Raw genomic sequence first — 115,343 nt, 5'->3', positions numbered from 1 at the left:
ACCATTATCTAAAAATCGGAATATGTCACCTACAATTGGCAACCCTCCAGCATATGTAGGAAAACCGATACCCAGAGTTGCAACCGATAATCCTACTAAAATAGATGCAGCAGCGACACCTTTTTTCCAACTTTTTATCTTTTTCTTCGTACGTATCGATTGTTTTACATTTCGTTTTACTTTTTCCTTTTCAATTTCAGAAGCCTCAATTTCTTCTAGTTCTTTTTCGTCTATATCAATATCATTTAATAGTTCATAAATGTCTTTCATATTGCACTACCTCCAAAACTAATATTCGTAGCATTTTGTTGTAGTTTCTTTTTTCCCCGGTACACTCGATTATCGATTGCTGCCCGGGTTAATCCTAACTTGTCACCTATTTCCTCTGTCTTCATACCAAGTAAATATTTCATAATGAACACCTTTTGATCTAGCGGTTCTAATTGATTAATGAGCTTCAATAATTCTTCCCTATCTTCCATAACGATTAATTCGTCTTCTGCTGATTTTTCTGTACTAATATAAAACTCATCTGAAATGATTTCTACTGTTTTAGTCGATTTCCGGTAATAATCAATTGCTTTAAACTTCGCAATCGCTGCAATCCACTTTTTAAAATCACTCGGCTCTCCATGAAATTTATTTGCGTTATTCCAAATGGAAAGAAATATATCGTTTATACATTCCTCTATGAGTCCATCATTTTGAATTGGGAGTAGAACTTTATGCGTGATCCCCTTTATGAGTGGTAAGTATGTATCGACAACAAATTCTAACGCGTCTTCTTTTTGCCGCTGTAATCTTTTTATAAAATTTTTCTCATTTGATTTCATGTAGCGATTCCCCTTATTGTTTTGTAAAAGCTTTTACATCCTATATAACGTCTGAGAAAATTTTTTCTCTCATCTTTTTTATTTTTTGGAATACTTTCCCTTAGCCATTGTCTCATATAACTATGCGTTCAAAGAAAATTTTCTCAAGTCTGTAATTTAATTAATGTAGTACACTATTTATATAGTCATTTTTTAACTTGGTGTACATTTTATTTCGTTAATCTACTATTTTAATTTAGGAGATGAGATGTGTATGTGTGGAATTACAGGTTGGGTAGATTGGAAGGAAGACCTTTCAAATCAACATGTTATTTTAAAAAAGATGGCAAATCGTATTCAGCATCGTGGTCCAGATGCTGAAGGATTTTGGTTTTCACCTCATGCGGCCTTTGCACACCGGCGTTTAATTGTAATTGATCCAGAAGGCGGTACACAGCCGAAGACATTCCGTGCTGGTGATTATACGTATGCTCTTACTTATAATGGAGAAATTTATAATTTCCGTGAACTGAGAGAACAACTTCGAAAATGTGGTCATGCATTTGAAACGCATTCAGATACAGAAGTGTTACTACATGCTTATTTAGAATGGAAAGAAGATTGCGTACAACATTTGAATGGAATTTTCGCTTTTGCCTTATGGGATGATCAGAAGCAACAATTATTTTTAGCGCGTGATCATTTAGGCGTAAAGCCACTCTTTTACACAGAAAGAAATGACAGCATTATTTTCGGATCTGAAATAAAAGCATTATTAGCGCATCCATCTGTTCCTGCTGAAATTGATGCGGATGGCATAAATGAAATATTTGGATTAGGCTTATTTCGAACTCCTGGATGTGGCGTCTTTAAACATATTCAAGAAGTGCGTGCTGGACATTGTATAACGTTTACACGTCATAAAAAAGTAGTTACGAAGTATTGGAATTTAGAAAGTAAGTTCCATACAGACTCTATAGAAGATACATCTTCGCATATTTTATCTATTTTACAAGATACAGTAAAAAGACAATTAATTGCCGATGTCCCTCTCGTCTGTATGTTATCAGGCGGATTAGACTCTAGCGGTATTACTGCACTTGCGGGTAAAGAATTTGCTGCTGAAAATAAAACACTTCATACGTATTCCGTTGATTTTGTAAATAGCGCAAAAGATTTCGAGCTAACATTTGCTCGCACTGGTTTAGACGCTCCTTGGGTAAAACGCGTTTCTGAACATGTCGGGACAGCGCATCATGATATTATTGTGAATGCTGAAGAATTAGCAAATCACTTATTCGTTCCCCTTCATGCGAAAGATTTACCGAGTGCTGGTGAAATGGAAACTTCACTATATTTACTATTTTGCGAAATGAAAAAAGATGCGACCGTAGCTTTATCCGGTGAATCGGCTGATGAAGTATTCGGTGGATACCCTTGGTTTCATCAAGAAGAATTACTATATGTAGATAAGTTTCCTTGGCTAACAAATTGGAAAAATACATCTCCTCTTCTACTAAATGAAGTAAGTAACCAATGTAATCTAGAAAACTATATTGATACACGATTCCAAGAAGCGATACTTGAAGTACCTACTCTTGAAGGGGAAAGTAAAAAATCCGCGAAACAACGCCAAATGTTTTATTTATTTTTAACAAGATTCCTTCCTTTCTTACTTGACCGTAAAGATCGTATGAGTATGGCTGTTGGATTTGAAGTTCGTGTACCGTTTTGCGATTATAGATTAGTTGAATATTTATGGAATGTTCCTTTCAACATAAAAAGTATTGATAATATTGAAAAAGGCATTTTACGTAGAGCACTACAACCAGCTTTACCTGACGATGTACGTAATAGAAGAAAAAGCGCTTATCCAACTTCACAAGATCCACACTACTTACAAACAATCCGTAATTTAACACTTGATATGTGTAGCAATAAAAACAATCCTATTTTCTCACTTATTAACCATTCCATCTTACTTTCAATTGCTGATCAAAGTAATAAAGAGATTAACAATTTTGAGGCAAGAAGTGCCATGGAGTATATGCTACAAGTAAATGAATGGTTAAAAACATATCATATTCATATTGCTTAACAAAAAGGAGTTCAAGGATAAAAGCCTTGAACTCCTTTTATATTAATTAGCACATTGTTTATTATCAGTATCAATAGACCACCCAATAATCGTGGCACAATCTCTACCTTTCCACTGCAGTACATTTGTTAATACTGGCTCAATCTGCAAGCTATTCCCGTCATGTAATATTTCTACTAAAGATTGATCATCATCAAACCTTCGTTTATCACACTCTAAAATACCGTCCGTTGCCATTACAATGTGATTCATTCCTTTTTCTAATCCTCTTACACCTGACGTAAAGCAAGGTGTATTTGCTGCAAAAATATTTTTCCTGCCAATATATTCGTAATTTTTCCGTTTATTTAATCGTCCTTTTCCATTTTTCGTTTTCTCAGAATGGAATAAATACGCGAAACAATCACCAACTGATAACCAATATAAAAATTCGCCTTTTCGTAAACAAATTAAGCAAGCGAGTTCCTCATCATCTTGATCACACTGTTTAATAAATAACTCATCTGTAAATAACGCTAATAAGTACATATGTGTATGATGGAAAGCTAAATGTATTGGATATGAGAATAACTCTTTTAGTTTTTCTTTTCTTTCCGAAATCGCTTCTATTATATAATCAATATTTTTTGTTTTGTGGTGTGTATCAAAAATCATAACAAATTCAAATTGTAATTCAGGATCCCACCAAGCAAGCACTGCATCTCCTCGTTCATATGCATCACTCTCTTGATTTCCCCCATATACGCCGACTGAAAGAGGACCACATTTTTCAACATGTATTTCATCTACATACATCTGTTCATGACTCATCCATTTGAATGTATTCACAGCTATCATCCTCTCTCTTGCTAAATGTATACCTTTACACATAGATTACCTTATATTTCAATAAAAATAAACTTTTTCAACATTTTTTATCCAAATAAAAGGGTTTTATTTCTAAAACAACGAATATATCTTATTATACGATATAAAAAGGAGATTTATTATTATGAACAACATTAATCAACATTGGGAGAGCATTTATTATCACTTACGATACGAATACGAGGACAACCTTTCCCACCAAGCAATTCGTATTTTACAAATCGTTTCTCGTGAGAAAGATATAACAATTGGAAAAGTCGCTACTGAGCTTAGTCTTTCCCATAACACAGCATCTGAACATATAAAACGCCTTATTCAAAAGGGTTTCATCGTTAAAGAGAGAAATAAAAAAGATGAAAGAGTGGTAAACCTTACATTAACAATTGAAGGAATTGAAGTATTAGAAAAACATACTTTACTAGATAAAGAAAAGATAAAAATATTAGAATCACAGTTATCAACAGAAGAACAACAATTAATTGAAAAAGCATTTTCCTTATTAGCGAAGGAGGCAAAATATGCATTTCCTCGTTAAAATAATCGTTTCGGCACTTATTATCGGCGTTATCACTGAAGTCGCTAAACATTACAGTACGATAGGTGGCTTTATTGCTGCCCTTCCTCTCGTGAGTTTACTTAGTTTATTTTGGATTTCATTCGAAGGCGGAAATAAACAAGAATTGAGTCAATTTGCTTTAGGGGTATTATATGGATTCCCCGCATCAGCACTACTATTATTTATTGTCTATATTGGTTTAAAAAATTCATTTACACTTAGTACATCTGTCCTACTTGGTATAGGTGTTTGGTGTATCGTTTTTGCTTGTCAAAAATTATTTCAAGCTTAGGAGGAATTAACATTCATAAATTTGTAGAAATAATGGGGCAAAATATAGAAGTACATATAAAAGGAGATGGTAAACAAACTGTAGTCATTCAAACCGGAATGACTTGCTCATTTTATGATTGGTTTCCTATTATAGAAAAGCTTTCAGAGCACTTTACAGTTGTTTCATACCATCGCCCAGGTTACGGAAAAAGTGATTTAGGCAATCAGCCGCGTACAATAAGGCAAGTTACAAAAGAGCTACATATGTTACTAAACAAACTAGCTATTCAAGAACCATTTATTCTAATCGGTCATTCCTATGGAGGATTATGTGCACAACATTTTGCGATGTTACATGAAGATAAGCTGCAAGCACTTATTTTAGTTGATTCTACTTCGATGAACTTACACCGTTTAGATGAACTTCATTTACCAATTTCTGATCAAACTGATTCTGATGATGTTTGGTTTCAAAAATATAATATGTATTCAAAAATGGATGTAGACACACTTTATAACGAACTAAAACCTATTCTCACCGATCAATCAAAACAGCAAATTGAATTCTCTACCTCGCCTTCATTATATAAAGCGACAGCTTCTGAACTATCGGCGTGGAAAAACTGTGCTCTCTCACTAAAAGAGCTATGTAAAACATTAGAAATACCATTAATCGTTATCGGTAGAGATCCTCAATATTCTATTACTCAATTGACTAATGGTGGCATGCCAAAAGAGGAAGCAACACAACTTGAAGCAATGTGGCAAGAACTAATTCACGAACAATTACACCTCTCAACTAATAACCAATATATTCTTGCCGAACATGCTAGTCACGGTATAGAAAATGATCGACCAGATATTATTATTGAAGCGATTCATTTCTTACATATCAAAAAAGGAAGCAACTAAAGCTGCTTCCTTACTTATCTATTCATAATCTTCTTCATCATCGATTTCTTCGTAATATGAACTCCCATTACTTACATATATAGGGCCATTCGCAACATCAATACGTAGTACCCACGCCCATGGCACAGCTAAACGTTTATGTATTGCTCGCCAAAAGCTCATTGATTTTCTTTCGTACTCCTGGAACTCCTGAAGTAACTCTTTGTAGGAGGAACCGTCTAACTGAATATTTGCTTCTAACAAACGAGAATGGGCATAGTACTGTAACTCTAGTTCAGCAGCAATTTCCATTTCTTCTTCCGTTGCCATACCAATGATTGTTCCATCTTCTGGTGCAATTTCATATACGTTTTGAACTTCAATAAGCCCTTCTTTCTCTTTCTCAAACATGTAAACAGCCTCCTTTAACATATATTTTTTATGTTACAAAGTCATACTTCTACAATAACTTCTCTCTTTCCTCTTTTTTTGATAAACTTTTACAAAATATTTAACCGATGACCTGTTTTCTCTATTCTTTCAGCAGAAATGAAACGATTTTTATCAAAATTTAATTTATACACATCAGGCATATGAAGTGTTTTCCAAAACTCAAAATCATATTTCGAATTAAAATAATTCATGAGTAATACCATAATATTTCCATGCGTACCTATTACAATATTCTTACCTTCATATTGTTTTAATATATTTTGCATACATATTACAGCGCGCCTTTGTGCGATATCATTCGATTCTCCGCCTTCGTATGCAAAACTCCAATCTTCCCACACATTCTGCATAGCATCATTAAAATTTGATACCGGCTCTGTGCTCAATAATCTTTCACGCAAATCTTCTTCTGTTTGTATTGATAATTTATATGTATTCGCAATTCCTTGTACAGTTTGGATTGCTCTTTTGTACGGACTAGAAATAACAACATCAATATGTTTATCTTTTAATAAATGTGTTACATTCTCTGCATCACAGTGCCCTTTTTCAGATAAAGGTCGCTCCCGTTCTTCTTTTGTATATGTAGAATAGGCATGGCGAACGAAATATATTGTTGTCATTTTTCAACCTCCTTTCTTATTTTCAATTTATATTCAATAATAAGATTGGAAAATCCTGTATTACAAAAGAGCACTTTTCATAAGTGCCCCTTTGTTTACATAATAAAATTATTTCATTATAATTTATTTCTGAATTCCTCACTTATGACAATATCTCGAATAAAGTAATCCATATTACTTAGAAGTTTTTCAAATGCTTTTTCACTCAAATTGTTCATCATAAAGACAATCTCAATCTTATTCCCTTTTTTATCAGTACCATAGAAACTATTTGTTAATACAAATGCAGTAGAACCACCTTTCTGTCCAGCAAATTCGAACATACCCTCTCCTACGGTTCCTTTAAATATATTCTCAATCTCACCTTGCATTTGTGGTGTAAAATAATTTCTGCTATTTATCTTTTCCAGTAAACTCATGTAATCCTTCGCATTTGCACCTATAAACCGATCTGACCAAATACGCTGAAAGTCCATATCGGCTTTTAAAGATATCTCGCGTTTTGTCCATTCTTTCTCGTCTTTCATCCATTCATGTATTTGCCATACATGCTTAACATATTCATCATTAGACATATTACGCAGCTTGTCCAATGCTTTATTTTGAGGAATATGCAGTTCTTTTTCAACATAGCCCCTCATATATAATGCCCCTGTATACGTTGGATAAAATTCATCGTGACTATTTAAGCCTAACTCTTTCAAACTTTCATTTATCTGCGCTGCTCCAAGCTTGTCCAATAAATATGATGCATTCGCATTCGAACTATAATGGATCATTCCTTTCACTACTTCTTCTAAAGAAGTTTGACCACCCTTCACTAACTCTTTAACTTTTACATCATCTAGCCATGCAGGGTGTGCACCACCATCAGTATTTTTCACATAGTATTTTTCTAATTCTTTCAATGAAATTTGCTCGTCTTTTCTTATTTTCCCTTCAGCTACTTGCTTAGCATATTCAATTGCTATAACGATTTTCGACATACTTGCTAGCGGTAGTTTTTCTTTTTCATTTATTGATGTCAATGTTTCACCATTTCTTTTAACAATTAAAGAAGTTGTTTTATCATCCTTATGTTCTTTTATGTAATTTAGCACATAATTAGAGTCTTCTTTGGAATTGACATATTCCTTCACTGAAAAGAAAGCTATACAGCCTACTATAGTAATTCCAGCTATAATTCCAACAACTTTTAATCCCCTCATGATACTCCCCCTAAAATAAACATATTATATATTATACTAAATAAATTTCCCTTTTTAAGTAATAATTAGATTATTTATACAAAAATACTTCTTTTCTTAAACAACAAAAAAACATGCCTTCATTAGGAAAGCATGTTTTGTGATATCCTTCACATTGTTTAGTTAAAAAATAAATGTTTACTTACCATGATGTAACATTAAATCACTAAGTTCTTCTTCAATGTGATTTAATTTCGCAACGCCTTCTTTCCATTTATGAATATAACGTGAAACCCCAACGAAAAACAAAACAATAATTGTGGAAAGAATAATACCATATACGATTGCTACAGTACTCATAGTTACACTTCCTTATAATTAGTAATGTGGTTATTAGTTATATTTTTATTATAAACCTTTTTCTTTTAAAATACTTCGATTTCAACTTTTTGTAACAAAATTGATTTTTCTAACATTTTGTTCGTAAAAATGGCATATTTTTCACAAATTATACAAAACTTCACCATATGTACTATTACCATATGAGTTATATTATTAAATAGAATAAAGGGGATGATATACTATGACGACTTGGTTTATTGTGATGTTAGTTGTATTTGGAGCATTTAAAATTATCGTTTCTAGCCTTCCTAACACTGTTATTGAATCCATTATTAGCAAGTACGAAACACATCCACAACTTGACGAAGAGAATGTGACTATTACAATTCACGGAAATAACGTAGAAGGCGAAAAGAAATCAAAAATTATTCATGATTTTAACGAAGGTTTATTTTTAGATCGCTATTATGCACCACCCCATAATGAAGGCACTCCTTTAATTATCAATGCAAAACGTGGTAAAAAAGATTTCACATTTTATATTTACAGTCATGAAGAGCATGTTGATGTTGTAAAACAATATAAAAAGAAGGTAGTTGCTTATAGTTTACGCTCTAAAAATCTTCAAAACAGTGATATGTTCGTGTCAGCTGATTTAGCTTAATACTCATATATAAAAAGGAATCCATGGCATATGGATTCCTTTTTACTATTTACTGAAAAATAAGCTCTGTCTTCAAACTATCTTTCGGTAACAACCAGCCTTTTTTCTCTAAACTCGCCATTAATAATTCCCTTTGTTTTGTCGCAATACTTTCTTCATTTGTTTTAAATGACACTTCTATTACGAAGTCATCTTCTAATTTCCCAGTATTACTTAATGGCCAAATTTCAATATTTGCTTTTATGTTTTCAAACTCTCCTGTATATCGCTTCATTAATACAGGACCGTAAATACGGGAATTCTTTAACATCTCTTCTCCCCAATTTGTATACAACCATTTGTTCATTTTCCCTGGTAATTTTTCTATTAACATGTTTTGAGCAGCTTGTTCATTTGGTAAATCAAGTATCCCATATCCTTTAGCACTGTAACTTTTCTTATTTGAAATGCTTAATGTTTTCTTCTCAAATCCCCAATCTATTTCCGCCTCATAACTATCCGTATTACTATCGAATCCTTCTTTTTTAGCTACTTCTAGTGCATCTTGAATTACACCATTTTGAATAGGATATCTTTTTTTATATGTTAGTTCAAAATCTTTACTAAATTCTTTCTTTCGAATTCTAGCAAACCAACCTTCATCACTTAAACTTTTATTTGCAGTATCTAAAAATTGCACTTGTATTCTTTCATATTTTGTACCAGCCTGGAAATGTTCTAGCACCTCTTGCTTCATCTCTTTGTTATAACCTAATACTTGTTCTGGCTTTAATAATAACTTCACTTCAAAACTAGGTTTCATTGGACTAGCAGTAAACCCTTCCTTAACGCTATAAAGGAAACAACAAAAGAAAATGCTTACGAATACAAATACTTTTTTCATATATCTATCCCCTTTGTATTTTAAATGACTTCTATACGTTCCATTGCAAGTGAATATACATTTTCATATCCTGCTGAACTTAGCTTTTGTTGTAATCGATCCGTATCCTCTTTCAAAGCGTGCACTAGCACCGTATGTTCTGGTAATAATGTATTTAACATCTCTTTAACGTCTCTTATACTTTGGTGAACTTTATATGGAACTCGCTTCACCCTACATTCTTTACCTACATGCTCTTTCATAACTTTTTCTGCAAAACTCCCTTTCGCAATATGCCCAGTAAAAATAACGGCATTTCGCTTTTCATTCCGAAGTTGTTCATAATATAACTGCGCTCGTTTCGTTTGCATATTCGCATCACTCATTACAACTATTCCGTAACTATTTTGCATACTAATGTCATTATCCATCACTATTATGTTTCTTTTTAAACTCTCCATAATCCATTTAAATTCTTCATTATTTTTTATCCAATCTTTATATACGAACATCTCTTGGAATCCAGCCAAAATTTCTTTATCTACTATAAGCGGAAATTCTTTATATCGTTCATATAAATACAATACTATATCTTGCGCCCTACCAAGTTGTGGAAGCGGTAATAATGCTATTCCTTTATTTTGCATAACTCGTTCAATTTCTGCACATAGTTCGTTTACACGTTCATTTTGCGAAACATCATCTGTGTGATAAGCAGCATCCACAATTGCGATTTTTATATTGTAGCCCAATTTCTCAGGTAAATTAGCTCGTAGTATATTGGAATCTGCTGAATAGTCGCCTGAATAAAATACATATGTATTACACATATCAACTAAAAACCAAACAGCTCCTAATACATGCCCACTATATCCCCATTGAAACCGCAATGTAGGAGTAATTTGTATCCATTCATTTGGATTACTAATCTCATCAATACATACATAATTTAAATCTTTTATATGTTGGTCGCTATAAGGTAAATTCCACCCTTGCATCACATTATAGTTTCTCCATTTTTCATAATATAACGGCAGTTGCTCCTTCGTATAACGAGTCGTCCAAATTTTTTTCTTATAGCCATACTTCGCTAATAAAGGTAAACCCATCGTATGATCTTCATGAATATGTGATAAAAATACCGCATCTAAAAATGGAACAGCTTCTCTCTCTATTTTTGGATAACTATCCTCATAAGATCGATTAATACCACAATCAAATAATATTTTCGTCTCTTTATTTTTTACAAAATAGCAGGAGCGACCGTATTCTCCTGCTCCTCCCCATACTTCCACTCTCATCATGCTACCCCTTTTCGTTTTTGCTCCATATGTTGCAGCAATAATAAGCACATTGTTGTAAGTCCAACAGAAACAACAGCCATCGCCATGCCTATAGATACTTCACCCTGTTCAAATTGGGCAAAAATAAACGTTGCTGACGTTTCTACTGATGGAGGTAATACGAGAAGCGATGCTACTAACTCTCTTATCGAAATTGTAAATGTCATCGCCCATCCAGCAATAATGCCTGGGATAATAAGAGGCATTATTATTTTTCTAAAAATATAAATATAATTTCCAGAAAAAACACTTCCTGCCTGCATGAGAGAATCATCAATTTGTCCGAGTGATGATTTTACATATTGCACCGTGTAAGGTAAAAACAGAACAACATACGTTACGATAACCATGATTGGTGTATTGTAAATTGACATAGGCATATATGGTGAATTCCAAAATAGAATAAGACCTACAACCATAACGATTCCTGGTACCATATTCGGTAACATACCGCACATATCAAGCCATTTTTCAGAGGTTTTTTTCCCCTTTCGAATCATAAGTGCCAAAAAGACTCCAATCATTACCGCGATAATCGCTGTTACGAGTGAAAAAAGAAAACTATTCCATAAAGCCTCTAATCCCGGAGATCCTATTGTAAACAATGCCTCATAATGGCTTGTTGTAAAGTTATTTACATGTAAACCGCCGCCTCTTAATTTTGACAAAGAAGCAATAAGTATAGAAAAGTATGGAATTCCAATTGATACTATTAATAAACCAATTACATACATCCATGCTACAACGCGCGTAAATATAGACAAAGTATATCTTTTAGATTTCACACCTTTTCCACTAACCATTGCATATGAATACTTTCGATTCAATACATTTTGCATATACCAAATAAGCATACAAGCACTAAGTAATAAAGAAGATAATGCTGTTGCACTACTAAAATCAATTGGCCAACTCGAAATAAATTTATGGATTTCTGATGTTAACACGTGGAATCCTATTCTACGTCCGAATGTAGCCGGTGTTCCAAATTCAGCAATCGTCTTTACGAAAATGAGTAAAGCACCCATTACATAACTTGATACTAATAACGGCAATATTATTTTTCTTAAACGATAGAAAAAACTTCCGCCATGAACTGCTGCAGCTTCTTCTTTACTACTCCCAATCTGAAGTAACGTGTTTTTCAGCATGAAATAAAGAAATGGGAATAAATGCAGACTCATAATTAAGACCATACCTCCTAAACTAAAAAACGATGATGAAACTGTCTTTAGCATAGGAAAAAATTGTTCAAAATAGCCGTTAGGTTGCATGAACAAAATCCAGCCCATCGATCCAATATACGGCGGTGTCATAAATGGAATCATAAAAACAATATCTAACTTACTATACTTTCCTACATCTGTTTTGCTCATAATAAATGCCAATGGAAATGCAAATATTGTAGCTCCTATTACAACGAGTACACCTAGAAGCATCGAATTTAGAAAAATCCCAGCTAATCCACCACTCTGTATCACTTCAAAAGGCTTTAAAAAATTCCAACTGCTATTTTCATATACACTAGAAAATAAAATAAGAAAAAGTGGAATGACGATTAACATCGCCACAAGTAATAATGCTACCGTCATTCCAACTTGTCTTACTGATACGAATCGATTTACCATGGAATCACCATCTTATTGAAATACTTTCTTAAATTGTTTTCCTATTTCATCTTGCTCTTTCTCAACTGTTTTCCAATCAATATTTAATACTGGAATCTCTTCTACATTTGGTCTATTTTCAGCTTTTATATCTGTTCTACCAGGCAATAAATACGCTTTAGAAACTTGTTTTTGTACATCATCGGATAATAAATAATCAATAAACTCTTTTGCACCTTCAACATTTTTACTATCCTTCATAATCCCAGCTGCACGTGGGCTAATAACTGTTCCGCTTTTTGGATATACAATATCAACAGGTTCACCCTTTGCTTTTGCGCTATACGTCATATAATCAACACCCGCAATGACCATATCTTTCGCACCTGTTACAACTGGGTCTAACGCTTCCTGATTTGCTCCTGCTACTGTAACTTCATTTTTCTTAAGCTGCTCAAATAAATTCCATCCATCTTGTCCATTCTTTTTCACGTATCCTGTTACAAAGTCTAAAGCTGAACCTGAAAGTGCTGGATCTGGAAGATTCACTTTCCCTTTCCATTCTCCTTTCGTTATATCGCTCCAATCTTCAGGCGCTGTCTTCACATTTTTTGTATTGTACACAATCCCTAATGCTGAAGCACTATACCCGAAATAATGTCCTTTATCATCTGACCATTCAGAACGCAGCTTATCAGCTTGTTTCGCTTCTTTATAAGCTAACGTTTGACCCTCTTTCTTTAATCCTTCCATCGCTGGTAATGATGCAAGTACGACTACATCAACGACTGGATTTTTCTTTTCAGCTTCCATTCTCGCTAAAATTTTACCAGTTGTCCCTTGAAACATTTCCACCTTTATACCAGTTTTCTTTTCAAAGTCTTTTTGAATTTTTTCTGCTAACCCTTTTGGCCCTGCACTATATACAACAATTTTCTTTTCAGTCGTATTTTTACTTTTCGCATCTGCATTGCCTGTCTTTGAACTACACCCTGTTACTACAGCCGAAAATAATAAAGTACATACAAATAAAGACTTAAGCGAACTGAATTTCTTCATACGATTCTCCCCCTATATGATGAATACATTTTTTTGGCACATATAACGATACTGGTTTACCGATGCTTAGCTTACTATTGTGATAGGCTGTCCAGATGCCTAAAGTCCCCATATTTACTTTCACTTCATAACGTTCTCCTACATATGTAACGTGCTTAATTTCACCTGTATACATTTCGCACACTTCATTTTTCGTCCAGCTCACATGCTCTGGACGAACCATTTTTTTACCCTCTACAAGCCAATTCGCCTTACCAACAAATTTGGCAACAAATTCATGAGACGGTTTCACATAAATATCTTCCGGTGTTCCTTTTTGTAATACTTCTCCTTGTTTCATGACAATAATTTGGTCTGACATTGACATTGCTTCTGTTTGGTCATGAGTGACATACAGTGCAGTTAAACCAATGGAATGAACGATATCCATAAGCTCTATTCTCATTTCTTCTCGCAAAATTGCATCGAGTGCACTTAGCGGTTCATCAAACAAAATAAAATGAGGTTTTGTTACAATTGCTCTAGCGAATGCGACACGTTGTTGCTGTCCACCAGAAAGTTCGTGTGGATACCTTTTCTCCATACCTTGCAGGCGAACTCGCTTTATCGCATCTTCTACTTTTTCTCTCAATTGATTCGTTTGCTTTGTAGCTCTTAAACCAAATGCAACATTTTCAAAAACAGTCATGTGCGGCCATAAAGCAAAATCTTGAAATACCATACCGATATTCCGTTCATGAGGAGATGTCTTTATCTTTTTTGCAGCAGAATACATGCACTGGTCTCCAAAATATATTTCTCCCTTATCTGGTTCTTCAAGCCCTGCTATCATTCTAAGTAAAGTCGTTTTCCCACACCCCGAAGGTCCTAAAAGTGTAGTGAATTCCCCTTGTTTCATTACAATCTGCAACGTCTTTAACGCCTGTATTTTTCCAAATGCCTTTTCTAATCCACTAATTGTAATATCCATTGCTTCACCTCTCTCCCCTCATTCTTAACCTGCTTTCATTCTATATGGAAGATTTATACTGAATGTTAATGTACTGTAAAGATTAAATTAAAAAACTTCTAATAAACTATTTATTTCTATAGATTTTTTCTATAGTTAAAATAAAAAAGGCGGCAATTCATAATGAATCTCTTAAAATTAGAAATTGTAGTACTTATTAAGAAATACAAAAAGCTTACAATCGTTGCAGAAAAACTTGGCGTTAAACAACCAACTATTACATTTCATATAAAAAGCTTAGAAGAAGAACTCGGTGTATCTCTATTCGAATTACGTTCTGGAAGGTATTTCTTAACAGAGGCTGGTGAGGCTTTGCACCATTATGCTTGTAAAATAGATGCACTTATGAAAGAAGCTAGACGTGTCACGCAAGAGTTTAAAGATTTTCATAAAGGTGCTATAACAATCGGCGCTAGTTATGTACCAGCGACTTATCTTTTGCCAGAAGTCGTTCATCAATTTCAATGTGAATTTCCCAATATAAAAATAACGCTACTAGTGAAAACAGCCCCTGAAATTCGAATGATGCTACAAAATCACGAAATCGATCTTGGGATAATTTCCGCTGCTCCATTTGATGAACCACTTTTAAAACAAACGAATATAATGCCCGATACACTTGTTCTTGCCTTTTCCAAAGAACATCATTTTTCAAAGAAAGACAATGTATCGTTACAAAATATCGAAAAGGAACGCATACTATTGCATCGTAATCCATCTACAACGAGAGATTTACTTACACAATGGACGTTGGCGCACAACATTACATTCCAATCTGAAATTGAATTAGACTCATTAGAAACGATGAAACAAATTTTAAAATATGGTAATGGAATTGCCTTTATTTCTAAACTTGCTATCGAGCAAGAAATACAACGAAATGAGCTATGCTATATACCAATCCCTGAATTTGAATTTCAGCGTAATATTTATACGATTCATCATGAGGACAGATGGAATTCTAAAATCATTTCTTTTTTACTACAGAGCATCACTTCATTTGCAACAAAAAATTAAAAGGCTGTCGTTATGCACGACAGCCTTTTAAACTATAAATCTATTTATTTTTCTTTGCCTCAATTTTTGCTTGCGCCTCTTCAGCCTTATCTAATGCTTCTGATACTTTCTTCTCTTTTTCTTTCACTTCATCTATACTATCGACAGCTTTAATAAGTTTATCGATTCCTTCTTCTTCTACCTTTCTACGCTTTGCCACTCTTTCATTTACTTTCTCTTCCACATCTTTTGCTTTTTGAAGCATATTCTCTGCATTTGATGTTACAGCTTTTTCAAGTTCATCATCTTTTTTCTTTTGTAACACTTCATTTGCAATGTCTTTCGCTTCTAAATACTTACCGTCTTTTAATGCTGTTGCTCCGTGATCCATTCTCTCAGCAACTTCTTTATATGATTTCGCTTCATTTCCTGATTTCTCTTTTTCTGCTTTTTCGAACCACATTGTTGCATCACTATACTTTTCATCTTTCAATGATTGCATACCTGTTTCAATATATGTGTCATAATTGCTACATCCAGCCATTACGACTAATAGAAAAAGCATAACAAAACTTAATTTTTTCATGCTGTTGTCTCCTTTTCTTTGCAAGCTCACTTTACTTTAACATACATGAAAAAGAGTTTCAAAAACTAAAATACTAATTTAGTCATTTTTATAATGATAAGTCAAATTTTTATTATTTTCTTATTTTTAAGCGGACACATCTACTTGTTTTTTCGCCATATGTTGCTTTACTCCAACTAATACAACTAACAATAACCCTCCACCTATTGTCATCATAACAATGCTAGTTGGCAACATATCTAATAGTAGTCCATATACAATCATACCAAGCGGTGCGATTGCAGTCGCAATTGTTTCAAGTAGGCCAAACACACGCCCTAGGTAGCTCGGATCTGTCGTTTTTTGCATATGTACTTGCATTGGAATGTTTACAATCATAATTGCTATACCAGTTAACATCATAAAAGCAATATAGTAAATAAAACTTGCTACTTTTGGAATGATAACTAACAACGGAAAGGCTGTACATAAACTTAAACCTGCAAACAAAAACAGTCCAGTATAAATAGAACGAAACGGATTATTCACTTCTTTACGCACTGATAAAGCAATCGCTCCCATTAGCATCCCGACTGCTAACATTCCCTCTACAGTACCGAGTTGCTTTGAAGATAAATGCAATGTATGGACGATAATGTACGGAAGTGCAACTGTTAGACCACACGCAAAAAAGTTTACCCACAATGCTATTTTCATTAGACCATATATTTCACGTTGTCTTTTTACATATAAAAAACCTTCTTTTATACTCGTCAAGAAATGCTCTGTACTTTCAGCCACTTCTTTTTTATATAAATCAAATACGATAAATAATTGCAAAATAACCGCTAAAAAGAACGTAATGCTATTTAATAGGAAAAACAATTTAATTGAAAAGAAACCATATACAACTCCGCCAATAATCGGGCCTAAAATATTTGATAAAGAAGCCGCCGTTTGATTTAAAGCACTCGCTTTTTGAATACGTCCTTCATCTACTAAACTCGGAATAGACGAAGTTAATGCAACAGAATAAAAACTTGCACAAATTGATAATAATGCTGCTGAAATATAAATAAAAAGAAGTGATGGCCCAAATATAGTAGCAAGAATAAACATACTAAGCATCGTTAAACTACTTAATAAATCAGTACCAATGACAAGCCATTTTCGATTCACACGGTCTGCTACAGCACCAGCAATTGGGCCACAGATCATCCTTGGAAGTGATCCGCAAACGAGCGTAATTGCAAAACCCATCCCTGAACCAGTAGTCTTTAATACATATAATCCCATTGCGAACGTATAAATACCTGCGCCTAATAAAGACGTCATTTTTCCAATCATCATTAAAATGATATTTCTAGTTGCAATCTTCATTCTTGAATCATGTTTTCCTATACTTATATCTCCCATTTTTGACTCTCTCCCCTTAAAAGTTAAATCGTGTTAAACTTATTATATAATCAACTTTCCAATTTTCACAACAAAAAGTTAAATACAATTAAACTTTTTAAATATAAAGGAGCAATAATATGGCAACTCTCGGTGAAAAAATTAAAGCATTACGAAAAGAAAAAAAGCTTACGCAAACAGCACTGGCAGGTTCGGAACTGACAAAAAGTATGCTTAGTCAAATTGAAAATGGAAAAGCTACACCTTCTATGAAAACATTACAATATATTGCGGAAAAACTTGAATGTGAAACGAGCTTTTTATTAGAAGAAGATGAAGAAGAAATTGTGGAACTCATTCAAAAAATGGAGCCATTAATAAAATCAAATAAATGCGATGAAGTATACAAGACTTTACTACCTATCGTTCAAAAAGAACTACCCCTTACTTTAAACACAGCACGTTTATATAAACAGTTCATAACTGGAGCGGCCATTATGAACGATTACAATATTGAATATTACGTTGAAACAGCTGTTTCTATATTTGAAAAATATACTTTGTATCGTGAAAGTACTGAAACGAAACTACTGTTTTACTATATGCTCTTCAAACGTAAAAAATATAAAGAATGTTTACAGATAATTGCTACAATTCGTGATGAATATAAAGCGAAGAATTTAGAAATGGATCTCATTACACATATACAACTATACTTAAAAGAAGCCATTATTTTACTCGCATACGGCAATTATAAAAAATGTGAAAAAGTCATTTTAGATGCACTTGCATTTTCAAAAAAACATCAAGTGTATTATAAAACAGATGAATTTTATCGCATTTTATCTTACCAAAAAGTCATTACAGCTGATAAAGAACAGTATTTATATTACATAAAAAAATCAGAGCAATTTGCCATTTTTACAGAAGATATTCTATCCATTGCGATTATTGATATTTTAAAAGCTTACTACTACAACACAATTACTAATGAATATACAATCGCATTAGAACATCTAGAACAATTCCGAGAAAAACTAAAAGATGAACCAATCTTTCAAGACGATGGATTATATTATCTTGAAAAAGGAAAATCTTTGTATGGCTTAAAACGTTATAAGGAAGCTTTGGCAATATTAAAACAGGCTACCATACCAGATTATATGAGTCATCCACTTGATCAATCGTGGGTATTAACAGCTGGGTCTTATCGTGCCCTTTGCTATATAGAACTGCAAGATAAAAAATCTGCCTTAAAAGAGGCAAAAGAAGCCGTTCAAGCAATAGATAGCTATCCTGATTCCATCTTCACTTCATTTATTAAAGAAACATTACAAATAATACAAAAACTTTAAGAATGTCTCTAAATGGTATATTATTCCTCTTTTTTAGCAAAGATAATAATGATGGGAGGAATATAAATGAATATACAACGTGCAATAGAGCTTTCTATGTCAGCAGAACAAGCCAATGTCAATTTTCAAGGCATGCCTGTTATGATTCAACACGTCGATGAAAGCAATGAAACCGCCCGCATATATGAAGTAAAAAACCCAGGACGCGAATTAACTGTTCCAGTTAATAGCTTAGAGGAAATATAAGAAATGCCACTTCTCTTTTGAAGTGGCATTTTTCTTCTTTCAGATTACTTATTATAAATTTCTTCAATCCTTTATTTTACATGAGCTGAAAAAATAAGAATTTTCTACTTCTTTTCTTTTTGTGACCTGCTAAAATACAAACTATGGATTAATTATTCGTACTATACATTAAGGGGGAAAAATAATGGCATCTAATTTAGAAAAAAACAAGCCTTATTATGCAGTTATATTCACTTCTAATTTATCAAATGATACAACTGACTATAATACCGTTGCCGAAGAAATGGAGAAACTTGCAAAGCAACAATCTGGATTTTTAGGTGTAGAAAGTGCACGAGGTAATTCTGGACTCGGAATAACAATTTCTTATTGGGAATCACTTGATGCGATTGAAAATTGGAAGAAGAACACCTTACATAAAGAAGCGAAAAAAAGAGGTCGTGAGCAATGGTATGAAAACTTCCATCTGCGTATTTGTCTTGTTGAGAAAGAATTTAAGTTTCATAGAAGTACTTTATAACTATGAAGGAAAAATTAGCTCTCGTTATTGTTCATGAAATATATGGTGTGAACGACCATATGCATCACGTTACCCAGCACTTTACTTCATCTCATATAGATGTATTCTGTCCTAATCTGCTACAATCGCAACCTGCATTTCATTATATTGATGAAGAAAAAGCATATCATTTTTTTATGAATCATATTGGATTTGAAGATGGAAAAAAGCAAATTGAAACATTCATTACTCATCTTTCTAGTCGTTACACACATATTGGACTTATCGGCTTTAGTGTTGGAGCTACCATCTCATGGCTATGTAGTAACAATCCGAAAATAGATTTTATTATCGGATGCTACGGTTCCCGTATACGTGACTATGTTCACATAAAGCCTACATGCGCTACACTACTTATATTCCCTGAAAAAGAAGCTAGTTTTTCAGTATCCGCTTTCATTCAAACATTGCAGCAACAGAATAACCCTTTATTAGAAATAAAACAACTACACGGTGAACATGGATTTCTAAATCCGTACACTGAAAAATATAACGGGCACTCTACAAAACAAGCATATAATGTAATAGATTCATTTCTTGTAAAAAACACTCTTATATAGGAGATGTAAATGACACTTACATTACTCTTACTTATTTTCATATTCATTGCCTTTTTCTCAGTGCTAACTATTATTTTCGTAACCGTAAAAAAGGGGGAGTTTTCCAAACGGCCCTACTTACAATCTATTATCGTTTGCATTTTTTTTACAAATTGGATTTTATATTTATCAACTTTTTATGCGTTACTTCCCGAGAAAATTAGTGAGTTCCTATTCCTACCCATTTGGTTTTTCCTTTGTATTTTAGGTTTTATAACTTTCTTGCGCGAATGGAGAAATAATCGTGTATTTTCCATATGTATCGTTCTTCTTTCCTTTATTAGTTTTTTATTTGGGTTATTGTTGTTAGTTCTTTTGGGGATGTAATAGAAGAAGGAAGAAAAGCCAACTTTCAACTTTTCTTCCTTCTATGTTTACCTTTAGTTTTCACTGTCACTGATTCACAAGGTGTATAATATATTTGAGGTGTCGCCTTATCAACAAACATCATAAACGTAACGAAACCGATAATAAAGAAAATAAACAACGTTAACAAAATTGCTCCTATCGTTAAAAGTATCATAACACCACCCCTATATTTTCATGTTATTACACCTTTCGCTATTATATGAGCGTAATCCTTTTTAGAAAAAGAAACGTAACAAAATAATCACAACCACTCCTGTTAATACTGTACCTAATAAACTACGAGTATATATGGCTACAAGAAATGTTGGAATTGCTGCGATCAGGTAATCCCATTGCACCGTCTCATGCATAAATAATACTTGTGCTAAAAGTGCTGCTAATATTGCAATTGGTATGTAATTTAACCATTTTAAACCCCAGTCTGGAATTTGTAGTTTGCTAAATACGAGTAGAGGTAAAATACGTGGCACGAGTGTAACAGCTCCTGCTGCTAGTAAAAGTAATAATACATCTAATCTCATTTCCATTTTTCAATCACCACTCCAATCGTCGCAGCTAGTAAGGTTGCGATAATAACCGCTATACTATCTGGCATAAATAGGTGTGAAACGTATGCAAGTATAATCGCTACAATTGCAACACTTAAATGAATTGCTAGCTTTGGTTTACTACTTATGAGCTGAAGTACAAATAATCCGATAAACATCGCTGGTAATGCATAATCCATCCCGTATGTATGTGGATCTGGTATCCACTCACCAAACAGACCACCAATAATGGTAGCAAGAATCCAGTTTAAATAAGCCGTTACATTTAGCCCAATCATCCATCTTTCGCCTAAATATCCTTTTTGCGCTGCATGCTGCACTGCGACGCCGAACGTTTCATCTGTAATTTGCGAACCAATAATGACGTTTTTTAATAGAGGTAGTTTCGTAAAGTACGGTGCGAGGGCAGCACTCATTAATAAATGGCGTAAATTAACAAAAAACACAGTAAAAATAATTGCGGAAGCAGGAGCACCGGCTGCATACATACCAGCTAATATAAATTGGGCAGAACCTGCATAAATTAAAGTCGACATAAATGCAATTTCAATGATAGAAAAACCTGCTGTTTTTGCAATTACACCAGCTGCTATACCGATGCTCAAATAACCAAATACAGTTGGTAAACAATCTTTTACTCCTTGCTGAAATGTATCGTCGCTCTGCAAAGCTACATGTGCCTCAGCTTTACTCATCTCTATCATCCTCCATTCCTTCTAAAGTTCGTTTTCCTGTTACGACATGAACTAAATCTATATTTTCACGCCATAACGTATCTAACTTATCAGCTCCAAATTCCTTTGTGATTTCTTCAACCATAATATCGTGTCGCACATACTCTGTAGCAACGAGAACTAGCGCTGGGTCATACGTTGTAACGGCCCATGAAGTGCTATCATTTGAGAAGTTCGCAATTAATACTTCCTCTCCATCACGAGCAATAACAGTTAAATGACCACCCATTCTCTTTTCAACAACGTGGGGCGTCATATAATTATGGTGAAATGTCGCTCCTATTTTTGTTTCTGGAGCTCCAAATAAGATTGAAAATATATGTACGCCTTCCTCTTCCTTTTGATGAATGTATGGCTCTATTTCATGCACTTGATCTTCCCATACAGAAATCCATAACTCTTCCTTAGCTCTACTAATTATATTGCATATTTCTTTCAAAACACGATCATTTGAACGAATATGCGAAATTACATCAATCTGTCTTTCTTGTTCTAAACAATTTAATTTCTCATCTAAAAATTCAAAGGACTTTTCAAAGTCTTTTCGCATTCGATTCATTAATTCGGTAGCTGGTACTGGTACATATTTAACTGGTTCAGAAGGTACAATATGCACTGCTCCTTTATCCATTAACTTACCGAGTACCTCGTAAATCATAGAACGAGGTACTCCTGTTTGTTTACTCACTTCATAGCCCGTTACTGGGGAATGTTTTAGTAGTCCAATATACGCTTTACATTCATACTGAGAAAATCCTAACTTTTGTAATTCCTTTATAATTTCATCCATCGGTAACCCCTCACAATCTAAATCGCCCTTACTTCAAAACGACGATTTTGCTTCCCTTTACTTTTTACTTTATCAATAACAAGTGTTCCTATTTCACTCGTATTTTTCACATGTGTGCCTCCACAAGCTTGTTCGTCTAAATTTTCAATTGTAACAATGCGGATTTCTTGGATAGTAGTTGGCAGGAGATTTATTGCTGTTTTAATCATTCCTACAGCATTTTCTGCTTCTTCGCGGCTCATATAACGAGTGGAAATTTCTTTATTTTGCTTAATAAGTTTATTCACTTCCCCAACAATTTCTTCTACTTCCACGCTCGATAACTCTTGTAACTCATTAAAATCGATACGTGCTTTATCAGGATAAATTTGATTTCCAGTGCATAGAGCTCCATACTTTTCATAAACAACAGCTCCGATAAGATGCAGTAAAGAGTGATGACGCATTAAATTATGACGCCTTTCCCAATTTATCTCTAATTTAACTGGACCTAACTTTACTTGTGCTTCATCTTTTATATAGTGAACTATTTCTCCTTGCTCCTTCTTTACTTTTTCAACTTCAAATACAGACCCATCTTGTACAATGACACCCGTATCACATTCCTGTCCTCCACCAGTTGGATAAAAAATTGTTTCTTTTACAAATACTTTATTCCCTTCTACTCTTATCACTTCTGTTTCGCAACTCGTTTTGTATGCATCTTCTAAATATAATGCCGTTGCCATACTCTCACCTCTTTAGTAGTTATAGTTATACCTACTAATATAAAAAAGAAGCTCCATAAAGTCAATTGATAATTCTGAAATTTAAAATTAATAAAAGACTCCTTTATTAGGAGTCCACTATCTCAATATTTCATTCGCTTCTTTTTCATAAATTTTATCAAATGACGTCATAACACGCTGTGATGCTTGAATCATCTTTTGATCTGTCATAAGATCTGCCATCTCTTTCGTCATATCTACATTTGAATTTTCTAGCATATGATTTTTTACTATTCCTGTTCCGTTCGGTAAATTAGCAATGTTTCCTTCTGCTAGTGTAAAGCTTTTGTTTTCACGTTGCACGAGACGTGCATTCGTTTCTGCATCTACTGTTTTTGTTTGTAACTGTGCAATTACTATTCTCTTAATATCTGGTTTTTGCAAAGTTCCATCGTTAACTTCTCTATAAATTTCTCCATTATTAGATACGAAGAATTCAACATTTTCTGGAATACGAATACGCTCATTATTAACATCCATCACATAAGCACCTGAAGATGTTTGTAAATATCGATCACTATTTAATGTGAAACTACCATCTCTCGTTAAAAACGTTTCATCATTTTTAGAAGTAACAAAAAATGATGTTGTGCCGGCCGCGCCGTCATCTAAAAAGAAATCTGTAGCGCTATTTGTCATTTGTATATTTCCTTGTACTAAATTCACATGCGTTGCAGCTGGTACTACAGCGTAATCGACCGAACCGATATTTGTTACCGCCCCATCTCCGCGGCGATATGTGTCTTGTACATCAAATACTTTAGACGTCATATTTTCTGCTTTAAATCCTGTCGTTTGAGCATTTGCAACGTTATTCGAATGAACATTAATGCGCTGCATGTAATTCATCATGCCCATAGAACCTATATAAAGACCGTTCATATTCGTTTGAATAAGGCAAGCGCCTTATTCTTCACCTCTTTTCTACGATGTTTGTAACATTTGTTTTGCTAAATGTTCAGCTGTAGCGATATGTATATTTTTCTTTATGTCTTGGCCATCTGTCATTAATACAATAGGAGCTGATGATACTGCTGGAATTTTCAACAATTCGCCACTACTTGCTGTTTCATCAAATTTCGTAAACACAATACCATCTATATGAATATCTTTAAAGTTTGTAATAATTTCAATCATATCTTTACTTTTCATTGAAGCTGATAACGTTAAACAAATATAATCTGGTTCTACTTGTCCCATCGTTTCAATCATTTCTTCCACTGTTTCTGACGTACGATAATTTTTCCCTGCTGTATCAATTAAAATATAATCGACGCGTGCTTCTTCTTTAAAATACGTAAGCGCTCTTGTCATTGCAGCTTCATCACGTACAGCAATTACTTCCGATCCAATTGTCTTTACGTTATCTTGCAATTGCTGCACTGTCCCTATGCGCGAATGATCTGTCGTTATAAAACCAACTGTTTTGTTCTTACCGTGAAATTGCCATGCCATTTTCGCCAGTGTCGTCGTTTTACCAACGCCAGTTGGACCGATTAATGCAATTGTTTGTACTTCTTTTTCAAAGACGTTTTCCGTATTGAAATGAGATTTCATATCTTCCAATATGTACCTGATAACTTCTTCTTCCGTAATCATCGTTGCATTTTCAAACTTTATTTTTAACTTTTCAGCATATGCATGAATGAAATATTGTTCCACATCGTTTTGTTCTAGCATCCGAATTACTTTTTGAATAATAAACGGTACAGATTCTTGGTTTTCTTTCTTTGTAACCACTTTTTCTTTCTTTGTAACCACTTCTTCTTTCTTTAGTGGAACGACTTGTTTCACAACTTTTTTCTTTTTCGTTACTTCCGTTTCTTTCGTCTGTTTCACCACGACAATTCCTTTTTCAAACAGCTTTAATAGTTTCTCTTTTTTTCTTGCCCATTCTTCACTATTTCCTGTTTGCATCGCCGCGTATGACATAGGAGTCGTTACATTTTCTAAATTGTGCAGTACTGATTGAATTCCATTCGCCTTCACAATTTGTTCTGAAGGATCATTCACAACATCCATTAACTGTTCATGAAATTGAGCTGTACCTTCATTCACTTCTTCCTGTTTTTCTTCTGGAAAAGCAACTAACATTTCATAATCCTTTTTCCAAAAAAACGGTATATTTCGTTTTACACTTTCATCGACAACGTAATAATAATCTGTACCATATTGGTCAAATAACTTTCGATACAATTCATTTTTCGAAGCTGCTTTTATTCGCATTAACGCTTCTTTCTTTTCTGTACTTTCCATTACTTCACCCCCTACTATTCAATATAGGCAATTTGATCCACAACAATTTCTGGTGCTAATTCGCTAATACAAAGTACTTGTGCTTCCACTTGATAACGTTCTAGCAGTCTTACAATCGCAAATCTAAAATCTTTTCTACGTGTTAATAACACTGGTTCTCTTCCCATTAAACGTGCTTGTTTAAAGACGCGCTGCACTTGCTCAACGACACGTGTTTCTAAATCTAAATCCCAGTTTAATAAGTAACCTTGATATGAATTATTCACAACATCCGCATCTAACTCGATTGAATCAGAGAAGAGCGCTGCATATATTTTTCCGTCTGGATTTTTCGCATTTTCACAAATAACTTTTGAAATACATTCACGAACAAATGATGTCACACCGTCAACGTGGTTTTGATAAATTTCTTTGCCGTCAATAATACCTTCAATAATTGTTGGTAAATCACGAATAGAAATACCTTCTTTTAGAAGTTGTTTAATAACATTTTGAACGAGTGATAAATCAATTTCTTTCTTCTTAATCTCTTCTAATAGAACGCCATTATCATTTTCAAGCGAATTAATTAAGTCTTTTACATGTTGGCGCTGAATTAATTCGTGAAGATTACGTCTAACGACAACATCTAAATGTGTAATTAATATGCTAAGTGGCTCTAACACTTGATAGCCTTTCATTTGTGCATCTTGCACCATATGCTCTAAAATCCAATATCCATCTTCACCGAAAATTGGATCTTTCGCTGGCTCTGCATCTAAATCAGCCATTACGTTTGGCGTTTTCAATGCTAATAAATAACCTGATTTTAAAACACCCTCAGCCGCCTTCGCACCTTTAATTCGAATAATGTAACGTCCGCGTGGTCTAAAACTCGTATTATCTTTAAAGTTAATTCCAGGAACGTTAATACCAAGGTCAGTAATAATTGACTTCCTCATAAGAACAACTTTATCACGCGCTGTTTCCCCGTTAATTTTCTGCTTTACAAGTGCTGCTAAATCTAAACCGAGTTCTACTATAATTGGATATTTATCCGTAAATACTCCAAATGAATCTTCCACTTGTTGCAGTTGCTCATCTTCGCCTTGAATCATTTCTATTTCTTTTTGAAGCTCGTCTTCTTTTTCTTTCTTTATTCGATTTTTATTACGAATGCCCAAGAAGATAATCGTTCCGCCAACGAGTGCGAATGGTAGAAACGGTAGCGGAGTAAAAATACCCATTGCGATAAACAAACCACCGAGCGCATATACAACAACTTCATGTGCTAATAACTCTTTAAAGATTCCTTCCGTTACCGTATCCGGTGAACCATCAAATACACGCGTTACGATAATACCTGTTGAAATCGCAAGCATTAACGAACCGATTTGGTTTACGATTCCGTCACCGACAGTTAACTGTGTATAATGAAGAGCCGCATCTGCAAAGCTCATTCCTTGCTGCATCATTCCGACAATTAAACCGAAAATAATGTTTACGAATAAAATGACAATCCCGAAAATAACGTCCCCTTTAATGAACTTCCCGGCACCATCCATCGCTCCGTAAAACTCTGTTTCCATATTTAATTTTTTTCGTTTTGCTTGTGCATCTTTTTCTGAAATAATACGCTGGTTTAAATCAGCATCGATAGACATTTGTTTCCCTGGTAAAGAATCAAGTGTAAAACGAGCTGCTACTTCAGCTGTACGCGATGCACCGTTTGCAACGATAAACTGGAATATGATTAATACTGTAAAAATAACGATACCAATTAATAAGTTTCCGCCAATTACGAACTGGCCGAACTCTTCAATAACATGACCGGCATTTCCGTCTGTCAAAATCGCTCGCGTCGTCGAAACGTTAATCGATACGCGGAAAATCCCGATTAATAACAACATCGTCGGAAATGACTTTAATTCATCCCACTCGTTAATACTTGTCGCTCGCATATAAATAAGTACTGACATACTTAGTAGAAAAACGATAATGATATCAAGTATAAATGGTGGAAGTGGAATTAAGAGCGCCACTACGAATGACGCTGCTAAAAAGATAGAAAAATAGGTTCTTGCAGAATCTATCTTAAACAAAGAGATCTCCTCCAAACGCGCTATTATACTTCAAGTTCGTTCGTCTGAATTAAATAGCGCATAACTTCAATTACAGCTACGTATAAATCTTCTGGAATCGTCTCATCTTCCTCGACTTGATAATATAAAGAACGAGCAAGTGGACGGTTTTCCACCATTGGTATTTCTTGTTCACGGGCAAGCGTTCGTATATATAATGCGAGCTCATCTTCCCCTTTTGCAACGACAATTGGTGCTGCATCAACGTGTTTATTGTAACGAAGTACGACCGAAATATGAGTCGGGTTGTTTACAATAAACGTTGCGCCATCCATCTTCTTCGCAATTGTTCCTTGCAAGATTGCATGCATAAAGTTTTTTCGTTTCCCTTTTACTTGCGGGTCCCCTTCATTATCTTTATGCTCTTGTTTCACTTCTTCTTTTTTCATCTTAATATCTTGTTCGTACTCCCATTTTTGATAAATAAAATCAATAATAGAAAGAACGATTAAAATAATTAAAATTGCTAAGAAAATAAATTTAATTTCCCTAATAATTTCAGTAAGTGATGCAGTCCAGTTAAATCCAATCATACTAACAATCTTCTCTAAATTCTTTTTAAAGAGAACGTACGAAACGTAACCGATTAATCCCATATAAAACAGTGATTTCAAAATATCTACTAAACTTTTACGACTAAACAATCTCGTAAAATAGTTTTTCGGATTAATACGTGACGCTTTCGGTTTAATGACTTTAGAAGAAAATAGGAAGCCGACTTGAATCATATAATTGAATAAATGAAAAGCATATACGAGTATTAATATTGGAGCCGATACTTTCAGTAGTAAAATCCCCATTAAATAAAAATACTCGGTTGAATCTGTATTTTTTCCAATTTGATTAAACAGTACCGCTACGGAATTCGCAATCTCAAACCCTAGCCAATCTCCGAAGAAATAAACGACAACTGCTAATACGAGAATGGAAAATAAATTATTTAAATCTTTACTCCGGGCAATATTCCCTTCTTCACGCGATTTTTTACGCTTCTGCGGGGTGGCCTTTTCTGTTTTATTATCCTTTGCCATGCGCGTCCCCCTACTTCGTTAAGAAAAAGTTAAATAGTTTCGTATATTCTTCAAGTAATACATCCGTCATATTTTTAAACACATAACCGAGCATTGGTACACTCATCGCAATAAACAAAATACCGCATGTAATTTTAATTAAAAATGCATTCATAAATACATTAAGTTGTTGGGCATTCTTCGCAATTAAAATTAAAACAAAATTAATAATAAATAGAGTTCCCATAATTGGTAATGCAATCTCAACAGCAGATGTTATCGCAAATAACAATGTTGCTAAAAGGCTATCGAGAAAATTCGTTGTTAACAACTTTGAAATTGCCTCTGTATATTCGAAAGATTTCAAGATTGTTGCAACGAAATAATTAATACCACCAAGAGAAACAAATATAATAACAAAAAACATGTCAAAAATCGTCGCAATAAGCGTCGATTGTGTACCACTATTTACGTCAAATAAACTAGATTGTGAAAATCCGATATCAAAATCTATTATGTGCCCAGCCATTTTCGGTATATTTAGTAACATTTCAATAATCTTTGCTAAGGATAAACCAATTACTAGCTGGGTTGCTGCATACGCAACAACCTCTCCATTTGTTGTCATCAAAGGAAGATCAATTTTATCTGCTACTGTAATTGATAATCCTAATCCAAATGTAACTTTCGCCATTGCTGGAACTGATTTCCCTGAAAAAAACGGTAAAAAAAACAAAAAAGAGGTAATACGACAAAAAGCAAAAAAAGTGTTTAACCATAATTCCATATTCATCTTATATCACCTTTTTTCAATAAGAACGCAATAACGTTGGAATCTTGTCATATAAATCTAAAATCAAAGTTATTATTTCCTGAAACATCCATGGACCTACAATAATAATGACTAAAATAATTGTTGCCATCTTTGGCAAAAACGTTAAAGTTTGTTCTTGAATTTGCATCATTGCCATTAAAACTGAAATAATAACAACAATTAGGCTGACGCCCGCTACAGGTAGTACAATTTCAAATCCTTTATAAAAAAAAGTTTGAAAAATTTCTGTAATAGGTGTTATGTTCATTAACTTTTGACTCCTATCGTACATATGCATAATCGCATGATACGTCTAATTATAAATATACGTTTCTACTTTAGTTTCACATAAACCTTAAATTATAAACAACATACTTAACCTACAGTTTTAAACATTATATCGACGATTTTTGTATATCCACCTAAATATACGAAAACGAGTATTTTAAACGGTAAACTTAAAATCATCGGCGGTACCATCATCATCCCTAGGTACATTAAAAGTGTACTAATAATTAAATCTATAAACACGAACGCTAAGTAAATGAACATCCCTGTTAACAGTCCCTTTTGAATTTGCGTTAACGTAAAAGATGGTACAAGTGTAAATAATGAAAGATCCTTTAAATCCTTCGGCAGCTCTTCTCCGCGTACTTTCAACATCATTTTTAAATCATGCTTATACGTATGCTTCGCCATATAATCTTTCATAATTGGAGCTGTTGTTTCCGCAGCTTGGCTTACTGTTATTTTCTCTTTCGTCATTGGATCCCATACATCGCTCTTCAGTTGCCCGAGTACAGGCTGCATCGTAAAGAGTGATAAAAATAATGCAAGTCCAACAAGTACTTGGTTTGGAGGTAAACTCATTACCCCAAGTCCTTGACGTGTAATCCCTAGAACGATCATAAAATAAGTAAAATGTGTAAATAATAGAACGATAGAAGAAGATAATGATAAAAGGGTAACGAGCGCAAATAGTTGTACACTTGAATTACTCGTAAATTCTTTTCCATTTTCGAAATTAATAAAACCGTTCGGGGCTGCATACGCTGGATTTACAAAAATAATTAAAAAAACGATAGAAAATACGAAAATAACGGCTAATAATGATAACTGTTTCTTTATTCTCATGATGGATCCTCTACTTTTTTCGTTTCACTCTTCACCGCGTCTTCTAGTGCTTGTTGAAACTGATTTCCTGTTCCGGTTAATTGCACAGACTGTACACCGTTATTACTAATAACAGTGAACACTTGCTTTCCGTCCACTTCAAATAAAAAGGCACTCGTTTGATGATTTAAATACACGCCGTCTTTTACTTGAATATGGCCATTTTCACCCTGCTTAAAAAACTGCTGTTTGCGCGTCTTTTTCGTCATATAATATGCACCGTAACCGAGCGCACCAAACAGTAAAACGACTTGAAATAAGGTCGTCATATACGACATATGACTCCTCCTCTACTCTTTATCTTGCATTTGACTTTGCGCTTTCATAAGCGCCGCTTGTTTCTTATCAGCTTCAATTTCAGAAATGATAATACCGAATTTCTCGTCCATTACGATTGCTTCACCGATGCCGACTTTCATATTACTTAAATACACATCTACTTTATGTCCTAAGTTTTTCTCTACTTCCAGAACATCGCCAACTTTTAACTGCTTCACATCACCAAGTGTAATAGATGACTTTCCAAGCTTTACACCAAGTTCAATCGAAATATCTGAAACAGTATCAATATGTGCTTTACCTGCTTCATTTCGCTTTCCTGCAAAATCTTCTAATCCCATTAATGACACGGGAGATACTTCATGCTTCATATGGATCCTCCTACTCTACAAAACTTTTAAATAGGAGCGCCTTACGCGTTCCATCTTTTCCAATAAAACAATTAAATTTATGCTTTCCATCTACATAACCAAGTAATTCATCCGAAACTTTCGTATGAAGCGGAATAATATCGCCTTCTTCAATTTGTTCAATCTCACTCATTGTCATTTTCTGCTCACCAATTGCAACGTGAACAGGTTTGTACACTTGATTTACTTTCACTTCCACTTCAGACGTATACTTTTTACGTTTATCTGAAGAATGTTCGACAATATTTTCAGACGTTAACTTATCCATAATTTCTTCAACAGATAAGAATGGAATTCCGATACGCACCGTCGTATTCCAAAAATCTGTTTTCATATTTACGTTAAGTAATGAAATAATATCGCTCGCTGTCGTAATCTTTAGTGCATTCGGATCTGTTTCTGTCGTTACAAATTTCGGTTCAATCGCAACAACACTTTCAAATGATTGCTCTAAATTTTTACAAAGAAGCAAGAATATATTATCAAGCGTTAAAAACTCAAACGCTGTTAACGGTCTACGCATCGTAAAGTTACGTTTACTATCTCCGCCAAGCCAACATTCATGAATATAAATAACGAATGCTAAATCAATCTCAATAACAATTTCTCCAAGCTCTGGTAAACCGAGGTCAATTACGCAATATAAATAATAATCTTTCGGCATTTTCTCCACATACTCACTCGTAAATGGAACTTGCTCAACCGTTGAAGGCTCTAGTTCAATTGGAATACGCATACGCGCTGATAACGTCTGTGACGTCTGTTTCCCAAACGTAGAAGCAATCGCTTGCAAACTACGTAAATGCTCAACACCGAACTTCTCTGGTCTATTAAAATCATACTCTTGAAATTTCTCTTGCTTTCCTGCTTCTTGTGCGAAAGCTGGCATTTCCTCGCCTTCATTTACCGCCTTCAGCAGGGCATCAATTTGCTCTTGGCTTAATTTTTCGCCACTCATGACAATCCCCTTCCCTACCTTTTCAATTCAACGATTTCAACGTACATCTTTCCATTCTTCGTCAAAATCTTTCCGGTTCCAATCTCTTCATTCTCAAGCATAAGACGCACCGTATTTTTCGTTGAATTTTCAAGACGATACAATGTACCTTTCGTAATATGAAGCAGATCTTCAATTTTCTTTTTCGTATTTCCGATTTCAAAATAAATTGTTAACGGAATATCATCTTGTAATTTCAAATCTAGCCAACTCCCATATCATGTTCACGAAAATTTCATGTTCTCTCTATATATGAAACTTCTTATTTTGAAACGTCGATATTTAATATTTTTTTAATATATCCTTGCGTTTCTTTAAATGGCGGTACGCCTCCGTACTTTCTCACATTACCAGGACCAGCATTATAAGAAGCAAGCGCCAATACTAAGTCGCCGTTATTTTTCTTTAAATAACCGCTTAACTCTTTCACGCCACCTTCAATACTTTCAGCTGGTGAAAATGGATTCTTCACACCCATTTCCTTCACATTCGCTGGCATAAGCTGCATAAGACCCATCGCACCTGCATGTGATACCGTTTTCGGATTAAAATTAGACTCTACTTCAATCATTTTTTGAATTAACGTTTTCGGAATTCCATATGTACGACTTACTCGATCAATAATATCCTCATACTTCCCTTCATTGAAAGAACGTATTTTTTGAATATTATACTTCTTCGTTAATCCCCACGTATCAACAGCCTCATTTTTCGTTTCTGGGAAACGTCGTTCAAACTCTTTTTGCACAACTTGCACTTCATCTGCTTTCTTCGTTTCAGCCTTTTCTTCAGACTTACTCGCTTCCTCTACTTTATTAATAGTTTCTACCTGCTTATTAACAACCGCTTCTATTTTCGTAGATTGTACCGGCTGACTCATATCTTCTACTTTTGCCGGCTGCGTAGTTTCTTTCGTCTCCTTCGCAGGCTCACTCTGCAACTTCTCTTGAAAACGACTACTAACGAATGCTTGTGGACTACTTAGCTTTTGCTGAATTTGTCCTTTCTTATATGCAAGCACTTCTTTTACTATATTTCCAACTATCATAATATCACCTTTTCGGTAAACAAAGATAATCTAATATTAGAGTTTTTTTTTAAAGTTTGCAATAATCCTTTTAATAATTATGTAATAAAAAAATGAATATATTGTTAAACTGTTATTTTTTTATATTTATTAATTCGAATTTTTAGTTGACACCCGCTATAACAAGGATTACAATAAATCTCGAAATTGATTTTTTCGCATATTACCGTTTTTCAATTTGCAGAAAAGTCAATATAAAAAAATGGGGGTTTCTTAACATGAGAATTAATACAAACATTAACAGCATGCGTACGCAAGAGTACATGCGCCAAAACCAAGACAAAATGAACGTTTCTATGAACCGTTTATCAAGCGGTAAACGCATTAATAGTGCAGCTGATGATGCTGCTGGGCTTGCTATCGCAACTCGTATGCGTGCTCGTCAAAGCGGTTTAGAAAAGGCTTCACAAAACACACAAGACGGAATGTCATTAATCCGTACTGCAGAATCTGCAATGAATTCTGTATCAAACATTTTAACTCGTATGCGTGACATTGCCGTTCAATCTTCAAACGGAACAAACACTGATAAAAACCAATCTTCTTTACAAAAAGAATTTGCAGAATTACAAGAACAAATTGACTACATTGCTAATAACACAGAATTTAATGACAAAAACTTATTAGCTGGAACAGCATCTATTACAATCGGTACAAAAGGTGCAAAAGGTACAGAAATTAAAATTGAAACTCTTGATACTGCAGCTTCTAGCAAACAGATTTCTATTAATTTATCTAATACTACAGCATCAAACTTAGGAGTTGCTGCCGGAACTAAAGGTATAGCTATTGACTCTTCATCTTCTGCTTTAGCAGCTATTTCGGCTATTGATGCAGCACTTACTCAAGTAGCTGGTAATCGAGCAACTCTTGGTGCTACCTTAAATCGTTTAGATCGTAACGTTGAAAACTTAAATAACCAAGCAACTAACATGGCATCTTCAGCTTCTCAAATTGAAGATGCAGATATGGCGAAAGAAATGTCTGAAATGACTAAATTCAAAATTTTAAATGAAGCTGGTATTAGTATGCTTTCTCAAGCAAACCAAACTCCACAAATGGTAAGTAAATTATTACAATAATTTACTTACCTCTAAAAAACGTCCTCAATTGAGGACGTTTTCTTTAAAAATAAATATTTAAAAATCGAACAAAAAAATCCCACACAATTTCTTTAAGAAAATAACAATCTCTACTATAAATCCTCTATTATTTATCCTCCAAGATAGGTATTTTTTTGATTCATGTGGACTCTATAAATTTGTTATTTTACGTATAGAAAAGATCTAATATTATAATTCAAAATGGTAGTTCCGGACTTCCAACCGTTTATTTTTTCCTAAGCAAATACCTAAAACTAGAGCCTTACCTGTTCCTATATGTGATAGATTTTGATGTTTTTACTAGCGTATACTCATGAAAGCTATAGAATAATATAAGCTACCTTTTAATATATATACACTAATTAATATAGATAAATTCTATCATGTTAAATTTCTTCTTTAAAAGATTGAAACATTTACTAACTTTACTTTTTTAAAACTTATATTTTTCAATCGAACTTTGCCACGTGATAACTCTAACTACTTTTGAATCCTCGGAAAATTGTTCAGACTCTAACAATAATATTTACAGGAATAACTTTTCGTTATCCCTAACACACACCACCTACTCTAAACAAATTATTTCTTCTTTTGACACAATCTATTATTTTTTATAAGATATCTATATATTTAAATTTTATTTTTTATTCAGAGCGTTAGGAACCCTAAAGGGCTTCCTAACGCTCTGGAATCTTTTTTTGATTTTAATGAAAAAACAATATAAAATAATAGAATTTAGAAAAATAGCCCTCCACTAGCCCTTTTTGAAGTGACCCCTAAAAGTTAGACACGGTTATTTCATTAGGCAGCTTGATCCAAATGAGTCCGGTATTGTACCGGGCTCATTTTTAATTTTGCCTTAATCCGTTTCGTATTATAATAATCTATATATTTTTCTAATTCTATTTTAAAGTGCTCTACATTTTCAAATTCTTTTATGTAGAGGAACTCCGACTTCATAATCCCAAAGAAATTTTCTATTACTGCGTTGTCGTAACAGTTGCCTTTTCGAGACATAATCTGGACGATAGCTCTTGATTCAAGTGTCCGGACGTACTGTCTCATTTGATAATGCCATCCTTGATCCGAATGCATCAGTAGCTGATGGGTTTCAGGTAAACGTTCCAATGCTTTCTCTAACATGTCTGAAACAAGCGAATACGTCGGTCTAGAACCAATTGTATAGGTAATAATTTCACCATTATACAAATCTAATACAGGTAATACATACAGTTTCTCTCCAAACAATTTAAACTCTGTGATGTCCGTTACCCATTTTTGATTCGGGGCATCTGTGTAGAAATTACGCTCTAAAATATTTGGTGCAATTCTACCAACTTTTCCTTTATAGGATTTATATTTCTTCATACGCACAACACACTTTAATCCAAGCTCTTTCATAATGCGTTGAACCTTCTTGTGATTCACTTTCTGACCACGATTCGTTAATTCATCACGAATGCGACGGTAACCATAACGACCTTCATTTTCCTCATAAATCGCTTTAATCTCGGCTTTCAAATCGGCATCTACATCTGGACGACGCATTTTCTTTACTAAATCATAATACGTGCTTCGAGGAATAGTAGCTAGCTCCACAAGTGCCTTCACCGAATATTTATGCCTTAATTCATAGACTACTTGCGCTTTGTCTTGTTTTGTGATTTTTCCTTGTTTTGAACTAAGGCATTTAACTTTTTTAAGTACTCATTTTCCATCTCAAGCTGTTTAATGCGTGCTTCAAGTGCTTCGACTGACCCTTCAGCTAAAGGTTGTTTTAATTGTTTATTTGAATCTTTTTTCATGGATGGACGCCCCTTTTTCTTAGATCGAAGGGCATCAATTCCTTGTGTTTCGAGCTGTTTTTTCCAAACAGAAATCGTTGAAGGGGCAGGAATATTAAAGATAGCTGCCGTCTCAAATAAGGACATACCCTTTTCAATCATAAAGTTTAGTACGTCTAGTTTAAATTGTTTTGTATAATTTGTACATCGTTTTAGAAAAGCTTCCAGACCATTCTGTTTATATTGGTTTACCCAATTCAAAATGCTTGTGTCACTTACACCGAGCGATCTACCCATTTCTCGATAACTTTCATTTCCGTTCAAATAACGTAGAACGATTTGTATTTTTTCATCAGCTGTAAATTTAGCCATAGAAAAACTGCACCTCCAATTGTTAGACTGTGTCTAACAATTGGGGTGCAGTTCATTTTGGTTAAGTGGAGAGCTATTTTTGATTTTTTGACGGGATGCGGTGAGATAAGCCCGCATTTCTTTAACATCTATAAAGCTTCGCTCTATAGTCAAACAACGTAATCTTTCTTTAAATTCATTATATAAAAAAGGCAGTTTCCTTATGACTGCTAATGGTTATAAATATACCACTATTATAATACCCTTTCTATTAAATCCCAAACCCTTTGAATAGATTTTGCATCCTGATATTGATGTACCCTTCCCTTAATATTCCGACGCATTTTTTGGTACTGATTTTTATTTTTCAGCTCCTCCTCTATTTTCATTTGTAGTGATTTTTGAGTTATTGCCTTTGGCCCAGGCGTCCATTCTTCATATGGACTCAATAAAAAGCCACGATTTTCTTCATATTCTTTATAATCAACTGGTGTGAATATAATCGGCTTATCTAATAGTAGGTAATCAAAATATACTGACGAATAATCTGTAATTAATAAATCAGTGGCCCCCAGTACTTCATATAAATCTACACCCTTAGACGCTAGCATACTATCAGTTAATAAATGTACTCCAGATATATTCTCAATAATTTGACGTACTTTATACTCTTCTGCTGGATGTAACTTTACAATGATCTCACAATTTTTTTCTTGTAAAAATTTCTTAAACTCGCTAATATTGAATGTTTCAAAATCAAATAGGTTTTCCCAGCTTCTGTTTCCATCTTTCCTATGATTAGAAGTGGAACGATATGTAGGCATATAAAAAATAACATTTTTGCCTTGATCTGGTTTATCTAACACTTGAAATAAATTTTCTCTACTTTCTTTTTTAAACAATAAATCATTACGAGGCTGTCCTGTAACAACGTATTTATTAGGATCAATTTTAATACATTGATTCATTACTTTATTATAAAGATTTGAGTAAGATGTCGTATAATTCACTTGATCCCATATTTTAGAAAACCTATTCTTATTTACCTCACTGTTATCAACAAATCCCATCGCTTTCATAGGAAAACCATGCCATAAATCAATAATTATTTGTTGGGGATTAAACATTTTTTTATTTAGGAAATAATTCCCTTCTGTTATAACAACCACATCACTTGAAACTATCTTCTGAATGTATTCATCAGTCATTTCTTGCCGGATTAACTCTATTGTATGTTTATCTTTTACTTTCGATGGGATATTCTTATATAATGCGATTGTGTTTGAACCACTATTTGATGTATATACTAATGTTATTTTTTTCTTCTTTACAGCGCCAGATGAACTATATTCCTTTTTTTGAGGTTCTAGATGTAATTCATTTACAATCCATTCATTATCCTCCTTAATTAAATCTACATAACATATTAAATTTTCACTAGCATCGTTACCTATATGAATAGATTTTATTAATTCTAATTTAACAGTAGCTTTATTCTGATTATGTTCCATTGCAATTACTTGTGGATAACATACATTAAAATTCCCACTTTTTTTTGTAACTAGCTGTAATTCATTTTGATTTTTTAACAATGATAAAAACATTTTTGAAACCGAAGTATTTCGATTCTCTTCTTCAAATGGCGATATCCCTATATCCAAATACATTTCCATCACCGTTATCACAGTATCCAAAATATAATCTTTTACTTTCGTCTCCATTTGTTTGCGGTATTGCTGTTTATAATTTTTTACACCTTTTAATTCTGAATCCCGATAAATATGGTATGCAGGGAAATGACTGTCTACAAATAATCTAATTCCTAACGCAGCTGCTCTAATAGATAGATGTCGGTCTTCTCCCCACATAGTTACATTTTTGATTTTTGAAAAATTAACCCCTTTTTCAAGGGCTGACCTACTAAATAGTGTACAAGCTCCCAATCCTCCAACTTCATATACCCCTGGCTTTTTTAACATATTTAAAAATTCAAGTGTACGCCTTTGGATTTCTTTTTCTTCTAACACTTCTTCTCTATGATGTTCATACAATGTATAATGATCATAGAGCCATACTTGGGGCAACTCCACATTATTTTTCTCCCATTTTGTCCAAAATATTTCTGCCACAATATCTTTATTTAATTGAACTAAATGTTGTAAAGTCTTGGGATGTAAAACTAAATCCGAATCAACGAAAAATAAGTAATCATACTCTTCTTCTAACATCTTATCTATTATTTTATTTTTGTATTTTGCTACTTTCCATATTAAATCTTCATTCCAATAGTGACTATTTTCATCACGTTGATATGTTTGTAAATTTTTCTCTTCAAGCACCAAAACATTTTCTTTTTCTAGTGCAAACTTTTCAAGTAATGCACTAGAATTAGATTCCTCATTATCATCTATGAAGTAATAACTAACTTCTAATTCATCAGTTTCTAATTCTTGTAATGACATTAAAAACTCTTTTAATATGTTTTCCTTTTGATTTATTGGACTTCCAATAAGTATTCTTTTCTTCATAATTTTTCTCCTTGTAGCAAAATATAACTTTCATTTTTTTGCTATGTAACCATATTATTTTTTATTTGGGTAGTTGATATCCCTGGTGTTCTAGGTAGATATATAACTTGACAGTGGCTTTTCAAATAATCAAAACTTCCTTTCCAATCTTCTCCTATAACAAAAATATCAATATCATATTTTAATACATCCTGAACTTTTTGTTCCCAACTTTCTTCAGGTATAATCTGATCTACATATCTAATTGCTTGTAAAATTTCTTTTCGACTTTTGTATTTATAGCATGAATTTTTATTTTTTATCTTATTAAATTCATCTGTAGATAATCCGACTATCAAATGGTCTCCTAACTCTTTCGCTCTTTTTAATAAATTAACATGACCTATGTGCAATAAATCAAACGTACCATAAGTAAGAACTCTTTTCATTTTTATTTTCAAACCTCTTTCTCTAAATATACAAAGAAAAGATAAAAAAGACTATTTACTCATAAAATTTTAGCTCTACTGTTCCCCCTGAATCCTTCCAATAAAGAAGGATACAACCTGATAGGACAATGATAATTAGAGAGCCTATTTTTATGTTATATTTCTTTTTACAGCTGCTCTCAATTATAGTTTTAAATAGATAGTATTAGATTCTTTCTCAACCAGTTACTATTTGAAAACATTTTAAGTCCTTTCATCATAATTCCTTCTCTATCTTCCTCCATTAACTCAATGGCATATTTATAAAAGCGGAAATCCTTACTATATTTATCAACTGCTTCTACTGCAATACGATACGCCTCTTCAGTATTATTATTTTTAATTAACCATTCAATTATATTTACATAGCCTTGCTCTGTTATATCTTTCTCATCCGCTAATTGATAAAAATCAATTGCGATATCCTCGTATTCATTTGTATAAAATACGTCTGCAATTTTCGCATCACTATTTTTCTTAAGAAAATGTTTATATGAAATCAATTTCTCTACGAAATCTGGTTTATTATAGCGACAAGCTCTATCCAACAATACTAGATACTCTTCTTCTTTTATTTCTTGAATCGCTTTGGGTTCTTCAAATAAAAACTCAAATACGTGAGAAAAATTCGAATGCCTCATAACATCTTTTATACGTTTATCTTTTGTAATTTCATACAAAATACATAAATCAGCTAGATCAAACACTCCATTTTGAATTCCCAGTAATAAATCTTCTGTTTCAAAAATAATAATTGCATCCTTCATAGTAGTAATCATATCTACTTTTATCTGTATTATATTTATTAAATTCCCTTTTCCATCTTCCATATCATCTGCCAATAGAGTCGCCAACTCTACATACCCTAAATGCAATAAACATTTCATAATTTCTATACGTATTATATTCGTCTTAATTAAATTTTGATTATTAATAAATTCATACACTTCTTGTGGTCTATAGTATTTACATAGCATATGTACAATTTTTGTAGCAATTCTAACTGATAAAGAGTTTTCATTTAATGCCTGTATATAGTGATTAATTGCTTCTCCTTCATTATTTTCAATTTCATAAATTTGTCCAAGTCGTTCGTGTGGTAAAAATGTTTTTCGATCAAAATGATAGATTATATCTGTATATATTTCGTTGTTTACTAGAATATTTTGATAAATCTCTTTTGCATCATCGTAACGTTTTTGTAAAAAATAAATTTCTCCTTTCCAAAATGTAAAATCTGGAGCCAAGGGCCACAACTCCTCTGTATCACCTACAATTTCTAACGCTTCTTCAAAACGTTTTAGCATAACTAAACATTCTATAATATAAAATAAACATGTACGCACCCAACCTTCATCAACACTTTTTTTACATGTATACGCTTTAATAAAATGATTTAGGGCTTCTTCTTGCTTGTTTAACCTTCGAAGCTCTTGTCCGTAATTAAAATAAGAGAAAGCTATATTATCCTCTTTATTCATTTCTTTTTCTATAATTTGTATATTACGATTTTCTTTATTTTGTTTTACCACTACATTTAATAAATATCCATAATGATAGACTTTAAGAGATGATAAAGATACTCTTAGCTCTCCTTCTGCAGCTTCCAATTGTTCATGAATAGCACGCTTATAACAAATCGTGCCATCATTTATATATATTCTTGGCATTTGATTAACAGTTGTATTTTCTCCTAACGTCCCTGAAAAACTAGTAATTTCCACTAAATACATATTAAATTTATTTTGGTGGGATTTTATTTCATTTATAGCTTCTTTGAAATTATCAGGGTCGACACACTCATCAGCATCAATTGCAACAATCCATTCCCCATTTGCTTTAGATGCCGCAAAATTACGTGCCTCAGAAAAATCATTCGTCCACTCAAAATCATATACTTTATCTGTAAATTGTTTTGCAATTTCTTTTGTTGAATCTGTTGATCCTGTATCAACAACAATAATCTCCTCTACTACCATTCTCAGAGACTCTAAACATTTCCTTAACATTTCTTCTTCATTTTTTACAATTAAACAAGCTGATAGAAAAGGCTTCATTATAATTTTTCTCCTTTATTTATACTAAATGTATAACCTTTAATCATTATATTACCATTTTACTATTTTTTTAACGCTTTTTTTAAAAATGATTTAATATTTATATAAAAATATTCGAAAATGCGATTTTAAACACCCAATTATCGATGTGTCGAGAATATAATTAACAGAAAAATACATTTTAAAAATTTGAAGTCAAACCATCTTTTATTCAGAAATTAGAAAAATATCGCTACTATATATATTTATTTAGCTATAATACACTTTTTTCTATCTCTATCTTTATAACAAAAATATAATCTCACCCTCATTCAGCAAATATAATTTTTTCTTACACGTTTACTTTCATTTTTTCAGCTTTGTTACAATTACATATACGTCACCAGTTACTATATTTATTATCCAAAGAATATCACTTCTATATGTCCTTTTTTAAACTGTGTCGTTGTTACTTGCTGACCATACTTCTTTACTGAATATAGACTTTCTTATTAATTTTTATTTTAGATATTAATATATACTGTTCCATCCGCTACCACTAATAAGTTCCCATATAATTGTCATATCTTTCACCACTTCTGCTGTAGCTAACTCTTTTCCTTTTAAAGCTACAACCAATAGAATTTTACAATATTACCGGTTACAACGTCAGTTAGTTTAATTGTATCCATCGCCTCTTTTTCATTACTTGCTACTGTTTAATATTAGACCTAACCATATTACTAAGGCATTGCCTTCTGTAAAGAATTTAGTGATATATTTTTAATACCTTAGATAACAACTAAAATTACTGTTTGATCGAGTATTATTGGCTTTTCATTCTTTTTCATCACAGCCGATTTTCAAATTCTCCTTCTCCCTCATTACAGAGATATAACATATACTCTAATCAGGTCATATCATATTCTGTTTATAACATGTAAAAGGACTTGAACGATTAATAGCCATTTTTCGTCCCTCTTAATTTGCACAATAAAAACGTAGCTGTTTTTCTACCTTATTACAGAAGTGAAATATGATGAAGAGAATAATATTATTCATTTTAATAACTATTTCATCTCAAAATACACGAACATAACCTTTGTCCTTTTTTAAGAAACAATTTCTAATTACTCACTCCGTAATTCCACTAAATAATTTAGATACTTGTTCTAGTTTGGTAAATATATAAGAACAGCATTGTTTAATCCCTTTTCAGCTTTGGCCCTGAATACAAATATTTCATCTCTTAACCTTTTAGAAAAAGTCTATACATTCACCTTTTGGTTAGTACCTTTCATATTAGCTATTATGTACAAATACTTAAGGGTAGATACTTTTTTTACAGCACATACAAAATAAAAGGGAAATACATATAAACTATGTATCTCCCTTTTATTTTGTACCCAAATTTTATTACTGTGTTACGGTCATAACTTGTCCACTACGATCAACCATTATTTTCATTTTACCGTCTTGTGCATTATATAGCCCTAGTTTATGTAATTCCATTTTACAATCTTGTACGAAAGTTGGTAATTTACGAATTTGATCGATATCAGAACTTGTAATGAAATGAATTAAAAGCTGCGTCATGCCTTTAATATCTTGTACAAGCTCTTCTTTCTCTCGTTTTAGCCTTTCATTTTCTAGTTGTAACGACTGCAATTCACCTTCTAAGCTACGTGTATTCTTTGCTTCTCTAGAACGCCCTGCTGCCATGCTAGAAAGCTTATAAATACCTTCCATAAACTGATGTAGTTCGTCTTCTTTCCTTTCACTACATTGATTAATTGTTTCAAAGTTATCAACGATACCAGATATAACTGTTACAAGATTTTTTTCATCTTCTTTATGCTGGATTTCTTCTTTTAATTCGTACTCATTTTTTTGTTTTCTTGCAACAATCGTCTCTTTTACTGGTATATATTTTCGCTTTCGTCCTGGTTTTTGCTTTTCAATATTTTCAAACGGTATTTCACGTTTTTTCAATTTATAATACGTATTTTGCAATTGACTTTCTGTTTTTGGAAAAAGATTTAGTTCATTTTTACTTACGTATTTGGAAATATTTAAAATGTTTAAACCGTGACGTTGACAAAATTGATACACTTCATACAATAGCTCTAGTTCAGACTTCAGCCATGTAATTGCTGATTTTTCATATGCTCGCATCCCGCCATTTTTTTCTATATCTATTTGAAATAATACTATTCTATTATGTAAATCAACCTTCATACTTTACTTGGAATTCTTTTTCTATTTTTTTAAATTCCACCTCTAGTTGCATATCGTTCATTTTATTATTTGACATGTTTTGTAAAAGACCTAATACATTAATTGCTGTGTGGTGATACATAATCTGTGCCACTCCCCCTCATCCTTTCACAATTCTCATCTGACTCCCATGTCTTTTAAGAAAATAGCAATTTTTACATATCCATATTATAACAGTTCGAAATTATCTGTCAAATAATAAACATACAAAAATGTATAGAAAGTATAAAAAATTGGAAAATGTTTTTATTAATATGCAAAATTGCATATTAATTACATTTAATTATATTATATGGTATTTTGAATGTTTTTTCACCGAAAAAATTTGCGTTACCACGAAATATTAATAAAATAACCATTGAAAATGCGTTTGCTTATATTTTTAAATCAAAAATCTTCAAATGAAGAATTTTCATACATACAGCACCAAACACCCCAGAAACCTTTCATTTTTCTGCCAGCTTAAAGTATAGAATACTAAAAAGGAATTAGCCATATGTAGCATTGGCTAATTCCTTCCTCTCTCTAACAGAATAGAGTTATAAACCCAGTCTTCAAATCCTCAATCAAAGTCTTACTTCTTCTTACATAAAACTACTTCATACCTCTGAACTCACATCGCATGGGACTCTATTAAGCACTGACCGCTCAACACTTGACTAGAGCTTCTATTCTGGCTAAAAAGAAGCTTTTAAAGTACTAACTTATCAACTAAACCAATTAACTCTTGAATATCTGGCTTACTTACTTGAGCATTTGCTCCTACAGCTTCACCTTTATGGAATAATTCATTTGTAATTAATGAAGAGAAAATAATGACTGGTAAACGATTCATTACTTCACTATCCTTAACCACTTTCGTTAAATGATGTCCATCCATTTTTGGCATTTCAATATCCGTAATTAGCAAGTGAATATGTTCAAACATTTTTTCGCCTTGCTCTTTCGCTAATTTTTCAATTTGTGCTAACGCTTCTGCACCATTGCTGAAGAAGTTCATTTTCGTATATCCAGCTGATGATAATGTTTCTTCTAATATTTGGCGAAGCATCGCTGAATCTTCTGCAATGTAAATTACTTTTTCAGCTCGATCTGTTTTTTGTTCTAACCCTGCAATTGATTTATTGTCATAACCAGTGCCGCTAATTTCACATACAATTTTTTCATAATCTAATAGTAAGATGATTTTGCCATCTAGTTTTACAATACCAGATGTCGTTTCTTCTAGTCCCATAGATAATGAAGCTGGTTCATCAATTTGTTCCCACGAAATACGTTGAATACGATGCACTTCATCAACGCGGAAAATAACTTTCATTTGGTTTAATTCTGAGATGATAAATTTCGTTTGATCAAGTGGCTTTGTTGACTTTAAATTAAGAGCCATTGCCAAGTTAATAACAGGTAAAATTTCACCACGTACTTGAACAACACCTTCAACTGCATGATGAGATTCTGGCACAGTTGTAACAGGGAATGGATTAATGATTTCACGTACTTTCATTACATTAATACTAAATAGGTTTTCACCAACAGTGTACGTAACAATCTCTAATTCATTTGTTCCGCTTTCTAATAAAATACTTTGTGCTTGTGACATAAAGGTGTCGCTCCCCTTCCATTAATTCCGTATATCTAATTATTAAGCTTTATAAAAGCGAAAAAGTCAACTACCTATATAAAAAATATAGATAGTCGAACGATTCATTTTATTAAAAAACAATTAATCTTGTATAAACGAAGCAAGTGCCTCTAATAACACTTCTTGTGCTCCTACAATTTCGGTCGGCATTGCTTCCCATTTTTTCGAAAGCTCCGTCTCTACTCTTATTCTCAGCTCAGAATTCATTTCTGCTAGCACATATTCTTTCGTTGCTATATCAACATCAAGTAGCGCAAGTGCATATAATTCCGGGTCATTTATTTTTTCGAATAATCGCTTTAATACTACCGGTGCTATATGTTTTAATTTTTCAATATGAATTTCCTTATCCGAAAATAGTAACTCATATTGAATAAACGTAACATTTTCTTTAATCACTTTAAAATAACAATTATTTTTTTTATCATTCACAAAATAACCGTTTGGATCTGCGATAATACTTTCTACTTTACGAATTAAATCTGGCAAACTATTCGCCGCCATTACAGTTCGCTGCTCAACCTCACTCGGCGAAATGAATGTAACGCGATACTTATTTTGCGCCATCCTCCTCACCTCTCCTTTTATAGAAATTCAGTCTAATTGTATACTACAACTACCTTAAATTAACTTAAAACTATTTTATATTACCACTTCTTACACTACCATACTACCCTAGTAACGCTGCATATCTCTGGTCTTACACATCGGTCGGGACTCTATTAGGCACTAACCGCTCCAAAACATCGCCAGGTCCTCTCTCAAAACCTAAAAAGTGCTTTTAAGAACCTTTCAATAACTCTATGTTATTAAACCAAAACGCTATTTGCTGATCCGTAATATTTGGCAACATAACAAAAAACTCACGACACTTCATCTCATCCTTAAACAGTTGATACTTCCAAACACTATCGCTACCAACACATATGAAATAAAACTCATGGATACGGCCAATGATCGCTTGTTTTTCACCAAATGAATACGGAGGCACTTGCTTAATTTCAAATTGATCTGGTAAATATACATGCTCTTCTCGTTCTATTTTTAATACTTGCTCGGCAAGTTCACGTTTATTTTCGAAAAAAGGCAATTGTAAAATTCGCTCTTGTCTTGTCATACGAATAAAAAACCCTTTCTACTCCATTACATTTTTTCCTTACGATATATTATCGAATTAAGTTTACAACTTCATTTAATACTTCATCTGAAACTTTAATTACTTTCGCATTTCCTTGGAATCCGCGTTGGTATAACATTAAGTCAACGAACTCTACAGATAAATCTACGTTTGCACCTTCTTGTGCACCACCGCGTACTTTACCTGCACCGTTTTGACCAGATGCACCAAGAGCTAAAATACCTGTTGTATTCGTCGCTGTATAGTTACCATTACCTGTTTTCATTAGTCCGCCTTCGTTCGGGAACATTGCAACAGCTAATTGACCAGCTGATTTCATACTTCCATCAGAATATTTTACCATTACATATCCACCGTCAGCAATGAAGCAATCTTTAACCGTCGCTGCTGCTCTACCATCTACGTCAGTTACTGATAATGTTTTATCAGTCGGATGATTTGTTAAGTGACTTAAGTCTAATTTTATAGAGCCGCCATCAAATGGAATATTGGCTCCTTGCTCTTTCGGATTTGGATTTCCAACAGCATCAAATGTCATATTACCACCTGCACCTGGAACATCTTTAAACTCTGTTTCTTTTTTCGAGTCATTACGCATTTGTACTTTATATGTATAGTTATGTTCGCTCGTTTGTTTAAACTCGACACGCATTGTCCATGTATTCCCCGCATTATCATATACAGGTAAATCTTGTGTAATTTGTTTTTCACCAGTCGGAATATTACCTTTAATTGTCCCTTTCGATGTTCGAATACCACCAATTGCTGTTCCCATTGGAATTTGCAACGGTCCTGGAATTCCAGATAAATCAACTTCACCAGTTGCCTCATTCGCAGGGTATGCAAACACGTATTGACCTTCAGTATTCGTAATATAGTAATCTGAAGATATCCCAAACGTACCTTTACGAGTAAATTCCATATTTCCGCCTTTTGAATCACCTACAACGAAGAAACCATTACCTTCCATTGCGGCTTGTGTTTTGCCACCTGTTAACGTAATTGTACCATCACTATAATCCGTAACAGTACCACTCATTTTCACACCGTTACCAATACTTTTCGGATTCGTCCCTGCATATTTACCGTCACCTTTTGCACCAATCGAATTGTTATATAGTAAATCATCAAACATTGCTTTTTGTTTTTTATAACCTACTGTTTGTGCATTGGCAATATTATTTGAAGTTACACTTAATGCATTTTGTGTTGCATTCATCCCTGTAATACTTGTATATAACGCTTTAATCATAACGTATGGACACTCCTTATGAATTTGTAGTTTTTACTTCTTCAGTTACTTTTTGATCGTCTTTCTTTGCGTCTTCTGGGTTCGTTTCCCCAATCGGTTTATCAGACACTCTCTCAACGAAACGAAGAGAGACAACTTTATTATTAATAACGAGCTGTACATCGTTATTTTCCGCAAGACGAACCGTTTCTACTTGACCGGTTACTTTGTTTCCGTCACCGTCAACACCTCTTACGTATTTCCCTAAAAACTTCATTCCACCATCAAGTGCTGTTGAATACATTGTTGATTGCAGCTTATCTACTGCTTTCGTCATATTCTGTACTTGTTCCATAAGAGATAACTGCGCTGTCTGATTCATCATTTGATTCATATCCATCGCATTAAATGGATCTTGATGTTGGAAACTTGATAAAAACAATTTTAGGAAATCATCTTTCCCCATTACCCCAGGAGTCTTTTGCGCTCCTGCTGAAACTTCATTACTTTGTTGCACTGGCGATTGTACACCATTAACAGGTACATTACTTTTTTGCGCTCCTGCTTGTAACGGAATATGATTTGTACTCGTTGTATTTAATCCAACTGTTGGCACGCTTTATTCCTCCAATAATCCCACAAATTCTGTTGATTGTTGTTTTTCATGATTTGTATTTGCTAATTTCTGTTTTTGCCTTTGCTCTTGTTCTCGCTGTTCTTTACGATTTTCATCTTTATCTGAATAGCTAATTTGAATATTGATTTCTTTTTCTTTTAACTTTAATCTCAATTCATCAAAAATGATTTCAACACGTTTTTTCGCATCGTGTTTTTCCATTTCTACGTAAACGTCAATTTGATCTCCGTGTTTTTTCATAAACACTGTTAATGTACCAAGTTTTTCTGGATTTAACTGGAATAAAACACGTTCTTGTTTCACTACAAATTTTTGCAGCGCTTCTACTTGCGCTTCCATTTTCTTTCCTAAGTCAGGTAATGAAACTTTCTCAGCACCACTATTTGATTTCCCTATTTGTTCGGTACTCGTCGTTTTATTTAATAATTCTGCACCTGCAGAGCTCGAATCATTTAATGCATCAACTTCTGGCAACTCTACCTTTGCATCATCGCTCTCAAGTTTTGGAAGATCTACCTCTTTAGACTCTTCTTGTTCCTTTGCAATATTACAAGTTTCTGTTTCTACAACCTTCAATGCTTGCATCGTTTGCTCTGGCATCTTCATTTTGTCTAATACCATTTGCATTGTATCTTCTAAACATATAGCATTTTTGATATTCATATTTGAAAGAAGTTCTTGTAATTGTTGTAATTCAGCTGCAGGTAATTCATTAAGTTTAATATTGCCATATTCTTTATATAGCTCTTGTATTTTTTGTATGTATTGATATAACAATTCCGGCTGCACATGTAATTGCTCAATTGCAACCATTTGCTCAGATACAGCTAATAACAACTGTTCTGTCTCTTTTTTTTCTTCTTTCTTTACAATTGGTTCTTCTTTCGTTACCGATGGTTTAGAAAGGTTATATTCTTTTTTCTCTTCTTTTGGTGCTTCTTCTCGTTTCGTTTTCTCCGTTTTCGGCTGCTTTTTATTTTCGATTCTCATCGTACGATCGAATGAAGAATCTTCATTTTTCGATTGTACTTCTAGCCCTTTTTCTTTTTGCGGAGGTAAACTTTGTTGCACCGGTAATACAGACTGTATCACTACATTCACCTCATCCATTCATACACATTTTCAAATCAAGAAGCATTTTTTCTTCCAGCTTTTCTTGTGCTTTCGCAAGCTTTTTGCAATCTTCTTGATACATCTCATCAATGACACGTTCTTTTTCTTTTACTTGCTCTAAAAGGCTTTCATTTTTTTGAATAAAACCTTCCGTTTTTTTAATTTTCCGATTCCATTCTTCTATTCTTTCAGGTGAAAACGTATGTGAAGAAAGCATACCAGCCATAATACGTTGCCCAGTTTGTACGACTTTACTACGCGATTTCACAACATATAAATCATATTCTTTTTTTTGTTCTATTTTTCTTTTTTCAGCTGTTAATTCATACACTTCTTTTAAAATATGTTCTTTTTCTTGATTTATTTGCAATTTTATTGTGTCGTACTGCTGTTTATCCACCTGTTTTCATAACCCCTTTCTATTATAACGTTCTCTTTTTCTATTATATAGTTTTTTTCCAAAAAAATCTGTGAAATATTAAAAAACAAAAAAATAAGACCTCTTATGCAGAGGCCTTATACTATATGCTGTATCGCTTCAACGATATCATCAAATTGGAAACTATCCGATCGACCTTGCTTTAAAAATGCATTTATGCCTTCTACTTTATTTTTACATTCAAAAATATAAGCATTTTCTTCATTTTGTTGAATCGTTCCTAGCTTAAAATACAATTCATTTTCTTTATAAATTGATAAAATCTTTCTCATTTCATTTGCAAGTTGCCAATGATGTGGCGAAACAATTTCTTCCATAATCCTACTTACTGAATCTAATACTGAAATTGCAGGATAATGACTAAGCGTTGCAAGCTCACGCTTTAATACGATATGTCCATCTAAAATACCACGTGCTAAATCTGGTACAGGACCATTTAAATCGTCCCCATCAACAAGCACCGTATAAATACCTGTTATAGATCCCTTTTGTGTTTTCCCGGACCGCTCTAACAACTTCTTCATATAACTTTCCATTAACAGTGTTTTACCACCAATCGGTAACTCTTTAACAGCAATATCAACACTTCTTCGTGCATCAGCAAAACGAGTAACAGAGTCCATCATAAGTAATACGTTATTGCCTTGATCACGGAAGTATTCAGCAATAGACGTTGCGAGTTTCGCTGCACGAAGTTGCATAAGATGACTTTCATCTGACGTCGCTACAACAACGACGCTTTTTCGCATACCTCCCTCGCCTAACTCTTTTCGAATAAAGTCTTTTACTTCCCGGCCACGTTCTCCTACTAAACTAATAACGTTTATATCAGCTTTTGCATTTTTTGCTATCATTCCAAGTAAAGTTGATTTACCAACACCTGACCCAGCAAAAATACCAATCTTTTGACCGATACCAATTGTTAGCATAGAATCAATTGATTTTATTCCTGTTTCAAATACATCGGTAATCTCTTCACGTTCAAATGCATGTATAGGCGGTGCATCTAGTTTTATTTTCTGTAATGGAATGTTTTCAGCTTCCTCATTTAACACTTCACCATTTGCACTTAACACTTTTCCGAGCAAGTGATTACCACGTGGTACAACAACATCTTCTGAAACTAGTGTCACTGAATCTCCATAACATACTTTTTCTGTCTGTTCAAATGGAAGTAGCATATTATTTTCTTTTTCAATGGCAATCACTTCACATAAGACGTTATGTTCTCCAACGAAGCAAACATCTCCGATCTTCGCTTTCGGCCCTTTTGCTACGAAAAACTGTTCTTGTACACTATGAACTTTGCCTACTTTCGTATACAGCGGTGTTTCAATGAACTTATTCCATTTTTCGTTCTCATTCATTAACAGGCGGCTCATACATTTTGCTCCTCAAATAACTTCTCTTCTTCCCATTTCTGACGAAGTTTCGCAAATATAGGTGCAAATTTAAATTCAAAGAACTCTTTCTCTTCTTCCAGAACAAATTCACCAAACTGCAGGGAGAAATCATATTTCCATTCTACTAATTGTAGTAACCAATATTCTTTCGTATTCTCCTTCTCTTCTTGAATACGTTCAAACGTTTCTGGATGTACTGTAATGATTAATTTTTCAAACGAAGTTGGCAATGTTTGCACGATGCCAGTTAAAATAGGTAACACATCAAGCAATCGTGAATCTACCGCTTGATTCACGATTTTTTCTGCTAAATGAAATGATTGATCCCATAATAACTCTGTCCATTCATATGCTATTTCTTGTTGTTCTTTTTGAAACTGCACACGCGCTGCTTCCATCTGTTCCATTTGTTCATGAATATGCATTTGAAATTGTTCTTTATCTTGTAATAACTGCTGACGCTCTCGTTCTAGCATTTGCTGCTCTTGCCTTAGCTGATTCATTTCCATATGTAATGATTCTTGCTGGGCGCGAAGCTCTGCATGATCTGCTTGTAATTCTTCCTCTTCTATTTGGACTGAAGCTGGTTTTGGAAATTGTAATTCATACGTTTCTTCAGAAAAAGAAACAGAATTCTTCGGAATTCTGTTTTTAAATAAGGACATCCTCTTCACCTCTTTGAACGATAATTCTTCCTTCTTTCTCTAGCTTTTTCACTGTACCAGTGATCGTTTGCTGCGCTTTTTCAGCATCCGTCATCTTAAGCGGTCCTAAGCCATCTAATTCTTCTAGAATCATCTCTTTACGGTTTGAAGACATACATGTAAATAATTTCTCTTTAATTTCTTCTTTTGCAATTTTAAGTGCTTTCGCAAGAACACCGTTATCTGTAATTTCTTCTAATACACGGCGAAGCGCAAGATCTTCAAGACCAAGTAAGTCTTCAAAGACAAACATATTTTCTTTAATTTTCTCAGATAACTCATAATCGACTTCATCCAGCTTTTGAAAGACTGTTTTTTCAACACCTCGTGAAACATTATTTAAAATGTTTACGATTGTTTTCAAGCCATCAGTTTTATTAATTGCACTAAATGCCATATTATTTAATTTCGTTTTTAACAACTCACCAATTTGATTAATTAATTCACCATCAACTTGTTCTAACTTCGCAATACCCATTACCGTTTCTACTCGCTTATGATCTGGCAATCTCTCAATTAATTGAGACGCAAGTTGCGGTTTAATATAAGAAGCGATAATTGCAATTGTTTGTGGTGACTCATCATTAAGCACTGTAAGAAGTGGTTCTAAATCTGTAAGTGAATTTAAGAATTCAAATGGATTATCTTTGTTATACCAAAGGTCTTCCAATAATTTTTCCAGTTCGTCTTCTGGCATGTTTTTAAATATACGACGAATATACTCTTTATCTGGAGTGACTAAGTTCAATTCTTTTACATTTAGTTCATATAAGAACTCTCCTAGTACATTCTCTAACGTTTCTGGTTTATATACACGAAACTTCGCAATTTCACGAAGTAATACTTCTTTTTCCTCAGCTGTCATATATTCAATGACTTTTGCTGCCACCCCTTCGTCTAATGTACGAATGAGGATGGCAGCTTTTTCTTTGGAGGAGATTTCATCTAACATCGTTGTTCCTCCCTTACTGTCCGTTTAACCATTTTTTAATTACTTTTGCAGTACCTTCTACATGTTCTTTCGTAGCATCCTGCACTTGTTCATCTAACGTTGGTTCTTTCGGTTCTTCTGGTTCAGGTTTTGGCTCTGGCACTATTTTTTCTTCAGGAATTTCCAAGATACTTTCATTACTTGCAGCAATTTCATCTTCTGCTAAGTATTCTTCATATTCCTCTTCTTCTTTCTTTCTCTTACGTCTTGCTAATAAGAACCATACTAGACCACCGATTGCTAATAAGCCAGCTGTAATTCCACCGAATAACCACCAGTTCATACCACTTTTTTCTGGCTCTTTCTCTTTTTCAGCTTTCGGCTGATCGAACTGAACAGTTACAACGTTAACTTGACCATTTATAAAGTTACCGTTCGGATCAGCTTGAAGTCCTGCCGCTGTTCCAATTGCTTCTTTGAAAGTAGTCATATCAATTCTTCGTTTTACTAACGTATCATTATCTACCCATACAACAACATTTGTTTTCGTTAATTCTGGGTGTTTCTTAATTGTTTCAACTGTTTTATCTATTTCATAGTTTTCGATTTTGTTGCCATTTTTATTATCGTAGACAACTTTACCATTTTGATTATTGTTCGTACCGTAGTTTGGCACTTCACCGTTCGCTGTAATACCAGCACCTTGCTTCGTATCTGCCCCTTCTTGCGCAGTAGAGCTTTCTTCTTGCTCTTGTTTACTACGAAGTACACCTTTATCACCATACTTCTCTGACTGACGTGTAACTTCATCGTAGTTTACAGATACTTTCGTATTCACTTTATATTCATTCGGTTTAAACATCGTCATTAACGTTGCATCAATATCTTGCTTTAATTTACCTTCAAGTTGGTGCTGCATCTCTACTTCTTTCTCATAAGAAGAGGAACTACTAGAATGTGCTCCATCTGCTCCTTTTGAGATAACACCTTTTTTACTATCAATAACACTTACTTCTTCTGCCTTCACACCAGGAACTGCTGCACTAATCATTTGCTGTATACCTGCAACTTGATCAGCCGTTAACAATTGTCCACGTTTCACTCCAACCGTAATCGCCGCTGTTCCTTTCGCTTTTTCTTCATCAAAAATTGTCTCTTTTTCAGGCAATGTAATTTGAACATTTGCCGTTTCAACTGTCGCAAAGTTTCTTACAATATCTTGTTCCAATTGCTTCTTCGTACCGACAATTTGCTTCATTTTTTTATCTTGTTCACTTGAACCGAGAGAGCTTTCTAATAAAATTTCTTCACCGCTTTTCGAATTAAACGGTAAGCCCATCCCATTCATTTCTTTTCGAACCCATGGAGCATCATTCTTTTGCACACGAATTGAACCATCGGCCGCTAATTGGTAATCGACACCTAACTTCGATAATTCTGCTGTAATCTCTTGTTTATCTGCATCATTTAAATTTTGATATACAACAACATATTTATCTGGCAAGGTGAAGTATAAAAGTGCTCCTGTTACAATCGCTAAAAGCGCAGCACCGATTACTAACTTATGCCACGTTTTTAACGATTGGATAACATTTTTCATCTTTTCCATTTAAACACACCCGTCCACTTTCCTAAATTTGCATATTAATTAGTGACTTATAATTTTCAATAAGATTATCACGTACAAGAGCAGCCGTTTTCATTTGAGACTCAGCTTTCTTTTGCTGAATTAAAACGTCATGTGTTTCTCCTACCCCTTTAGTTAGTAAATCATATACTGCTGTTTGTGCATTGTTTTGCGTTTGATTCATATCTTCCAATAAATCAATAAACTTTTTCTCCGGAGCTACAGATGTTTGAGAAGTTTTCGGTGCACCAATTGACTGAATTGCTCCAAATGGTTGTGTATGTAACATTGGTTGAATTTTCATATTACGATTTTCCCCCTTATCCTCGGCCGATTTCTAAATCTTTATCAAGCATTTTTTTATTCGCATTTAATACACTCGTATTCGCTTCATACATTTTTTGAGCAACCATTACATTCGTCATTTCAGCAGTTACATCAATATTTGGATAACGTACATATCCTTCTTCATTTGCGTGCGGATGCGTCGGATCATACACTAAATTTTCCGTTTTGTCTGCTTCAATACTTTTTATTTTTACTCCATTAGTAGGAGCCCCATCTAACATACTTGCAAAACTATTGTTTGATTCTAACACCACACTACGACGCTCATATAAATCTGCCCCCGGAGCCGCCGTCGTATTTGCATTTACAATATTGTTAGAAGTAACTTCCATCCACTTTCTCGCTGTCGTTAGCCCTGAGCCACTTGCATTAATTGCCTGAAACATCCGTTGTCTCTCCTTCTACTTTTAACGTCCGCGTGCCGCTTGGTTAATTGCATATTGTGTATTAATTGCGTTAATTGAAATACCGTATAACTGATTTGCTTTCATTAAATCTAGCATTTCTGTCGTTACATCCACACTATTTCCGTCTTTATTCGTTTGCATTGATTTTGTTTGAATCTTTGCATATGTATTTTTCGTATTTACTGTCGGTAAGTGCATTTCATTCGTTTGATATAAATCTGGATTGCTCTTTAAATCAGCCGCATTATTTTTATATAAGGCACTACTTTTATTCATCTGCTCAGCAAATGTTACATCTTGTGCTTTATAGCCAGGTGTATTCGCATTTGCAATATTACTAGAAACAGTATTTCGTTTCGTCACTAAATAATTCATATAATGGCTTACATCACTCACTAAATCTGGCATATTCCACACCCTTCCTTTTCTAACGTAATGATCCACTGATAGAAGTTTCACTTCATTATTTATTTTCTTATATGTGTTTATTAAAATATTTACTATTATGTACCCTTACATATTTTATTCCATTTTTTCATTGTTGTCTTTAGAAAAATACAAAAATATAAAAAAGAATGCAAAAAACTGTATACACATAGTAATCTATAGAACATTTCAATAGATAAACTACAAACTAAAGTCCATTTTTCTATTATTTAGATTACTATTATTTTTTCATCACAGTCATAAAATGAAACCTCAATCAGCGGCGTTCTTTATGTAAACGAAGGAATAGACCCCCTTTTAAAAGGGGAATCTGTTTCCAAACGTTATTATTAATATTTACCGTAAAATGAATTAGCCTTCATTCGCCCATCATTTGTCATAATCATTTCTTCCAAAATCTTTTGCCTATCCCGAATATGCTGAGCTGCCTTAATAATGAACGGGCTTACTTCTGCTGCAACTTGCGCACGCGTTTCTTCATCCAATGTCATCATCCAGCGATTTAACATCTCACTCTTCTCAGCAAACTCTCTGTCTGACACTTGCAATTCACCGATTTCATTAAAACAGCTGACAAACGTCCGATAAATATCATTGTTCATTTTCAAGTGCTCCGCGGTAACCGTCTATTAAATCTTGTAACACTTTCACAATTGCATCAATATCTTTCGCTTCACGCGTTACTTTCATCGTTTGAATTTGAATGCTAATCCAATCGTATAACCCATAGAGACTATCATATAAATCTTTCGTAATCTCAGGATTTAATTGAAGCTTTAGTTCTTCAAAAATACGTTCTAATTTTTCAAGAAGTGCGTCCCCTTCTTGTAGTTTAAAAGTATGTAAAATCTCTTCTAAATTACGGAACTCTACAATACATCTTTCATAAATAAAAATTGTATTTTTAATCGGATTACTCGTCATAATATCATTTTGCATATAACGTTGCCATGCTTGCATACGATCACTTCCTCAACTTTCATTAATCATCACTTTTTTGTTTTGTCATTGCTTTAATTGTTTTTAATTGGTTATCCAGTGCGGCTAGCGTGCTTTCTAACTTAGAATATTTATCAATAATAGTTATTTGTTTCTCTTTATTTACTTTGTCAATATCTCTTATTTTATCATCCAAATCTTTTACTTGCTTTTCAATACTTTTTGAGCGTTTTCCTATAACTCCTTCATCTCCAAAGATTCCATTTAATTTTTTCTCCATATCATGGCCTAAACCAGTAAAACCAAAGAAAAATTGCTTCACTGTTTCTTGATCCTCTTTAAAAGCATTTTTTAATTTCTCTTCATCTAGAGTCATATTCCCACTTTTGTCCACTTGAATTCCGAAATCATTTAAAAACTTTCCATCTTGTGAATATCTAAATATATTTGTCATTGTATTACTAATTGAAAATGCAATACTACTTCCTTGTACAGCTCCATTTTCACCAGCAAATAAATCTAAAGTTGAAACAGCTTTATTATATTCATCCTTCATTTTTTTGATTAAATCAATGGAGTCTTTTATATTTGAATCCTCAACAGTAATCTTGATAGGTTCTGTAGTTACTTTTTCTAAATTAATTATTAAACCTGGAATCGTATCAATTTTATTAGATACACTCGAATCTTTAATCCCATTTATCGTATATTCAGCATTTGTAGCTGCTGTTATTTCATGGGCAACCGTAAATACCTTGTTATTATCCTTATCTATAGATGACTTCACTAAGCCTATTTCTTCTAAAAAACCTTCTTTGCCATCTACTAAATTTATTGCTCCTTTTTCCCCAGCTGTAGTAGATGTAAAGAACAATTGTCCCCCCAATGAATATACAGACACGCCATAATTTCCATTATTAATTTTATTTACTAACTCTTTATAAGTCATGTCCTTTGAAACTTTAACTTCTTTACCATTAATACCAAACGTAACATCTTTTTCAATTTTTGCATCTAAGTCTATTTTATCAACTGGTTTTGTTGTAATTTGATGGCGTTCCGCAATTTTTTCGACTGTAACAGTATATGTTCCAGCAATCGCTGCTGCATCTGCCTGTGCAGTAACAAACCCCTCTTTGGTTAGAGTTGTTTTCTTTTCATTACCTTTAAATTCATTTAAATCTTTAAAAACTTGCAAAAAGTTTCCAAATTCTTTTTTCATACTTGCATATACATTTCGTTCAGTTGTTAGCAACTGTTTTTGGTTATTATACGGTGTCTTCTTCATTTCCAAAGTTTGCAATTCTAATTCTACAAGTTTTGAGGTATCAATCATATTATTACCAAGGTTCCAAATCTGTTGTCTATCACCAATACCCGTTAAAGTCCCTGCCATATTTCCCACTCCTTATTTTTTACATGTAATCTAAAATGCTCGTTTTACTCATCGTACTAACTGCCTTAAGTGTCGCCTCATACGTCGCATTTATATAAGCTAAATCGGAAATCGCTACCGCTAAATCAACATCTTCAATTTCTTTACGATTTTCTTGAAGCGCTAAATTTTGTTCACTTAAAATCGTCTTAAACGTATCAATAGTATTCATCGTTGAACCGACTTCCGTCGTACGATTAATAACATTGTCTAAGTTTTTCTTATTCCCCTCCAATAACGGTTTCAACGTGTTTTGATCACCACTTTGCATAGCATCTTTCATCTTTACTAACGTTTGAATTACAGGAGTTAATAAATCCTCACTTTTACGAAAAGCTTTAATTTCATAACCATCGTTCAGCTTCCACATTACATCATTTCCGCCACCTTGGTATGTCCCCTCATCTGTAAACGGGGGCTTTTCTGCACTGTCCCCACCAAAAATGTAACGTCCTTGTTCTTTTGTATTTGCTAAATACACAACTTGTTTTACCAGTTGGTCTAACTCTGCTCCAATTGCTTTCAACTCTTTTTCACTATTCGTTCCATTTAATGCTTGTATAGTTAATTGATCCACCCTCGTTAAAGATTTCACAATACCCTGCAATGTGTTTTCTGTTTGACTTAGCACATTTCTAGAGTCCGCTATATCTTTTTGCATTTGTTCAATATTCGCCAATGAATGTTGAATCGCAAATGATTTACTCGCTGCAAGTGGATCTTCACTCATAAGAAGATTTTTCTTCCCTGAAGTTACTTGGTTTCTATGGTATTGTTGTTGCACATTCAAATCCATTAACTGATTCTTTGCCCAGTTTGCATTTTGAAATGTAGATACTCTCATTTCTATCTCCTCCTTATATATTTCTAATCAATTATTATCACTTATCGAATAATCGAAAATAGACTATCAAACACTTCATTCATCGTAGTAATAGCTTTAGAGTTTGCGACGAAATATTTTTGGAAGGCCATTAAATTTACCATTTCCTCTTCCATATTTACACCTTCAACGCTCATTTTTTCTTGTTGAATACCTTCTAGTAAGTCGCCATGAATTTTTTGATAACCATTTACTGCACTTTTATCAGATGCAACACGAACTATAAATTGGTCTAATGCTTGTTTATAAGAAAGACCTTCTTTATAATCGTCATCTGTAACTGCTGCTAGTTTATTTGCTGTTTCAGCAGACATTTTCATTTTCGAAACATCTTTTTGGAATTCTGGATTTAACTTCATCTCTTTCGCATAATCTCCAACGAAGAAATCTTTTCCCATCACTGTATTCACTTGATTTTTCATCGAACTCATTAAGTCTTCGAGATTTTTTTTATAATCAACAATCTTTGCTTTCGTATCAATCGCTGATTTTATCGCCCCGCTAGTTACAGAGATTTCTGAACCGTAAATCTCAACTGACATTGGGTCTTTTTCTTTATTTAATTGAAGTGGATATGTATCTTGTCCATTTACTGTTAAAATACCATTCATTCTAACACTCGCGATATTAGGATTCATAGATTCATAAGATACTTCGATGTTTGCATACTTAGACATCTCTGTAACGATGCGATCTCTTTCGTCTAGAAGTTGATTCGGTACTTGTGTACCTGCTTGTCCAATTTTATGATTCGCTTCTGCTAAACTAGCAGCAAGACGATTAAATTCATTAACATGCGCCTCAATATCTTCTGCTGTCTGTGCTTCCACTGTATCTAAGTTTTTCGCAAGACGATTCACTTGACTTGTGAACTTCCCAGTTTCAGAAATTAATGTATCGTAGTAGTTTGGTTGTTCTGGATTTTTTGCCACTTCACGAAAGGCATTAAAGAAACCGTCCATTAAACTAGATAATGAATTCTTTCCTGTCGTTCCAACCATAGACTCTACACGTGATAAAGTCGAATTCATGTAGTTATAGTAAGAGAGTTGAGATAATTGATCATTAAACTGCTTCGTCTTTACCTCATCAGTAATACGGTCAATACCTAGCGTTTGTACACCGTAACCAATCCTCTGTTCTGGCGTATGACCATTGCTTGCTCCAACAGATCCGTAATTCACCATTTGACGCACATAACCCGGTGTATGAATGTTAGACAAGTTTTGTTTCGTTGTTTGTAACCCCATTTGAGCCGCTAACATGCCCGATAGCGGTGTATTATAATCAGATAATCTCATAAAGCTTCACTTCTCCTTTACAATAGTTCGTTCATAAAGATTTGCGAATTATTGTTTCGCTCTAAATTATATTCAGAAACAGAATCCACAATACTTTCTGTAGTTTTTAATAGTACGTTTAAGTAATATTGATTTTTCAAAAGAAGCATTTTTACATTCTCTTCTAATTCAGTTACGTTTTTTTGTAATTCTTCCATTTTTTCAATTTCTTCTTGAGAAAAATACGAAAATAACGCACTTACACGAAACGCTTCAACCCCTTGTTCTTTACAGAACTGAACAACCATTTCTTCTAATGAGCTTGATAACCCTTTTAAACCATCAATGTACTGCAATTGCTCTACTTGCAATTTTTGAACTGCATTTACATTTTTATTTTTTAAATTCTCATATATTTGCTCTCCAAGCGCTTGAATATTTTCATACGCTTTTTGAATAATAACGAGTTTTTCATATAATTGTATGTACATATAGCTTCCTTCCTTTTACAAGACTAAATTCACAATTAAACCATGGATTTCTCCAATTTGATTTAACATTTCTAAATGTCCTGTTTTCGTATTAATTAAATTCATAACATCTTCTAATTCATTCAATCCCATTTCTGCCTGTTTCACAATCGTCATTTTCTGTGAATATCCGTAACGCGGGTGACGAGACATGACATCTTTATACTGCAATACATTATCCACGTAAAAATTCAAAAATGATTTTACTGTATTTTTGTATTCCATTACATTATCAAGCGTTAATTCCATTTCAATTTTCTCTTTAATTTCTCCAATATTATCGACAAACGCTTCCATTTGTTCTAGTAATTTATCTTTTTTCGGATCTGCATGCAAATTATCCGAAAATGCAAGTCCTGTTCTGACATTTGCTTCTTTCGGCATTTGAGTAGCAGGCGGTATATGCGATAAAATTGGATTATGCGAGATAGAACGTAGCATATATATCACCTATTTATTTTTTTATTTCTTCCTAAACTTAATCGTAAAATCCAGTTATTTATAATTATACTCTGAACAGTAATATTTTGCAGTTATTTTTTATAAAAGATATGTTACAATTTAGCATGAGGTGGCACAATTCTATGAATATTTTCCTTTGTGGTTCAAATCAATTAACAGCATTAGATCAAGAAGAAATTAAAAAATTTTTAACTGACTATGCTCACAAACATAAAATTTACATATTATGTTATAAATCTATCGAAAATGAGGTTCTTCGTTTTTTCGTTGAGAATGAAAGACTCGCTCAAAATTTATGCCTTTACACGCTGCAACCATTACAAGCAATAACAGATGAATTTCAAGAAGTCGTTGATTACTTAAAAAAACACGGAGCCGAATATGTTGCTTTTGATCATCCTTCCGACTCCATTTACCGATCAGATTATATGTTTTTTGTTAAACAAATTATTGAAGACACTGATTTAGTTCTCTGTTTTTATAACGGGGACAAACATACATCTGTCATCCCTGTCGATGTCGCAAAAGAAGCAGGTATTGATGCTGTCATTTATGATTTACCAGGATTACATGAAAAGCAAATGAAAAAAAGCTTTGAACAAAAAATTCGTATGATGTAAAGGGGGAGGCACAATATCATTATTGTGCCTATTGTAAATATGATAATTGAACAAGATTATGATCATTTTATCGCGAGTTTTAAACAACAATTCAATATGGATATCGCTTCGTATAAGCAAGATAGAATGCGCCGTAGAATCGATGCTTTCATTTCGAGAAAAGGCTTTGAAAACTACACTAATTTTTTAAACAAATTACGTGCTGATCAAAATTTATTTTTAAATTTTATTGACTATATTACAATTAACGTTTCAGAGTTTTTTAGAAATAAAGAACGATGGCAAACTTTAGAGTCGAAAGCACTACCAAAATTACTCGAACAAAATAGCGGAAAATTAAAGGTATGGAGTGCCGCTTGCGCTGCTGGTGAAGAACCATATACACTCTCTTTAATTTTATCAAAGCATCTAGCTCCATTTCGTTTTGAAATTCAAGCAACAGATCTTGATTTTCATATTTTAGAAACCGCAAAACGCGCTCAATATACAGAACGTTCGTTAAAGGAATTACCTACTGATTTGAAAGAACGTCATTTCACAAAAGAGAATGATCTATATTCATTGCACCAAAACATTAAACAAAACGTCTCGTTTAAACAACACGACCTTTTAATGCAGTCATTCGATACAAATTATGATTTGATTATTTGTCGTAATGTAATGATATATTTCACAGAAGAAGCAAGAGTAAAACTTTACGAAAAATTTAGTCGTTCTTTACGAAAAGGCGGTGTATTATTTGTTGGTAGTACGGAACAAATTTTAACACCCGAACGTTACAATCTTCAGCGATTTGATACATTCTTCTACGAAAAAATATAAAAGAGGTCGTCACAATGGAGTGACGACCTTTTTACATAACTCGAATTAAAATAATACCGACAATCCATATGAAGAGAAAAAGAAACGTCATAGACCATTTATGTTCTTGCATCGTTTGTTTCAATGCCTGTGATAATTGTGTCATGTTCATTTCCGCAAGCGCTCTCCATACACTTACATCCCGATCTTTAGCAATGCGGTCTGTAACGCTAATTAAAATCGTTTCGTTAGACAATTTCGTTATATAAGCAGTAATAACCGTTACCATCAAATTTATATTTCCTTCTGAAGAATCACTTTCCACTCTAGAGATAAGTGCACTTACATCTAGTAAAGGAATATGTACTTTTCTACCAAATGATAGTTGTACTTCAGCGAAATCATATGTTCCATCTAACAAAGGAAGTTCTTTTATATGCGCCTGCTTAATAAGTCCTTGCAGGCTTCTAATTACTTGTTCAAATACTTTTTCTGATTGCTTTCCTTCTTGAGATAATGTATGTAACTTTTTAAAAAGTTGTAACACTGTATCCATCTCTTTAGAAAGTATTTCCTTCATAATCTTTCCATCACTTAAACTTGCAAGTAAAATACCTATTTCATTATTTTTCGAAATAATTTTAGACTGTCCAGTAAACACTAAATTGCTACGCTTTCGTTCTTTCTGGATTTCATGTTCCGAAATAGCTGCAGGCTGTTTTAATGGTTGTAGCGTCTTATCTTCAATTGTCGTACGTTTAATCTCCATTTAAGCGCCTCCACTACTATGAAATAATTAGCCCCATTCTTTATTACTCTTTAAAACTAAAAACAGTACGAACAAACCTGACATGATAGTAAATACATCCGAAGCTTGTACTCCCTGTTCACCTTTTTCTTCTTCCTTGTCTTTCGTTTCTTCTTTTTGTTCTTTCTTTTTAGAGACAACTTGTTTGTTACTTTTCTCTTTTTGGTCCTTCGCCTTATGCACTTCCTTGTTGTCTTCGAACGGCTCTTTTATAACGTAAGTAAATTCCTCTTTCTCTTTCAACGGTTCTTTTATAAACTTATTTACTTTCTCATCTTGCTTCGGAATTTGAACAACCGGCAATTTTTCTTCTAGAAGCGGGTTTTTGATTTTCAAATCTTCTTGCTTCTCATTTTCTTTCTTATCTTCTAATTCATTTTCTAGTTTATTATCTAATTTCTCTTCTTTCTCTTTCTCTTTCTCTTTCTCTTCTATCTTTTTATCATCTTCGTTTTTTGGCGCCAAAACAGAAATGGTATATTCACTTTCTTCAACAAGTTTATTACCTGCTGCATCTATTATCTCTACAAGTAATTCGTATGGCCCAGCCGGCAACGCTTCTGTTATTTCAAATACTTTTTCCCAATCCATATCATGCTTGTTGTAGTCTAATAAAAACGAAAGCTCTTTATTTTCTTTCCCTTTTAATGTAACGCGCACTTCTTTTACAACCGATTCTATATCTGACGCTTTTACTCGTATATGTATAGAATCTCCCTGTTTTCGTTCAACTAAGTTCTCTTTTACTTCATCAATAGTAACTTTCTGTAACTTTGGCAATTCTTTATCTATAGTTGGCGTTTCATTTTTAATACGAATGAGCGGGACTTTCACTTCATTTTTTACGATTTCTTCTTTCTCATTCTCTTTGTAACTTTGAACGAGCTGAAGATTCCAATCACCTTGCAAATCAAAATCCTCTGCTTTATAGTTAGTAACCCAGCTCTTCGTTTCTTCATCATACTCAAAAGATAGTATTCTTTCTTGCGCATATTGCTCGCCATTTTTTTGTAACTGCAATATACCTTTCATACTTTCAATGTTTTTCCCATTTGGTTCTACAGCAATTCGCACTTCTTCGCCAACTTTAAGCTCCGGCTTATTTACTGTAATAATTCCTTGTTCTGTTTCTATCTTTCTTTCATTCAATTGTTTATTTACTACTTCTTGTTGCTCTGCTTCTTTTTGTTTCTCTTCATCTTGCTTCGTTTCCACTTGTTCTGACGATTCTTGAGATTCCTTATTTTCTTCTTGTACATTCACTTCATTTAATTTTTGATCTGACTCAATTTGTTCCTCAGCCTGACTTTGCAAGGGGAAGAACAAGCACACATGTATGCATAGCCAACTCATTAGAAAAAACTTTACGTTTTTCATCTACTAGTTCAAACTCCTATTTCAATGCCTTATAGTGATTTCGTCACTTTTACTCCAAAAAATCCATCTACATTTACAAGTTCACCATACGCCACTAATACATCATTTACATAAATACGAATCGGTTCATCAATATCCTCATCTAGTACAACTGCTTCATTTTCTTGTAAACTTAATATATCTTGAATCGTTTTCACTGTACTTCCAAATACAAATTTCACGTTCATTTCTACATTTTGTAGAATGGACGTGTCCATATATACTGGTTCCATTTGTTTTACTTCTTTAAATTCAATAGGTTGCACAACTGGTTCTACAATTTTTTCTTCTTCAATTTCTTCTGTGGCAATCTCTTCTTCTTCCACCATCGGATACAGAAGTCGCCTTACCATTTCTTTCGCTTCGGAAATTGGCAAAATTTGATACATCTTCGATTGAAGCAAATCGCCAATTTCAAGATTGAACGTAATTTGAACGAGTTCGTCCACTTCCATTGACTCTCCCAAATATTCCATTTCTTCTTTTAACGTTACAAATTTAACATTTGGCGGCGTCATGTCCATTTTTTCTTGAAACATTTCTGACATCGCCGTAGCAGCATGACCCATCATTTGGTTCATAATTTCTTTAATACCGCTCAGTTCTAATTCAGTAAGCTCTTTTTCTGGGTCAACTTCCCCTGTTCCCATCATCATTAAATCTACCATTGTTAAGGCAACATCTTTCGTAAATACAAATACATTCTCATTCTTTAGCCCTTCAACAAAGTCGACATTTAAAATAACAAATGGTACTGGTACTCCATCATAATGACGAACATTGATTGCTTCCACATTTGGTGTACTAATTGTAACTGGCTGATTTAAAAGCGTTGACAATACTGTTGAAGCGGAGCCAATTGAAATATTTGCAATTTCACCAAGCACATCTTTCTCTTCTTGTGTTAAATGCTCTTTTTCAACTTCTTCTACAATCTCAGTTTCCACTACTTCTGCTGGTTCGTCTGTTTCTTCTACTCCACCAGATAATTGCATTAATTTATTTACCATTTGTTTCGCATGCTCAACTGAAACAATTTGTACAAGTTTAGAGTTTACAAGATTATCTATCTTTAAATCAAACGATACTTTAACAATCGTATGATTCCCATCGATTTCAGAGATTTTCTCCATTTCTTCTGATAACTTTACAACTTTAATCGTCGGCGGAGACATATCTACTGTATCTTGGAAGAATTCCGACATAGATGTAGCTGCGAATCCCATCATTTGATTCATCGCTTCTTGTACAGCACTTAGCTCTAATTCACCAAGTTCTTTTCCGTCCTCGACTTCACCTGTTCCCATCATCATTAAATCAGCAATGGACAATGCAACATCTTGCTTAAGAACAAGAAGGTTTTCCATATCTAATCCTTTTGTAAAATGAATGTTTAATACAACATGTGGAACTTCGACATCTCTTGAATCATATAAATCTACCAACTCTATACGAGGAGCAGTAATGCTTACTTGCCTATTTAAAATTGTTGATAATACAGTCGAAGCTGAACCAAGTGATATATTTGCAATTTCGCCAAGAATATCGCATTCTTGGGGCGTTAAATGCTCATTTTCTTTTTCTAGCACAATCGTGCTCGTATCCCCTTTTGTGTGTTGCTCAGGCATTTTCCCTGCCTCCTCATTTCTGTTTTTCTATCAAATAATATAAACTCTTATTTTATGTTAGCAAACTCATTAGTATAAAACGTTACTATGTATCCCATTATTAGATTCGTAACGATTAGCCAAAAAGCTCCCCAATTGTATACAAGTGGGGAGCTTTCCTTCATTCCTATTATAAACCTTCTGGGTTTAAAATGAGGACCACTCGTCCATCACCGAGAATCGTCGCACCAGAGAAATAGTTAGAACTCTCTGCAAAGAAGTCACCTAATGACTTTAAGACTATTTCTCTTTGACCGATAATTGTGTTTACAATAAGTCCATAGCTGCGATGTGTGTTACGAACAATTAACACAGGAACCATTTGACCATCATATGACGCAAACGCCTCATCTACTGTTTTTTCACCAAATACAGTACTTAAATGTTTCACTTCAATAATTTGATTACGATAATTTAATACATCTTTTCCTTGTAAGGATTGGATGTCTTCTCTCTTAATTCGAATTGCTTCAACGATATTTCCAAGAGGTAAAGCATAACGCTTATCATTCGTTTGAACAAGCATAGATTGAATAATAGACAACGTTAATGGAAGTTCAATTCTAAATGTACTTCCCTTTCCTTCCTCAGAATCAATAATTAAATGTCCACCTAAACTATGAATCGTATGTTTTACAACATCTAATCCGACACCGCGTCCAGAAAGATCTGATACAACTTCAGCTGTACTAAATCCTGGTTGGAAAATAAGATCAAACACTTCACGATCTGTTAATCTATTCGCATCCGCTTCAGTTACAACACCATTTTTAATCGCTTTTTCTAATACTTTCCCTTTATTAATACCGTTTCCATCATCCGTAATTTGAATAACGACATGATTTCCACTATGAAAGGCTTCTAATTTAATCGTACCTGTCTCATTTTTACCTGCATCACGTCGTTTTTCAACAGTTTCAACACCGTGATCGATTGCATTTCGAATTAAATGAACGAGCGGATCACCGATTTCATCAATAACAATTTTATCTACTTCAGTATCTTCACCTGTAATTTGTAAATCGATTTTTTTCCCTAAATCTTTCGCTAACATACGTACCATACGCGGGAAACGATTGAACACAGTTTCAATCGGCACCATACGCATATTTAATAGTACATTTTGAATATCTTTTGAAATATCGCCTAATCGATTTAAATGTTCAATTAGCTCCTTGTTTTGAATTGTTTGAGCCAATTCATCAATGCGCCCACGTTCAATTACACTTTCTTCAAACATATTCATTAATCTTTCGATTTTCTCTAATTGAACACGAATTGAACGATTCTCCACTTTAGCATTTTTCGTTTTTGTAGTACTTTTAGCTGGCATAGTACTTAAAGGTTGATTCGTTGCCTCTATCGGTGATTTTACTTGCGTAACCACAGCAGGTTGTAGCTTTTCTTCTACTTGCACAACTTCTTGTGTCACGACTTTTTTAGAAGCTACTTCCTTCGATATAGGTTCTCCTTGCTTTACTTCCACTTTCTCAATTTCAGAAACATGAAGTACTACTTGTTTCAACTCTTCTATACTACAATCCGTATCCATAAATACTGTAAATTCAAATCCGAAAGCATCTGCTTCAATTTCTTCAATACTCGGAGCTGTTTTTTGTATATTCCCTACATTTTGCAATGCTTCAATACACATAATGGCACGTACTGCTTTTAAAATCGCTTGCTGTTCAACTGTTATATGCACTTCATGCGAAACTCCATCATCGGTGTCTATATGATTTTGCTCTATATGTTCCGTAGGAGTTTCTACATTGCCGTTCAATAATGCTTCTAATTTCTGTTTAGTTGAGGCTACATCAATATTGCCCATTCCACCTTGTTGCACATCTGCAACCATCTTCTCCAAATTATCAATGCACTCAAAAATCACATCAATAATATCCGCATTTACAACTATATTTCCATGACGAATTTCATCTAACACATTTTCCATCTTATGCGTTAAATCAGCCATTTCCGTAAATTCCATGCTCGCAGACATACCTTTGAATGTATGAGCGGATCGGAATATTTCTCCTACAACATCCATATCAGCAGGATTTTGTTCTAACACTAGCGCATTCTCATTTAGCGACTGTAAATGTTCTTCTGACTCTTCGAAAAATATATTTAATAGATCTGTTTGCATTTTTATCCCCTACCTGTCTAACAAACATTTCATTTATGTATAACAATTTAGTGTTTTACAATGAGAAAAAAGGGGGCCACACGTCGATCCGCTATCACTGTTTTGATTCCTTGTGGCACCCCTTCTATATTAACTATTTGCTACTTTTGTTAAAGCTTCAATTACACGATCCGCTTGGAATGGCTTTACAATAAAGTCTTTTGCCCCGCCCTTAATTGCATCTAATACCATACCCTGTTGTCCCATTGCAGAACAAATAACAACCTTTGCACTTGAATCAATTTTAATAATTTCTTTTAATGCTTCAAGCCCGTCCATTTCTGGCATAGTAATATCTAATGTTACAATATCAGGTTGAAGTTCTTTATACTTTTGAATTGCTTCTACCCCATTCTCTGCTTCGCCAATAACTTCAAATTCAGCATTACTTTTTAATAAGTTTTTAATCATCGTTCGCATAAACATCGCATCGTCTACTACTAAAATTTTATGTGCCATTCTTTTTAATTCTCTCCTTCTATGTATAAATATATCTTAATATTTCACCTTATCATTCTCACTCATTATACAAAATAAAATGATAAAATTTAATATTTTTTTAAAAGAATTTTCGTATTTTTATTATTTTATTATTAAAATAACAATATACTACTCTTTTATATAAATAACAACGCGACGGTTCTTTTCCCAGTTTTGCGGTGAATCATTTGGTACAATTGGCTTTGTGTCTGCATATCCTACCGCAGCTAGCCTTTTATCGTCCACATTATACACTTCAATTAAATGGTGAATCATATTTGCCGCTCGTGCTGAAGATAACTCCCAATTAGAAGGGAATTTCTCGTTATGAATAGGTCTACTATCTGTATGTCCCTCTACAACAATTGGGTTAGGTACGGATTGAAAAAATCCAACTAATTGACTTATTATCCCTTTCGCTTCGGGCTTAACGTTCGCATCGCCTGTATCAAATATTAAATTATCTACTATAACGACGCTTACCCCTGTATCCTCTCGATATACATTCACTTGACTAATACCGTTATTATCTACATACGCTTTTAACTTCTTATATAATTCATCCATTCTCTTTTTTGAAATCATTTTTTCATCATTTTTTTCATGTGAAATATCCGGTATTGTATTTTCCATTACTTTTGCATCTACTTGCTCCGTATCACTAAACTTTTCAAGCATCTTTGACAATTTTACTGCATCTTGCTTTGATGTAGCAACTAGTAATACAAAGAAAGTTAATAATAACATCGTTAAATCTGTAAAAGTCGTCATCCAACGAGGCGATCCCTTTTGCGGTCCTTTACTCATCATACCACTCCTTGAAATATTAGGCTGCTCCTTTTACCTTTTTTACCTTTGTTTCGTATACGTATGTATCCAGTTTCAACTTTAATTTAGAAGGGATTTGTCCACGATACAATTCTGAAATAGCTTCTATTACAAACTTCTTCTCTGTATATAAATCTTCAATACCACGATATACTTTTTCCGCAAGAGGGATTGCAATCATATTCGCAAGTACAGACCCATATAATGTCGTTAACATCGCAACTGCCATCCCTGTACCAATTTGCGATGTATCTTGTAAGTTTTGGAGCATAATGATAAGACCAATTAAAGTCCCTATCATGCCCCAAGCTGGAGCAAAATCACCAATTTTATCTAATAATGCTGCTCCTTTTCTTAACTCATACACTTCCGTTTCAATATCTTTCAATAACACTTCTTTTAATTCATCTTCATCGTAACCGCTTAACATTAATCGAATTCCTTTTTGAATAAAAGGATTATCCACTTGCTCTCCATCTACCTCTAAAGAAAGCAAGCCGTGCTTTTTAGACTTTTTCGAAAAATCGACAAACAAATCCGTTAACTGTTCTAAATCTTCTTCTCTTCTATGTAAAACAGTAAAAATGCTTTTCGTATATTTTTTTATTTCTCCAAATCGATATGCCACAACAATTGTCGCTGTTGTTCCCCCTATGACAATTAAAATAGATGAAACATCTAAAAAGTTTTTGAAAGCTTTTATTCCACCGCCGCCAAGCATAATTGCCGCTATCACTATAATGAAACCTACTATAATGCCCACTGGGCTAGAAATATCAAACTTCCTTTTTCTTCTTTGTGGTCTAGCTAATACTTGATTTTTCTCTCCCATATTTCTGCCCTTTCCTTTCCATTTTTATATAACATTTTTTTATTTTAATAATACGTTTTCACATATAACATGTATTATACGCTTATCATCTGTTTATCGCAATATACTCATGAAATTGACACATTTCATTTCTATATTAGAATTATGGTATGAATAAATGAGGAGGATCACGATGGAACACAACATTTTACAAGTCATTGCATTAGCAGAAAAACTAAAATATGAAATGCGACATAGCTGGCTTTCCAACGGACGTCAAGAAAGTGTTGCCGAACATACATGGCGTATGTCTCTAATGGCCATTTTAGTTGAACCTTATTTGGATCAAAAAGTAAATATTGAGAAATTACTTAAAATGGTTATTATTCACGACCTAGTCGAAGCCGAAGCTGGTGATATCCCTGCATTTGATACAATGAATAGTCATGAATTACAGCTACAAAAACAAAAAAATGAACTAGAAGCTATTTTAAATATTAAACAAACATTAACAGGTTCTCTCGGTGAGGAATTATATGACTTATGGATAGAGTTTGAAGCGAAAGAAACGTACGAAGCAAAAGTTGCTAATGCACTCGATAAACTTGAGGTAAAAATTCAGCATAACGAAGCTGATATTGATACGTGGCTACCAATTGAACATAAAATGACATTCCAAGTAGCAAAGCATACAAACTTTGATTCTTTCCTATCTAAATTACAAAAAATTATTGAACAAGATGGAGAAAAGAAGTTAATTGCTGCCGGCATTGATGTTGAGGCATGCAAGCAATAATGAAATAAGACACTCAACAAGAGTGTCTTATTTCATTATTGTTGATATAGCCTGCTTATAAATAAGCTGTTGTTTTCCATCCACTAAGATTAAAACTGTAAATTTATCTACTCCAACAACTTCTCCTATTATTCTAACACCACTCTTTAAGAAAATTGTAACTGTACCTTTTTCTTCTTTTATTTGTTTATACAATTCTTCCTGTAAATGTTCCAATTACTGTCCCCCCTTTCCGTGAAACATCTTAATATAAAAAACTATAAATTTTTTATTTATGCACTTTGTCTTTTACATTCATAAACTTATTAATTAGTATATCTAAATCTCGGCTAAATAACAAAACTTTATCATGATCCAATCCGTGTCTCGCAACAAGTTGAATTAACTCTTTCTTTTTGTTTTCTATTTTATTTTTTAATTGTCCCATCTCCATCTCTATACTAAAACTCCCTTTTCCCATAATATTACTTGTAAAATTATAGTACATATTCTCTCATAAAAAAATAAGAAAATGGTTTTTTTTACAATTTTTTATTTTTTATGCCTAAATTATGAATTACGTAAAGGTTTATTTACAAATCACTAACATGCAATCCTAATGAATCTACAGGCATTTGTCTAATTATAAATGAGACTGGCTCGTTTTCTATACAAAAAACATACTGTATATAGTAGTCCATGAACCATATAGATTAACTTACTAAAAAGGAGGAAAACATATGAGTTATGGTGGAAGTTGCGCTGGTTTCGGCGGTGGATTTGCTTTGCTTATCGTACTATTCATCCTTCTAATCATCATCGGATGTAGCTGTTGGGGTGGCGGCGGATACGGATATTAATATATCCTATCCTTGAAAAATGAACTAAAAACTATAGAAAAACAGCTCAAATATGAGCTGTTTTTTTTCATACTTTCGTATGAATTTATATCCCTCTTATTTGCGATTTCAACTAGCAACATATTGTTTACTATAGAATAAGAACTATTTTACTAAGGAGGATTACGATGATTAAAGGTCTTTACGAAGCACATTTACCTGTTGGACTTCCTACAGAGAAGAGAGTGTATGTAAGCGAATTAGAAAAACAAGTTCCAGCATCATCAATACATAAGGATTAATCTATTTATGTCGGTTTCTTATTCCACACTTCTTAAAACAAATAAAAACTTCAATAAACTATTTTATGGGCAAACATTAAGTGTACTTGGGGATTGGTTCCATACGGTAGCTTTATTAACATTTGTCTACAGCTTAACGGAATCGCCGTTTATGATCGCACTTACTTTTATAAGTAAAAGTTTACCACAGCTTCTTCTTAGTCCATTCATAGGCGGAATTGTAGATCGTTTCTCTAAAAAGAATATTATGATTTTTACCGATATTACACGGGGAATTCTAGTCCTTACATACTTACTCGCAGGCTATAAAATTGAGATTATTTTCATTGCTAATATATGTTTATCTGTACTTGCTTGTTTATTTGAACCGGCTAAACAAGCAACCCTAAAAAATATCGTACACCAAAATCATTTCGTAACTGCTAACTCTCTTTCTAGTACAATTAATGGTTTTATGTCTATTATGGGGGCTTCTTTGGGCGGAGTAATTGCACAATCTTTACATATTGAGTTCGCTTTTTTAGTAAATAGCCTATCATACTTTCTTTCAGCCTATTTTATTTATAATATGAGTATTCCTGCTCATAATACTTGTAACAAGAACAAAGCATTTTTCACTGATATAAAAGGTGGTTATACATACATATTACAAACAAAAATCATTTTAACATTAATTCTTGTCGGCATTTCATGGGGGATTATTGGAGGCGCTTATCAACTACTTCTAACGATCTATGCCGAAAAAATTTTCCATACGAACATTGGGATTTTATATACGGTTCAAGGGGCTGGGCTTATGATTGGAAGCCTTCTCGTTAATCTTTATATATCCCATAATAAAGAAAAAATGAAAAAAGTATTCGGTTGGGCCTACTTATTACAAGGAATTTTCTTTCTCGGATTCATTCTATCCGATCAACTTATTATCGGTATCATTACTTTATTCTGTATGCGTATAGCAGGAGGAATTATCGTTCCACTTGATACGACATTACTTCAAACTTACACACACGAAAATATGATAGGTAAAGTTTTTTCATTCCATTATTCTATTTACGGATCTCTTATTCAGTTATCGATGTTTTTTACAGGAGGCTGTTAGAAATTCTTTCTCCTCAAATGATTGGCTGTTTATTAGCTACATGCTGTATTTTTGTAAGTTTTATATGGCTGTTCTTGTTTTACCGCGGGGATCTCAGTGAATAATTTAATGATAATCAATACATTTTGATCCCACTCATTATTTGTTTCCCCATAATAAAATTGTTTAAAAATACAAGTCAGATTTTTTAGTTAAAGAGCCTTATATGGCAACACTATTTGAGAAAAAACTAGATATTTATGTTAAAATACAAATAAGTTTGTGAAATATTGCACTTAAATAATAGACTTTAACTAGTTAAACTTGATTAAATAGGAGGGCTGTTTTGGGTATCACATTCATTTTCATATGTATTATATTAGTGGCTTCTATTTTGCAAGCAAGTACAGGTTTTGGCTTTTCCATAATGGCAACCCCTTTCTTACTTATGTTATTTCTACCACAAGAAGCTATACAAATAAATATTATTTTATCTTTAATTATCTCTATTTCACTCATTTGGAAAATAAGAATGGACGTTGATTTTGTTCTACTGAAAAGGTTTATTTTTGGAAGTATAGTTGGTGTTCCTTTTGGCATTTTAATTTTCATTTCCGTTAACATAAACACTTTTAAATTAGCAGTTAGCATCCTACTCTTACTATTAACATTGTTGCTAATATGCAACGTTAAGGTTAGATCAACACAATCTAGAGATTTCATAGTTGGCGGATTATCTGGTCTTTTAACGACAAGTATCGGTATGCCAGGTCCTCCCCTGTTACTTTATTTTACAGGAACTAATACTGAAAAAGAGAAGTTAAGAGCAACTACATTAGCTTTTTATCTGTTTATATATTTCATTAGTCTAGTAACCCAAATACTCTTTACTGGCACAAACAAAACCATTTGGGAATCAAGTTTTTATGCCATTCCAATTGTATTTTTAGGTTTGTTTATAGGTCAAATTATTTTTAAATGGCTTAATCAACGGATTTTTAAAATATTTACGTACATTCTTTTGAGCTGCACAGGTATATATCTTCTTATTGAAAGTTTGCATTTGTTATAAAAGGTGCTTTAGTTTGTGCCATAACAGATAGGTTTCAAATGAAGTATCGTTATATTTTTAAACGTGATAACGATAAAAAGCGGCTATTATGCCGCTTTTTATTTTCAAATTAAATATTTTAAAACTAGAAGCCCACCTATCGCTATTACAAACATATTGAAAAAAATCAGCCAACTTTTTTCAAAGTCTTTATATCTCTCTTCTTTCACTCCACGTTGTTTTAGCTTCTCAATTACGTTTTTTAATTCTTGTTCATGCTCGGTACTTCCTAATTGTATATAGTTATTATCTATAGTAATTCCATATACATTCTTCATTTTTTTATGTCTCGAAACTGCTTGAATTGAGCTAATTAGCACATTGTACTCATTTATTTTTTTGAAATAACAATCTAACGATTTAATTCGTAATCTTGTATTCGTTAAAACAATGTAATAATAAAAAGTAGCACCTGTCGTGAATATATTCGGTATAACTTTAGAATTTACAAGACTCCCCTCTTCTACTAATATTTCACATTCGATTTTTTCTCCTTCTTGTAACTCTTTACGAACTAATTCTTCCAACATTTGCATCGTTAATTTCTTCAATAACTCCCCGTTTTTCACATAATACTTATCTATATTGATGGACTCATTTGCTTCTTTCTCTAAACGTGTAATTTCTTCCTCTGAATATTGGAGCTCATTTAACATCGATAATAATCTTTTATCCATATTACACACTCCCTTTCCACAGTTTTTGAAGTTTCCTCTTCCCACGAGAAATTCGATTGTATATATAATCCGCCGTTACTTTTAATTCTTTCGCAATATCGTCAATGGAATATCCATCAATATACCTCTTTAAAAAAATATATCGATCTTTCTTATTTAAATCTTGAACTATTTCCATAATCTCTTCTTCTTGTTCTATTTCATACCTATCATGTACATCTGTATCTATTTCTACGTCTTTATCGATTGTATTCTCTTTATATACTTTCTTTTTATATTCCAATGCCTTCAATTTAGTAATACCAATCATCCAAGATTTTAAGTTTCCCTTTTCGGTATCAAATTGGTCGATATTAAACCAAATGACAGTAAATACATCGTTATAACAATCATCCACATATTGTTTTTCAATAGGGGTACTTAATGATTTATGAATAATGTACAAAATTAATTTTCCATATTGATCAATCACTTCTTTCAAAGCATCTTGATCATGTTTTTTCATAGCTATAATTAAATCCTCTTCAGAATTGAAAATCATAAGCCTCTTCCTTCCTCAGTTCCCCTTTAGCAGCTGCTTTTACTTACTATTGGCATTTCATTCTCATTTTCTATCACTTTTGTAAAAAATTATTAATTTTTATTTCTATGTATATGATAACAAACAAAATACCTAAGTTCAGAAAGAATAAACAACTTTCTGGGCTTAGGTATTAACAATCAAACTATTCACTTATACTAAAGTTTTATCACAAATCTCTGTTACATTTTTAAAATATTGCAGGTTCTCCTTCGCTTCACCTTCATTAAATAAATTGAGTTGCTTCATTATTTCAGTAGCAAATTCAACGTACGCAGACCCTACCGCTGTTATTATTTTTCCATCAACAGTTACATCTTTATTTTGTTTATATTCCCATTCATGTAAATGTGCTAACTGTTTTTCACCAGATGTTAATGATGTTGAGAATTTCTTCTTATTAAGCACTCCAGCCGCATGTAGTAAAGATGTTCCTGCACAAATACCCGCTATCCATTTATTTTGCTTATGTAATTCGTTCACGATAGATAACAATTGTTCATTTTCTAAATGATCAAAAATATGTCCTCCTGGTACGATAAACACTTCATAGTCCGCTACTTCAATATGCTCCATAGAGACATGTGGTTGACACAAAAACCCGCCTTCTCCTGTAACTGTTTTTCCATCTACTGTTGCTGTTATTATTTCGAATTCCTTACTGATCAAAAATAAACTCGCTATATTCACTTCAAATTCTGCAAATCCATCAAATAAAAAGATTAAAGCTTTTTTCATATTATCCCCTCCCTCTATACTTATTCGAAGACAATGACCTTTCTCCTCCAAAAAAGACAAACCTACATCACAGGTTTGCCTCTTTACTCACTTCTTATTTAATCCTTTTTCACTTAAGAACTCTTTCATATGCATTCTTTTTTCTTTAGACATAAACGAACTCATTGATTCCGTCCATGTTACGTTTTTCTTGTTTGATGATCTTTCTTTATAATACGCGCTCATCGTTTCATCATATTCATTTAATAATTCATCATATTTCTTTTCATCATATCCATTTTCATGAAGGATTGCTGCTACTGGTAAACGTGGTTTCACTCCATGATCTTCATCTGGTACGCCGACTGTCATTCCGAATACAGGATATACTTTATCAGGTAAATGAAGCAGTTCACTCACTTCTCTCGGATTATTACGAATACCACCAATATAACAAATACCGTATCCTAGCGATTCTGCTGCTAGTGCTAAGTTTTGCGCAAAAAGCGAAGCATCTACCGTCGCAACGATAAAGTCTTCTACTCCCTCATGCTTTATCTCTGTACTATGTTTTTTACATGCAATTTCAAGTCGTTTTAAATCTGCACAACAAACAAAAAATGCTGCACAGTCCTTCACATGACGATTTCCGGATAGCTCTGCTAGTTTAGCCTTTAATTCCTGATCTGTTACATATATAACAGAATACGCCTGTACAAAATGTGATGAAGCTGCATGTTGCGCAGCGTGCACCATCTTTTCTACTACATCTTTCGGAATTGATTCTTCTTTATATTTACGAACTGAAACATGTTGCTCCATCTTATGTATGATCTCATTCATGAAAATCACTCCTTTTTTCTCTTCATAATGAAAAATTAACATATCTTTTTCAATTTTCACAACTTATAAGCACAAAAAGAGCAATTCTTTTTGAACTGCTCTTTTTTAAAACGTTTATCGATACGGTAAATGAAATTACACTTATCATATTACGCCGTTTTCAAAACTTTAATACCTTTTACGATATTCCAAATGAAGTAGTAAATTCCTACAAGAATGAACACTGCATATGTGATAGCCATTCCAATTCCAGCACCGTCAGATTGATTGAAACCTAAACCGTACATGCCTGATACTGCTAGTCCTCCAAATAAGATTGCGTATGGGAAAACATGTGACCAAAATGCTTTTTTCGCGTGATACTTCACTTCATCTTCTGCAACAAAGTACACGATAATTGGTAGTAAAAATGGTGCAAAAAAGATACTAAAGTAACATAACGAAGATAAAATATTATTTCCTTTCATCCGATTCACCTCTAAATAGTTTTTGTTACCTTCATTATGTCAGGAAATCATTCTAGAAACTATCGCTTTACCTTTCACGAACGTGACATATTTGTAAGATTTTCCTCAAACTAAATCCCGCCTGAGTTTCAGACGGGATCACTTTCACTATATTCGATTCATAAACCAATACTCTGTAATTGCTAAATATTCTCGTACATTCGATGGAATGATGATTGGTTTCGGTGTTTTTGCCGGAAGACCTTCTAATTGTAAACCTTGTTTGGCCGCTATTTTTTTCGCTCTAAACATGTGAAAATCGTTTGTTACGATCATACCTTTTTTCATATCGGCTGGAATTAACGGTTTTGAGAATGTAATATTCTCATCTGTACTCGTAGATTTGTCCTCCATTATAATGCGGTCTTCTGCGATATTTTGTTTTATTAGTCCTTGTTTCATTGCTAATGCTTCTGAAATGTCTTCGCCTTTTCCTTGTCCTCCAGATACGATAGCGATTGTTTTCTCATGTGATTTTAAATATTCAGCTGCTTTATCAATACGATATTGCAATGAATAAGATGGTTTCGTCCCATTTACTTTCGATCCTAGTACAATTATGTAATCAGCATCGTAGGTTGCATTCATATGCCCATGCTTATAAATGTGATATTGTAAAAAACCCGCATACACGGCGCAAATCATTATAACAACTAAAATGCCCTTCATTATTTTCTTCTTTCTCATATTCATATACTCCTATTTTCTTTTACTTCCTTCATGATAATATCCATTTATTTGTTTGTATACAGACAGATTCCAATAAACCCTAATTTATCCTCTGAAAGGTAATATTTATATTACTTTCGGGAATAGTAAGTACAACTTTACACGAAGGAGTGTCTCTATTGCTTCTCTTTTTATGTAACGTGTCGTTCTTTTTTATCTTATTTTTACTATCGCTTAAGTTACTCGGTAAATCCGCGTTAGCACAACTAACTCCTCATGATTTTGGGGCTATAATCTTTTTATCTTATTTAGCTTTCCAGGCCATACCCGTCTCTGGTGCTTTACAAGCATTTCTCGGTATGGTTGTTATCACATGTTTACATTTACTTCTTACAAAATTAAGCCTATTCAACAAACTAAATCGTTTTATTCTTGGACACCCTATCATTTTAATTAAACATGGTGATATTATTTTTGAGAACTTACAAAAAAGTAGATACCCCATTGCAGAACTACTTTCTAATCTTCGCGTTGCAGGATATCCAAGTGTTCATGAAATTGAATACGCTATTTTAGAAGCGAACGGCGCTATTAGTATTTTACCAAAAAGAGAACTTGTACCATTAACTCCAAAAGATTTAAACATAGAAGTTAAGTATGCTGGATTACCAATTGCACTTATCGTCGATTCACAAATTCAATACGATAACTTAAAGTTAATACATAAAGATGAAAAATGGTTATATAAAGAATTAAAAGAAAAAGGAATTACAAATATTAAAAACGTTGCCTTTGCTTCTGTTCAAGAAACAGATGGATCTTTTGCGATTAGTTTAAAGGAATAAAAAATCCCCTTAATTGCTTAAGGGGATTTTCTTCATCATATCGCTTCTTTCTCTCCTGCCATATTTAATGGCACAGGATGTTTCATGCGATTCATCGTAAATACGATAATTGCTGTCATTACTTCAGCAACTGGCATAACGAGCCAAATTCCATTTATACCAAATAATTTCGGCATAATCCATAACAATGGAATAATAAATAGTAATCCTCGGCTCATTATAATAAGTACTGATTTCTTCGTTTGTCGTACTGATTGGAAATACTCTCCATACACAATGTTATAACCTAAAAATACGTATTGGATAAAGAATAAGCTAATACCTGTTAAGGTTAACTCCAATAATTCTGGAGATTGAACATCAAATAAACCAATGATATATTTCCCGAAGAATAATCCGACAATTATCGCAATGCCTCCGAGGACAACTGCAATTTTCACAGCAAACTTCAATCCTTCACGAAGTCTCTCTGATAAATTTGCCCCATAATGGAAACTAGCAATTGGCTGTAATGCTGCTCCAACACCAAAGAATAATAGTAATGTCATTGCATGAATACTATTCACCATCGCATAGGAAGCTACTCCTACTTCTCCTGCATATTGGACGAATGCGATATTAAAACCAATCGTTACGATTGCAACCGTACTTTCTGCTGTAAAACTTGGGAAACCAATCACCATAATTTGTTTGACAGTATCCCATTCAAAATGGAATTTCGTCCACTTTAAAATACTACTTTTTCTAAAGAAATGAGTTAATAATACAAGGAAACCAATCGCTGCCGAAAGAATAGTCGCTGAAGCAGCACCTGTTACACCCCATCCAAAGATAAAAATAAAGATATAGTCAAACACTATATTTAATACAGCTGTTACAACAAGACCAGCCATTGCTAAATTAGGATTTCCATCATTTCGTATGAATGTACTTAAAATATTTTCTAAAACGTATATCATTCCAAATGTTAATAATACGTGTAAATAGTCTAACGCATATGGTAGAATCACTTCATTTGCACCAAATAAATATGCTAAATCTTCTATTCTCCATAAGCAAATCGCTGCTAAAATCCCTACGATAACAACTGCTACCGTCATGGATTGAGTAAAAATAGACCTTGCTCTTTCTCGTTTATTTTCACCTAATGCAATGGAATATAACGTTGCCCCGCCCATTCCAATCCATAATGAAATAGAGAAGAAAATCGAAAACGCTGGAATAGCCACGTTTACTCCTGCTAAACCGTTCGCCCCAACTCCTCTACTAATCATGACCGCGTCAATTACAATATTCACTGACATTAATACCATTCCAAGAACGGCTGGTATTAAATATGAAATAAATAAACTTTTAATTGGTTTTTCTCTTAATTTTTCTGTTGCTTCCATACTATTATGCTCCTTTTTCAACTCTCTGTTCACAGTTTAAACCTTCAAGTAACTTGAAGGTCAAGAGAGAATTAAAAAATAGGTAACTGAATTATATTAATGAATGTAAATTTGTAATCAATTCAAAGGTTTTCATCTTATTTTTTTACTACAGGAATTTGAATTTCTGTTACTTGCTCCTCAGGATCTTCTGTTACAGACCAATCAATCAATCCAATCTCAATCGAATCTCCATGTACTTCGTAACCTTCTTTATCAATGTATGTAAGTAACTCCTTGTACGTTGCATCTGTTTCTTCATACGGTCCATGATGATAAGAACAAGCATATAAACCTTCTTTAATTTCATCTGAAGTATGCACTTCATACGGCATATAATCCAAAAGAATAAATACGCTGCTATATGCTTGAAACTCCTTTTGCATTAATGCTTTTTTGGAAATTGTCACACCTATATCTCCTGAAAATAGACTATCATCCATTTGCCTCATATTTTTTTGCAACGAATGAATGTAGTACTCAAACATATCATCCGTCGTATTCGGGGCAACCGCAATAGCTGTTATTTTTCGCTGCGGAATCTCTTTAATTACCATTTGTTCAGCTTTTGCTTTTGTTGCTTTCTTAATTAAATGAATTCTATGCTCCATTTTCGCCAAAGCATACTCAATTTCTCTTTGTTTCTTCAGCATCATCTCTTGTTGTTTTTCCAGTAAATTGAGTGCGTATGCTGGATTTCTTTCATCAATATATTTCTTAATTTCCTTTAACGGAATATTTAACTGGCGTAAAAATTTAATCGTATCTAACAGTGAAAATTGATCGATTGTATAATAACGATAATTCGTTTGAGGATCCACAATGGACGGATGAAAAATTCCTTTTTCATCATAATACCTTAATGTAGATTCTGCGATATTATGCATTTTCGCCATTTCTCCAATTGTAAAACGTTTATTTAATAACATCTTTTATTTCCTTCCATTTCTATTTATTTCATTATATGTTCATTTTCTCTTCAAAACAAAAAAGAATTCCCATACGAGAATTCTTTTTTACTATTAAACCTCTATTATTATAGGAAGAATCATCGGCTTTCGTTTTGTATTTGTATATATATACTTCCCTAATGCTTCTCTTACCTCCCTTTTCAAAATACCCCAGCTATTCACATTCTCTTTCTTTAAATTATTAATCGTAATAACAGCTAATTTATTTAATTCTCTTAGAAATTCTTCTGAATCACGGACATAGACAAATCCACGAGAAATAATATCTGGACCTGAAATTATTTCTCCATCCACTTTATTAAAAGTAATAACTATAACGAGCATTCCATCTTCTGAAAGTTGTTTACGATCACGTAATAATGCATTTCCAACATCTCCAATTCCTAATCCATCTACATATATATTTCCTGCCTGTATTCTTCTAGATTGAATTGCCACTTCATTACTTATATCTACAACATCTCCATTACGTACAATAAAGATATTTTCCTTTTCAATACCAATTGATTCTGCTAACAAACTATGGTGATGTAGCATTCTAAACTCTCCATGAATTGGAATAAAATATTTTGGCTTCATTAATGTAAGCATTAACTTCAACTCTTCTTGATATGCATGACCGGATACATGCACTCCAGTAGAACTACCTGATCCGTAAATCACCTTTGCTCCTAATGCAAATAAATTATCGATAATTCGAGAAACGTTACGTTCATTTCCTGGGATAGGTGTCGCGGCTATAATAACCGTATCTTCTGGTAAAATATCCACTTGTCTATAGTTTCCACTAGCTAAACGCGCTAAAGCTGCCATTGGTTCTCCTTGACTTCCTGTACAAAGTATTGCAACCTGCTTTGGATCTAAACGATTTACCTCATTTGCTTCAATCAACATACCTTCTGGAATATGTAAATAACCTTTCTCTAGAGCAACCTCTACTACATTTACCATACTCCTCCCTAGCAAAGCTAGTTTTCGATTTGTTTTTATACATGCTTCAACTATTTGCTGAACACGATTCACATTAGAAGCAAACGTAGAAATAATTACTTTTCTATTTGCTTTCATAAATATTTCCTCTATCCGTTCTCCTACTGACCTTTCTGATGGAGTAAAACCTGGGCGTTCTGCATTTGTGCTTTCAGATAATAAAGCTAGTACACCTTCACTTCCTATTTTAGCCATTTTATGAATATCAGGATGTTGATTATTTACTGGTGTTAAATCAAATTTAAAATCACCTGTATGTACTACAGTACCTTCTGGTGTATGAAAAACAATACCGAGACAATCCGGAATACTGTGGTTCGTTTTAAAAAAAGTTGCCTTAATAGAACCACAATCAATTTCTGATTCTGAATGAATAACGATTAATTCCGTATCATTTTGAAGATTGTGTTCCTTTAATTTAATTTCAATTAAACCTAACGTTAACTTTGTTGCATAGATTGGTACATTTAGTTGTTTTAAAAAATATGGTATTCCGCCAATATGGTCCTCATGCCCGTGCGTTACTATTAAACCGCGAATTTTTTCTTTATTTTCTTGCAAATATGTGACATCTGGAATTATTAAATCAATCCCTAATAAACTTTCATCTGGAAATTTAGATCCACAATCAATGACGACAATATCATTTTCATATTGGATAGCATACATATTTTTTCCTATTTCATTTACTCCACCTAAAGCAACAATAGACAAGTTATTTTTTAATGCCTTCAAATTATAAATCCTCCCTTTCACAGTTATAGTTCGTGAAATAGTATGTAGAATTTATTATTTGTAATGGAAAAGGACTTCATACTATTTTATACATATAAAATTCACACACTACTCTTACACCTATATCCCAATAAGACAGCTTCTTCCTCAAAAAGCTCCCATTTTTTCATTGATTTTTTATAAAATCTATTATATATTAATTACAGGTTCAAATTACGAGTTCAAAAGAACTTGTAATCAGACCCTTTTGTTTAATGGGTTTTACATATTTTCATTAGGCAAATTCCGAGAAATCGTATGATAAAATTAAAAATGACGAGGAGAGGATCAGATGGAATTCGAATTTTTCTTTCAAATTGCACTTATTTTATTAAGTACAAAGCTTGCTGGTGATCTTAGTGTTAGATTAGGTCAACCTTCTGTACTAGGTAAATTAATTGTCGGTATCGTTATCGGTCCAGCTGTATTAGGTTGGATTGAAAATTCAGAGCTTCTAACTCAATTAAGTAATGTCGGGGTTATTCTCTTAATGTTTATGGCTGGACTTGAAACAGACTTAGAAGAATTAAACGCAAATCGTAATTCTTCTTTAGCAGTTGCACTCGGAGGTATCATTCTTCCATTCGTAGGTGGTTACGTTTCCGGCCTTATTATGGGAATGGAACAAGGAAACGCTGTATTCTTAGGATTACTTTTATGTGCGACAAGTGTTAGTATTTCCGTTCAAACACTTCGCGATTTAGGAAAGATGAAAACACGTGAAAGTACAACTATGCTAGGCGCAGCTGTATTTGATGACATTCTTGTCGTTATTTTATTAGCATTTGCAATGAGCTTCTTAGGTACTGATGATGTTAACTTAACAATGGTTATCTTGAAGAAAGTAGTATTCTTCGCTTCTATTATTTTAATCGGATGGAAAGGTGTTCCTGCGATTATGCGCTGGTTATCACCACTGCGCGTATCTGAGTCTATCGTGAGCGCGGCCCTTATCATCTGTTTCTCATTCGCATATTTCGGCGAATTATTAGGAATTGCTGGTATTATCGGTGCTTTCGCTGCTGGTATTGCAATTTCTCAAACAAACTACAAACATGAAGTAGAAAAGAAAGTAGAACCAATTGCTTACGCTATGTTCGTTCCAGTATTCTTCGTTAGTATCGGTATGAATATTACATTTGACGGTATCGGCAATCAAATTTGGTTCATCTTAGCATTAACTGTTATCGCTGTATTAACGAAATTAATCGGCTGTGGATTCGGTGCACGAATGACTGGATTTGACGCTAAGTCTTCTGCAATTATCGGTGCTGGAATGGTTTCTCGTGGTGAAGTTGCACTTATCATTGCAGGAACAGGACTTTCTTCAGGTCTATTGGCACAAGATTACTTTACAGCAATCGTTATTGTCGTTATTTTAACTACAATGATTACACCACCAATGTTAAAATACACTTTTGGTGCAAAAGATAAAGCAATGAAAGCAAGTAAATAAGTTTACTATAATAAAAGGAGATTGCTATTTTATAAGATAGCAATCTCCTTTTTGTTTTATCTTTAAACAATCTCGTTCTTTTTTAACCATTTTTCAAAAATAGTTCGTGCTTCTTCATCATTGATATCATTACTAAATGAATACACCTTAATACCATAATCATCTATATATTCACCCAGTTTCATTTCCTCCACTTTCTTATAAAAATCGTCTGCCTCATAGTGCGGAAGATAAGCATCCCAAACTGGTTCATTTATTCTTTTGTACGCCGTCACTTCTAAATCATATCCGTCTTCATAATATCCGATGTGATAATGTTTGTTCGGATCATATTTATCCATTAAAAGTCCCCTCCTATTAAACAAAAGCGAGCCTTATATTAAAGCTCGCTCCTCTCTCTATTTATTAAATACGTTCCATCGCCGTCTTCAACGTTCCAACAACAAAGGCAATTTCTTCACTTGAAATAATAAGCGGCGGTGCTAATGTTAAGACGTTATTATACCCTGCTGTTGTCATACCATTGCGTCCTATAATTAAGCCCTTTTCTTTACAAGCATTTACAACACTTGCAATTTTGTCGTTATCAATTGGCTCTTTCGTCTCTTTATCATTTACTAATTCAATTCCAACTAACAGGCCTTTTCCTCTAATATTCCCAACAAGCGGATGTTCCCCAATTTCATCTTTTAGTTGCTCTAATAAAAGGGAACCCATTTGCGCAGATCGCTCGATTAAATTTTCATTTTCCATAATCTCTAAGTTTTTAAGTGCTAATGCACAAGCTGCTGGATTTCCACCAAATGTATTAATATGGCGGAAGAATTCATATTCTCCTTTACCTTTAAAAGCCTCATATATTTCTTTTTTCACAGCTGTTGCAGATAATGGTAAATATGCGCTCGTAATGCCCTTTGCCATTGTAATAATATCTGGCTTCACATCATAATTCATAAACCCAAATGCTTTTCCTGTACGACCGAAACCGCAAATTACTTCATCACTAATAAGCAAGGCACCGTGTTTTTGACACGTCTCATGAACAGCTTTCATATAGTCTTGTGGTGGCATTAATATGCCCCCGCCTGTAATAATTGGTTCCATAATAAAAGCGGCAATTGTTTCACTTAATTCCCACGTCATAACACGATCGACTTCTTTCACACATTCTACATCATAAATATGCTGCCCTTCAATCCCAGGCATACGGTAACAATCCGGTGGTGTTACGTGTAAAAAACCTGAAGCAAACGGTTCATATTGATATCTACGCTGCGCTTGTCCCGTCGCTGCCATTGTCGCCATTGTATTCCCATGATACCCACGATAACGTGACATAAATTTATAACGATGTGGTTCACCTTTTTGAGCATAGTATTGTCTTGCTATTTTAAAAGCTGTTTCGTTCGCTTCTGAACCACTATTTGAGAAGAAAATAACATACTCTCCCCCAAGCCACTCATTTAACTTTTCAGCAAGCTTTATAGCTGGCTCATGGGATTGTGACATTGGAAAGTATGATAATGTTTGTAATTGCTTATAAGCCGCTTCTGCGAGCTCTTTTCTTCCATATCCACTATTCACACACCAAAGGCCACTCATACCATCTAAATATCTTTTTCCTTGTATATCTTCAACCCAGCACCCTTCAGCTTTTGCCCCTACCATTGTACTATTTGGACTAAAGGGACGCATTCCGTGCCAAACATATTGCTCATCTTTTGCTAATAATTCATCAGTTTGCTTCGTTTTCATCATTACTTCCACCTTCCATAACAACTTATTTTTCACAAAAGCTGCGCTGGTGCCATGATGACTTAAATTTCTCCCTGCTATTTTCATTCCACAAAATTAAGACAAATCCTACTTACAAATCAGTAATATTTACAAGAAAATGACAAAAGAAAAAAGAGCTTTTCTTATCTATCGAAAAGCTCCTCTTTTATTTAATGTGAAGACACATCACTAATACCGTGACCAGTATTAGATTTTACGAGAATTTCATCAAATTTCGCTGCATCTTCTTTCTTACTAGATAAAACAGTTCCTAAATATGCTGCAAGAAATCCGAGCGGAATTGAAATAATTCCTGGTGTCGTATATGGAAATATCGCTTCCCCAACAAAAATAGCTTTTCCAGCTACAGGGTTCCAAACATTCGGACTCAACGCTACGAGAACAATAGCTGATACGAGACCCACAATCATACCAGAAATAGCGCCCGTTGTATTAAAACGCTTCCAATATATTGTAAATAAAATCACTGGTAGATTTGCACTCGCTGCAACTGCAAATGCTAATGATACTAAAAATGCTACGTTTAATGTTTGGGCAAATAATGCAAGTATGATAGATAGTATCGCTACTCCAATAGATGCATAACGAGCCATAGATACTTGCTCTTTTTCCGTTGATTTCCCTCTGCGAATGATTTCATTATAAAAATCATGAGCGAATGCTGATGCTGCTGTTAATACAAGACCTGCCACTACAGCCAAAATCGTTGCAAAAGCAATTGCTGATACGAAAGCAAATAAGAAGTCTCCACCTAACGCTTTGGCTAATAAAGGTGCCGCCATATTACCAGCTGGGTTCGCTTTAATAATCGCTTCATTTCCTACAAACGCTGCCGCACCAAATCCTAAGAAAATCGTCATAATATAAAATGCACCAATTAACCACGTCGCATATACGACAGATTGACGTGCAGTTTTTGCATCACGTACTGTAAAAAAGCGGACAAGTATATGTGGTAATCCAGCTGTACCAAGTACTAGTCCTAAATTTAAAGACAGTGTATCAAGACCATCCTTATACTTTACACCTGGATTTAAAAATGAATCTTTTAAAGGGGTAGCTGTTTTCATTTGAGCGAACATTTCAGTCACGCTGAAGTTGAATTTTGCGAAAACGATAACAGAAATAATAAACGTACCAGCCATAAGTAATACAGCCTTTACAATTTGTACCCAGCTCGTTGCTGTCATACCACCAAAAATAACATACACCGTCATAAGTGTTCCAACGATTAATACAGATGTCGTATATTCAATCCCTAATAATAACTTAATAAGTGCACCCGCGCCAACTAATTGTGCAATCATATAAAAGATAGAAATCGTCATCGTATTAAGAGCTGCAACTCCGCGAACTTTTTTCGCATCAAAGCGTGCTGCAATCATATCCGCCAAAGTGTACTTCCCTAAATTTCTAAGCGGTTCTGCAACAAGATATAGTACAACTAAATAAGCAACTAAAAAACCGATACTATAAAAGAATCCATCAAACCCAGTTAATGCGATTGCTCCAGCTATACCGAGAAATGAAGCAGCAGACATGTAATCTCCAGCAATGGCCAGACCATTTTGCCAACCAGTTAATCCCCCTCCAGCCGTATAAAATTCACTCGCATTTTTCGTTTTTTTCGATGCAAAATAGGTTATGACGAGCGTACCAAGAACAATAATTAAAAATAGTGCAAATGCAGTAGTATTCAAGTTCAGCCCCTCCCTTTTTTCATATCTTGCAGAATTTTTCGGGAGATTTCATCAAATGATTCTGCTTTTTTGCTGTAAATCATACATAGTGCCCATGTCATGATAAATTGGGAAAAAGCAAATACCCACGCCCATGTAACGTCTCCAAATGCAGGTGTATTAAGCACCTTTGAATACGATGTTAGAATAGGTAATGCGATAAAAAAACTAAAAAAGAAAATACTCATTGGAATGATAAACTTCTTTTTCGTATTTAATAACAATTGAAATTCTTCCGACTGAACGACCTCTGTATAATTCACCTCATTTTGCAACTTACGTGCTGACGTATCGTCTCGTTTCATTAACCGATCCCCTCTCTTACTTGAAATACACTTCCCCCTTGCATACCTAAAGACTAAATTTTATAAATATTCAGAAACTTATATTCATTTTAGACAATCCATGCATTCATGCAAAGATTTTTTGATAGACATTTTTCGGCAATTTCCCCTAAATTTTTAATATACTTTTTCAAAATAAAGTGACACTTTACTTATTTATCCTCATTAAGACAAAAGCAGTGCTTAACGCACTACTTTTGTCTTTTTTTCCTTTTCTAAATTACGAGCCGTTTCGCTTAGCTCAACATCTTTTCCGTCTTTAAGTGTTCCAAATATAAAATCGAATACTGGATTTGAAACACCAAACCAAAACTTTTCATTTTTATAATGGTGTAATATATGTTGTTTTTTTAGCCATCTTCCAAACTTAGTGACGGGACGAATCGGTCTATGAGCAATATAATGTTTCCATTCGTAAACGAGCAGCATAATAATCATTCCGATTCCAAATGAAAGTGTAATAGTAACACTTTTTGTAATACCATATGCTATAAGTAAATATATAGTAAAACTAGGTATACTAAACCATACAGGTAAAAACAAAAGTTTTAAATCATCTGGATATACGTGGTGATCATAATGCAATCTTCTTAACATTTTTAATAGAAATGTGTTTTTAGGTGGCTTTATATGGAATAAAAAACGATGTGTCATATATTCATTAAGTGTATAGAAAACAATCCCAAACATACATGCTAACATGCCAAACCACGTAAAAAATTGCATTTTTAAAATAATAATGAAAACAAATAGAATGCTATACATAATAACGATATCATGTTGTAAAAAGAACTCTTTCCCCACTTTCTTCATCTTGTTTCCCCCTTTTCCCAAAAAACAGCCGCAACATATCGTTACGACTATTTCTTTTCTATTCTTATTCTATTCACTTTACAAATTTGCCTGCTGTTCTATTGTCGAGAAAAAATTGTTTGGTCCAAATATATTTTGCTTCGGAATAATATGTTCCACTGCAAACACTGTTACTTCTCCTCTTTGCACTTCTCCAATAATGAGCCCAAATATTTCATGATTTACTGCAAACGTCGGTTGCTTTGTTTGTAACAATCTTGCAGCATTATGAAATACCGCTTCATATAGTGGATTTCTATCAGTAATTTCTTTTCGGATTTTTGGCGCTAACGTAATTATAATTTCTTTTCCGTCAATAGTGGTTCGATACATAAAAATCTCCCCTTCAATCTTATGTGAACAACTGTAAAGCTTTGTATGCAAAATGTATAGAGTAACCTACTAAAATAATACCTGCTCCGGCTGTTATGTAGCCAAGCGCTTTTGGTTTTAATAAAGTTCTTCCAAAATGTACAGAAAAAGCAATATTTAAATTCCATAAAATAATACCAACAATAATGCAAAGACTGTACAAAAAAGCTTCTTGTTTCGTTACCTTCGTAAGTAATGAGCTAAGTGTACTTCCGTATATACCAAACCAAAAAACAAGATTTAATGGATTGGATATCGCAATTAAAAATCCTGCCATAAACGATTGCTTAAGGCCACCTACCTCTTCTTTTTTATATTCCATATTCGAGTCGAAAATTCCTTGTTTTACACTTTGAAATCCTAAATAAAATAACAAGAAAAAACCCGTACAATACATGAAGGCTTGTACATATGTATACATAAACACAGAAGATAAACCGAAATAAATGAGAAGCATAAATAAAACATCTGCAGTCATTCCACCAATTCCAACAACCCAAGCGTGCCAAAACCCACGTTCAATTCCTCGTTTTAACATTTCAATATTAATCGGCCCTACTGGCGCAGCTAATGATATACCTAATACGATTTGCTGTATAATTGCTCCAAACATCGCTCTATCCTTTCTACTCTCTTTACTACTAGTTAATGATGTAATTTGAAAAAATAGACTAGCTTTCATAATAAAATACCCTTTTTTATCCAAAATATACAAAAGAGCCATCTAGGTGATGGCTCTTACTTTTCTATCCTATGAAGAAAAGGACATTTCCCTTTTATTGGCTCTACATCGTCTCCTATGAAATATTGTTTCCATTCACGATGTTCCGGGTCACCATAATGACTAATGTTAGGATGTTTCGGCAATTGATCCCACTTTTCAACTCGCTCACGGACCATTTGTCTTGAATATGCTCCTTTAGGACGATCTCCCTCTAATCCATCAAAAATAGTGCGTGGCTGAAACCCAATAACGAGAGAATTCCCTAAATGTCTAGTTTTTCGTTGTTTATAAGCTGGCGCATTTCCAAATGCGAATATTGGCTCACCACCAAATGAAAATTCCCATAAATAATGGTCTGGATCTTCAGGAATTTGCTTTGGCCATGCTTGATTATCGTTTTCATGTAAATACTGTAACACTTTCCAAAAGGAATCACGGTAATATTCGAGTGGCTGTTCTTCACATTCCGGTTCTACAAAAAGGAAAAAGCCCCTTCTTACAATCGGCCTCTCTTTCATTAACTCTAAAAAAGATAACATTGTATGTGGCAAATGACTCCAATCATTATGAGAAAGAAATGAATAACGAAGTTCATTCTTTTTCAAAGCTGTTAAACCGAAATAACATGGAAAAGTTGGTTCTAACACAACATTTGAAAAAATCTCAAATTCTTTTGCAACCCAATCCGGTATGTCGGTTCTCGTTCTCATTCCTTCATTATCTAATAAGTAAGACTTATTCATTCTTTCACCTCATTATGTATAGCATTCAATTAAGAATATTACATACTCGGCCTGTCCTATACCTATTTAAAAATTTGACTGAAAAATTATTTAAAAATACAAAAAAATAAAATCGCTTACTTGACTAAATTCTCCCAATTCGTGTATATTTAAATTAATCATTTAGCAGAATATTCAAGAATATAGCATTTTTAGTTTATATTATTTTTTTAAAATGAATTTCACTAAATGAAAATAGTAAACGCTTTTAGGAGGAATTGTAACATGCAAGGAAAAGTAAAATGGTTTAACAACGAAAAAGGTTTTGGATTTATCGAAATGGAAGGCGCTGACGATGTATTCGTACATTTCTCTGCTATTCAAGGCGACGGCTACAAAGCTTTAGAAGAAGGTCAAGAAGTATCTTTCGACATTACTGAAGGTAACCGCGGACCTCAAGCTGCTAACGTAGTAAAACTTTAATCCAACATATAACAGGAGGTTACCTTACTTGGTAACCTCCTTTGTTATTCCTTTGTATATTTCCGTTTTACAGAGCAAAAACTATGTGAAATGCGCACTATACAAAGGAGGAATTATTAATGGGATCAGAAGTAAATGATTTTGAAGAAGTGAAATTCCGTGTAGAAACAGCACAAAAAATGGTAGGATCAGCAACAATTTCAATGGATCCAGATACATTAGAACATGCTACTACTGCTGTAGAAGCAGCTCGCTCTCAGCTTGAAATTATGAAATCTGTTGCAACTGATTTAGATGAGCCATTTTTAATGAATGAGGAAAAAAAATTAAATAAATGTGAGCATCAACTAAACGAAGCAAGACACTAAAAAACATCCAGAGAATTTTCTCTGGATGTTTTTTCATGACAACTGTTCCCCATACTTTTTCAATGTTTCTCCCACTGTACATTGCCTTATACAAAATGAATGAGCGTAATACTTACTATTTGTCTTTCGATTATGTTCTCGCAAAAAACATCCTTCACAATACGTTTCTAATAAGTCATTTACCTCTGTAATGAGTTGCTTTTTATCCACCTTTGCACCTCTCTATTCGGTTATTTCTTTATGACTATCAATACTTGTTCCTTCTAATGCTTGCGTAGCTAATTGATGTGCTTCTTTATTTTGTTTTCTAGATATCGGCTCACATATAAGTTTTAATTTCATTTGCTTCGCCTTTTGCTCAATTTGGTCTAAATAATGATTTAAATGTTCATCATAACAAGGCCATTCTCCGGCTAATTGCTGCAGTACCACTTGTGAGTCTCCGCGAAGTGTAACTGCTTCATACTTAATCCCTAGTTCCTCGAGTATATTCATACCGTATAATAATGATGCATATTCCGCTTCATTATTATCATATATACCTTCTATATATGCATTGCGGCGAATGCGGTAGTTTGTATTTCCTTTTTTATAATACACACATATACCAACGCCAGCTTCTTTCGTTTGCACATCATACCCCCCATCAAAATAAACGAGTATTTCTTGGGGCTCTTCCTCTACTTGCTTACTTAACTTTTTCATCTCTTTTAATGACCATTCTGCGTCCATTTCATCGTAAAATAAAAGTTCCTTAGCTCTTCCTGTTTTCTCAAAATCCTCTGCAAATTGAAGTACTTCTTCTATGTTCATATACTCTGTTGTTAATTCCGTCTGCAATCCACGCTTCGTTTTATACAACCAATGAATTTTATATTTCATACTACATTCCCCTTATGTAAGACTTCTTATATGTAGCCAGCTAATGAAAGCCTCACTTTATTTTATTATATTTTATCTAGAGTCACAGCATAATATTCAATGTGATTACATACAAAAAGAGCTATCCCATAGGAATAGCTCTTTCATCTATTACATAAATCTTTCAAATTGTACTCGCTTATTAATCCAGTACATTACAGGCATACCGATCGCCATTACTACGAATTCACCTGCTGCACATGTTAACCAAGTCCACATAAATGGTAGATCAAATGCAAGATGAAGTTCAATTGCAATCATAAACATTGTAATTGTAAAGATAACTGTATTAAAAATCATACGAGCCCAAACACCTTTAATAAATCGCATAGAAATAATCGTTGCAACTAATGCAAGAATAGATTGCCCTACTCCAAATACTAAATCGTAAGCGATCATAGGTGAGAAAAAGAGATTCGTTAAAAATACACCTAATACAATTCCGTAAATTGCTTTCTTGTTAAATACAACGAGATGATTAAACATCTCTGAAATACGAAATTGTACATTCGTAAAGCCAAATGGCTGAATAAGCATAGAAACAGCAATATATAATGCCGCTAAAATACCATTACCGACTAAAGTTCTAATATTCATGACAAAATCTCCTTAGTTTTTTTACGTGGGATGGTTTCGAACCACGTTATTCGTTTTTTAGGCAACAAGATTATATTTTACGTGGTAGCCCCTCTTTCGTCAATAGATTCCTATCATAAACTACCTTTTTCCTTTTAGACAACGTATAATAAAACATATGAAAGATTTAGGAGGTTTCACTTCATGACAGCAACAATTCAAAATGAAAAAGTGATCGTTTCCATTTCTGACAAAGGTGCAGAATTACAGAGCGTTCGCTTAAAAGAAGACAACATAGAATATTTATGGCAAGGTGATTCTACTTATTGGGGACGCCGTGCACCAATTTTGTTCCCAATTGTCGGCCGATTAGTAGATAATACATACTACGTAGACGGTAAACCATATTCATTAACACAACACGGTTTCGCTCGTGATCTTACTTTCTCTGTGAAAGAACAAAGCGAAACAAAAATCACTTATATCGTTACTAGTAATGAAGAAACATTAAAAAAATACCCATACGAATTCGAATTACTCGTTTCTTATGAGCTAAATGGACAAAGCGTTCATATAACATATGAAGTAAACAATCCTACTTCAAAAGAGATGTTCTTCTCAATCGGAGCACATCCTGGATTCAACTTCCCTTTATTGGACGGTGAATCATTTACAGATTATCACTTATCGTTTAATGGTTCGGAACGCTTAGAAACAAGCGTATTAGAAGGACCTTATCTTTCAAACAAAAAGCAATTAATCGCTGAAAATACGACTGAATTGCCACTTACATATGATTTATTCAAAAATGATGCACTTATTTTTGAACATATGAATACGAATGAAATTTCGATTCGTTCTCATAAACATAATAAATTTGTAAAAGTAGAATTTGATGGATTCCCATTTGTTGGCGTATGGACACCAGGGGATAACGCACCTTTCTTATGTATTGAACCTTGGTATGGCATCGCTGATGAAGTAAATCCAGCAAAAGATTTCAAGAACAAAAAGGGAATTCAATCTTTACAAGCGAATGAAACATTTACATGTCGTTACAGCATCACAATCGGATAACTACTCTATCCCCTACTTCAAAAAAATATTTAAGTAGGGGATCATCTTATAATTTGGAGGTTTCTCATTTTGATTGAAGTATATATTGATGGTGCATCAAAAGGAAATCCTGGTCCTTCTGGTGCAGGAGTGTTTATTAAAGGCGTTCAGCCACCTGTACAATTATCAGTACCACTTGGAACAATGTCCAATCATGAAGCAGAATACCGCGCTTTACTTTTAGCATTAAAATATTGCATTGAGCATAATTATAGCACTGTCTCTTTTCGTACAGATTCGCAGCTTGTTGAGCGGGCTGTTGAAAAGGAATACGCAAAAAATACAATATTTGCACCTCTTTTAGATGAAGCACTGCAGTACATAAAAAACTTCGATCTCTTTTTTATTAAGTGGATTCCAAGTAGTCAAAATAAAGTAGCTGATGAATTAGCTAGAAAAGCTATCTTACAAAATTAACGGGGGTATGAGTGTGAAAAAAGAGTGGATTGCTCCTCTTGCTTTATTATTTGTCTCTTTTATTTGGGGAGCTACGTTTGTTGTCGTTCAAAACGCTATGTCTTTCGTTGGTCCATTTACGTTTAATGGTATTCGCTTTTTATTCGCTGGAATTATTTTATTATTCGTTCAAATTATTTTCTCACAGAAAACTTCAAAACAAGAATTAAAACATAGTAGTTTAGCTGGATTAATGGTTGGGTTCTTCTTATTTGTTGGCTATTTATTACAAACATTTGGCTTACTTTATACAACTTCTTCAAAAGCAGGTTTCTTAACTGGGCTAAGCATTGTTATGGTCCCAATCTTATCATTTATCTTTTTAAAACAAAAAGCCACCATTTTCATCGTACTTGGTATTGCTGTAGCTACAACAGGTTTGTACTTATTAACAGCTGCTGATTCTTTCCAATTAAATATAGGAGATATACTTGTTCTTGGTTGTGCAGTCGCTTTCGCTGCCCATATTCTTATTAACGGCTTCTTTTCTAAAAAAATATCACCTTTATTATTAAGCACATCTCAAGTATTAGCTGTTGGTATATTTTCTTCTATTTGCGCTTTTTTGTTTGAAGATTGGGAAAAGTTATTTTCAATATCACTATGGACGAATCAATCCTTTTTATTCGCACTCTTTCTAACTGCCCTGTTTGCAACATCTATTGCTTTTTTCATTCAAACATCGGCACAAAAACACACTTCTCCAACGAGGGTAGCAATTATTTTCGCAATGGAGCCCGTTTTTGCTGCATTAACAGGCGTTCTCGTTGCAAATGAACAACTTTCTATTTCTGCTATTATCGGATGTCTATGTATTTTTCTAGGCATGATTTTTGTTGAATTACCTTCCAAAACAAAAAAAGAAGCGCAGGCTGCGTGAAGTTACGCTTGTAACTTCCGCATAAAAGCCTTAGCGCTTTTTTTATCTGTAATTTCTTCCTCTTTCAATCGTTCTAATAACGCAACGAAATAACTACCATCAAACTGCAATTGATGTTTAATTGTCGCTTCTATTGCTGCGTTCACAATCCCATCAGACGCACCAGTATATCCTTGTCCAAACATAATAAACCCTTGTGCTTCCTCTGATAATTTAAATCCTTTCGTATGTAAGAATGAAAGATAATCTTCTACTGTTTGCATGTTATTCCCACCTACTCAAAAATTCTCCATCTCCTATCATACATGTTTTTACACGCTATGAGAATGAAATTTCTTTGACAACTTTGTAAATCAATCTTCTACTTCGCTTACAATGGAGGATTTTCTAACAATCTGAAGGAATATGTACAGTGGAACTTATTTCATATTAAAGGGGAGACACGATGAAACAAGCACTATTAATTATCGACGCTCAGCAAGAATTAATTGATGGAAATGAGCAAGAAAATGAAGTTTTTCGTAAAACCGAGCTATTATCTACACTAAATATAGCCCTGCAGAAAGCAATAGATTCAAATGCTCTTATTGTTTTCGTAAGAGATATCGATGTTGCTTCTGGTAGTGGCGAAGGATTTGAAGTACATAATCAAATTCAAGTACCCCAGTCTGCAATCTTTATTAATAAAGCAGCAACCAATTCATTCTACGGCACTTCTTTACTTGAACTTTTAAAAGAAGAAAACATTAATCATATTGTTATAGGCGGATGTAAAACAGAACATTGCATTGACACTGCAGTTAGAGCAGCAACTGTACAAGGATTTGACGTTACATTAATTAAAAACGGTCATTCAACAACTGATTCTAACGTATTGTCTGCAGAACAAATTATTAGTCATCACAATAAAACTTTACACGGTCATTATAACGTTGATCATTTTTCTATGGTGAGAGATATCGAGGAAGACCTCTTTCAGCCGACTCATGATCAATATCGTGATTAGCGAAAAAGAATCCTTCATTCAGAAGGATTCTTTTTCACCCAAAAATTTGTGCTGCAATGCTATATAACTCATTATTCCTTTTTAATAATTGACCGCTATTTTTCATCATAATTGGTGGTGTATTCACCTTTTTAAAACCAGCAATCTCTAATACTTTCATGAAATCTTTCTTTCCTTCTAGTACATCAATTCTTAATTTACCATTATGCCCTTTTGCTAAATCATGTACAATTCTCATTGCCATCTCATCATTTTTAGCAACAACCGGCCCTATTATCTTATTTTCTGGTGTTTGTATGCTTAAACCGTAACCTAATACATTTTGTTCCTTGTCCTTTACAACGATACACTGTTCACTTTGCATAATTCTTTTCTTTAAAAACTCTTTTCTATTTGTTCCAAACGCATATTCATCTATTTTTATTATTTTTTCTAAATCACCCTCTTCATAATTCATCACATAATCTTCATTTCTTATACAATAATCTTTCGCATTGTATGAGTTACATATGTATTTAGAAACATAACTTACTGCCCTAAATCCTAACTTTTCATATAAAGGTTTCCCTTCATCCGTAGCAATAAGCATAATTGGAGTATGAGCTGATACGCTTTTAACGCACGCTTCCGTTATTATCTTTCCAATCCCTCTCCCCTTATAATCTGGATGTACAATCACCATTCCGATAGACGCTAATTTCTCCCCATATAATATTATTGCCGCGCTAGCAATTAGTTCCTCTCTCTCATTCCAAACACCGTATACAATCCCTGCGTTAAAAATAGTCTCAATTTCTTCTCTGTTATAATCCCACCCAATATAAGAAGATAATGATACAATATTCCCTGTTTTTGCTTCCCTAAGACGCTCCACCCTAATTTCCAATTCACTCATACTCCATCCCCTTATCTAGACATTTAAATCATTATTACGAAATCAACTTGTACATGTTTCCCTTTATTTGTCACACACATATGTTATTTTGACCAAGACTATATTGTAAATGAGGTGACAACATGCCCATTACGAATCGATTTTCTACCACCACTAACGGCGCACTCGCTATTACTGGAAATACTTTAGGCTTAAGTAAAATTAGTAATCAAAACCGTGCTGGTACAATCGGGGCAATTGGTGCATTCGCAACTACGAATACTGCTTTACAAGTACCTACTTTTCCTGCTGGTACAACGTTAAACTATACACAAAATAGTTCTACCGCTATTTTAAATATCCCTGCTGGTAGTACTATTCTTTACGCAGAACTCGTTTGGGGTGGAAACTATTTATCTCGTGATCAAAACATTACGAGTGTATTAGGAAACCCAGTTTCTTTTACAACACCTGTTTCAACATACTCGATTACTCCTTCAGCTGTTACGGCTTCAAACCAAACATTCGTTTCAAACTCTATTACATTTGGCTTTTACACTCGTTCAGCAGACGTAACAACCCTTATTCAAGCTGGAGGTTCTGGTTCCTATACTACAGGCGCGGTTCCTGGACTTGTAGATCCTATAGATGCTTCTAATGGAACAATTAATTCGGCTGGATGGACGCTTATCGTCGCTTATCAAAACGGGACATTGCCAGCAAGAAACTTAACCATTTATGTAGCGGGTAACCGTGTTTCTGCTGATACCGGTAGTGCAGATGTAGCTGTTTCTGGATTTTTAACACCTTCAGGAGGACCTGTAAGCGGGAGGTTATTTTTAAGTTCTATTGAAGGAGATGCAGATTTAATAGGGGATCAAGCTTTATTTGGACCAAATTTCAGTTCATTAAATGCTTTATCTGGGCCAAATAATGCTGTAAATAATTTCTTCGGTTCTCAAGTTAATAATGCTGCAGGAAACTTAGATACAACTGGGACATTTGGAACGCGAAATCAAAGTGCTTCTACAGGTACAAACATCTCCGCTGGAAGACAGGGCTGGGATATTACTTCTATTGATATTTCTCCTTATTTAACAAACTCACAAGTATCCGCCGCAATCCGTTTAACTACTAACGGAGATGCATATATGTTAAATACAGTCGGCTTACAAATTAATATAAACTCCCCAAATATACAAGCAACGAAAAGCGTAAATAAAAGTGTTGCTGCAATTGGAGATATTCTCACTTATACAGTTACTATCCCTAACACCGGGCTTCTTCCTGCCAATAACGCTATTTTTATAGATAGCCTCCCTAACGGTACTTCTTTTATACCCGGCACTGTAACAGTAGATAACGTACCACAAACAAATGCAAATCCTGCAGCTGGTATATCTCTTGGAACAATTAATAATGGTACTTCTCGCACAGTAACTTTCCAAGCTACTGTTGTTTCTCTTCCAAGTCAAAATCCTATCTCTAACACTGCTAATATTACATTTCAATATACACCTATCGCTGGAGGAACAACCTTTAACGGTCTTGCAACAAGCAACTCTGCTGGAACACAAATTAACCTGGCAGATATTAATGGAACAAAATCAGTTAACAAACTTTTCACAGATATTGGTGAAACATTAACTTACAGTATTGCCCTAGCTAATATAGGAAATATTGCTGCAACAAATGTTATATATACGGATCCGATTCCTAGCGGGACTACTTTCATTCCAGGAAGTGTAACTGTGAACGGAGTTACTCAAGCTGGCGCAAATCCCGCTAATGGTATATCAATTGGATCAATTGCTGCAAATTCTACTACTACTATTTCATTTCAAGTATTTGTTCCTTCTATCCCCCAAACAAATCCAATATTAAATAGTGGTACAACAACATATCAATACATTCCTGTACCAAATCAACCTGCAGTAAGTGGGACTGATACGACCAATATCGTATCTACTCAAGTGAATAACGCTACTGTAACAATGGCAAAAGCAGTAGATAAAAATTTTGCAGATATTGGTGATACACTAACGTACACCGTTTCCTTTACAGGTACAGGTAATACAAATGCGAACAATGTTATTTTTACGGATGTCATTCCTACTGGAACAACTTTCGTTCTAAACAGTTTAACAATAGATGGCACGACACAAGTGGGCGCAAATCCCGCTAGCGGTGTGAACATTGGATCCATCCCAAGCGGCACAATAAAAACTGTTGCATTTCAAGTAGTAGTAAACACAATACCCGCGTCAAATGTCGTATCTAACGGATCAAGCGCTTCTTATCAATATACCGTCAACCCTAGCCAATCTCCCGTTACAAAAAACATTTCTTCTAATCTCGTTTCCACTCAAATTAACAATGCGAATTTAACATTAACAAAATCAACTAACAAACAATTTGCCACAATTGGCGAAACGATAAGTTATACAATCCTTATTACAAACAGTGGAAATGCAACCGCTAATAACGTTCAACTAACAGATCCACTTCCAAACGGAACGATATTGACTCTTGGTACTGTAACACTAAACGGAGTTTTGCAGAATGTAGATTCTCTTGTTGCTTTACCTATCGGCACAATTCCTGGTGGAGCTACTTTTACCTTATCCTTTCAAGTAACAGTCATTAACATTACTGCCCAAAACCCTATTATTAATAACGCTTTCGCCTCTTATATTTACACTGTAAATCCAAGTTTGCCACCGACTTCAAAAACAGCAAATTCTAATTCTGTTACATCAACAATTAGACTAGCAAATCTCCATGTTAATAAATCTGTAGATAAAACGTTTGCGGAAGTTGGCGATGTATTAACTTACACCTTTGCTCTTACTAACGATGGAAATGTTGCAGCGAACAATATATTACTATCTGATTCAATTGCGAATGGAACCGCCTTTGTCCCAAACAGCGTTATAGTTAACAGTGTTACTCAGCCAGGCGTTACACCAGCTAGCATCAATATTGGTAGCATCAATGCTAATACTACAATTACAGCTTCATTCCAAGTAGTAATAACTAGCATTCCAAATCCAAATCCTATTTCAAATAGCGCTTCCATCTCCTATAACTTTATCGTTGATCCAAACACTTTACCTGTAAGTAAGAACACTACTTCAACCACTACATTTACTCAAGTAAACGATGCAAATGTCATTTCAGCCAAAACAGTGGATCGAGAGTTCGCTACCGTAGGGGATATATTAACTTATACTGTTACTTTGACGAATGCAGGAAGTGTTTCTGCTGATAGCCCTACTTTCGTAGATACGAATCCAGACGGTACTACTTTTATTCCAAACACTTTTCTTATTAATGGTGTACTTCAAAATAACGCAGATCCAAATATAGGTGTTCCGCTACCTTCCATTGCTGCTAATGGCTCACTTACTGTCTCTTATCAAGTAACCGTCACCTCTTTACCAACACAAAATCCAACATTAAATTCATCTAGTACACAGTATAGCTTTATTCTAAATCCGGGCGATCCACCAACTATAGAAACATCTGTAAGTAACACTGTAAGTACACAAATTAATTTAGCAAATGTAGTGATTGTCAAAGAAGTAGATTTAACTATCGCCGATGTCGGGCAACCAATCACATATACAATTTCTTTAGCTAATCTTGGCAATACTACAGCAAATAATGTTATTGTTACCGATATAATCCCTAATGGCTCCACTATCGTACCAAATAGTATTTTTATAGGTGGTACTTTACAACAAGGTGCAGACCCTAGTACCGGTCTTCAAGTCGGCTCCATTCCTTCAGGTGGTTTTACAACGATTGTTTTTCAAATAAGTGCAAATGGGCTACCTTCACCAAACCCAATTCAAAACAGCGCTTCACTTCAATATAGCTTTATCGCTGATCCTAACTTACCTGCTCTCGTTAGAAACGCTGCTAGCAATATAGTAACTACACAAATTAATACTGCTAATATCGTTGCTACAAAACTCACAAGCACAAACTTCGCTGATGTTGGTGATGTCATACTATATGCAACTATTTTAACAAATAACGGGAATATCCCTGCTGCTAATGTAACGTTTACAGATATCATTCCAGCGGGTACCCTCTTCATTCCTAATACTGTAACGATTAATAATGTCCCTGTAGCTAACGCAAATCCTGCCACCGGCATTTCAATTGGTACGATAGGAGCGAATTCATCACGCACCGTTGCATTTCAAGTTTTTGTACCAACTATCCCTGCTGTAAACCCAATTACAAATCAATCAGGCACAACATTCCAATATACGTATGATCCATCCAAACCTGCTGTGATGCAGATGGTTGCTTCTAACACTGTACAGACAACTATTAATAACGCCTCAATTGCCGCTACTAAATCGGCAGATAAACAGTTTGCTAACGTAAATGATATTATTACGTACACGACTACTTTAACGAATAATGGGAACACACTTGCATCAAATGTAATATTTACAGATGTAATTCCAAACGGGACATCGTTTATTCCTAATAGTGTTACTGTAAATGGGAATACACTGCCTAATGTCAATCCAGCAAGCGGAATTGCAATCGACCCAATAAATCCGAATGCAAATACAATCATCTCATTCCAAGTACAAGTAAATTCTATCCCGAATCCAAATCCAATCCCAAACCAAAGTAATACAACGTACCAGTATGTCGTAGATCCTAACTTACCTCCAGCATCCGCCAATACGTTAAGTAACGTAATAACAACTCAAATTAATAACGCTACTATTGTCGCTACTAAGTCTGTGAATACACCGACAGCTGCAATTGGTGATATTGTTACTTATACGATTGCAGTAACAAATACAGGTAATATCCCTGCTAGTGCAACTGTTTTAACAGATGGGCTTGGCGCAGGAGCTTCATTTATCCAAAACTCCGTAACGATCAATAATGTTCCACAACCAGGATTAGATCCATCACTTGGTGTTCACTTGGCAGATATTTCGCCAGGAGATACTGTATTCATTACTTTTCAAGCACAAATTTTAGCGATACCACCTAGTAGCACATTAACAAATAATGCTCTTGTAAATTATGAATATACCGTGAATCCAAACCAATCTCCTGCTGTTGGTAGCACCGTAACAAATACAACAGTTACACCAATTATTGACGCTACTTTAGTAATAAATAAAAGCGCTAGTACAACTTTCGCTACAATTGGTGATACAATTACATTCACTTCAGCTGTTACAAACAACGGAAATACTACTGCGAACAACATTATTTTTACTGATACAATTCCAAACGGTACTACCTTTATCCCAAATAGCTTTAAGATAAATGGTGTAACCGTTCCGAATGCAAATCCACAAAACGGTATCAATATTGGTAACTTGAATTCAAATGCATCTGCTACACTCAGTTTTCAAGTAAACATTACAACACTTCCAAACCCTAATCCAATCCCGAATAAATCATCGCTTCAATATAGCTTTATTGTAGATATAAATGAACCGCCAGTTTCACGAACAGTTCAATCTAATAAAACCTTTACACAAGTAAATACTGCTTCTGTTATCGCAACAAAAACTGCAAGCAGTGCTTTTGCTGCTGTTGGAGATACAATTACGTATACAACTACCCTCATCAATAGCGGCAATACTACCGCAAACACACCTGTTTTTATCGATATATTACCACCTGAACTTTCATTCGTTCCTGATAGCGTACAAATTAATACCATCCCACAACTTGGATTTAGACCAGATAGCGGGATTTCTTTAGACTCAATTCCAGTTGGAGGAACGACAACAATTAGCTTTCAAGCTATCGTTGGCTCAATACCAATTACAAATCCAACTTTGAACCAGTCTAGCACGACATACTCGATCATTGTTGATCCTACCCAGCCGCCGGTGACAGAAACAGCTACAAGTAATCCAACTTTAGTTCAAATTAACGAAGCGATTATTCAAGCAACGAAAAGTGTGGATCGGCTATTTTCTGACATAGCACCTGGAAATTCATTTTTAACGTATACAGTTTTATTAGAAAATGTAGGAAACACAACTGCTACGAATATCATTTTTACAGATCCGATTCCAAATAACGCAGTATTTATAGAAGATAGCGTTCGAGTAGGCGGAGTTTTATTACCTGGAGTAAATCCAGCGAACGGGATACCAATTGGGGATATTATTGCAGGAGATTTTATAAATGTTACCTTCCGTGTGCAAGTAGTTAGCATTCCAAATCCAATTTTCACAATTGGACCAGGCGGACCAAACTCACCGGTTGTAAACGGCGCTTCTATTGATTATAAATTTATGACAGGACCTAATTTACCACTTGTTTCACGAAATACGACATCTAATTCTGTTTCGACACAAATAAATTCTGGGGAAATTGTGGCAATCAAATCTGTAGATAAAACTTTCGCAACGATTGGTGATACAATTTCTTATACAATTACATTAAGTAACCCTGGAAATGTCACTTCACAAAATATAATTTTCACGGATACTTTACCTGATGGGACGACATTCATATCTGGCACTCTTACAAACGATTCTGGTACACAGCAAATCGGAAATCCATCTAACGGGATTCAGATTGGAAATATAAACCCAAATGGAACGGCCGTGATTACTCTCAACGTACTTGTTACAAACATTCCAAGTATAAACCCGATTTCTAATTTTAGTTCTGTACAATTTGCACATGTAGTTGATCCTAGCCAACCTGCCGTAACACAAACGAACGTATCTAATGCTGTTTCGACAACAATTAATAGTGCAATATTAACGACCCAAAAAAGCGTTGATAAATCTATCATTTCTGTTGGAGATACGATTACGTATACAACAACTATTACAAATACAGGAAATACGACTGCAACGAATATAACGTTCACGAGCGCAATTCCCGCTAACACTACCTTTATACCAAACTCAGTCAAAATAAATGGGGTTCAGCAATCTGGTGCGCAACCAGCACTTGGAGTAACTATACCAAATATCGCGCCTGGTGAAACAGTAACTGTTACCTTCCAAGTAAATGTTATTTCTGTTCCTCCTTCAAGTTCAATTATGGGTAACGATACAATTTTATATTCTTATACTGTTGATCCAAACGGAACTCCTGCTACTACTTCTACTTCAACGAATATTGTCACAAACCCAGTATTAGATGCTATGATAACGATGGCAAAATCGGTCGATCAAACAATTGTTACACTAGGTGATACCATTACCTATACAACCATTTTAACGAATAATGGCAATACAAATGCAACGAATATTACTTTCACTGATCTTATTCCAGACGGCACAACGTTCATTCCGAATAGTGTCACAATCAATGGCAGTACACACATCGGACTCGATCCTAATACAGGTATAACAATCGGATCAATTGCTCCTAACAAATCAATATCTATCGCATTTCAAGTTACTGCTACTTCTACACCAAACCAAAATCCTGTAGCCAATTCCGCTACTGCTTCTTACACATTTATCGCTGATCCAAATGCACCGATTGTTTCAAGAAACGTTACTTCAAACACAGTGTTTACTACGATTAATACAGCTAACATTCTTTCATTAAAACAAGTCGATAAATCCTTTAGTCGTATTGGAGACACACTCACTTATACTGTCATTTTAACAAACAATGGAAACTCATCTGCACAAAATGTTATATTTACAGATACAGTGCCAAGCGTCACTACATTTATTGCAAACACATTTTCTATTAACGGAGTTCCTCAAAGTGGGGCGGATCCATCGAACGGTGTGAATATTGGGACAATAACAGCCGGGACTACAGTAACAGTTTCGTTCCAAGTTACTGTAACATCATTACCAAACCAAAACCCAATTGTAAATTTCTCATCAACATCGTATCAATTAGTCTCACCACCTGATGCAGAAACTTCAATTAGTAATCCTGTTTCAACCCAAATTAACGAAGCAATATTGTCTATGACGAAAAATGAAAGTGTATCCTTTGCAGATATCGGGCAAACTGCTTTTTATACTACTTCTATTACCAATGTAGGCAATACCGATGCAACTAATATTGTATTCACAGATACATTACCAAGTGGACTCACATTTGTTCCTAACACATTAACTGTCGATGGCGTTTTACAACCTAACGCGGATCCAAATACAGGTGTATTACTTGCAACACTTCCACCAAACGAAATATATAGTATCGTCTTTCAAGTTACAGTGAACAGCATTCCCCCTAGTAACCCAGCACCAAATACAGCATCAACGACGTATGAATTTACTGTTGATCCTGTTAATCCTCCCGTTTCAAGTGCAGCTACTTCCAACACTACACTCCTTCAAATAAACAACGCAACTATTATTAGCACCAAAACAGCCAATCTTACTTTTGCGGATGTTGGTAATACAATAACATTTACACTTAACCTTCCTAATACCGGGAATGTGACCGCAACTGATGTAACTATTATCGATATTCTTGATAGCAATTTAAGTTTCGTTCCAAATAGTTTCACAGCTAATGGGCAAACCATTCCAAACGCCGATTTATCAACTGGTGTAAATATTGGTTCCATTAATGGTGGTAATACGGCAATCGTTACATTCCAAGCAACTGTTATTACACTTCCAACACTTAATCCCATTTCTAACTCTGCTTCTACCACATATCATTATGTCGTTGATCCTAGCCAGCCACCTATTACAACTTCTAATCAATCTAATACAACGACAACACAAATTAATAGCGCTATCCTTACTGCACAAAAAAATTCAAATGTATCTACGGTAGATATCGGGCAGGATATTACCTACAACGTTACAATTACAAATAGCGGAAATGTGAGTGCAACAAATGTTATTTTTACCGACCTTATTCCAGACGGAACTTCCTTTGAACCGAATAGCTTTACACTGAACGGAACTAGCATCCCAAATACAGATATCATTACAGGCGTTCCAATCGGTGATATCGCGCCAAACGAATCTGTCATCGTAGCATTTCACATTATCGCCAATGAAATTCCGCCTATAAATCCAATTACTAATCAAGCTAGCGTTAGCTTTCAACATATCGTTAATCCAGCTAATCCCCCAGTTTCAAAAAATATTATTTCTAACAACGTTACAACAAAAATTGAAAGTGCTATTTTAAATACTATTAAAATAGGAGATAAAACTTTTGCGACGATTGGTGATACGATTACGTATACAACGACTATTACGAACACAGGCAATATTCCTGCTAACAACGCTATATTCTCAGACCCTTTACCATCGTGGACACAATTTGTTGCAGGATCAGTTATTGTTGATGGCACTCCATTACCATCCGCTTCGATTATTAACGGTGTTGGCATAAATATAATCAATCCAAATCAAACTGTTACAATCATATTTCAAGTACAAATCGTAAGTAATCCAACAACGTTCACACCTGAACTCCAAAACTTAGGATTTGTTAACTTCCAATATAACGTAGGCAATGCATTACTGGCTCAGCCTGGCAATGTGGAAACGAATGTCTTCGTTACTTCTATTAATACAGCAATACTTTCAGCTGTAAAAACTGCTAATACAGCCTTTGCAAATATTGGAGATACGATCACTTATACAATTTTGATTCAAAATAGCGGCAATACAAATGCAACGAATGTAAATTTCTCAGACATGGTTCCAGCAGGTACGACCTTTGTTGAAAATAGTTTTGCTGTAAATGGAAGTACCATTCCAGGCGCAAATCCAAATAATGGAGTTAATGTCGGAACAGTTAGCGCAGGTAGTTCCTTAACCGTTACTTTCCAAGTCATAGTTACATCAACTCCACCTTCAAATCCGATTACAAACGTAGCATCTATTCAATACGCATTCATCGTTGATCCGGCCTCTCCTCCTGTTACAGGCACGATAAATTCTAATAGCGCTTCAACACAAATTAATAACGCAACTGTTACAACTGTTTTACAAGCAAATCGAACAATCGTATCTATTGGAGATGTAATTACGTATACAGCAACATTAACGAATACTGGAAACTTCCCTGCAAACTCTGTATTACTCATTAACGGAGTTCCTGAAGGAGCATTATTTGTTCCAAATAGTGTTACGCTCAACGGGATTTCACTTCCAGATGCAAGTCCAACTCTCGGTATTCCCGTTGGTATTATCGCACCAGGTGATTCCGCTACTATTACGTTCCAATTTCTTGCAAGTTCTATTCCACCACAAGGAGCAATTATAAATCAAGCACTTACAAGTTACACGTATATTGTCGATCCAAGTCAACCTCCTGTTACAGCAACATCCTCGTCTAATACGGTTAATACAGCTGTTGTTGATGCATCGTTATCCGTAATTAAAAGTACAGATTCTCTCGTTCAATCTACTGACGGTACAATCACTTACACAGTAGTCGTTCAAAATAACGGAAATACTACTGCAAATACAGTTACTTTAACAGATTTGGTCCCCGAAGGAACTGCCTTTATTCCGAATAGCGTAACTATTAATAGTGTTTCCGTTCCAGGTGCCAATCCTAACGTAGGAATACCATTAAACTCCATCGCACCGTCAGAAATCGTCACTGTAACATTCCAAGTTATCGTTCAATCTATTCCAAGCGTGAACCCAATTTCTAATACAGCCCGTATTGACTATACTTTTATCGCCGATCCAACTGCTCCTATCATCTCTCGAACAATTACGTCTAATCCTGCTTTCACACAAATTTCGGATGCGACTATCCTTTCTTTAAAAGCAGTCAATGCACAGCAAGCAACAACAGGTGATATTTTGACTTACACAATAACACTAGAAAATACCGGAAATATTCCAGCTACGAATCTCATATTTTCAGATACTATCTCCCAAAATACTACATTCGTAGAAAATAGTTTTACACTTAACGGAACAACTATACTTGGTGCTAATCCAAATGTAGGTGTTACTTTACCTACCCTAGCAGCAAACGCTACTCATCTTATTTCGTTCCAAATTCTTATTAACGATTCATTCTCGCAAGAATCGATTACAAATCAATCCAATACAACATATACAATCCAACCAGACCCAGGGCAACCGCCTATTACTGAAACATCTACTAGTAATATCGTCATTACAAATTTCGTGCAAGCACAATTGACAATTACAAAAACATCCAATCCAACAACTGTAGATATCGGTGGAACTATACTTTATATTTCTGAAGTGAAAAATATCGGTAATGTTGACGCAATAAATATTAATTTCACAGATTTTATTCCAGCTGGGACTACATTCGTTCCCGATAGTGTCACAATTAATGGTGTCCTTCAGCCAGGTGTAAATCCTGAAAACGGAATACCGATTGGAACAATTCCAGCAAACAGTTCCAAAACGATACTATTTCAAGTGCAAACAAATAATCCACCTACTGAAACCGAAATTGCAAATCAATCTTCAGCAACTTACCAATATGTAAGTATTCCTACAGCCCCACCAGTAAATCGCTCTGCAAATTCTAACATTGTTACAACATCACTTCAAAACGCAAATATTATTTCTGTTAAAAGCGCGGATGTAAATTTCATATCAATCGGGCAAATGATTACCTACACAAATACACTACAAAATATAGGAACCGTTCCGGCTAACAATACCGTGTTCATTGATAACATTCCAGAAGGTACTATATTCATTGAGGATAGCTTAGCAATAAATAATGTAACTCAGCCTGGCGCTAATCCTGAAAACGGAGTAACTCTCGGCACGATACAACCAAATGAAACAGTCACTATTTCATTCCAAGTACAACTTACAAATATACCAGAGGGCAATACAGTCATTAATATTTCAGACACTTCGTACGAATACCAAATTGACCCTAGTTCTCCAATTATTCAGCGTAGATCGTTATCAAATGCAGTAAATACTGAAGTGCGAACGGCAAATGTTAGTGCAATTAAATCCGCTAACAGATCCATTACACGTATCGGTCAAATCATCACATATACAGTCGCAGTTACAAACGCCGGTACAATACCTATTACAAATACTCTCCTACTTGACGCAATTGCTTCTGGCACCACATTCGTTCCAAATAGCATTCTTGTAGATGGCGTACCAAGACTTAACGAAAATCCAATTACCGGTATTAATCTTGATATAATTCTTCCAAATAATACGATTATTGTTACGTTCCAAGTAAGCGTAGTCTCTATACCGCCACAAAATAACATTAATAATATCGCCGTCATTCACTATGAGTATCGACCAGACCCAAGCGGACCACCAATTTCAGAAACAACCTCTTCCAATAGTACAAATATACAATTTATTGATGCTATTCTTATTGCTACAAAATCCGCTAATACTGTATTAGCTAACATTGATGAAACCATTGAATATACAGTATTCATTCAAAATAATGGATCGACTACAACTAACTCCATCTTTTTTACAGATACTATAGCGGATGGAACAGTATTTATTCCAGGAAGTGTAATAGTTAACAATACTGTACTTCCTGCAGCAGATCCAAATATCGGCTTTTCCATTCCTAATGTCGCAGCAGGTCAAATGGCTACAATAACATTCCAAGTTTCCGTTACGAATTTACCTGCTGTAAATCCAACACCTAATACTGCAAACGTCGTCTACGACTTTATTTTCAATCCTGACTTTGCACCAATTCAAAAATCTACTACTTCCAATACTACTTTTGTTCAAATTAATGATGCTGACATCGTTTCACTTAAAACTGTTGATTTAACCTCTGTAACGATTGGTGACATTTTAACTTATACAACAACTTTAACGAATACAGGGAATACGGATGCCACTGCTGTTGTATTTACAGACAATATACCTGATGGAACAACCTTTATTGACGGTAGCGTTTTAGTAAATAACATTCCTCAGCTTAACGCCAATCCAAGTGTAGGTATACTTGTAGGAACGATTGCTCCTAACACTTCTATCCCAGTCACATTTTCTGTTACCGTCGTAGCTCTTCCTGCTAGCGGTCATGTTCAAAATCAATCAACTTCTCGTTATACAATAAACACGGAAGAACAAATATCGACTAGCAATATTACCTTCACTGAAGTTATTTCCGCTAATGTAATTGCGACAAAAACAACACCTATCCAATATGCTGACTTACAAACTATCATCCCTTATACAATTTCCATCATAAATAACGGAAATATACAAGTCGAAAACATTATTGTTACAGATATTATCCCAGCAAATACGAGCTTTATAGAGAATAGTGTTATCGTGAACGGCAACGCTCGGCCAAATGACAACCCTCTTAACGGTATACAAATTGATACTATTCCACCTAATACGACAGCAACCATTCTATTCCAAGTACGGGTTACTTCGATTCCACAAACAAATCCAATCTCTAACACGAGTACAATTGAATATGAATACACGGTACCAGATCGACCACCTATTACCGAAACTATTATTTCATCAGCTGCCGCAACAGAAATTAATCACGCAAATTTGAATAGTAATAAAGCTGTTGACCTTGCATTTGCAACGGTTGGTGATACGTTAACGTATACGATTACACTAAATCAAACCGGTAATGTTGCAGTAAATGATGTAATCATTCAAGATATTATTCCTCAAGGTACTACGTTTATAGAAAATAGCGTCATTGTAAACGGAGAAACTCTTCCAGGAGTGAATCCAGTAAGCGGCATACCAATTGGTACTATAACTATTGGTGGAGATGCTATCGTTTCATTCCAAGTAACTGTGACTTCTATTCCAACACCAAATGAACTAAACAACAACGCAATTACTACTTTTAACTATATAGTCAACCCAAATAACGTACCTGTTACAAATACGACTACAACAAATACTGTCAAAACTACTGTCCAAAATGATAATGTCATTGCCATAAAATCTGTTGATGTAACGAATGCCTTACCTGGTCAAACTTTAACGTATACAATTACGATTACGAATAGCGGTAATGTAACGATTGAAGACCTTCTTGCCATAGACGCCGTACCAATAGATACGACTTTTGTTGCTGGTAGTGTTACGATTAACGGAATCAATCAGCCTAATGAGAATCCTGAAAATGGTATTACGTTAGGAAATCTTGCTCCTAATGAATTTGTTATTATTACGTTCCAAGTGACAATATCTTCTTCTACTCTTCAATCTACAATTAATAATGATGCTTCTGTTTCCTATACCGTTATCATTGATCCAACAAAACCACCTATTACAATTACAAAACAAACAAATACCGTTACAACGACAGTTATTGATCCGATGGTTCGCATTGAAAAAACAGCTGACAAATCTATTGTCGTTATAGGAGATATCATTACATTCACATTAGCGGTATTTAATCATTCCCCAATTCCGACAATTAGTACTTCTGTTATAGACACAATTCCAGCTGGTACAACATTTATAGAAAACAGTGTAACAATTAACGGTACTCCAGTTCCAAATATTCGTCCAGACACCGGTATTAATATCGGCTCTTTACCTGCAGATTCAGTAGCAACTATAACATTTCAAGTTCTCGTAACTTCTATTCCTTCAAACAGTACAATTGTAAATTCTGCAACAGTTACCGCTGCCTTTCAATTGACACCACAGGATCCAATTATTACTTTCATTGTTAATTCAAATATTGTTCGTATACCAGTTGAATTTGTAACTGCAACCGTCACGAAAGGTGCTTCCGTCAGCTCAGCTTATTTAAATCAATATTTTGATTACACGGTGCGTATTACAAATACTTCCGAAATTTCACTCTCAAATATTTCTTTACAAGATACCATTCCAGCAGGTTTACAATTTATAAATGGCACTGTCTTCATTAATGGCGAACGCTCTCCACTAGCGAATCCGAATTTCGGTTTCCTAGTCGCTACTAATTTGGAACCAAACGAAACAATTATCGTGTTATTCACAGTACAAGTAATAGGTCCACCTGTTACTAATGAGTTTAAAAATACGGCCAATATTTCGTTACAACTTCAAGTCTCGCCTACCGATCCACCAATTACAGTAACCGTTACAAGTACCGAAAACATTGTCACCTTTGTTCCAGAAAATCCAGATGAAACTCTTCCAAATTTAAATTGCTTCTTTGACGGTGAACGCTTCATACGGATTACCCCTCGAAATGTACGAAATTATCTTTGGACTTGGATTTGGTGGAAGTAATTGAAACAAAAAAGAGATTGTAGTTTGGTTGAAACCAAATTACAATCTCTTTTTCATTACCTATATCCCACTACGTTGTAACTCGTCCAAGGATATACAATTAAACACCATCTCAAGTTATTTTAGTCGTAATAAGTTGGCCAGCTTCATTAATAGTAACTTTCCATTTCACTCCACTAGCAGTCTTCATGATTATACCTTTACTTGCCTCTATTTCAATATCTCCAAACATTCTTCCGCCAGTTGTCGCTAACCAAGCATTCCCATTTTCCATAGAAGATCTTGCAAAAATACGATTAATTCGAAAACGTTTATGATCTTGAGAATAACCACTTAATGTAATTCTAACTTTATATAACTGACTCGCCTTCATATTCGAAATAATTGTATCGCCAACATTTAATGGAACATCCAACGCAATAACCCAACTTCCAGTTGCGCTTAATGCATATTCAATTTTAATTTTCTTTGGGCTCTCTCCCCAACCAAAATACATTCCAAAACAATTTAACATTTGTATTGGTTTTTTCGTAAAATCCAGTTCAATTACAACTGGATTACTATCTGGAACGTCAATATAGTTCACACTTTGTTCATCTATTAAATTAAAGCAATTTACGAGATTTCCACCGTACGGTACTTTCCCACTTACTTGCTTAACATTATATTTCTGCTGAGCATTTACTAATATATCATCTTGATTCCCTATTAAATGTGGTTTATTTAACGTAATCGGTAACTGAACTCGTAGGGATTCTTCATAGGTAGACTTACAAACATTGTATTGTCCTTTATCTACAATAGTTGTAGAAAGTAAATTTGAAAAAAGGTAGTTACGATGTGAATTAGAAGAAAATTCAATGACAATTTGTTCACTACTCATCCGGTACGTATC

General features: G+C 34.1%; 115 protein-coding genes, 2 pseudogenes and 1 riboswitch (2 of these 118 running past the window's edge). Of the genes and pseudogenes, 27 read left to right on the top strand and 90 right to left on the bottom strand.

Annotated elements, in window-relative coordinates; all coding sequences use genetic code 11:
• Both NST90_RS08590 and NST90_RS08585 read right to left on the bottom strand, forming a co-directional pair.
• Window positions 1-270: the beginning of a DUF4179 domain-containing protein gene (locus NST90_RS08590; RefSeq protein WP_048558344.1), read on the bottom strand. Its footprint begins 837 nt before the window's first position; the window shows 270 of its 1,107 coding nt (coding positions 1-270); the start codon lies at window positions 268-270; its stop codon lies off the left edge, out of view.
• Window positions 267-833, bottom strand: coding sequence for a sigma-70 family RNA polymerase sigma factor (locus NST90_RS08585; protein ID WP_016122244.1), 567 nt, complete (start codon window positions 831-833; stop codon window positions 267-269). The genes NST90_RS08590 and NST90_RS08585 overlap by 4 nt, the downstream gene beginning before the upstream one ends.
• Before the next feature lie 253 nt (window positions 834-1,086).
• Between NST90_RS08585 and asnB the strand changes: the two genes are divergently transcribed.
• Window positions 1,087-2,910 carry an asparagine synthase (glutamine-hydrolyzing) gene (gene asnB, locus NST90_RS08580; RefSeq protein WP_048558345.1) on the top strand — a complete coding sequence of 608 codons (1,824 nt, stop codon included), beginning with the start codon at window positions 1,087-1,089 and terminating at the stop codon, window positions 2,908-2,910.
• Between the two features lie 42 nt (window positions 2,911-2,952).
• On the opposite strand, the gene NST90_RS08575 is transcribed toward asnB, so the two are convergent.
• Window positions 2,953-3,780: a protein phosphatase 2C domain-containing protein gene (locus tag NST90_RS08575; RefSeq protein WP_070180018.1), complete on the bottom strand. Its 828-nt coding sequence runs from the start codon at window positions 3,778-3,780 to the stop codon at window positions 2,953-2,955.
• 121 nt (window positions 3,781-3,901) lie between these two features.
• Here NST90_RS08575 and NST90_RS08570 point away from each other — a divergent pair, with 121 nt between their 5' ends.
• From NST90_RS08570 to NST90_RS08560, 3 genes are read left to right on the top strand one after another with little or no spacing between them, the layout of a single operon-like run.
• Window positions 3,902-4,312 (top strand): MarR family transcriptional regulator, encoded by a 411-nt coding sequence (locus NST90_RS08570; protein ID WP_048656963.1) that lies wholly within the window; start codon window positions 3,902-3,904, stop codon window positions 4,310-4,312.
• A complete protein-coding gene (locus NST90_RS08565) occupies window positions 4,296-4,625 on the top strand; it encodes a DUF3147 family protein (protein ID WP_000545608.1) in 330 nt (109 codons plus the stop codon). The genes NST90_RS08570 and NST90_RS08565 overlap by 17 nt, the downstream gene beginning before the upstream one ends.
• Window positions 4,586-5,518, top strand: coding sequence for an alpha/beta hydrolase (locus NST90_RS08560; RefSeq protein ID WP_137072245.1), 933 nt, complete (start codon window positions 4,586-4,588; stop codon window positions 5,516-5,518). The genes NST90_RS08565 and NST90_RS08560 overlap by 40 nt, the downstream gene beginning before the upstream one ends.
• 18 nt (window positions 5,519-5,536) lie before the next feature.
• On the opposite strand, the gene NST90_RS08555 is transcribed toward NST90_RS08560, so the two are convergent.
• The 5 genes from NST90_RS08555 to NST90_RS08535 all read right to left on the bottom strand — a co-directional run bounded on the left by NST90_RS08555 (window position 5,537) and on the right by NST90_RS08535 (window position 8,302).
• The gene (locus NST90_RS08555; protein ID WP_000461779.1) at window positions 5,537-5,908 is read right to left on the bottom strand and encodes a hypothetical protein; all 372 of its coding nucleotides are present in this window, start codon (window positions 5,906-5,908) and stop codon (window positions 5,537-5,539) included.
• Between the two features lie 89 nt (window positions 5,909-5,997).
• Window positions 5,998-6,573 carry a histidine phosphatase family protein gene (locus tag NST90_RS08550; protein WP_098376184.1) on the bottom strand — a complete coding sequence of 192 codons (576 nt, stop codon included), beginning with the start codon at window positions 6,571-6,573 and terminating at the stop codon, window positions 5,998-6,000.
• Window positions 6,574-6,689: 116 nt separating this feature from the next.
• Window positions 6,690-7,781 carry a serine hydrolase gene (locus NST90_RS08545; RefSeq protein ID WP_098376185.1) on the bottom strand — a complete coding sequence of 364 codons (1,092 nt, stop codon included), beginning with the start codon at window positions 7,779-7,781 and terminating at the stop codon, window positions 6,690-6,692.
• Between the two features lie 177 nt (window positions 7,782-7,958).
• On the bottom strand, window positions 7,959-8,120 hold the full coding sequence (locus NST90_RS08540; protein ID WP_000108701.1) for a hypothetical protein: 162 nt from the start codon (window positions 8,118-8,120) through the stop codon (window positions 7,959-7,961).
• 65 nt (window positions 8,121-8,185) lie between these two features.
• Window positions 8,186-8,302, bottom strand: coding sequence for a hypothetical protein (locus tag NST90_RS08535; RefSeq protein ID WP_012593193.1), 117 nt, complete (start codon window positions 8,300-8,302; stop codon window positions 8,186-8,188).
• A gap of 41 nt (window positions 8,303-8,343) precedes the next feature.
• On the opposite strand from NST90_RS08535, the gene NST90_RS08530 reads away from it, so the two are divergent.
• The gene (locus NST90_RS08530) at window positions 8,344-8,766 is read left to right on the top strand and encodes a YfmQ family protein (protein ID WP_016082154.1); all 423 of its coding nucleotides are present in this window, start codon (window positions 8,344-8,346) and stop codon (window positions 8,764-8,766) included.
• A gap of 49 nt (window positions 8,767-8,815) precedes the next feature.
• On the opposite strand, the gene NST90_RS08525 is transcribed toward NST90_RS08530, so the two are convergent.
• From NST90_RS08525 to NST90_RS08505, 5 genes are read right to left on the bottom strand one after another with little or no spacing between them, the layout of a single operon-like run.
• Window positions 8,816-9,649 carry a hypothetical protein gene (locus tag NST90_RS08525; RefSeq protein WP_098376186.1) on the bottom strand — a complete coding sequence of 278 codons (834 nt, stop codon included), beginning with the start codon at window positions 9,647-9,649 and terminating at the stop codon, window positions 8,816-8,818.
• 20 nt (window positions 9,650-9,669) lie between these two features.
• Window positions 9,670-10,932: an MBL fold metallo-hydrolase gene (locus NST90_RS08520; protein ID WP_141532759.1), complete on the bottom strand. Its 1,263-nt coding sequence runs from the start codon at window positions 10,930-10,932 to the stop codon at window positions 9,670-9,672.
• Entirely contained in the window at window positions 10,929-12,599 is a 1,671-nt protein-coding gene (locus NST90_RS08515) for an iron ABC transporter permease (protein WP_048558349.1), read from the bottom strand. The genes NST90_RS08520 and NST90_RS08515 overlap by 4 nt, the downstream gene beginning before the upstream one ends.
• Before the next feature lie 12 nt (window positions 12,600-12,611).
• On the bottom strand, window positions 12,612-13,637 hold the full coding sequence (locus NST90_RS08510) for an ABC transporter substrate-binding protein (RefSeq protein WP_025709170.1): 1,026 nt from the start codon (window positions 13,635-13,637) through the stop codon (window positions 12,612-12,614).
• The gene (locus NST90_RS08505) at window positions 13,615-14,607 is read right to left on the bottom strand and encodes an ABC transporter ATP-binding protein (protein ID WP_048558350.1); all 993 of its coding nucleotides are present in this window, start codon (window positions 14,605-14,607) and stop codon (window positions 13,615-13,617) included. Before NST90_RS08505 ends, NST90_RS08510 begins: the two co-directional genes overlap by 23 nt.
• Window positions 14,608-14,769: 162 nt before the next feature.
• Here NST90_RS08505 and NST90_RS08500 point away from each other — a divergent pair, with 162 nt between their 5' ends.
• Complete coding sequence (locus NST90_RS08500; RefSeq protein ID WP_001050611.1) at window positions 14,770-15,663, top strand: LysR family transcriptional regulator; 894 nt, start codon at window positions 14,770-14,772, stop codon at window positions 15,661-15,663.
• A gap of 40 nt (window positions 15,664-15,703) precedes the next feature.
• On the opposite strand, the gene NST90_RS08495 is transcribed toward NST90_RS08500, so the two are convergent.
• A complete protein-coding gene (locus NST90_RS08495; RefSeq protein ID WP_000736443.1) occupies window positions 15,704-16,228 on the bottom strand; it encodes a DUF4398 domain-containing protein in 525 nt (174 codons plus the stop codon).
• A gap of 126 nt (window positions 16,229-16,354) precedes the next feature.
• Window positions 16,355-17,623, bottom strand: a complete 1,269-nt coding sequence (locus NST90_RS08490; RefSeq protein ID WP_048558351.1) for an MFS transporter — start codon at window positions 17,621-17,623, stop codon at window positions 16,355-16,357.
• Between the two features lie 119 nt (window positions 17,624-17,742).
• On the opposite strand from NST90_RS08490, the gene NST90_RS08485 reads away from it, so the two are divergent.
• The 5 genes from NST90_RS08485 (at window position 17,743) to NST90_RS08465 (ending at window position 20,688) form a co-directional block, all read left to right on the top strand.
• Window positions 17,743-18,957 carry a helix-turn-helix transcriptional regulator gene (locus tag NST90_RS08485; RefSeq protein ID WP_048558352.1) on the top strand — a complete coding sequence of 405 codons (1,215 nt, stop codon included), beginning with the start codon at window positions 17,743-17,745 and terminating at the stop codon, window positions 18,955-18,957.
• A gap of 66 nt (window positions 18,958-19,023) precedes the next feature.
• Window positions 19,024-19,203, top strand: a complete 180-nt coding sequence (locus NST90_RS08480) for an H-type small acid-soluble spore protein (RefSeq protein ID WP_001025731.1) — start codon at window positions 19,024-19,026, stop codon at window positions 19,201-19,203.
• A 184-nt stretch (window positions 19,204-19,387) separates the two neighbouring features.
• The gene (locus tag NST90_RS08475; RefSeq protein ID WP_048558353.1) at window positions 19,388-19,723 is read left to right on the top strand and encodes an antibiotic biosynthesis monooxygenase; all 336 of its coding nucleotides are present in this window, start codon (window positions 19,388-19,390) and stop codon (window positions 19,721-19,723) included.
• A gap of 2 nt (window positions 19,724-19,725) precedes the next feature.
• Window positions 19,726-20,322, top strand: coding sequence for a dienelactone hydrolase family protein (locus NST90_RS08470; RefSeq protein ID WP_044306854.1), 597 nt, complete (start codon window positions 19,726-19,728; stop codon window positions 20,320-20,322).
• Window positions 20,323-20,331: 9 nt separating this feature from the next.
• Entirely contained in the window at window positions 20,332-20,688 is a 357-nt protein-coding gene (locus tag NST90_RS08465; protein WP_048558354.1) for a hypothetical protein, read from the top strand.
• Between the two features lie 25 nt (window positions 20,689-20,713).
• On the opposite strand, the gene NST90_RS08460 is transcribed toward NST90_RS08465, so the two are convergent.
• From NST90_RS08460 to NST90_RS08380, 17 genes are all read right to left on the bottom strand, one after another.
• On the bottom strand, window positions 20,714-20,884 hold the full coding sequence (locus NST90_RS08460; RefSeq protein WP_000602244.1) for a DUF3951 domain-containing protein: 171 nt from the start codon (window positions 20,882-20,884) through the stop codon (window positions 20,714-20,716).
• Between the two features lie 61 nt (window positions 20,885-20,945).
• Window positions 20,946-21,257, bottom strand: coding sequence for an AzlD domain-containing protein (locus tag NST90_RS08455; RefSeq protein WP_000425946.1), 312 nt, complete (start codon window positions 21,255-21,257; stop codon window positions 20,946-20,948).
• The gene (locus tag NST90_RS08450) at window positions 21,248-21,973 is read right to left on the bottom strand and encodes an AzlC family ABC transporter permease (protein ID WP_000029972.1); all 726 of its coding nucleotides are present in this window, start codon (window positions 21,971-21,973) and stop codon (window positions 21,248-21,250) included. Before NST90_RS08450 ends, NST90_RS08455 begins: the two co-directional genes overlap by 10 nt.
• Entirely contained in the window at window positions 21,966-22,802 is an 837-nt protein-coding gene (locus NST90_RS08445) for a helix-turn-helix domain-containing protein (RefSeq protein ID WP_000343360.1), read from the bottom strand. The genes NST90_RS08450 and NST90_RS08445 overlap by 8 nt, the downstream gene beginning before the upstream one ends.
• A gap of 17 nt (window positions 22,803-22,819) precedes the next feature.
• The gene (locus NST90_RS08440) at window positions 22,820-23,530 is read right to left on the bottom strand and encodes an alanyl-tRNA editing protein (RefSeq protein WP_006923310.1); all 711 of its coding nucleotides are present in this window, start codon (window positions 23,528-23,530) and stop codon (window positions 22,820-22,822) included.
• 117 nt (window positions 23,531-23,647) lie between these two features.
• Window positions 23,648-24,451 carry a flagellar basal-body rod protein FlgG gene (locus NST90_RS08435; RefSeq protein WP_001013939.1) on the bottom strand — a complete coding sequence of 268 codons (804 nt, stop codon included), beginning with the start codon at window positions 24,449-24,451 and terminating at the stop codon, window positions 23,648-23,650.
• Window positions 24,452-24,493: 42 nt separating this feature from the next.
• A complete protein-coding gene (locus NST90_RS08430; protein ID WP_098376191.1) occupies window positions 24,494-25,825 on the bottom strand; it encodes an ATP-binding cassette domain-containing protein in 1,332 nt (443 codons plus the stop codon).
• A gap of 14 nt (window positions 25,826-25,839) precedes the next feature.
• Window positions 25,840-27,906: a flagellar biosynthesis protein FlhA gene (gene flhA / locus NST90_RS08425; protein WP_000472534.1), complete on the bottom strand. Its 2,067-nt coding sequence runs from the start codon at window positions 27,904-27,906 to the stop codon at window positions 25,840-25,842.
• A gap of 23 nt (window positions 27,907-27,929) precedes the next feature.
• Window positions 27,930-28,976, bottom strand: a complete 1,047-nt coding sequence (locus NST90_RS08420) for a flagellar type III secretion system protein FlhB (protein ID WP_061113445.1) — start codon at window positions 28,974-28,976, stop codon at window positions 27,930-27,932.
• A 10-nt stretch (window positions 28,977-28,986) separates the two neighbouring features.
• Window positions 28,987-29,748 carry a flagellar biosynthetic protein FliR gene (locus NST90_RS08415; RefSeq protein WP_061113444.1) on the bottom strand — a complete coding sequence of 254 codons (762 nt, stop codon included), beginning with the start codon at window positions 29,746-29,748 and terminating at the stop codon, window positions 28,987-28,989.
• 16 nt (window positions 29,749-29,764) lie between these two features.
• Window positions 29,765-30,037, bottom strand: coding sequence for a flagellar biosynthetic protein FliQ (locus NST90_RS08410; RefSeq protein WP_339201320.1), 273 nt, complete (start codon window positions 30,035-30,037; stop codon window positions 29,765-29,767).
• A 107-nt stretch (window positions 30,038-30,144) separates the two neighbouring features.
• Window positions 30,145-30,903, bottom strand: coding sequence for a flagellar type III secretion system pore protein FliP (locus NST90_RS08405; RefSeq protein WP_061113443.1), 759 nt, complete (start codon window positions 30,901-30,903; stop codon window positions 30,145-30,147).
• Window positions 30,900-31,220 carry a hypothetical protein gene (locus tag NST90_RS08400; RefSeq protein ID WP_000121176.1) on the bottom strand — a complete coding sequence of 107 codons (321 nt, stop codon included), beginning with the start codon at window positions 31,218-31,220 and terminating at the stop codon, window positions 30,900-30,902. The genes NST90_RS08405 and NST90_RS08400 overlap by 4 nt, the downstream gene beginning before the upstream one ends.
• 12 nt (window positions 31,221-31,232) lie before the next feature.
• On the bottom strand, window positions 31,233-31,592 hold the full coding sequence (fliN, locus tag NST90_RS08395) for a flagellar motor switch protein FliN (protein WP_000680010.1): 360 nt from the start codon (window positions 31,590-31,592) through the stop codon (window positions 31,233-31,235).
• A gap of 10 nt (window positions 31,593-31,602) precedes the next feature.
• The gene (gene fliM, locus NST90_RS08390; protein ID WP_000012360.1) at window positions 31,603-32,589 is read right to left on the bottom strand and encodes a flagellar motor switch protein FliM; all 987 of its coding nucleotides are present in this window, start codon (window positions 32,587-32,589) and stop codon (window positions 31,603-31,605) included.
• Window positions 32,590-32,603: 14 nt separating this feature from the next.
• The gene (locus NST90_RS08385; RefSeq protein WP_000775712.1) at window positions 32,604-32,828 is read right to left on the bottom strand and encodes a flagellar motor switch protein FliN; all 225 of its coding nucleotides are present in this window, start codon (window positions 32,826-32,828) and stop codon (window positions 32,604-32,606) included.
• Window positions 32,829-32,890: 62 nt separating this feature from the next.
• Entirely contained in the window at window positions 32,891-33,676 is a 786-nt protein-coding gene (locus tag NST90_RS08380) for a lytic transglycosylase domain-containing protein (protein WP_061113442.1), read from the bottom strand.
• A gap of 257 nt (window positions 33,677-33,933) precedes the next feature.
• Between NST90_RS08380 and NST90_RS08375 the strand changes: the two genes are divergently transcribed.
• The gene (locus NST90_RS08375) at window positions 33,934-34,797 is read left to right on the top strand and encodes a flagellin (protein ID WP_061113441.1); all 864 of its coding nucleotides are present in this window, start codon (window positions 33,934-33,936) and stop codon (window positions 34,795-34,797) included.
• 822 nt (window positions 34,798-35,619) lie between these two features.
• On the opposite strand, the gene NST90_RS08370 is transcribed toward NST90_RS08375, so the two are convergent.
• The 26 genes and pseudogenes from NST90_RS08370 to NST90_RS08245 form a co-directional block, all read right to left on the bottom strand.
• Window positions 35,620-36,974, bottom strand: a protein-coding gene (locus NST90_RS08370) for an IS3 family transposase (RefSeq protein ID WP_098861603.1) whose coding sequence is annotated in 2 segments (ribosomal slippage) — window positions 35,620-36,521 and window positions 36,521-36,974 — 1,356 coding nt in all. Because the reading frame shifts where the segments join, the coding sequence is not laid out codon by codon here.
• A gap of 233 nt (window positions 36,975-37,207) precedes the next feature.
• Entirely contained in the window at window positions 37,208-39,481 is a 2,274-nt protein-coding gene (locus NST90_RS08365; protein ID WP_063264172.1) for a CDP-glycerol glycerophosphotransferase family protein, read from the bottom strand.
• A gap of 41 nt (window positions 39,482-39,522) precedes the next feature.
• Window positions 39,523-39,909 (bottom strand): glycerol-3-phosphate cytidylyltransferase, encoded by a 387-nt coding sequence (gene tagD / locus NST90_RS08360; protein ID WP_063264171.1) that lies wholly within the window; start codon window positions 39,907-39,909, stop codon window positions 39,523-39,525.
• A gap of 191 nt (window positions 39,910-40,100) precedes the next feature.
• Entirely contained in the window at window positions 40,101-42,005 is a 1,905-nt protein-coding gene (locus NST90_RS08355) for a glycosyltransferase (RefSeq protein WP_074619170.1), read from the bottom strand.
• Window positions 42,006-43,400: 1,395 nt separating this feature from the next.
• Window positions 43,401-44,343 (bottom strand): annotated as a pseudogene (locus NST90_RS08350) (DNA-binding domain-containing protein).
• 609 nt (window positions 44,344-44,952) lie between these two features.
• A complete protein-coding gene (locus NST90_RS08345) occupies window positions 44,953-45,861 on the bottom strand; it encodes a chemotaxis protein (protein WP_000075943.1) in 909 nt (302 codons plus the stop codon).
• 123 nt (window positions 45,862-45,984) lie between these two features.
• Window positions 45,985-46,470 (bottom strand): hypothetical protein, encoded by a 486-nt coding sequence (locus tag NST90_RS08340; protein ID WP_000068301.1) that lies wholly within the window; start codon window positions 46,468-46,470, stop codon window positions 45,985-45,987.
• A 214-nt stretch (window positions 46,471-46,684) separates the two neighbouring features.
• Complete coding sequence (locus NST90_RS08335) at window positions 46,685-47,020, bottom strand: DUF3964 family protein (protein WP_061113510.1); 336 nt, start codon at window positions 47,018-47,020, stop codon at window positions 46,685-46,687.
• A 49-nt stretch (window positions 47,021-47,069) separates the two neighbouring features.
• Complete coding sequence (locus tag NST90_RS08330; protein ID WP_000588320.1) at window positions 47,070-48,293, bottom strand: flagellar hook protein FlgE; 1,224 nt, start codon at window positions 48,291-48,293, stop codon at window positions 47,070-47,072.
• 16 nt (window positions 48,294-48,309) lie between these two features.
• A complete protein-coding gene (locus NST90_RS08325; RefSeq protein ID WP_061113511.1) occupies window positions 48,310-48,888 on the bottom strand; it encodes a flagellar hook assembly protein FlgD in 579 nt (192 codons plus the stop codon).
• A gap of 3 nt (window positions 48,889-48,891) precedes the next feature.
• Window positions 48,892-50,001, bottom strand: a complete 1,110-nt coding sequence (locus NST90_RS08320) for a flagellar hook-length control protein FliK (protein ID WP_061113512.1) — start codon at window positions 49,999-50,001, stop codon at window positions 48,892-48,894.
• Window positions 50,002-50,011: 10 nt separating this feature from the next.
• Window positions 50,012-50,422 (bottom strand): hypothetical protein, encoded by a 411-nt coding sequence (locus NST90_RS08315; RefSeq protein ID WP_000360855.1) that lies wholly within the window; start codon window positions 50,420-50,422, stop codon window positions 50,012-50,014.
• Window positions 50,423-50,538: 116 nt separating this feature from the next.
• Window positions 50,539-51,843 (bottom strand): flagellar protein export ATPase FliI, encoded by a 1,305-nt coding sequence (locus NST90_RS08310; protein WP_046392541.1) that lies wholly within the window; start codon window positions 51,841-51,843, stop codon window positions 50,539-50,541.
• Window positions 51,840-52,529, bottom strand: a complete 690-nt coding sequence (locus tag NST90_RS08305; RefSeq protein WP_000051695.1) for a FliH/SctL family protein — start codon at window positions 52,527-52,529, stop codon at window positions 51,840-51,842. The genes NST90_RS08310 and NST90_RS08305 overlap by 4 nt, the downstream gene beginning before the upstream one ends.
• Complete coding sequence (gene fliG / locus NST90_RS08300) at window positions 52,516-53,520, bottom strand: flagellar motor switch protein FliG (RefSeq protein ID WP_000883356.1); 1,005 nt, start codon at window positions 53,518-53,520, stop codon at window positions 52,516-52,518. The genes NST90_RS08305 and fliG overlap by 14 nt, the downstream gene beginning before the upstream one ends.
• 13 nt (window positions 53,521-53,533) lie before the next feature.
• Complete coding sequence (locus NST90_RS08295) at window positions 53,534-55,108, bottom strand: flagellar M-ring protein FliF C-terminal domain-containing protein (RefSeq protein ID WP_046392540.1); 1,575 nt, start codon at window positions 55,106-55,108, stop codon at window positions 53,534-53,536.
• Between the two features lie 22 nt (window positions 55,109-55,130).
• Complete coding sequence (gene fliE, locus NST90_RS08290) at window positions 55,131-55,430, bottom strand: flagellar hook-basal body complex protein FliE (protein ID WP_000701670.1); 300 nt, start codon at window positions 55,428-55,430, stop codon at window positions 55,131-55,133.
• 16 nt (window positions 55,431-55,446) lie between these two features.
• A complete protein-coding gene (gene flgC, locus NST90_RS08285; protein WP_000484680.1) occupies window positions 55,447-55,860 on the bottom strand; it encodes a flagellar basal body rod protein FlgC in 414 nt (137 codons plus the stop codon).
• A 21-nt stretch (window positions 55,861-55,881) separates the two neighbouring features.
• On the bottom strand, window positions 55,882-56,289 hold the full coding sequence (gene flgB / locus NST90_RS08280) for a flagellar basal body rod protein FlgB (protein ID WP_001113108.1): 408 nt from the start codon (window positions 56,287-56,289) through the stop codon (window positions 55,882-55,884).
• 368 nt (window positions 56,290-56,657) lie between these two features.
• Entirely contained in the window at window positions 56,658-56,930 is a 273-nt protein-coding gene (locus NST90_RS08275) for a hypothetical protein (RefSeq protein ID WP_016124342.1), read from the bottom strand.
• On the bottom strand, window positions 56,920-57,288 hold the full coding sequence (locus tag NST90_RS08270) for a flagellar protein FliS (RefSeq protein ID WP_048558875.1): 369 nt from the start codon (window positions 57,286-57,288) through the stop codon (window positions 56,920-56,922). The genes NST90_RS08275 and NST90_RS08270 overlap by 11 nt, the downstream gene beginning before the upstream one ends.
• Before the next feature lie 22 nt (window positions 57,289-57,310).
• Window positions 57,311-58,663 (bottom strand): flagellar hook-associated protein 2, encoded by a 1,353-nt coding sequence (locus NST90_RS08265; protein WP_061113514.1) that lies wholly within the window; start codon window positions 58,661-58,663, stop codon window positions 57,311-57,313.
• Window positions 58,664-58,682: 19 nt separating this feature from the next.
• Window positions 58,683-59,546, bottom strand: coding sequence for a flagellar hook-associated protein 3 (locus NST90_RS08260; RefSeq protein ID WP_074619167.1), 864 nt, complete (start codon window positions 59,544-59,546; stop codon window positions 58,683-58,685).
• A gap of 41 nt (window positions 59,547-59,587) precedes the next feature.
• Entirely contained in the window at window positions 59,588-60,886 is a 1,299-nt protein-coding gene (gene flgK / locus NST90_RS08255; RefSeq protein ID WP_049108345.1) for a flagellar hook-associated protein FlgK, read from the bottom strand.
• A gap of 17 nt (window positions 60,887-60,903) precedes the next feature.
• Entirely contained in the window at window positions 60,904-61,356 is a 453-nt protein-coding gene (locus tag NST90_RS08250) for a hypothetical protein (RefSeq protein ID WP_000275882.1), read from the bottom strand.
• Between the two features lie 15 nt (window positions 61,357-61,371).
• Window positions 61,372-61,836, bottom strand: a complete 465-nt coding sequence (locus NST90_RS08245) for a YaaR family protein (protein WP_000946323.1) — start codon at window positions 61,834-61,836, stop codon at window positions 61,372-61,374.
• A gap of 143 nt (window positions 61,837-61,979) precedes the next feature.
• Here NST90_RS08245 and NST90_RS08240 point away from each other — a divergent pair, with 143 nt between their 5' ends.
• Window positions 61,980-62,477, top strand: coding sequence for a flagellar motor switch protein FliG (locus tag NST90_RS08240; RefSeq protein ID WP_001020110.1), 498 nt, complete (start codon window positions 61,980-61,982; stop codon window positions 62,475-62,477).
• Between the two features lie 39 nt (window positions 62,478-62,516).
• Window positions 62,517-63,299, top strand: a complete 783-nt coding sequence (locus NST90_RS08235; RefSeq protein ID WP_000582873.1) for a protein-glutamate O-methyltransferase CheR — start codon at window positions 62,517-62,519, stop codon at window positions 63,297-63,299.
• 31 nt (window positions 63,300-63,330) lie between these two features.
• On the opposite strand, the gene NST90_RS08230 is transcribed toward NST90_RS08235, so the two are convergent.
• From NST90_RS08230 to NST90_RS08200, 7 genes are all read right to left on the bottom strand, one after another.
• Entirely contained in the window at window positions 63,331-64,047 is a 717-nt protein-coding gene (locus NST90_RS08230; RefSeq protein WP_000403960.1) for a hypothetical protein, read from the bottom strand.
• 27 nt (window positions 64,048-64,074) lie between these two features.
• A complete protein-coding gene (locus NST90_RS08225) occupies window positions 64,075-65,463 on the bottom strand; it encodes a transglycosylase (RefSeq protein WP_074619166.1) in 1,389 nt (462 codons plus the stop codon).
• A 29-nt stretch (window positions 65,464-65,492) separates the two neighbouring features.
• Window positions 65,493-67,130, bottom strand: coding sequence for a flagellar motor switch protein (locus tag NST90_RS08220; protein WP_283748213.1), 1,638 nt, complete (start codon window positions 67,128-67,130; stop codon window positions 65,493-65,495).
• A 169-nt stretch (window positions 67,131-67,299) separates the two neighbouring features.
• Window positions 67,300-69,318: a chemotaxis protein CheA gene (locus tag NST90_RS08215; RefSeq protein WP_283748214.1), complete on the bottom strand. Its 2,019-nt coding sequence runs from the start codon at window positions 69,316-69,318 to the stop codon at window positions 67,300-67,302.
• Window positions 69,319-69,447: 129 nt separating this feature from the next.
• Entirely contained in the window at window positions 69,448-69,816 is a 369-nt protein-coding gene (locus NST90_RS08210) for a response regulator (RefSeq protein WP_000940568.1), read from the bottom strand.
• A 150-nt stretch (window positions 69,817-69,966) separates the two neighbouring features.
• Entirely contained in the window at window positions 69,967-70,644 is a 678-nt protein-coding gene (locus NST90_RS08205; protein ID WP_000033625.1) for an OmpA family protein, read from the bottom strand.
• A 19-nt stretch (window positions 70,645-70,663) separates the two neighbouring features.
• Window positions 70,664-71,497, bottom strand: a complete 834-nt coding sequence (locus NST90_RS08200; RefSeq protein ID WP_000504191.1) for a flagellar motor protein MotP — start codon at window positions 71,495-71,497, stop codon at window positions 70,664-70,666.
• Between the two features lie 172 nt (window positions 71,498-71,669).
• Here NST90_RS08200 and NST90_RS08195 point away from each other — a divergent pair, with 172 nt between their 5' ends.
• Complete coding sequence (locus NST90_RS08195) at window positions 71,670-72,272, top strand: HD domain-containing protein (RefSeq protein ID WP_000400766.1); 603 nt, start codon at window positions 71,670-71,672, stop codon at window positions 72,270-72,272.
• Window positions 72,273-72,299: 27 nt separating this feature from the next.
• On the opposite strand, the gene hfq is transcribed toward NST90_RS08195, so the two are convergent.
• Both hfq and NST90_RS08185 read right to left on the bottom strand, forming a co-directional pair.
• The gene (hfq, locus tag NST90_RS08190) at window positions 72,300-72,488 is read right to left on the bottom strand and encodes an RNA chaperone Hfq (protein ID WP_000400664.1); all 189 of its coding nucleotides are present in this window, start codon (window positions 72,486-72,488) and stop codon (window positions 72,300-72,302) included.
• A gap of 52 nt (window positions 72,489-72,540) precedes the next feature.
• Complete coding sequence (locus tag NST90_RS08185) at window positions 72,541-72,759, bottom strand: aspartyl-phosphate phosphatase Spo0E family protein (protein ID WP_000291689.1); 219 nt, start codon at window positions 72,757-72,759, stop codon at window positions 72,541-72,543.
• Between the two features lie 232 nt (window positions 72,760-72,991).
• Here NST90_RS08185 and NST90_RS08180 point away from each other — a divergent pair, with 232 nt between their 5' ends.
• The 3 genes and pseudogenes from NST90_RS08180 to NST90_RS08170 all read left to right on the top strand — a co-directional run bounded on the left by NST90_RS08180 (window position 72,992) and on the right by NST90_RS08170 (window position 75,545).
• Window positions 72,992-73,111, top strand: a complete 120-nt coding sequence (locus tag NST90_RS08180; RefSeq protein WP_000120179.1) for a YjcZ family sporulation protein — start codon at window positions 72,992-72,994, stop codon at window positions 73,109-73,111.
• A gap of 288 nt (window positions 73,112-73,399) precedes the next feature.
• Window positions 73,400-74,598: pseudogene (locus tag NST90_RS08175) on the top strand (MFS transporter).
• Between the two features lie 221 nt (window positions 74,599-74,819).
• Window positions 74,820-75,545 (top strand): sulfite exporter TauE/SafE family protein, encoded by a 726-nt coding sequence (locus NST90_RS08170; protein ID WP_006922654.1) that lies wholly within the window; start codon window positions 74,820-74,822, stop codon window positions 75,543-75,545.
• Between the two features lie 104 nt (window positions 75,546-75,649).
• Here the strand turns inward: NST90_RS08170 and NST90_RS08165 are convergent, their stop codons facing one another.
• From NST90_RS08165 to NST90_RS08140, 6 genes are all read right to left on the bottom strand, one after another.
• Window positions 75,650-76,261, bottom strand: a complete 612-nt coding sequence (locus NST90_RS08165; protein WP_006922653.1) for a hypothetical protein — start codon at window positions 76,259-76,261, stop codon at window positions 75,650-75,652.
• Window position 76,262: 1 nt separating this feature from the next.
• A complete protein-coding gene (locus NST90_RS08160) occupies window positions 76,263-76,802 on the bottom strand; it encodes a sigma-70 family RNA polymerase sigma factor (RefSeq protein WP_006922652.1) in 540 nt (179 codons plus the stop codon).
• 192 nt (window positions 76,803-76,994) lie between these two features.
• Window positions 76,995-77,579, bottom strand: a complete 585-nt coding sequence (locus tag NST90_RS08155) for a type 1 glutamine amidotransferase family protein (protein WP_016122207.1) — start codon at window positions 77,577-77,579, stop codon at window positions 76,995-76,997.
• 87 nt (window positions 77,580-77,666) lie between these two features.
• Window positions 77,667-78,401, bottom strand: coding sequence for an oxygen-insensitive NADPH nitroreductase (gene nfsA, locus NST90_RS08150; protein ID WP_016122206.1), 735 nt, complete (start codon window positions 78,399-78,401; stop codon window positions 77,667-77,669).
• Window positions 78,402-78,550: 149 nt separating this feature from the next.
• A complete protein-coding gene (locus NST90_RS08145) occupies window positions 78,551-78,868 on the bottom strand; it encodes a DUF4870 domain-containing protein (RefSeq protein ID WP_000678055.1) in 318 nt (105 codons plus the stop codon).
• 147 nt (window positions 78,869-79,015) lie between these two features.
• A complete protein-coding gene (locus NST90_RS08140) occupies window positions 79,016-79,594 on the bottom strand; it encodes a YdcF family protein (RefSeq protein ID WP_006928736.1) in 579 nt (192 codons plus the stop codon).
• Window positions 79,595-79,755: 161 nt separating this feature from the next.
• Between NST90_RS08140 and NST90_RS08135 the strand changes: the two genes are divergently transcribed.
• Complete coding sequence (locus NST90_RS08135; RefSeq protein ID WP_000923924.1) at window positions 79,756-80,421, top strand: DUF421 domain-containing protein; 666 nt, start codon at window positions 79,756-79,758, stop codon at window positions 80,419-80,421.
• Window positions 80,422-80,456: 35 nt separating this feature from the next.
• Here the strand turns inward: NST90_RS08135 and NST90_RS08130 are convergent, their stop codons facing one another.
• From NST90_RS08130 to NST90_RS08120, 3 genes are all read right to left on the bottom strand, one after another.
• Entirely contained in the window at window positions 80,457-81,812 is a 1,356-nt protein-coding gene (locus NST90_RS08130) for an MATE family efflux transporter (protein WP_000388389.1), read from the bottom strand.
• 137 nt (window positions 81,813-81,949) lie between these two features.
• Window positions 81,950-82,780 (bottom strand): MerR family transcriptional regulator, encoded by an 831-nt coding sequence (locus tag NST90_RS08125; RefSeq protein ID WP_098954984.1) that lies wholly within the window; start codon window positions 82,778-82,780, stop codon window positions 81,950-81,952.
• A gap of 93 nt (window positions 82,781-82,873) precedes the next feature.
• A complete protein-coding gene (locus NST90_RS08120; protein ID WP_000645618.1) occupies window positions 82,874-84,547 on the bottom strand; it encodes a ribonuclease J in 1,674 nt (557 codons plus the stop codon).
• Window positions 84,548-84,878: 331 nt separating this feature from the next.
• Between NST90_RS08120 and NST90_RS08115 the strand changes: the two genes are divergently transcribed.
• Window positions 84,879-86,042: a cation:proton antiporter gene (locus NST90_RS08115; protein WP_000393889.1), complete on the top strand. Its 1,164-nt coding sequence runs from the start codon at window positions 84,879-84,881 to the stop codon at window positions 86,040-86,042.
• 62 nt (window positions 86,043-86,104) lie between these two features.
• Here NST90_RS08115 and NST90_RS08110 read toward each other — a convergent pair whose 3' ends face one another.
• The 8 genes from NST90_RS08110 to NST90_RS08075 form a co-directional block, all read right to left on the bottom strand.
• Window positions 86,105-86,383 carry a DUF3986 family protein gene (locus tag NST90_RS08110; RefSeq protein WP_000362149.1) on the bottom strand — a complete coding sequence of 93 codons (279 nt, stop codon included), beginning with the start codon at window positions 86,381-86,383 and terminating at the stop codon, window positions 86,105-86,107.
• A 64-nt stretch (window positions 86,384-86,447) separates the two neighbouring features.
• The gene (locus NST90_RS08105; protein WP_000850964.1) at window positions 86,448-87,797 is read right to left on the bottom strand and encodes an aspartate aminotransferase family protein; all 1,350 of its coding nucleotides are present in this window, start codon (window positions 87,795-87,797) and stop codon (window positions 86,448-86,450) included.
• Window positions 87,798-87,988: 191 nt separating this feature from the next.
• The gene (locus NST90_RS08100) at window positions 87,989-89,539 is read right to left on the bottom strand and encodes a sodium/solute symporter (RefSeq protein WP_001098243.1); all 1,551 of its coding nucleotides are present in this window, start codon (window positions 89,537-89,539) and stop codon (window positions 87,989-87,991) included.
• A gap of 2 nt (window positions 89,540-89,541) precedes the next feature.
• Window positions 89,542-89,883 carry a DUF485 domain-containing protein gene (locus tag NST90_RS08095; RefSeq protein ID WP_025709227.1) on the bottom strand — a complete coding sequence of 114 codons (342 nt, stop codon included), beginning with the start codon at window positions 89,881-89,883 and terminating at the stop codon, window positions 89,542-89,544.
• A gap of 222 nt (window positions 89,884-90,105) precedes the next feature.
• On the bottom strand, window positions 90,106-90,735 hold the full coding sequence (locus tag NST90_RS08090; protein ID WP_000755401.1) for a sterol desaturase family protein: 630 nt from the start codon (window positions 90,733-90,735) through the stop codon (window positions 90,106-90,108).
• 78 nt (window positions 90,736-90,813) lie between these two features.
• On the bottom strand, window positions 90,814-91,107 hold the full coding sequence (locus tag NST90_RS08085) for a hypothetical protein (protein WP_000286361.1): 294 nt from the start codon (window positions 91,105-91,107) through the stop codon (window positions 90,814-90,816).
• 19 nt (window positions 91,108-91,126) lie between these two features.
• Window positions 91,127-91,870, bottom strand: a complete 744-nt coding sequence (locus NST90_RS08080; RefSeq protein WP_001196841.1) for a LysE family transporter — start codon at window positions 91,868-91,870, stop codon at window positions 91,127-91,129.
• A 14-nt stretch (window positions 91,871-91,884) separates the two neighbouring features.
• Window positions 91,885-92,613, bottom strand: a complete 729-nt coding sequence (locus NST90_RS08075; protein ID WP_001043767.1) for a YqcI/YcgG family protein — start codon at window positions 92,611-92,613, stop codon at window positions 91,885-91,887.
• Between the two features lie 264 nt (window positions 92,614-92,877).
• Between NST90_RS08075 and cspB the strand changes: the two genes are divergently transcribed.
• Window positions 92,878-93,075, top strand: coding sequence for a cold shock-like protein CspB (gene cspB, locus NST90_RS08070; protein WP_001161731.1), 198 nt, complete (start codon window positions 92,878-92,880; stop codon window positions 93,073-93,075).
• A gap of 119 nt (window positions 93,076-93,194) precedes the next feature.
• Window positions 93,195-93,443, top strand: a complete 249-nt coding sequence (locus NST90_RS08065; RefSeq protein WP_000534392.1) for a DUF2564 family protein — start codon at window positions 93,195-93,197, stop codon at window positions 93,441-93,443.
• A 33-nt stretch (window positions 93,444-93,476) separates the two neighbouring features.
• Here NST90_RS08065 and NST90_RS08060 read toward each other — a convergent pair whose 3' ends face one another.
• The 3 genes from NST90_RS08060 to NST90_RS08050 all read right to left on the bottom strand — a co-directional run bounded on the left by NST90_RS08060 (window position 93,477) and on the right by NST90_RS08050 (window position 94,961).
• Entirely contained in the window at window positions 93,477-93,653 is a 177-nt protein-coding gene (locus tag NST90_RS08060; RefSeq protein ID WP_000358801.1) for a zinc-finger domain-containing protein, read from the bottom strand.
• Between the two features lie 12 nt (window positions 93,654-93,665).
• Window positions 93,666-94,325, bottom strand: coding sequence for a ribonuclease H family protein (locus NST90_RS08055; protein WP_000875547.1), 660 nt, complete (start codon window positions 94,323-94,325; stop codon window positions 93,666-93,668).
• Between the two features lie 150 nt (window positions 94,326-94,475).
• Window positions 94,476-94,961 (bottom strand): QueT transporter family protein, encoded by a 486-nt coding sequence (locus NST90_RS08050; protein WP_001026471.1) that lies wholly within the window; start codon window positions 94,959-94,961, stop codon window positions 94,476-94,478.
• 6 nt (window positions 94,962-94,967) lie between these two features.
• Window positions 94,968-95,012, bottom strand: a riboswitch (PreQ1 riboswitch).
• Between the two features lie 132 nt (window positions 95,013-95,144).
• Between NST90_RS08050 and NST90_RS08045 the strand changes: the two genes are divergently transcribed.
• From NST90_RS08045 to NST90_RS08035, 3 genes are all read left to right on the top strand, one after another.
• Complete coding sequence (locus NST90_RS08045) at window positions 95,145-96,017, top strand: aldose 1-epimerase family protein (RefSeq protein WP_025709232.1); 873 nt, start codon at window positions 95,145-95,147, stop codon at window positions 96,015-96,017.
• Window positions 96,018-96,086: 69 nt separating this feature from the next.
• Complete coding sequence (locus NST90_RS08040; protein ID WP_025709233.1) at window positions 96,087-96,473, top strand: reverse transcriptase-like protein; 387 nt, start codon at window positions 96,087-96,089, stop codon at window positions 96,471-96,473.
• A gap of 13 nt (window positions 96,474-96,486) precedes the next feature.
• Window positions 96,487-97,392 (top strand): DMT family transporter, encoded by a 906-nt coding sequence (locus NST90_RS08035; protein WP_000712609.1) that lies wholly within the window; start codon window positions 96,487-96,489, stop codon window positions 97,390-97,392.
• 2 nt (window positions 97,393-97,394) lie between these two features.
• Here NST90_RS08035 and NST90_RS08030 read toward each other — a convergent pair whose 3' ends face one another.
• Window positions 97,395-97,655: a DUF6123 family protein gene (locus tag NST90_RS08030; RefSeq protein WP_001195212.1), complete on the bottom strand. Its 261-nt coding sequence runs from the start codon at window positions 97,653-97,655 to the stop codon at window positions 97,395-97,397.
• 182 nt (window positions 97,656-97,837) lie between these two features.
• On the opposite strand from NST90_RS08030, the gene NST90_RS08025 reads away from it, so the two are divergent.
• A complete protein-coding gene (locus tag NST90_RS08025) occupies window positions 97,838-98,398 on the top strand; it encodes a cysteine hydrolase family protein (protein WP_006928708.1) in 561 nt (186 codons plus the stop codon).
• Window positions 98,399-98,432: 34 nt separating this feature from the next.
• Here the strand turns inward: NST90_RS08025 and NST90_RS08020 are convergent, their stop codons facing one another.
• Entirely contained in the window at window positions 98,433-99,293 is an 861-nt protein-coding gene (locus NST90_RS08020) for a GNAT family N-acetyltransferase (RefSeq protein WP_025709234.1), read from the bottom strand.
• 122 nt (window positions 99,294-99,415) lie between these two features.
• Here NST90_RS08020 and NST90_RS08015 point away from each other — a divergent pair, with 122 nt between their 5' ends.
• Window positions 99,416-114,448: a DUF11 domain-containing protein gene (locus NST90_RS08015; protein ID WP_283748216.1), complete on the top strand. Its 15,033-nt coding sequence runs from the start codon at window positions 99,416-99,418 to the stop codon at window positions 114,446-114,448.
• 112 nt (window positions 114,449-114,560) lie between these two features.
• On the opposite strand, the gene NST90_RS08010 is transcribed toward NST90_RS08015, so the two are convergent.
• A protein-coding gene (locus tag NST90_RS08010) for a hypothetical protein (RefSeq protein ID WP_044307300.1) crosses the window boundary here: on the bottom strand, window positions 114,561-115,343 show its 3' portion. Its footprint extends 765 nt past the window's final position; the window shows 783 of its 1,548 coding nt (coding positions 766-1,548); the start codon falls outside the window, past its right edge; the stop codon is at window positions 114,561-114,563.

The sequence above is a fragment of the Bacillus sp. FSL E2-8900 genome, from assembly GCF_037966225.1.
Taxonomy (GTDB): domain Bacteria; phylum Bacillota; class Bacilli; order Bacillales; family Bacillaceae_G; genus Bacillus_A; species Bacillus_A cereus.
This window is presented reverse-complemented; position numbering and strand designations above follow the sequence as displayed.

Coding starts and splice junctions, on each gene's coding strand:
- NST90_RS08485 (WP_048558352.1), top strand. CDS start 17,743: ATGGCAACTCTCGGTGAAAAAATTAAAGCATTACGAAAAGAAAAAAAG.
- NST90_RS08440 (WP_006923310.1), bottom strand. CDS start 23,530: ATGGCAACGGCATTATATTTAGAAGATGCATACAAAACGAGTTGCGAA.
- NST90_RS08455 (WP_000425946.1), bottom strand. CDS start 21,257: ATGGAAATGAGATTAGATGTATTATTACTTTTACTAGCAGCAGGAGCT.
- NST90_RS08465 (WP_048558354.1), top strand. CDS start 20,332: ATGACACTTACATTACTCTTACTTATTTTCATATTCATTGCCTTTTTC.
- NST90_RS08270 (WP_048558875.1), bottom strand. CDS start 57,288: ATGCAAGCATGGCAACGTTATATGCAAAATGATATTATGACGAGTAAT.
- NST90_RS08420 (WP_061113445.1), bottom strand. CDS start 28,976: ATGGCAAAGGATAATAAAACAGAAAAGGCCACCCCGCAGAAGCGTAAA.
- flgK (WP_049108345.1), bottom strand. CDS start 60,886: ATGAGATTATCTGATTATAATACACCGCTATCGGGCATGTTAGCGGCT.
- NST90_RS08510 (WP_025709170.1), bottom strand. CDS start 13,637: ATGAAGAAATTCAGTTCGCTTAAGTCTTTATTTGTATGTACTTTATTA.
- NST90_RS08480 (WP_001025731.1), top strand. CDS start 19,024: ATGAATATACAACGTGCAATAGAGCTTTCTATGTCAGCAGAACAAGCC.
- NST90_RS08355 (WP_074619170.1), bottom strand. CDS start 42,005: ATGAAGCCTTTTCTATCAGCTTGTTTAATTGTAAAAAATGAAGAAGAA.
- NST90_RS08205 (WP_000033625.1), bottom strand. CDS start 70,644: ATGAGTAAAGGACCGCAAAAGGGATCGCCTCGTTGGATGACGACTTTT.
- NST90_RS08080 (WP_001196841.1), bottom strand. CDS start 91,870: ATGGCTCTTTTGTATATTTTGGATAAAAAAGGGTATTTTATTATGAAA.
- NST90_RS08405 (WP_061113443.1), bottom strand. CDS start 30,903: ATGAGAATAAAGAAACAGTTATCATTATTAGCCGTTATTTTCGTATTT.
- NST90_RS08565 (WP_000545608.1), top strand. CDS start 4,296: ATGCATTTCCTCGTTAAAATAATCGTTTCGGCACTTATTATCGGCGTT.
- NST90_RS08225 (WP_074619166.1), bottom strand. CDS start 65,463: ATGAAAAACGTAAAGTTTTTTCTAATGAGTTGGCTATGCATACATGTG.
- NST90_RS08400 (WP_000121176.1), bottom strand. CDS start 31,220: ATGTCGTATATGACGACCTTATTTCAAGTCGTTTTACTGTTTGGTGCG.
- NST90_RS08260 (WP_074619167.1), bottom strand. CDS start 59,546: ATGAGAGTATCTACATTTCAAAATGCAAACTGGGCAAAGAATCAGTTA.
- NST90_RS08525 (WP_098376186.1), bottom strand. CDS start 9,649: ATGAAAAAAGTATTTGTATTCGTAAGCATTTTCTTTTGTTGTTTCCTT.
- fliE (WP_000701670.1), bottom strand. CDS start 55,430: ATGAAAATTCAACCAATGTTACATACACAACCATTTGGAGCAATTCAG.
- NST90_RS08110 (WP_000362149.1), bottom strand. CDS start 86,383: ATGGATAAATATGATCCGAACAAACATTATCACATCGGATATTATGAA.
- NST90_RS08075 (WP_001043767.1), bottom strand. CDS start 92,613: ATGAATAAGTCTTACTTATTAGATAATGAAGGAATGAGAACGAGAACC.
- NST90_RS08065 (WP_000534392.1), top strand. CDS start 93,195: ATGGGATCAGAAGTAAATGATTTTGAAGAAGTGAAATTCCGTGTAGAA.
- fliN (WP_000680010.1), bottom strand. CDS start 31,592: ATGAAGCATGAAGTATCTCCCGTGTCATTAATGGGATTAGAAGATTTT.
- NST90_RS08345 (WP_000075943.1), bottom strand. CDS start 45,861: ATGTCACAAGCACAAAGTATTTTATTAGAAAGCGGAACAAATGAATTA.
- NST90_RS08055 (WP_000875547.1), bottom strand. CDS start 94,325: ATGAAATATAAAATTCATTGGTTGTATAAAACGAAGCGTGGATTGCAG.
- NST90_RS08445 (WP_000343360.1), bottom strand. CDS start 22,802: ATGGATGAAATTATAAAGGAATTACAAAAGTTAGGATTTTCTCAGTAT.
- NST90_RS08550 (WP_098376184.1), bottom strand. CDS start 6,573: ATGACAACAATATATTTCGTTCGCCATGCCTATTCTACATATACAAAA.
- NST90_RS08250 (WP_000275882.1), bottom strand. CDS start 61,356: ATGTACATACAATTATATGAAAAACTCGTTATTATTCAAAAAGCGTAT.
- NST90_RS08015 (WP_283748216.1), top strand. CDS start 99,416: ATGCCCATTACGAATCGATTTTCTACCACCACTAACGGCGCACTCGCT.
- NST90_RS08230 (WP_000403960.1), bottom strand. CDS start 64,047: ATGGAGATTAAACGTACGACAATTGAAGATAAGACGCTACAACCATTA.
- NST90_RS08025 (WP_006928708.1), top strand. CDS start 97,838: ATGAAACAAGCACTATTAATTATCGACGCTCAGCAAGAATTAATTGAT.
- NST90_RS08130 (WP_000388389.1), bottom strand. CDS start 81,812: ATGGAAGCAACAGAAAAATTAAGAGAAAAACCAATTAAAAGTTTATTT.
- flgB (WP_001113108.1), bottom strand. CDS start 56,289: ATGCCAGATTTAGTGAGTGATGTAAGCCATTATATGAATTATTTAGTG.
- NST90_RS08375 (WP_061113441.1), top strand. CDS start 33,934: ATGAGAATTAATACAAACATTAACAGCATGCGTACGCAAGAGTACATG.
- NST90_RS08530 (WP_016082154.1), top strand. CDS start 8,344: ATGACGACTTGGTTTATTGTGATGTTAGTTGTATTTGGAGCATTTAAA.
- NST90_RS08030 (WP_001195212.1), bottom strand. CDS start 97,655: ATGCAAACAGTAGAAGATTATCTTTCATTCTTACATACGAAAGGATTT.
- NST90_RS08275 (WP_016124342.1), bottom strand. CDS start 56,930: ATGAACAATGATATTTATCGGACGTTTGTCAGCTGTTTTAATGAAATC.
- NST90_RS08380 (WP_061113442.1), bottom strand. CDS start 33,676: ATGATAGTTGGAAATATAGTAAAAGAAGTGCTTGCATATAAGAAAGGA.
- NST90_RS08115 (WP_000393889.1), top strand. CDS start 84,879: ATGGAATTCGAATTTTTCTTTCAAATTGCACTTATTTTATTAAGTACA.
- NST90_RS08535 (WP_012593193.1), bottom strand. CDS start 8,302: ATGGTAATAGTACATATGGTGAAGTTTTGTATAATTTGTGAAAAATAT.
- NST90_RS08540 (WP_000108701.1), bottom strand. CDS start 8,120: ATGAGTACTGTAGCAATCGTATATGGTATTATTCTTTCCACAATTATT.
- NST90_RS08160 (WP_006922652.1), bottom strand. CDS start 76,802: ATGATTTTCAATTCTGAAGAGGATTTAATTATAGCTATGAAAAAACAT.
- NST90_RS08555 (WP_000461779.1), bottom strand. CDS start 5,908: ATGTTTGAGAAAGAGAAAGAAGGGCTTATTGAAGTTCAAAACGTATAT.
- NST90_RS08495 (WP_000736443.1), bottom strand. CDS start 16,228: ATGAAAAAATTAAGTTTTGTTATGCTTTTTCTATTAGTCGTAATGGCT.
- NST90_RS08415 (WP_061113444.1), bottom strand. CDS start 29,748: ATGAATATGGAATTATGGTTAAACACTTTTTTTGCTTTTTGTCGTATT.
- NST90_RS08330 (WP_000588320.1), bottom strand. CDS start 48,293: ATGATTAAAGCGTTATATACAAGTATTACAGGGATGAATGCAACACAA.
- tagD (WP_063264171.1), bottom strand. CDS start 39,909: ATGAAAAGAGTTCTTACTTATGGTACGTTTGATTTATTGCACATAGGT.
- NST90_RS08520 (WP_141532759.1), bottom strand. CDS start 10,932: ATGATGAGAGTGGAAGTATGGGGAGGAGCAGGAGAATACGGTCGCTCC.
- NST90_RS08220 (WP_283748213.1), bottom strand. CDS start 67,130: ATGCCTGAGCAACACACAAAAGGGGATACGAGCACGATTGTGCTAGAA.
- NST90_RS08500 (WP_001050611.1), top strand. CDS start 14,770: ATGAATCTCTTAAAATTAGAAATTGTAGTACTTATTAAGAAATACAAA.
- NST90_RS08475 (WP_048558353.1), top strand. CDS start 19,388: ATGGCATCTAATTTAGAAAAAAACAAGCCTTATTATGCAGTTATATTC.
- NST90_RS08575 (WP_070180018.1), bottom strand. CDS start 3,780: ATGTGTAAAGGTATACATTTAGCAAGAGAGAGGATGATAGCTGTGAAT.
- NST90_RS08020 (WP_025709234.1), bottom strand. CDS start 99,293: ATGAGTGAATTGGAAATTAGGGTGGAGCGTCTTAGGGAAGCAAAAACA.
- NST90_RS08295 (WP_046392540.1), bottom strand. CDS start 55,108: ATGGAAAAGATGAAAAATGTTATCCAATCGTTAAAAACGTGGCATAAG.
- NST90_RS08310 (WP_046392541.1), bottom strand. CDS start 51,843: ATGAGCCGCCTGTTAATGAATGAGAACGAAAAATGGAATAAGTTCATT.
- NST90_RS08235 (WP_000582873.1), top strand. CDS start 62,517: ATGATAATTGAACAAGATTATGATCATTTTATCGCGAGTTTTAAACAA.
- NST90_RS08490 (WP_048558351.1), bottom strand. CDS start 17,623: ATGGGAGATATAAGTATAGGAAAACATGATTCAAGAATGAAGATTGCA.
- cspB (WP_001161731.1), top strand. CDS start 92,878: ATGCAAGGAAAAGTAAAATGGTTTAACAACGAAAAAGGTTTTGGATTT.
- NST90_RS08240 (WP_001020110.1), top strand. CDS start 61,980: ATGAATATTTTCCTTTGTGGTTCAAATCAATTAACAGCATTAGATCAA.
- NST90_RS08200 (WP_000504191.1), bottom strand. CDS start 71,497: ATGGGAGAGAAAAATCAAGTATTAGCTAGACCACAAAGAAGAAAAAGG.
- NST90_RS08570 (WP_048656963.1), top strand. CDS start 3,902: ATGAACAACATTAATCAACATTGGGAGAGCATTTATTATCACTTACGA.
- NST90_RS08085 (WP_000286361.1), bottom strand. CDS start 91,107: ATGTATCGAACCACTATTGACGGAAAAGAAATTATAATTACGTTAGCG.
- NST90_RS08365 (WP_063264172.1), bottom strand. CDS start 39,481: ATGAAGAAAAGAATACTTATTGGAAGTCCAATAAATCAAAAGGAAAAC.
- NST90_RS08155 (WP_016122207.1), bottom strand. CDS start 77,579: ATGAAAAAAGCTTTAATCTTTTTATTTGATGGATTTGCAGAATTTGAA.
- NST90_RS08125 (WP_098954984.1), bottom strand. CDS start 82,780: ATGTTATTAAATAAACGTTTTACAATTGGAGAAATGGCGAAAATGCAT.
- NST90_RS08430 (WP_098376191.1), bottom strand. CDS start 25,825: ATGGAAAGTACAGAAAAGAAAGAAGCGTTAATGCGAATAAAAGCAGCT.
- NST90_RS08470 (WP_044306854.1), top strand. CDS start 19,726: ATGAAGGAAAAATTAGCTCTCGTTATTGTTCATGAAATATATGGTGTG.
- NST90_RS08505 (WP_048558350.1), bottom strand. CDS start 14,607: ATGGATATTACAATTAGTGGATTAGAAAAGGCATTTGGAAAAATACAG.
- NST90_RS08165 (WP_006922653.1), bottom strand. CDS start 76,261: ATGGATAAAAGATTATTATCGATGTTAAATGAGCTCCAATATTCAGAG.
- NST90_RS08545 (WP_098376185.1), bottom strand. CDS start 7,781: ATGAGGGGATTAAAAGTTGTTGGAATTATAGCTGGAATTACTATAGTA.
- NST90_RS08185 (WP_000291689.1), bottom strand. CDS start 72,759: ATGTACTATAATTTTACAAGTAATATTATGGGAAAAGGGAGTTTTAGT.
- NST90_RS08450 (WP_000029972.1), bottom strand. CDS start 21,973: ATGAGTAAAGCTGAGGCACATGTAGCTTTGCAGAGCGACGATACATTT.
- NST90_RS08515 (WP_048558349.1), bottom strand. CDS start 12,599: ATGGTAAATCGATTCGTATCAGTAAGACAAGTTGGAATGACGGTAGCA.
- NST90_RS08195 (WP_000400766.1), top strand. CDS start 71,670: ATGGAACACAACATTTTACAAGTCATTGCATTAGCAGAAAAACTAAAA.
- NST90_RS08105 (WP_000850964.1), bottom strand. CDS start 87,797: ATGAAAACGAAGCAAACTGATGAATTATTAGCAAAAGATGAGCAATAT.
- NST90_RS08335 (WP_061113510.1), bottom strand. CDS start 47,020: ATGACAAGACAAGAGCGAATTTTACAATTGCCTTTTTTCGAAAATAAA.
- NST90_RS08265 (WP_061113514.1), bottom strand. CDS start 58,663: ATGGCAGGGACTTTAACGGGTATTGGTGATAGACAACAGATTTGGAAC.
- NST90_RS08050 (WP_001026471.1), bottom strand. CDS start 94,961: ATGAATATTAGAACTTTAGTCGGTAATGGTATTTTAGCGGCATTATAT.
- NST90_RS08435 (WP_001013939.1), bottom strand. CDS start 24,451: ATGAACGGTCTTTATATAGGTTCTATGGGCATGATGAATTACATGCAG.
- NST90_RS08095 (WP_025709227.1), bottom strand. CDS start 89,883: ATGAAACGAGACGATACGTCAGCACGTAAGTTGCAAAATGAGGTGAAT.
- fliG (WP_000883356.1), bottom strand. CDS start 53,520: ATGTTAGATGAAATCTCCTCCAAAGAAAAAGCTGCCATCCTCATTCGT.
- NST90_RS08305 (WP_000051695.1), bottom strand. CDS start 52,529: ATGTCCTTATTTAAAAACAGAATTCCGAAGAATTCTGTTTCTTTTTCT.
- nfsA (WP_016122206.1), bottom strand. CDS start 78,401: ATGAATGAGATCATACATAAGATGGAGCAACATGTTTCAGTTCGTAAA.
- asnB (WP_048558345.1), top strand. CDS start 1,087: ATGTGTGGAATTACAGGTTGGGTAGATTGGAAGGAAGACCTTTCAAAT.
- NST90_RS08140 (WP_006928736.1), bottom strand. CDS start 79,594: ATGAGAAAGAAGAAAATAATGAAGGGCATTTTAGTTGTTATAATGATT.
- NST90_RS08585 (WP_016122244.1), bottom strand. CDS start 833: ATGAAATCAAATGAGAAAAATTTTATAAAAAGATTACAGCGGCAAAAA.
- fliM (WP_000012360.1), bottom strand. CDS start 32,589: ATGAGTGGCGAAAAATTAAGCCAAGAGCAAATTGATGCCCTGCTGAAG.
- NST90_RS08340 (WP_000068301.1), bottom strand. CDS start 46,470: ATGGCGCAAAATAAGTATCGCGTTACATTCATTTCGCCGAGTGAGGTT.
- NST90_RS08410 (WP_339201320.1), bottom strand. CDS start 30,037: ATGAACATAACACCTATTACAGAAATTTTTCAAACTTTTTTTTATAAA.
- flgC (WP_000484680.1), bottom strand. CDS start 55,860: ATGTTTCAGGCAATTAATGCAAGTGGCTCAGGGCTAACGACAGCGAGA.
- NST90_RS08090 (WP_000755401.1), bottom strand. CDS start 90,735: ATGAAGAAAGTGGGGAAAGAGTTCTTTTTACAACATGATATCGTTATT.
- NST90_RS08460 (WP_000602244.1), bottom strand. CDS start 20,884: ATGATACTTTTAACGATAGGAGCAATTTTGTTAACGTTGTTTATTTTC.
- NST90_RS08045 (WP_025709232.1), top strand. CDS start 95,145: ATGACAGCAACAATTCAAAATGAAAAAGTGATCGTTTCCATTTCTGAC.
- NST90_RS08245 (WP_000946323.1), bottom strand. CDS start 61,836: ATGCTACGTTCTATCTCGCATAATCCAATTTTATCGCATATACCGCCT.
- NST90_RS08210 (WP_000940568.1), bottom strand. CDS start 69,816: ATGGCACATAAAATTTTAGTAGTAGACGATGCGATGTTTATGCGAACG.
- NST90_RS08215 (WP_283748214.1), bottom strand. CDS start 69,318: ATGCAAACAGATCTATTAAATATATTTTTCGAAGAGTCAGAAGAACAT.
- NST90_RS08145 (WP_000678055.1), bottom strand. CDS start 78,868: ATGAAAGGAAATAATATTTTATCTTCGTTATGTTACTTTAGTATCTTT.
- NST90_RS08180 (WP_000120179.1), top strand. CDS start 72,992: ATGAGTTATGGTGGAAGTTGCGCTGGTTTCGGCGGTGGATTTGCTTTG.